The sequence below is a fragment of the Achromobacter sp. NPDC008082 genome (assembly GCF_042957345.1).
In the GTDB taxonomy this organism is placed as follows: domain Bacteria; phylum Pseudomonadota; class Gammaproteobacteria; order Burkholderiales; family Burkholderiaceae_B; genus Achromobacter; species Achromobacter kerstersii_A.
Genome location: NZ_JBIBIB010000007.1, coordinates 397,573 through 512,915 on the forward strand (window position 1 = coordinate 397,573; position 115,343 = coordinate 512,915).

Sequence of the window (115,343 nt, forward strand, 5' to 3'; positions counted from 1 at the left end):
ACGCGGTCAGGCGCCAGTTCGCACAGCTTCAATGCGAAGGACGCGCCGATGCAGGAACCCAGCACATGGAAGCGCTCGATACCCAGGTGGTCGAGCAGCCGCAAATGATCTTCGGCGTAGGTTTGCCAGCCATCGGTGGCGCGCAAGGGCGCGGTGGAGCGGCCGGCGTTGCGCTGGTCCATGGCGATGCAACGGTAGTCTTGCGAGAACGCAGCGATGGGGTCCGGGTAGTCACGCGGTTTGCCGTCGCGCGTCACGCGCCAGAGTTCCACATGCGACAGCAGGCCGCCAGGCGCCAGCATCAGCAGCGGATGGCCGTGGCCATGGGTTTCGTAATAGAGGCGGGCGTCGGCCACGTGAGCAATAGGCATGACAGGGCAGGGGGTCAATTGACGGATACGCCGGCCTGCTGGAGCAGGACGGGAAATTTCAGGGCGTCGCTGGCGATGCGGTCAGCGAAGTCGGCGGACGATCCGCCGATGGCTTCGAAGCCTTGCGCGCGCAGCCGCTCGCGAAAGGCCGGCTCGTTCAGCGCGGTACTGACTGACGCGCCGATGCGTTGCACGACGTCAGGCGCGGTGCCGGCGGGCGCCAGCATGCCGAACCAGCCCGAGCCGCTGTCCAGGTCCAGGCCGGCTTCGCGGGCGGTGGGCACGTCGCCAATGATGGGGCTGCGTTCGGCTTGCAGCACGGCCAGGCCGCGCAGCTTGCCGGTGCGGATCAGGTTGGCGGCGGCAGGCACGGCGACGATGGCGGCATCCGTCTCACCCGCCAGCAACGCCACGACGGCGGGGCCGGCGCCCTTGTACGGCACATGCAGCAGCGTGTCGGGGTACAGGCCTTGCAAGCGCGCCAACGCCAGATGATTGCTGTTGCCGTAGCCCGGCGTGCCGACATTGACGAGGCGTTCGGCGCCCAGCTTGCGCAACCCGGCGATGTCGTGAATCGGCGAATCCGCGCGCACGACGATCACGGGCGGCGTTACGGCCACGATGCCGACCGGCGCAAAGCTGCGTACGGCGTCGTAGTTCACGTTGTTCTTGAATAGCGTCTGGTTGGCGACCAGCATGTCGCCGGTGAGCAGCAGCGTGTAGCCATCGGGCTCGGCGCGCGCCACCATTTCAGAGGCGATGTTGCCACCCGCGCCGGCGCGGTTCTCGACGATGACGGGCACGTTCCATTGCGCGCCCAACTGTTCGGCCAAGCCGCGGCCCAGCGCGTCCATCGCACCGCCCGGCGACAGCGGCAAGACGAGCCGCACGGGTTTGTCAGGAAAGGCGGCCTGCGCGGATTGCGCGGCAAGCATGCTGAACAGGGCGGCCGCGGCCAGGGCGTGCCGCAACCAAGCGCGGGGAGACATAGGGAATTCCAGGGCTAGGGAGAACCCCAAATCCTAAGCAGTCGCGCCGCGCGGGTGAACGATGGATTTCGCATTTGGATAGTTGGAATGCGATGCGGATGTGCCGTGGACGGCTATCTTGGCGCTATCATCGTTTCGATTCCGGCTCATCCGAAACGACTCTTCCGAAACGACTCTTGGACACTCCAGGCATGAATGATCGTCTGCATCAGACGCTGCTGCGCTTTGACCACTACAACGGCGCGGACCCGAACCTGTTTACCTGGCAGGGCGAGACCTGTCCGCAGGAATTGTTCCTGGCGCAGAAGCTCCACGAGTGGGTGCTGAAGCTGGCGCCGGATGCGGCCGAGCCGCTGGTGCTGGCGTCCCGGTGCCAACACATCGGCCGATGGGAAATTGCCCGCAACAGCTATCCCGAAGGGCGTATCGGTTATCTGACGTGGCGCAAGGCGCTGGCGCGGCACCACGCGGGCATTGCCGAAGGCATCATGCGCGACACGGGGTATGCGGATGATGTGATTGACCGCGTCAAGACGATTGTGATGAAGCAGGGCATCAAGCAGGACGCGGATGTGCAGACGATGGAGAACGCGCTGTGCCTGGTGTTCCTGCAATATCAGTACGAAGCCTTTCATCCCGCGCACGCGGAGAAGATCGTGGATATCTTGAAGAAGTCATTGCTGAAAATGGACGCGGCGGGCCATAAGTGGGCGCTGACGTTGCCGTATTCCCCGATTGGGATGGCGTATATAGAACAAGCGTTGCGGCCTTGAAGGCACGAGCAAAAACCCGGCCTGCGAAGCCTCGCAGGCCGGGTTTTTGTATGTCAGGCGGCGCGGTGTAAACCGGCGCCGCAGCCGATTCAGGCAGGCTTATCCGACGAGGAATCCGCCGAAGATTCAGCAGAAGATGCAGCCGGCGTTTCAGCGGAACCTTGATCCGCGCCTTCCGCCTTCTTTTGCTCGGGGGCAGCGGCAGGCGTTGCCTCCACCGGCACGTCCGCCACCGGCACGTCCACAACCGGCGCTTGAGCCGCGGCGGGTGCATCGGCATTCACTGCGGGCACGGCGGGCGCGGCAACATTATCAGCACCTGCAACCGGCGCAGCAGCGGCGGCGGCTTCCGCCTTCTTGGCCTTGTTGCGGGCGGCGGCGTTTTTCGACGCGCTGCGCGACGCCATGCGCTTGGCATGCTTGGCTTCGTTGGCGGTGACGGCGCCCGAGGGTTCGCCGTTCAGGTCCACGCGCGGCGCGTCTTCGACCATGCACGCCCAGTAGCGGCGGCCATCACACCAGGTCTTGACCGCTTCCTTGATCTGCGCTTCGTCCAGTTGCAGCGCCTGGGCATGTTGCACCAGGTCCGCCAGCACGCCCAGCTTCAGCGGAAGCTTGGGCGCGGGGTTCTTGGGGAAGGCCTTGGGAAACTGGCGTTGCAGGCGCGAGATGGCGACGACGACGGGGTCGACGGGCGTGTCGCGGCGCTCGGCGCGCTGCGGCCGCTGGCCACGGTCTTTGTCGCCGCCTTGCGGACGGGCGCCTTTCTCGCCTTGCGGGCGCGGGCCCTTGCCGGCGTTTGCCGAGCGAGGTCCTTTACCGCCGCCTTGCGGACGCGATTCTTTCTTGGGGGTAGGCTCTTCGGGCGCCTGCTTGGTAATCAATGCCCGGATCGCGGCTAACTGTTCTAGTCCCATGTGCTACACAAAAAAAAGGTTGAGGCCGTGAGCATCAGCGCTCCGGCGGCTATCCCGACAGCACGACAAGCAGTGCCAGGGACAAAAGAATGCCGAACGCGGCCAGGGCAAACGGCAGTAGTAGAACATACACGCTGCGTTCCTGCCCTTGGCCGTGGGCCAAACCGGCCGCAATCGACATTCTGACAGGTGAAAAAATACCCATGGCCGTACCGGAAACGTGTAACAGCGCAGCGGCTGCCGGTACGTTCAAGCCCGCGTGAAGCGCTAATGATAGCTGGGAAGGCATGAACAGGCTGTTGGGCGCGTTGCCGCTGTTGGCCAGAATACCAAACGCGCCGGCCAAGAGGGGCGTGATGAGGATGGTCCAGTCTTGCAGTGTTGCAAAAAGACCATCGGCATAGGCCTGCGAAATACCGGCGCCTGCCAGCACTTCGGCCATCATCGCAAACAGGAAGACGGACATGACGGCGTGGCGGCCGGTTTTCCACGAGGCGCGCGCCTGCGCCGCCAACGCACGCGGCTGGCGGCGCCAGACCGCCATGGCGAGCGCGCCCGCAATCAGCCAGCTGCCCGCGTGCAGAAAGGGCATCCAGGCGGGCAGGTCGGCAAAGGGCCGGATGTCAGCCAACGCGCCCAGCGCGCGGTTCAGCGCGGGGATGAGGCGCGTGGCGACCAGGCAGGCAATCACCAGAATGTAGGGCAGCGCGCGGCGCGCAGCGGCCAGCAGTTGATGGCGGTCGGGCCGGCGGTCCATCACGAAGCGCAGCACGATCAACGGGCCGTAGGCGGCCAGCAGCGCGGTCTCGGGGCCAAGCACAGCGGTAGCGGCGCTAAGCAGGCCCAGGCTGGCCGCCATCCACACGGCTTCGCGCCGGTGTTCGGCCGCATCCGCGCGCAAGCCCGCAAGCCGCGCCGTGCGCCAGTACAGCAGCATCCATACGGCCATCAGCAAGGCCACGGCCACCATGCTGTAGAGCGCCAGCTGCGCGGCCGGCACGCGCGCGTAGGCGGATGCCAGCAAGGTGCCGCTGCCCATTGCGCCCCAGGGAATCAGCGTCTGGCTCAGCAGGGCGAACACCATGATGTCGCGCGGCTTCAAGCCCAGCGGGCGGATCAGTAGCACGGTGCCCAACATGCCCACACCAAAACCCGTGGCGGATTCCGCAAACGGGCCGATCAGAAAACAGGCGAAGAACAAGCGCCGGCGGCGAGCGAGCGGGTCGTTCAGTTCGGCATGGCCGGCTGCGGCTTGCGCGGACGATGGTTGCGGCGCGTGGCCGTGGGACGCCATCTGCCAGAACAGCAAGCCGCCCAGAATGTACGGCGTGATGATCCAGCCAATCCACAGCCCGCGTTCGAGCGTCACCGCCAATTGCGCGCCGCTGAATGGCGCGGGCGCGGCGAAAAGCGCAATCGGCACGGCGGCGCACAGGCCCAGCACGGCGGCGATGGTTGTGTTCACGCGCCCGCTGGCGATGGCGGCAATTACCGTCAGGGCGGGCAGGGACCACAGCAGATAGCTCATCATGGCGGGCGCGGGGGGATGGACCTATTGGGCGGCGGCCTTCGCCGGCGAGCGCAGCACGATCTGCGTAATTTCCGACGGGCGGCCCAGGCGCACCGGGAAGCCCGGCCACAAGCCGGTGCCGTTGCTGACATACAGGCGCATGCCGCCGACCTGATACTCGCCCGACACATAGCCTTCGTTAGCCAGTTGCGTCAGCAGGTGCGGCCCCAGAATCTGCCCGCCATGCGTGTGGCCGGACAGTTGCAGCCCGGCGCCAGCCTGCGCGTTGCGCACCGCGCCAATGGGGCGATGGCTCAGCAGAATGACGGGGTCCGTGGCCGGCACGCCATCCATCGCACGCGCCACATCGGGTTCCGGTTGGCCGTAAGCGGCCGCCATCTTGTCGGTGATGCCAGCCAGCACCAGACGCTGGCCATTGGGCATGAGCGTCACGTGTTCGTTCAGCAGCAACCGCAGGCCCAGTTTTTCAAAAGCCGGCAGCCAGCGCTGGTACTCGGCGTAGTACTCGTGGTTGCCCGGAATGGCATACACGCCGTAGCGGGCGCGCAGCGCTTGCAGCGGCAGCACATCGGCCGCGCGCGCATCGGTGGTGCCATCGACGAGATCGCCCGTAATCACGATCAGGTCCGGGTTCAAGCCATTGGTCTTGGCGACGACGGCTTCCATCCACGGCGCTTCCAGCAGGCGGCTGGCGTGCAGGTCGGTCAGCTGCACCAGTTTGAAACCGTCGAGTTCGGGCGGCAGCTTGGGCAAGGCGATTTCAAGCGTCTTCACGTCAGGCACACGCACCGCTTGCCAGACGCCGATGGCGGACAGCACCACCGACACGAGCGCCGCGCCCACCCCCCAACCGCGCGCGGCCCACAGGCGCTTGCCGCTCACGCGTGAGAACCCATACACGGCTGCGCCCGCCACATCGCGCACGAGCAGCAACATGGCCAACAGCAGCAGGCTGCCGAACATCCAGCCCAGCACCATCAGCAGCGTGGCGGGAATTTCCGGCGAGGCCATGGAGCCAAACAGGTTGCGCGTCACCAGATGGTGCTCGGCGGCGGCCACCAGCAAGACAGACAACAGGACCTTTCCGGTTTTGGAGACGGACAGGGGCAAGACGAAACGCCAGATGACGTAGAGACTGATCAGTCCCGTAAAGACATGGAACACGTGGAGATTCCTACGGAGGGCGGCTATGAAGAGAACAGCGTGGCCGGAGCCAGCGACATTATGCCGGGCCGCGAATGGCGCGGCGGGGTAAACCCGCCCTGTGTAGGGATAAAACAGCGGCGCGCGGCGGATGCGCCGGTGCGCCAGCCGTGGGTGTGCGGTGCGTCAAGCGTGGGCGCGAGGTGCGTCAAGCGTGTAGGGGCGGCACGCGGTGGCGCCACGGACGGGCGCGTTCCAGCTGGCCCGCGAGTTCGAACAGCGTGGTCTCGTCGCCATAAGGCGCCATGAACTGGATGCCGATGGGCAACCCCGCCGTTGTCTGAAAGAGCGGCACGCTCATGGCGGGAATTCCCGCGGCGTTGGCGGGGCGCGTGTAGACGGTGCCGTGCATGAATTCGTCGGCAAAGGCGCGCCAGTCGGGGCCGCGCACGTTCAACGCGCTCATCGGCGGGGGCAACGTGGGCAATACCGGCGTCAACAGGATGTCGACATCGGCAAACACCGCGCCCAAGCTGCGCGCCACGCTGTTGACCGTGTTGCGCGCGGCCAGCAGTTGCGGCGCGGACAATGAACGGCCAAATTCCGCCAGCCCCAGATTGACGGGTTCAAAGCCGTCGGCGTCGGCTGGCCGGCCGGTGTCGGCGGCAATGGCGTCGACTTCCAGCGCCGTGTAGGCGGCGATGATGCGCACATAGGCGTCGGCGAAGGCCGAAGCATCCAGGGGAAAGGCGCTGGCGTGCACGGCGTGGCCCAATGTGCGGCACAGCGCGGCGGCGTCTTCCAGCGCCGCGGCCACCTCGTCATCCAGCCGCAAGCCCAAACCGGGCTGTGTGACGACGCCAATACGCAACGGCCGGGGATCGCGCGTCGCGGCCTCGGCATACGGGCCGGACTTGGCGGGCGCGGCATAGAGCGCGCCGGCTTCGGGGGCGTCGGTCAGATCCAGCAGCAAGGCGGAATCCCGCACCGAACGCGTCAACGCGTGGTGGCTGACCAACCCGCCCCAGTTCTCGCTGGATACCGGCCCGCAAGGCGTGCGCCCGCGTGAGGCCCGCAAGCCGAACAAGCCCCCGCACGAGGCCGGAATGCGTATGGACCCCGCGCCGTCGTTGCCGTAAGCCACGGGCACCATGCCGGATGCCACGGCGGCGGCGGCGCCGCCGGAAGATCCGCCGATGCTGCGGCGGGCGTCCCACGGGTTCAGCGTCGGGCCATGCAGCGTGGGCGAGGTGGCGATGTTGCCGGAAAACTCAGGCAGGTTGGTCTTGCCGACGATGACCATGCCGGCTGCCTGATACCGCCGTACGATTTCATGGTCGTGCGCGGGCACATAGCCGCGCGCCGCGCGGCAGCCAAACGACATCGGCACGCCTGCGTAGGTGGGGCAGTCGTCTTTCAGCAGCACTGGCACGCCGCGCAGCGGCGCGTTGGCCGGCAGTCGGCGGAGTTGTTCCTCGGCCGCCTCGCGCATCGTCAAGATGACGGCGTTCAGTTGCGGGTTGACGCGGTCGATGGCGGCGAACGCGTGCGCCACCGCCTCGGCCGGGCTCAACTGGCCGGCACGGATGGCGGCCGCCAGGGCGACGGCGTCGGACGCGGTGTAATCAGTATCGGTAAAGGACATCGCAGAAGCCAGAAGTCAGAAGCCAAAAATCAGAAGCCCAAAAAATCAGGGCTGGGTCTTGGTCACGCCCCAGAATCGGTGCGTGCCTGCCGGCCAGCCTTGATAGCCCTGCACCACGGGCCGCAGCGCGGTGACGACGGGCAGGTTGTACAGGCCGATGATGGGAATGTCGCGGGCCATGAGCTCGTGCATCTGGTTAAAGAGATCGCGGCGCTTGGCCAGGTCGGGCTCTACCGCCACCTGCTTGAGCAGGGCGGCCGCCTGCGGGTTGTCCCACTGGCGGGTGGGCTCGACCTTCTTGTCGCCAATCAGCGATTCATACATCAGCAAGGGGTCCAGCCGCGCGGAATAGCCGAAGATCGCCAGCTCGTATTGGCCGCGTCCGTACAGGTCCAGCTGCGAGGCCCAGTCGCGCACCTTCAGTTCGACATTGATGCCCGACGCGGCCAGCATCGCTTGCACGATGGTGGCGGCTTGCACGCGCTCCTGGCGGTTGGCGACGAGCAGCGTGATGGGCTGGCCCTTGTAGCCGGCCTGCGCCAGCAGCTTGCGGGCGGCGGCAGGGTCGTATGCGGGCCAGGTCTTGCTGCGCGCATCGTAATAGGGGCTTTGCGGCGCCAGCACCGACGGGTTGGCCGTGTACAGGCCTTCGCCCGACGCCTCGGCCAGGTCCGGCAAGCTGAGCGCGTGGGCAATGGCCTGGCGCATGCGCACGTCTTGCAGCGCGGGTGCGGTGGTCTGCACCTGCATCACCAGCCAGCCCGGCGTTTGCTGAACCTGGATGGCGATGCCCTGGCCACGCAGCGTTTGCATGGTGGCGGGTTCAATGCCGTCGACCACATCCAGGTCACCCGACAGCAGCCCGTTGCTGCGCGTGCTGGCGTCAGGCACCGTCATGAACCGCAGCGTGGGGATGGTGGCCGTCTTGTTGCCGGCGTAGCCATCGCGGGCGCCGGGCAGGGCGTCATAGCCTTCGAAGCGTTTCAGGTCCAGCTGCCGGCCTTGCATGAGGCCGCCGAACGCGTAGGGGCCGGTGCCGATGGGTGTGTTGAAGCTGCCGTCCGCCTTGACGGAGTCGGGGTGCAAGATCCACGGCGTGCATTGGATCGTGGCCATCGTCATCGGGAAGTTGGGCGCGGGCGCGGCGAAGGTGAAGCGCACGGTCAGCGGGCCGGCAGCCTGCACGTCTTGCAGCGCGGGCCCAATCTTGCCGTTGTAGCGGTTGGCGCACTGGAAGTTGGTCTTCGGGTCCAGATAGCGCTTGAAGTTCCAGACGACGTCGTCAGCCGTCAGCACCTTGCCGTTCTGAAAATGCACATTCGGACGCAGCTTGAATTCGTAGACCTTACCGTCGTCTTTCACTTGCCAGCTTTCGGCCAGCACCGGCTTGATTTTCAAGTCTTCGCCGTAAGCCACCAGCCCTTCGACGACGTGAGCCAGCACCATGTCGGCATTGGCGTCGCGGTTGACGCCGGGGTTGATGCTGGCGATATCGGCATGCAGCGCCACGCGCAGCATCTGGGCCTCGCCCGCAGCGTGGGCCGATGGGGCAAGCCATGCGCCGGACAAAAGGCCGCTGCATAGCAGCGTGTGCAAGACCGTGTTTCGCTTCATGTTTTTCCCCTTGTTATGAACGGCTTAGCGGCGCGACTTCAAAAAGTCTTCGAAGAACGCTTCGACAGGTTCAATGACCTTGAACGGCTCATGCGCCACGCCCGGCACGGTGTCGCGGCGCACCTTGATGCCATGCGCTTCGAAGCTTTGCGCCAGCGCGTCGATCCGCTGGATGCGGTTGTCGCCTTGCAATTCAGCGCCCGGCATCCACAGCTTGCTGTCGCGCGCAATGGTGATTTCCCACGTCGCGGTATCTTCCGTGCCCACCAGGGTCTGCACCGCCACTTGCCGCATGGCGTCGATGTTCAGCCTGATGCCAAAGCGGGCCGGCACATCGCGTACGCCGACCCACCAGTCGTAATCCGGATTCAGTAAAGTCACCACGCCGGGCGCGCCGATGGACACCGCTTGCAGGCGTTCGGGGTGCAGCATGAAGAATCGCTGGCAGAACTGGCCGCCGCCCGAAAATCCGTACAGCAAAAAGCGTTTGCCGTTGATGCGGTACTTGGCGATGACCTCGTCCACCATCGACAGCAGGGCGTGGTCGTAGCGGATGTCGTGAAACTGGATGCGCTTGTAGTTGGCCAGGTCGCCCGGCTCGATGATGCCCACCGGGAACAGGGGGGCCAGCACGATGCAGTCATTGCGTTGGGCGAAGTCGGCGAAGCGGTCGCGGTATTGCGACGCCGTGCGGCCGGTGCCGTGCACGATGACTGCCAGGTCATAGGCCTTGCTGGCGGCTTCGTCGTAGTCCTGCGGCACATACAGGCAATAACTGAAGCGCTGGTCGAACTGGCTGGCGAAGAATGGCGTGGGGCCGAAGTCGTAAAAGCTCAGCTTGACGCCGTGGCCCTGGCGGCCGGCGGGGGGCGTGGACATGGAAGGGGGCTCCTAAGAAAAGGTGTCGGCGGTGACCGCCTGTTCAGCGCGGGCGTCGTTGCGCCACTTCAGGCGCACGCCGCCGCTGGCGGTCGGCTCCAGCATGGGAATCGCGTCCAACAGCTGGCGCGTGTAGGGTTCGCGGGGCGCGTCGAAGATGGCGTCGCGCACGCCTTCCTCGACGATGCGGCCCGCCTGCATCACGATGACGCGGTCGGCAATCTGTTCGACCACGCCAAGGTCGTGGCTGATGAACAGACAGGAAAAGCCATAGCGCTGTTGCAGGTCGGCCAACAAGTCGAGCACTTGCGCGCGCACGGTCACGTCCAGCGCCGACACCGCTTCGTCGGCAATCAACAGCGCCGGCCGGCGCACCAGTGCACGCGCTATGGCCACGCGCTGACGCTGGCCGCCAGACAGTTCATGCGGGTAGCGCAGGCCGAAGTCGCCGCCCAGGCCCACGTCTTGCAACGTGGTGGCGACGCGTGCTTCTTTTTGCGCGGGGGTCAACGCGGGCGCCAGGCGCAGGGCTTCGGCCACCAGCGCGGACACCGTCATGCGCGGGTCCAGCGACGAGTACGGGTCCTGGAACACCATCTGGCAGTTGTAGCGGTAATCGTTAAAGACCGGGCCGCGCGCGGCCAGAGGCTGGCCCTTGTAGCGCAGCACGCCGCCCGTGGGTGCGACCAATCCTGTCAGGACGGAGCCCAGGGTGGTCTTGCCCGAACCGGATTCCCCCACCACCGCCACAACTTCGCCCGGGTGGATATCCAGGTCGACGCCGTGCAGCACGCGATGCCCGGCCTGCTTGCCGAACCAGCCCGCGCGCGCGCCGTATTCCACGGTCAGGCCGCGGGCGGACAGCAGCGGCGCGTGGGTGGCAAGCGGACGTGGCGGCCGGCGTTGCGGCAGCGTCGCCAACAGCTGGCGGGTGTAGTCGTGCGCCGGCGCGGCCAGCAATTGCGCGGTGCCGCCCGTTTCTACAATGTCGCCGCGGCGCATCACCACCATGCGCTGCGCGTAGCGGGCCACCATCGGCAGGTCGTGGCTGATCAGCAGCACGGCGGTGCCGTTTTCCTGCGTCAGCTCCACCAGCATTTCCATGACTTCGCGCTGGATCACGGCGTCCAGCGCGGTGGTGGGCTCGTCGGCGATCAGCAGCGCGGGGCGCAGCAACATGGCCGACGCGATCATGATGCGCTGGCGCATGCCGCCCGAAAATTCGTGCGGATAGGCGTCCAGCACGCGGGTCACGTCACGCAGGCCGACGCGGCGCAGCATGGCTTCGATGCGGTCCCGATGCGTGGCGCGCTCAGCAGGCGCGTGCTGTTCCAGCCCTTCGGCCAATTGCTCGCCCACCGTCAAGGAAGGCGTCAGCGACGTCATGGGTTCCTGAAACACCATCGCAACCTTGGGGCCGCGCAGCGCGCGCAACTGGGCAGGGCGCAGGCTGAACACAGACGTGCCGTCCAATTGGATGTCACCGCCCGCGCGCTCGATCGCGGGCGGGGTCAGGCGCATGATGGCGCGGCCCAGCAAGGTTTTGCCCGAGCCGGATTCGCCCACCACGCCCACAATTTCGCCGCGCGCGACGTGCATGCTGGCGTTCGACACCAGGTTGCGGCCATGCCCTGCGGTCAGGGTCAGCTTGTCGATATTGAGCAATGGGGTCGTCATGCGCGCCTCCGCATGCGGGGGTCGAGCCGGTCGCGCAAGGCGTCGCCCAGCAGGTTGATGCCCAGCAGCGACAGCGAAATCGCCAGCCCCGGGAAGATGGCCAGCCACGCGGCCTGACCGATATAGCTGCGGCTGCCGGCAAGCATGTTGCCCCACGTGGGCGCGGGCGGCGCCACGCCCAGCCCCAGAAAGCTCAGCGAGCTTTCGGCCAGGATGATCCAGCCGCACATCGACGTCGCCATGACGATGACGGGCGCCAGGCAATTGGGCAGCAGATGGCGCATCAGCGTGTAGAGTTCGGAGTTGCCCATCACTCTTGATGCCCGCACGAATTCGCGTTCGCGCAGGCTCAGCACGGTGCCGCGCACGACGCGCACCACCGATGACATATAGGCCAGCGCCAACGCCAGGATGATGCCGGTTTCGCTGGCGCCGAAGACCGCCAGCAGACCAAGCGCCAGCAACAAGCCGGGAAAGGCCAGCAGCGCGTCGTTCAGCGCCATCAGCACGCGGTCGGGCCAGCCGCGCAGATAGCCGCTGACCGCGCCGATCAGCACGCCCGCGCCGGTGGCCAGCAACACCGTCATCAGGCTCACGCGCAGGCTGGCGGTGGTGCCGCGCATCAGCCGGCTGAACACGTCGCGGCCCAGTTCGTCGGTGCCCATCCAGTGCGTCAGGCTGGGCGCGGCCAGACGCGCCTTGAAGTTGAGTTTCAGCGGGTCGTACGGCGTCCAGAACAGGGCGACCAGCGCGGTAATGACAACCACTGCCACCAAGACGCCGCCGATTGCGGCCGTGAGGGATCGACGGTTCATTTCGCAGCCACCCGGGGATCAAAGAGGGGATAGAGCAGGTCCACGATCAAGTTCACCAGCACGTAGACGGTGGCGATGAACAACAGACAGCCCTGGATCACGGGGTAGTCGCGCGCGAAGATCGCATCGACCAGCAGGCGGCCCAATCCGGGAATGGTGAACACGGTTTCGATGACGGCGATGCCCGCCAGCAGGTTGCCCAGAATCAGGCCCAGCAAGGTCCAGGTGGGGCCAAACGAATTCTTGAAGGCGTGCCGCCACATCACCTTGCTTTCCGGCAGGCCCTTGGCGCGCGCATGCGTGATGTAGTCCAGATGCAGCACCTCCAGCGTGGAGGCGCGCGTCATGCGCAGGATGACGCCAATTTCATGCAGCAGCAGCGTGGCCACCGGCAGCACCAGATACAGCAACGCGCGGCCCGGGTTTTCGCTAAAGGCCACAAAGCCCACCACGGGAAACCAGCCCAGCTTCAGCGCAAAGAGCAGCAAGAGCAGCAGCCCCATCCAGAAGGCGGGCAAGGACAGCAGCAGCGTGGCGCCCGCCACCAGCGCCAGATCGGCCATGCGGCCCTGGCGCCAGGCGGCGAACATGCCTGCGGGGACGGCGACTAGCGTCGCCAGCAGCACGGCGGGCAGCACGATCTGCGCGCTGACCGCAAAGCGCTCCAGTATCAAAGCCATGACCGGCTGGCGGTTGGCAATGGACTGGCCCAGGTCGCCTTGCAGCACATGGCCCGCCCAGATGGCGAACTGGGCGGGCCAGCTGGCGTTCAGCCCCAGCTGTTCGCGCAACGCGGCAAGGCTGGCGGCGTCGGCCGAATCGCCCAGCATCAGGGCCGCCGGATCACCCGGTATCAGACGCACCAGGATGAAGACGGCAAGCGCGACGATCAGCAGCGTAGGCAGCGCCATGCCCACGCGCGAGGCGACGAATCTGAGCATGGCGTTCAGCCTGCGGCGAGCTCGGACTCGCGCACGTCGACCGCGTCAAGCGGCTCGTCGCCATCCAGCCGATAGGTCGTGAAGCGCCGGTTGGCCGCCGGCATGGGCGCAATCTCCATCAAGCCCAGCGCCGGCTCCATGACGATCATCGCCACCGTGGCCGTCAGGTTGCCGCCGTCGCCATGGCGCGCGGGGCGGCAGACGGAGTAGGGCGCCAGAAAGTCGTCGAACAGGGCGGCTTTGACGCCTTCGCGGTCCAGCAATCGGCCTTGCGCTTGCAGCAAGCGGCGCACGCGCCAGTCACGGTAAAAGCTCTCGGGGACGTGCGTAATGCCGGTGTCGCGCAGCTTGGTCAAGGCGATGGCGCCCACCCAATGGTTGGCATGCACGATCAGGCCATCGTCGGGATACAGCGGGAAGGCTTCATCGGGCGCGCATTCGAAGTCAATGCCGAAGCCCGCGGCCGACGCGATCATGATGTTGTTCGAGCAGGACTTGGGCGTTGTGGCGACCACTTTGGTGGCCAGCGCGAAGTGTTCCTGTTCCAGCACCTTGCGGCGGATCAGGCCCAGCGGCACGCCCAGCGATTGGTAATCGCGGTCGCACTCCAGGTAGTTGGCGGTGATGGACACGCCGGCCGCGTTCAACCCGCTGCGCGCCAACCCGCCCGCTTCGACAAAGGTCAGGTAGTCGGGGCCATGTTCCTGGCGCACGCGCAACACGACGCCGGTGTCCACGCATTCCGCGCGCCAGTCCCAGTTTTGCGCATGGATGAGGTTGCCCGAGGCGCTGCGCTCGGGCAGCAGGATGGCGCCGGTGCAGCCGTCGTCGGGTTCATCGTCCGGGCAAGCGGCGGCGCTTTGGGCGCGGGCCAGCGCCATGACTTCGGTGCGGGCGTTGATCATGACGATGTCTTCGAACGGCACGTCGGCGCCCGCGGCGATCCCGTGCATTTCTTCGACGTACCGCTCGTCGAAATCGGCGATGCGGCGCGCGTAATCGGCGATCAGCGCCGTTTTCTGCGCGGCGCTCATACCAAATCCGTCCAGCGCCCCGCCATAGAGCGCCACGCTAGCGCGGATGCGGGGTTTAAGCGCCTGCCCGTATTGGCGGCCGCGGCTTTCGGGGCCGCCCGTCAACGTCACGCAGGGAAAGGGGGTCATCGCCATCTCGCCTTCCTTTTGTATTTTGGTGCTGTGTAATACACTAAATACCGGGGTTGCTGGCTGTCAATGTGTTTTATGGCCGGGTATATGAAATCTAGGGAAAACGTGAATGCTGCGCTTTAGCGTGGGCGTTGACGATAGAATCCCGCACACAGCGAGAGGAGCGCGATGCCATGCAGGAGCTCAGTCCCCTACAGATCGAAGTGGCCCGCAAACTGACCGCCCTGATCCAGAGCGGCCGGTGGCAGGTAGGTGAACGGCTGTCGGACGCGCGGTTGGCGCAAGAGCTCAAGGTGTCGCGCACGCCCATTCGCCAGGCCCTGAATCTGCTGACGCGGCAGGGGCTGGTGGCCTACACGCAAGGCAAGGGCTACCGGTTGGAACGCGAGACCAGCAGCGACGAAAGTCTGGATGATCTGATGCCGCATTCCGAATCGGAAAGCCTGTATGGCGAGCTGATGAGTGCGCGCGCCGTGGGCCGGCTGGGCGCCGAAGTGTCCGAGGCGCAATTGGTTGAACAATTCCAGGTGACGCGCGGCGCGGTGCGGCGCGCGTTGATGCGCTTTGCCACAGAAGGGCTGGCGGAGCGGCTGCCGGGGCATGGCTGGCACTTTGCCGAAAGCCTGGACAACGAGCAGGCCGTGAACGAGAGCTACGAGTTCCGGCTGATCGTCGAATGCAATGCGCTGATGACGCCGGGCTACGCGCCGCGGCCCGATCAGCTGGCCGCGTTGCAGCGCGAGCAATCCGAGATTCTGCAAATGCCGGTCGAACAATTGCAGCGCGACGCCTGGTTCAATGCCAACGCCGCCTTTCACGAAACGCTGGCCGCGTGGTCGAACAACCGCTTTCTGACCGAAGCCGTGCGCCGCCAGAATTCCCTGCGCCGCATGACGGAATACGCCAACTTCGGGCATCTGGCCGAAGTGCATATCCACCAGGCCTGTACGGATCACCTGGGCATTCTGGCGGCGCTGGCAGAGGGCGATCGCGACTACGCCACGGCGTTGTTGCGGCGTCATATCACACGGTCGGCGGACATTTAAGCCAGGGCTCTCTGACCATCCTGACGATGCGCTACCAGTACTGAGCGTCGGCGCGCTATCGTTCGCGCGGGCTTGCCCGGTGCTGCGGCGCCAATGGGCAGGCCGCGCAGTATTGCGCGGTGGGCAGCAGGTGATACAGGCAGCATTCGCGGTGCAGCGTCACTGCGGGGCCGGGGCCGCGGGACGTTCTGGGCGGCAGGCATAGCGGGTTGGGCCGGCCTGCGGCCTCGGGTCCCCACCAGGGGCTTTCCAGCAGGTGCAGCCGGTCTTGACGTACGGAGTCGCTTGCGGGCGTGTGCTGCGTTTGGGCTTCGACGGCTTTCAACACCACTTCCAGATAGCGCACCGCGCCACCCCACACGGTTTTGCGGGGCAGCCGGCTCGCGGCGTGCAGGGCATCGGCCAAGGGCAAAAGATGCCGCCAGACCAGCGCCTCGTAGCGGCGCCACACATCGCTGCCGGGGGCGGCATGGCCCAAGTCTGCAATCTGGAAACGCGCAGGGGCGCTGTTGTCGTCAAGCTCAAGCGACATGGCGTCGCCGCTTGCGGGCAGCACCTGGCGCGCGCCGCTGGCCGCAGCGGCCACAGGGGGCAGCAAGGCCCACAGATAGCTCATGGCCCAGGCAGAGGCGACGGCGCGCGGATCGGCGTCGGACCAGTGCTTGCGATGACGCGCCAGCACGTGCGCCAGCGCTGGCCCGTCGCCGAGCAAGGCGCTGGCCTGCCGGCTGTGCGCCGACGCGCGCGCATGCTGCACGGTGGCGGCATACGGGCGCCAGTCTTCTCGGAAAAAAGGTTGCAGCAACGCAATCATGCGCAGGGAATCGGCGGCGGCCAGTGCAAGCAAAGACCCGCAGCGTAAAGAGAAAACACCATCGGCGCAAATGCGCCGCGCGCGCGTCAGCCCGTGGCGCAAAGGGCGACCGGACAATCCCGCAAAAGCTCGGCCAGCGCAATGCTGCCGGTGGCGTCTACGTTGACGGGCTGGCCGGAGAGCACGTTGCGCATCGCGCCCAGGCCCTCCGGCAGTTGCACGAGGGTGCCATCCCAGAAGCGCGCCGCCTGCGCCGCCTGATCTTGCGCATAGGGAGCCAGCGCCAGTGCGCAGTGATGCGGCGCCACGACCAGCACGGCACGTGCTTCGTGCTGGCGCAGATAGGCGATGACATGATCCGCGCGCGGACCTTGCGCGGTCAGAGGCAGGTAGTCGCCGTGATCGAACAGGCCAGGGTCCGACGCGCGCAGGGCCAGGCAGCGCTGAATCAGTTGCAGCTTGATGGCGCCGCTGCGCCATGCGGAGGAATCGGTGGCGATGGGGGAGCTGCTTGTGGAGGCAGCTAGGGCTGCCCCAGCCTGGGCTGCCACAGCATGGGCTGCCCCGACACGGGCTGCCCCCGGATCGCCCGCCGCCAGCAGCGCGGCGCGCGCTGCGTAGTCGACGGGACGGCGATTGTCGGGGTCGACCAAACTGAAATCCCACAAGTCCGTGCCTTGGTACAGATCCGGCACGCCGGGCAGGGTGTTGCGCAACAAGGTCTGCGTCAGGCTGTTCACCAATCCGGCCGGGGCGATGCCGGCCGTCCACGCGGCGATGTCGCGTAACAGCGCTTGCCCCTTGTCGGTGTCTTGCAACGCGGTCACGCAAAGGCGGGCGGCCGCTTCGTAGCCGGCGTTGGGGTCCGTCCAGCTGGTGTGCAGCTTGGCTTCGCGCAGGGCTTTTTCCTGCCATTGAACGATGCGTTCAAGGAATGCCGCGACGTCGCCCGCGTGCTCCACGGACAAGGTCAACGGCCACGCGCCGACCAGGCTTTGCAGCAACAGATAGCGGTCGGCGGGGGTGGACGTACCGGCCGATCCCAAACGCGGAATCCAGTTTTCGGCCGCGCGCTGCCAGCGTTCGGGCATTTCGCTTAGCACGGCCAGACGAGCGCGCGTGTCTTCGCCGCGCTTGTGGTCATGGGTGGCGGTGGCGAGCATGGCGTGCGGATGGGAACGCGCGCGGGCGTAGGTCAATGCATGGAAGGCGGCGAGCGGCAACGCGAATTGGGTAGGACTGGAGCCGACCTCATTGCGCGACAGCAGCGGCCCGCGCCGGTAGAACAAGGTGTCTTCCAGCGCCTTCGCGGCAAGCGGCGGCGTCAATTGCTGGAAGCGGCGAAGTGCGGGGGATGGTTCATCCGCACCCCTCTGCTGCGGCCCCGCGAGCCATGCGCCGATCTGCTCAAGCAGCTGGATATCGGATTCGGACGCGTCCAGCGCCTCGCGCGCGCGGTCCAGCGCCAGGCGGCACCAGCGTTCGTCTTCGGCGCTGCGGCCGCCGTCTTCGGCGTAGCTGCGATACACCGGGAAGGCCGCCAGCAAGGCGGTCAACACGCGGTCGATGGCGGTGGGGGGCCAATCTCGCGTGCGCAGGTCTTGCTGTGCGATGTGGGTCAGCGCGCGCACCAAGCCTTGACGTTCCACGGGGAAGTGGCGCGCCAGCATGCGATGGCGTGCGTCCAGTAATTGGGCGGGCGCACTGCGGGCGTCGCCGCTCAGCGTGGTCCAGAATTGCTCCAGCGGCGCCTGGGCGTCGGGCGCATGCAATAGCGCGCCGGCTTGGTCCATGAAGTCGTAGCCGGTAGTGCCATCCACGGGCCAGCGCGCGTCCAGCGTTTCGTCTTCGGCCAGGATTTTTTCCACGACAAGATAGCCGGCGCCGCCGTCGTTGCGTAAGGCAGGGGCTACGCCGCTGCCCAAGCGGATGTCGCCGCCATTGCGGGCGCGGGCCTCGTCAAGCTGCTGTCGCAAGCGCCGCAGGTAGGCGCCGGGGCTGGCCAGGCCGTCGACGTGGTCGATGCGTAATCCATCGAGCACGCCTTCCCGAACTAGCTGCAACGGCAGCGCATGCACGGCGTCGAACACCGCGTCGTCTTCGACCCGCACGCCAACCAGTTCGCTGATTTCAAAGAAGCGCCGCCAGTTGATCTGCTCGGGCGCGGTGCGCCACCATGCCAGCCGGTAGTGCTGGCGTTCCAGCAGCGCATGCAGGCGCGCCGCGCCGCGCGGCACGGCGGGGTCAAACGCCGCGCAGACGGCATCGGGGGTATCGCCAGCCGGGGCGGTGCCGGGTGCAACGGGCAGACGCTGGCCACCCGCCTCGATGGCATACCCCTCAGCGGCAGCACTGTCGTGAATCAATCGGATGTGGCCTGCGGCGAGCGACTCGCCATAGGGTTCGCCCAGCACCGGCAGCAGCACCTTGCCGTGCAGCGCCGTGTCGGCCGGTTGCCAGTCGATGTCGAACGTGCGGGCGTGACGGCTTTGCGCGCCGTGGCGCAGCACATCGGCCCACCACGCATTGGTGGCGTGGGCGGCCATGTGATTGGGCACGATGTCGGCGATCAGCCCCAAACCGTGGCGGCGGGCGGTGTCGCTCAGCCTGCGCAGCGCGGCTTCGCCTCCCAGTTCCGGGTTGATGCGCTGATGGTCAATGACGTCATAGCCATGCGTCGAGCCGCTACGCGCTTGCGAGATCGGCGACAGGTAAAGATGGCTGATGCCCAGCGCAGCGTAGTACGGCGCCTGCGCGCAGGCGTCGTCCAGCGTGTAGCCGGCGTGCAGTTGCAGGCGCGCGGTAGCGCGCGGGGGGCTCATGCGCGCCCCCGTAAGGCGCGCACGGGTTGCAGGCGCGCCTGGCTGGCGGGCGCGTTCAGGCACTCGGCGACCGACAGCGGCGTGCGTTGCCGCCAGTTGGGATGGCGGGCGACGGTGCCGGGCAGGTTGGGCTGGTCGAGCTGGCCCGCCAGATCTTCCAGCGCCACCAGCATCAGCGGGCAGGGGGTGGCGGCGACAAAGCCCAGCAGTGCGGCGCTGGGCGCGCGGCGCGGCAGCGGCAAGGTGGACGCCGCAGGAGAACTGGACTGCACCGACCGCCACAAGGTTGCGCGGTCTTCCAGGCGGGCGGCGCGCAGGGCCGCTTCTTTCTGATCGGGCCCCAGCAGGCTCAACCGCGAGCGCCACAGAATGTCCTGCGCGTGCCACCAGCCTTCCAGCGTGGGCAGGTCGTGCGTGGTCGTCATGGCGACGGCGTGGGCGGGCCAGTCGCCGGGAGCCAGGAAGGCGGCGGGCGACGACGCGGCAGGTTCTTCCGCCGTCGGAGGCGGCTGCACAGCGCTATCAGCGCCATCAGCCGCCTTCGCAGGCTCCGCCGCCTTAGCCCCGTTCGCCTTAGCCCCGTTCGCCTTAGCCTCATCCGCCTTAGCCCCGTCCGCCTTAGCCCCGTCCGCCGCCCGCATGAACCACAGCACATTCATGCCCAGCACGCCGTGCGCTTCAAGTTGCGCGTCGAATCCTTCGGGAACGGTGCCCAGGTTTTCACCAATGATCAGCGCGTGATGCAACCAGGCCTCCAAGGCAATCAGCCGCAGTAATTGCGGCATCGGGTATCGCAGATAGCCGCCGTGTTCGGGCGAAGCGCCGTCCGGAATCAGCCACAAGCGCGCCAGCCCCAGAATGTGATCAATGCGCAGCCCGCCCGCGTGCGCCAGGTTGGCGCGCAGCATCGCCAGAAACGCCGCATAGCCGGATTCGTGCAAGGCGGCGGGCGACAGCGCGGTCAGGCCCCAGCCTTGTCCCAGCGGGTTGTACAGATCGGGCGGTGCGCCCACGCTGGTGGATTTCATCAGGTCGGCTTGCCGGCTCCAGGCGTGGCTGCCTTGGGGGCTGCCGCCCACGGCCAGATCGGCCACCAGGCCCACGCGCATGCCCGCATCGCGCGCGGCCTGCTGGGCGCGCGACAAGCTGGCGGAGGCCAGCCATTGGCTGAACCGATGCACGTCGACGGTGTCGGCATGTTCGGCGGCATAGCGTTGCGCGGCGGGCGAGCGCGGGTCGCGCAGCTCTGCCGGCCATTCGGTCCAGGACAACGGCGCGTCGCGCCCTTGCGCGTGGCCGCCGTGCAGCGCTTCGAACAAGGCATGGTCGCAAAGGTCTGGCCCCGCCGCGTTGCAGAAAGCCTCATAGGCCTGCCGTTGCCCGGTGGTGGCGCCCGTTACGAAGCCCGCGTGCAGGCGTCGCAACAATTCGTGGCGCAGGCGGGCGGCGGCGGGCCAGTTGATCAGCGGTTGGGCGTCAAGCGTACGCATCTGCGCGTGGTCCATGCCGGCCAGCGCGGCGCGCACCGCATCCTCGCCCAGCACGCCGGCGGGGTCTGCAAAGAGCGTGTTCACGAACAAGCGGCTGGAGGGCGAATAGGGGCTGCATTGGGCGGGGTCGGCGGCGAACATCGCATGCACCGGGCTGATGGCCAGCGCGTCGGCGCCTGCCTCTCCGGCCGCCGTGGCCAATTCGCGCAGGGCGCCAAAGTCGCCAAAGCCGTGCGTCGACTGCGTCACGTCAGCGGACGGGCGGCGCAGGCTATAGACCTGCGCCGCCAGCCCCCAGGCGCGCGGGTGCTTCGTGCGGCAGATGTCTTCCATGGACGGCGCGCGCGGCGGTGCGACGGCCAGCGTGCACTCGCCGCCTTGCGTACTTAACGCGTAGTAACCCGGCGTGGCGGGCGCGCGCAGCGTGGGTTTCAGATCCGGGCCGTGGGCGGTGCGGCCGGCGATGCGTGCCGACGCCGCCGATTGCAACTGGTAGGCCCCCGCGCAGTCCGGCGGCAGCGACACCAGCTCGCCGGGCAGGGCGATCAGCATCGCGGGCAGATGAGTCCGGGAGACGCTGGCCGCCAGACGCTGCCGGCTATCGCGGATGTCGTCATCGCAGTCGGCCGGCAGGTCCATTGCCTTGAGCAAGGCCCGCAGGGTGTCGGGCGACACACGGCGCGGGCGTTGGTCGGCGCCGGTCCAGTCTTCAGCAAGGCCGGCTTCGGCGGCCAGGGCGGACAGGGGGCTCATGATACATCCTCCAGCAGCCACACGGTGCTTTCGGAACACAGGCTGCCCGATGCCAATGCCGCGAACGCGCCCGCGCGGGATTCAAATAGCAGCGACGACGGCGAGTGCGCGGCGGCTAGCGCGCGCTGCGCAAGCTGTTCGCGCACCGGACCCAGGTTGACGTACACCGTCAGCAATGCGCCGTCGCCCAGCCGCCACTGCGCGTGTACGCCGTGCCGGCCCAGCGCGCGGGCGAACACGTTGCGCGCGCCCGACAAGCGCGGGGCGATGGCGTGCTGGCGCAGATGCAGCAGCGCTTCGTACAAGGTGCGCCATTGCTGGGCGTCCGGCCGTTCGGCATCGCGCCAGGGCACGCTTTGCGCCCAGGTGTATTCGGAGTTGGGGTCTGGCACCGTCTGGGCGTGTTCACCGCTGAATTCAGGAAAGGCCGCGAATTCGCGCTGGCGTCCTTCGCGCACGGCTTGCACCAGCGCGGGGTCCGTGTGGCTGGTGAAATACAGGAAGGGCGCGCGGCTGCCGAACTCCTCGCCCATGAAGATCAGCGGAATCTGCGGCGCCAGCAATTGCAGCACCACCGCGGCGCGCAAGCGTTCGGCATTCTCGGCCAGCTCCGTCAGCCGTTCGCCGCGCGCGCGGTTGCCGGTTTGGTCATGGTTTTGCAGGAACAGCACAAAGGCGGTGGGCGGCAAGTGGCCGCTGGGTTCACCGCGCGTAGCGCCTTGCCGGTATGGCGAGGGCTGGCCTTGATACAGCCAGCCTTCCGCCAGGCAACGCGCCAGCGACTGCGCGGGCCGCTCGGCGTAGTCAGCGTAATAGCCCCGCGATTCGCCCGTCAGCAGATGGTGCAGCACGTGGTGCGCGTCGTCGTTCCATTGCGCGTCGTACCCCTGCGTCAACAGGCTGGCGCGGTTGTCGTCGTTCTCCAGCACCAGATGCACGTGGCGATGCGCAGGCACCTGGCCGCGCAGAAATTGCGCAAGCTCGACCAGCCAGTCGGGGTCTTCAATGGCGTGCACCGCATCCAGACGCAAGCCGTCAAAGCGGTACTCCATCAGCCAGTACAACGCGTTCTCTTCGAAGTAACGGCGCACCGCGGGTTGCCGGAAGTCGATGGCAGGCCCCCAGGGGGTCGGCACATCCTCGCGAAAAAACGGCGCGGCATATTGCGGCAGGTAGTTGCCCTCGGGGCCGAAGTGGTTGTAGACCACGTCCAGCATCACGCTCAAGCCCAGCCCGTGGGCCGTGTCGATCAGGCGCTTGAGCGCTTGCGGCGGGCCATAGGCCGTGTCTGGCGCGTAGGGCAACACGCCGTCGTAGCCCCAGTTGCGCGGCCCGGGAAAATCCGCGATCGGCATCAGTTCAATCACGGTAATGCCCAGCGCGGCCAAGGCTGGCAGCCGCGCGGTCAGGCCGTCAAAGCCGCCGCTCAAGCCCACGTGCGCTTCGTAGATGACGGATTCGCGCCACGGCCGGCCAGACCAGGCGGGGTGTTGCCACGCATAGTCGTCCGGCCCGGCGACGATGCTGGCGCCATGCACATCGCCGTCTTGTTGGCGCGAGGCCGGGTCAGGCACCAGCCGCCCATCGCCCAGCCGATACCGGTAGCGCGTGCCGGGCGGGCAAGCGACGTCCGCCACGGCAAAGCCCTCGTCGTCAGGGTGCAAGGCAATGGGCGGGTGGCCGTCGACCAGCAACGCCAAGCCCGGCGCGGCCGACGGCGCCCAGAGCCGAAAGCGCGTGCGTCCGTCGGGCAGCGGCACCGCGCCGTGGGTGTAGGGTTCCGGCAGGACGGTCATGATGCCGCCCCGGGAATGTCCCCTGGCATGCACGCGGCCGATAGCAGCACGAGGCTATGCGCTTGCACGATGATTTCCGGTTCGGAGACGGGGGCCGATGGCACCGGCGCGGCCGAATCCAGTTCGCGCAACCACGGCAGCGCCGGTTCCGGCAGCGTGAAGGTGGCGGGTTCAGCGCCCGGGTTCAGCAACAGCAGCGTGATGTCGGCGCTGCCATCTTCACGCAAGGCGGCGCGGCGCAAGGCCATGGTGCGCCGTTGCGGGTCGTCCCAAGCGGCCTGGTCGATGGGGCCGCCGTCGGTGTCGAACCAGGCAATGGCGCTGACGCCCGGGCAGATTTCCTGCGCGGCGTCGCCAAAGCGGGCCGCGCGCAAGCTGGGGTGGTCGCGCCGCAATGACACGGCGCGCGCCACGAATTGGCTCAAGGCGCGGCCGGCTTCGCTTTGCGCCTGCGTCCAGTCCAGCCACGACAAGGGGCCGTCCTGGCAATAGGCGTTGTTGTTGCCGTCCTGGCTGTTGCCGAACTCGTCGCCCGCCAACATCATCGGTGTGCCGTCTGACAGGAACAGGGTGCCGAGCAGTGCGCGCTGCACCTGGCCACGGCGTTCCAGAATGGCCGGGTCGTCAGTGGGGCCTTCGGCGCCCCAGTTGTGGCTGTAGTTTTCAGAGTGGCCGTCGTTGCCGTCTTCGCCGTTGGCTTCGTTGTGGCTGCCGTCGTAGCTCACCACGTCTTGGGTGGTGAAGCCATCGTGCGAGGCCACGAAGTTCACGCTGGCCCAGGGGCGGCGATGGCGGCGGTCGAACACATCGCGCGAGCCGCACAGGCGCGCCGCCATGTCGCCGCGCATGCCTTCGTCGCCGCGCCAATAGCGGCGCACGGTGTCGCGGTAGCGGTCATTCCATTCGGCGAGCGCGGGCGGATGGTTGCCCAGCTGGTAGCCGTCGGGGCCGATGTCCCACGGTTCCGAGATCAGCTTCACGCCCGCCAGCGTCGGGTCTTGCAGCAAGGCGTCGAAGAAGCCCGAGCCCGGGTCAAAGCCTGTGCCTTCGCGGCCCAGCGTCACGCCAAGGTCAAAACGGAACCCATCCACGCCGTAAGACGACGTCCAGTACCGCAAGGAATCCATCACCATCTGCAAGACGCGCGGATGCGACAGGTTGACCGTGTTGCCGCAGCCGGTGTCGTTGATGTAATAGCGTTCTTCGCCCGGCATCAGCCGGTAATAGCTGGCGTTGTCCAGCCCGCGCCAAGACAGCGTCGGCCCCAGCTCGCTGCCTTCGCAAGTGTGGTTGTAGACCACGTCCAGTATCACTTCCAGGCCGGCGGCATGCAGGCGGCGCACGGCCTGGCGCAGATCATTCGGCCCGCGTTGCAGGTAGGTGGGCTCGGGCGCAAAGAACGACAGCGTGTTGTAGCCCCAGTAATTGCGCAGGCCCCGTTCGATCAGGAAGCGGTCTTGCAGAAAGGCGTGCACGGGCAGCAGTTCCACGGCGGTAACGCCCAGCCGCAGCAGGTGCTCGATGAAGCGCGGGTCGGCCAGCGCGGCGCAGGTGCCGCGTATCGGCTGGCGCAGGTCTTCGCGCTGCATCGACGCGCCGCGCAGGTGCACTTCGTAGATGGTGGTGTCCGACCACGGCGTGTTTGGCGCTTTGCTGTTGCCCCAGTTGAACGGCACATCTTCCGTGACGATGGCTTTGGGCATCGCGGGCGCGCTGTCGCGGCGGTCCATCGACAGGTCGGCGCGGGCATGGTTCAGCCGATAGCCAAAGAGCGCATCGCTCCAGCTGACCGGACCCGTCAGGTGACGCGCGTAAGGGTCCAGCAGGAGCTTGTGGGGGTTGAAGCGGTGGCCGTTGCGCGGGTCGTACGGCCCGTGCGCGCGGTAACCGTAGACCAGCCCGGGCTGGGCGTCGGGCAGGTAGCCGTGCCAGATTTCGTCGGTACATTCGGGCAGGTCGAAGCGCCGCAGCTCCTTGCGGGCGCGGGCATCGAACACGCACAGTTCAATGCGGGTGGCGTTGGCCGAGAAGACGGCGAAGTTCACGCCCAGGCCATCGCTGACTGCGCCCAGCGGATACGGCTGGCCGGTGGTCAAGCGGGTCAATTGAGTGGGGTCCATGTTCAGCCTTCATGCGTGAAAAAGAGGGTGGCAAGCGGAGGGAGCGTCAATGACAGGGACTGCGCGTGGCCGTGGGCGGACTCGGGTGCGGAGACGGCCGCGCCCTGGTTGCCTTGGCCCGTGCCGCCATACCAGCCGGCGTCGGTGTTCAGGGTTTCGGTCCAGCGGCCGGCCAGTGGCACGCCCACGCGGTAGCCGTGGCGGGCGACCGGCGTGAAGTTCGACACGGCCAACACCATCTGCGCGCCGCTGCGGCGCAGGAACGCGGCCACGCTGTTGTCGGCGTCGTCCATGACGACCCAGGCAAAGCCTTCGGGGTCGGCGTCCAGCGCGTGCAGGGCCGGGGTGTCGCGGTACAGCCGGTTCAGGTCAGCAACCAGGCGCTGCACGCCGTGGTGGCTGGCGTCGTCCAGCAGGTTCCAATCCAGCGTGGCGTCGTGGTTCCATTCAGCGGGCTGAGCCAGTTCGCCCCCCATGAACAGCAGCTTCTTGCCGGGGTGCGCCCACATGAAGCCCAGATACGCGCGCAGGTTCGCCAGCTTTGTGCCGTGATCCCCCGGCATCTTGTTCACGAGCGAGCCCTTGCCGTGCACCACTTCGTCATGCGACAGCGGCAGGATGAAGCGTTCGGAATACGCGTAGGCCATGCCGAAGGTGATGTCGTGGTGGTGATACTTGCGGTGCACCGGGTCTTCGTGCATGTAGCGCAGCGTGTCGTGCATCCAGCCCATGTTCCACTTGTAGTGAAACCCCAGCCCGCCGTCTTCGACGGGCGCGGTCACGCCCGGCCAGGCGGTGGATTCTTCGGCCACGACGATGGCGTCTGGCGCCTGCTTGCGGATGGTGGCGTTCAGTTCTTGCAGAAAGGCCACCGCTTCCAGGTTTTCACGGCCGCCGTATTGGTTGGGTATCCATTCACCCGGCTGGCGGCTGTAGTCGCGGTACAGCATCGACGCCACCGCATCCACGCGCAGCCCGTCGATGTGATAGCGGCGCAGCCAATGCATGGCGCTGGCGATCATGAAGGCTTTGACTTCCGTGCGGCCCAGGTTGTAGACCATGGTGTGCCAGTCGGGGTGATAGCCTTCGCGCGGGTCGGCGTATTCATACAGCGGCGTGCCGTCAAAGCGCGCCAGCCCGTGGGCGTCATCGGGGAAGTGCGCGGGAACCCAGTCCAGGATGACGCCGACGCCCACGGCGTGGCAGCGGTCCACGAAACGGGCGAAGGCGGCCGGCGGCCCAAAGCGGGCGGACGGTGCGAACAGACCAAGCGGCTGGTAGCCCCAGGAACCACCGAACGGATACTCCATGATCGGCATCAATTCGACATGCGAGAACCCCATGGCGTGCGCGTAAGCGGGCAGCTTGTCGGCCAGTTGGTCCCAGACGCAGCGTGCGCCGTCGGCCGCGATCCACGAACCGGCGTGCACCTCGTAGATGGAAATGGGAGATTGGGGCGCTTGGCGCGCACCGCGAGAAAGCATCCATGCATCGTCCGTCCAGGAATAGGGGGAGGGGTCGTCAACGATTGAGGCCGTGGCGGGCGCGGGCTGTGCGCGACGCGCCATCGGGTCGGCCTTGAGCAAGATTGCGCCGGTCGCGTCGGTGATGGCGAACTTGTAGCAATCGCCCGCCGCGACGCCCGGGATGAACAACTCCCACACGCCCGCCGCGTGGCGCAGCCGCATGGCGTGGCGGCGGCCGTCCCAGCTGTTGAAGTCGCCCACCACCGCCACGCGGCGCGCGTTGGGCGCCCACACGGCGCAGCGCAAGCCGGCCACACCATCCATGTCGCCCAGCCGCGCGCCCAAGGCATCGAGCGCGGCGTGCCAGTCGCCGCCTGCCAAGCCTTGCAGCGTGTCGTCGGACAGCAAGGGGCCAAAGGCGTAGGGGTCGGGGGTCAACTGTTCGGCGCCCGGCCATGAAATGGCCAATTGATAGGACGCGGGGTCGCCGGGGCGAGCACCGGGCGCCGCGCCCGTGTACAAGCCATGGGCTTGCTCGTGCAAGGCGGTACGCGCGCCATCGGGCCACACGACCGCCACGGCGGATGCGCCCGGCGCCAGCACGCGAACGGCGTCATCATGCGGGCCCAGCACCGAAAACGGATCGGCGTGCAGCCCCGCGGCCAGAGCGGCCAGCGTGGCCGCGTCAACCTGGCCGTCATAGCCGGCAGGGCGTTCCTGGGGCGGCGCCTTGGGCGGCACTGTCGGGGGCGACTTGGGTGACTTTGGCGACTTTGGCGGCGAGGCGCTGCGTTGGCGGTTCATCGTGATTGTTCCTCGTCGTGGATGGCCGCGTTCTGCATGATGAGCTCGCGCGCAAGCCCCGTCAGCGCGCACAGGGGGATGGAAATCCAATCCGGCCGATGGGCCGCTTCGTAGCTGACCTCGTAGGCGGCCTTTTCCAGCTGCGCCAGCTTGAGCAGCGCGCTTTCCCGATCGGCCGGCAAGGCAATGGCGGTGCTGGCGGCTTCTTGATAGCCCTGCAAAAAGGCCTCGGCCGCCCGGTGCCCGAAACGCGCCAGCAGCGCGTCGCGTAATTCCAGCGGCGCGCCGGCTGATGCGGACGAATCCGCCGGCCCCGCGTTCGCGTCGGTGGGTGCGCCGCCCAGCGGAGCGCCGCCCAGCGGATCGGCGCGCGCGATGGAGGCCGCCGCATAGTCGAACGAGCGCAGCATGCCCGCTACGTCCTTATAGGGCGTGAAGCGCAGCCGGCGCGATTCCATTGTCTGGATCGGTTCGCCTTCAAAATCAATCAGATACGCGTCCGTCTGCGCCACCAGCACCTGGCCCAGATGAAAGTCGCCATGCACGCGGATGAGCGGCGCCCCAGTCAGTGACTGCGCCATCTCGGTGACTTGCTTGATCAGCCGCGCGCGATGGTCGAAGAACCATTCGGCGCACGCATGCGACGGCGCTTCCAGCGTATCCAGCACGGCGCGCAGGTCGTCCGCCGCGCGGTCAAGCTGGGCGACGATGCGCGTGGCATGCTCGTCGGCGTCTTCCGTGGTGGCGGTGTGCACGGCAAACGTCTCGTCGTCGCTGGGTTGCGCCAGCACATTGTGCAGCTCGGCCAGACGGCGGCCGATGGTGGCCGCCACCACCGTATAGCCTTCCAGACTGGCTTCGAATTCGTCAGGCGTCGCGTTACCCAGCAAGGCGGCCCCCAGCGTGCGCTTCAGGTAATCCAGCGTCCACGTCCAGGCGTCGCCTTCGTTCGTCACAAAGGCGTGCAGCACGGCCAGCGTGTGCGGCACGCCTTCCGAATCCACCCGCAGCACTTCGCCCAGCAACGCCGGAATGTTGGCGTAGCCCGCGCGGGTCAGGTAGCGCGTCATTTCCACTTCCGGCGACACGCCCGGCCGCACATTACGCAGCAGTTTCAGAATGGCTTGTCCTCCGACAATGACGGAACTATTGGATTGTTCGCCGCTGATCCATTGCAGCGCAGGGTCGTCGCCCAAGTCCGTTTCAGCCAGCCCGGGTTCAGGCAGATAGCGGATGACGCCGGGCTTGTCGCCCGGCTTGCCGCCTTCGCGGCCATCCAGTTCGCCGCCTGCGCGCAAGGCGTCGACCACGCCCAGCACGAAGCCGGGTTGCAGGAAGGCGTCGGCCAGAATGCCGACCTCTGGCCCGCGGCGCACCCGCGCAATCGGGTACTGCACCTGGGCGGTTTCATCCCACACCAGCACGAAGGGCGCTTGGGCGCGCAGGCCGGCCACGCCATCTTCGGGTTCGATCTCGGCCCAATAGGCTTCGCCGCTGGCGGTGTGAAAGGGCGTGGCATACGCCAGCCGTGCGCGGGCGGGTGCGTGCTTGCCCGGGAACCAGCGCTGGCGCGCCAGGTATTCGGGCAGCACTTCATTTTCCAGCACCGCGCGCGACGCATCCGTCAGCGACGCGCCGCCGCGCGACTTCAGCACCAGCGTGGTCAGCTCGGGCATCTGGGCGGGGCCGCTGGCATGCCAATTCGGCGGCGCGGCGTTCAAGCTCAGGTCCATCCAGTAAAAGCCGTAAGGCGGCAGCGTCAGCAGATACGGCAATTCCCCAATGGCGGGAAACGGCGTGCCGCCCAGCATTTCCACCGGCACGCGGCCGTTGAAGGCCTGCAATTGCAGTTCGACAGGTTGCGCGGCGTTCGACAGATTGGCCACGCACAGAATCGTGGTGTCGTTCCATTGGCGCAGGTACGCCAGAATCTTGCGGTTGCCGGCCAGGATGAAGCGCAGCGTGCCGCGCCCGAAGGCGTGCGTCTGGCGGCGCTGCGCCAACATGCGGCGCGTCCAGTTCAAGAGCGAATGGGGGTCGCGCTGCTGCGCTTCCACGTTGACGGCCTCGTAGCCATACAGCGGCCCCATCAGCACGGGCAGCGGCAGGCGTTCGGGGTCGGCGCGCGAGAAGCCGCCGTTGCGGTCGGGCGACCATTGCATCGGCGTGCGCACGCCATCGCGGTCGCCCAGATGCACGTTGTCGCCCATGCCGAGCTCGTCGCCGTAGTACAGCACCGGCGTGCCGGGCATGGACAGCAACAGGCTGTTCATCAGCTCGACGCGGCGGCGGTCGCGCTCCAGCAGCGGGGCCAAACGGCGGCGGATGCCCAGGTTGATGCGGGCGCGCGGGTCCGCCGCGTACACGCTCCACAGATAGTCGCGTTCGCGGCTCGTCACCATTTCCAGCGTCAGCTCGTCGTGGTTGCGCAGGAAGATCGCCCATTGGCAGGTGGCCGGAATGTCGGGCGTCTGCCGGATGATGTCGGTAATGGGGAAGCGGTCTTCCTGCGCAATCGCCATGTACATGCGCGGCATCAGCGGAAAGTGGAACGACATATGGCATTCGTCGCCCGCACCGAAGTATTCCTGTGCGTCTTCCGGCCATTGGTTGGCTTCGGCCAGCAACAGGCGGCCGGGGTATTCGGCATCGATCACCGCGCGAATCTGCTTGAGCACCTGATGCGTTTCGGGCAGGTTCTCGTTGTTGGTGCCTTCGCGTTCCACCAGATACGGCACGGCGTCCAGCCGCAGCCCGTCCACGCCCATGTCCAGCCAATGGCGCATGACGGACAGCACTTCCTTTAACACCTGCGGGTTGTCGTAGTTCAGGTCGGGCTGATGGGAATAGAAGCGATGCCAGAAGTAGGCGTTGGCGACAGGGTCCCACGTCCAGTTGGATTTTTCCGTGTCGCAGAAGATGACGCGGGTGCCGGCGTAGGCCTTGTCGTTGTCGGACCACACGTAGAAATTGCGCGCGGCCGACCCCGGGCGCGAGGTGCGCGCCCGCTGAAACCAGCGATGCTGGTCCGACGTATGGTTCACCACCAGTTCGGTAATGACGCGCAAACCGCGCGCATGCGCCTCGCGGATCAGCTTGCGCACGTCGGCAACGGTGCCGTAGTCGGGGTGCACGCCGCGATAGTCCGCGATGTCGTAGCCATCGTCACGCCGGGGCGACGGGTAGAACGGCAGCAGCCAGATCGTGTTCACGCCCAGACTGGCGATGTAGTCCAGCTTCATGATCAGGCCAGGCACGTCGCCTACGCCGTCGTCATTGGAGTCAAAGAACGACTTCACATGCAGCTGGTAAATGACGGCGTCCTTGTACCAAAGGCTGTCGTCTTTGAGCGGTTGGGTTTCACTGATCATGGGTATGGGCTCCGGGCGGCGTCAGCCATTAAGCGACAGCCGCCAGATGCGATAGGGTTGATCGGGGGACAAGGTCACCGCGCGCGTCGCATCGCGCCAGGTGTCGCGGGTGTCCGTCAGCAAGTCTTCGGCTTCCAGGTGATCGGGGCGGGTTGCACGGGCTTCTGCGCCGGGGGTTGCGCCGGAGCTTGCGCCGGGACTCACGTCAAACAGCCAGAAAGGCGTTTCCACGTAGGCGGTCTGCGGGTGGAACGGGTCTAGCGAAATCACCGTCAGCACCACATTGCCCAGCCCCGGCGTGGCTTTCACAAAGGCCAGCACGCGGTCGTTGCCACTGGCCATCGCCGTCAGCCCACGATGGGTTTGCAGCGCGGGGTTGGCATGGCGGATGTGATTCAGGCGCGTGATCTCGGCGCGGATGTTGCCGGGCTGATGCCAGTCGCGCGGGCGCAGTTCGTACTTTTCGGAATCGAGGTATTCCTCCTTGCCTGGCACCGGCGCGGCTTCGCAGAGTTCGAAACCGCTGTACAAGCCCCATAACCCCGACCCCATCGCCGCCAGCGCCGCACGAATCAAGAAGCCCGGCCGGCCCGAGGTCTGCAAGAACACGGGGTTGATGTCGGGCGTGTTCACAAAGAAATGCGGACGGAAGAAGTCGGCCGGCGGCGGCTGCGAAATCTCTTCCAGATAGGCTTGGAGCTCGGCGCGCTCATTGCGCCACGTGAAGTAGGTGTACGACTGCGTGAACCCCACCTTGGCCAGCCGGTACATCATCTTGGGCCGCGTGAACGCTTCAGACAGGAACAGCACATCGGGGTGCTGCCCATGCACTTCGGCGATCAGCCATTGCCAGAAGGGCAGCGGCTTGGTGTGCGGGTTGTCTACGCGGAAAATGCGCACACCTTGGTCCACCCAGAACAGCACCACGTCGCGCAGCGCGCGCCACAGCGCCAGCTTGCGGGCGCGGCGGGGCGGCGAACCATAGAACGAAACATTCACGATGTCCTGATACTTCTTCGGCGGGTTCTCGGCATAGCGCAACGAGCCATCGGGCCGCCAAGAAAACCAGTCGGGGTGTTCGGCCAGCCAGGGGTGGTCGGGCGAACACTGGATGGCGAAGTCCAGCGCCATCTCCATTCCGTGGTCTTCGGCCGCGCGCACCAAGCGCAGAAAGTCCTGCAAACTGCCCAGCTTGGGCTCAATCGCGTCGTGCCCGCCATCGGCAGAACCAATGGCGTAGGGGCTGCCCACATCGTCCGGGCCGGCAATCAGACTATTGTTCGGCCCCTTGCGGTTGCGCAGGCCGATGGGATGGATGGGCGGCAGGTACAGCACGTCAAAGCCCATTTCGCGGATGTCGGGCAAGCGCTCAATGACGTCATCAAAGGTGCCGTGGCGGCCGGGTTCGCGCGCCTGCGAACGCGGGAACAGCTCGTACCAGGCGCTGTGGCAGGCTTCGGGGCGGTCCACCCAAACGGGGAACGGCTCGGGCGTGACAGATTCGAACGGGTGCGCGTCCAGCTCGCGCATGGCGCGGGCCAGTTCGGGGCTGAGCAAGAGGGCGATCTGCTCGTCGGTGGGCGGCGTGTCGTCCAACGTGATGGCGGTTTTGGCGTTGGGCTTGGCCTGGGGCAGCGCGGCCAACGCGTGCTTGATGACCGCTACGCTGCCTTCAACACCCGAACCCTTGCCCGCACGCTTTTCGGCTTCGTGCAGCAGCAAGACGCCTTCAACCACCTCCAGGCGCACGTCCACGCCTGCGTGATGTTTCACTTCGATGTCATGGCGATAGGTTTCCCAGGCGTCGAACCATGCCGCCACCTGAAACTCATGCGGGCCGATGCGGCGCGGCCGAAAGCTGGCTTGCCAGCGGTCATTGTTAACCAGCGCCAGCGGCGCATAGCGCCAGCCGGCTTCGTCGGTTGCGCGCCAACGCAGTTCGCCCGCGATACGGTCGTGGCCGTCCATCAGCAGGTCGGCCTGCACTACGACGCGTTCATGCACCACGCACTTGATGGGCAGGGCGCCGTCATTGACGGCGGGCGACACATTTTCGATTGCGATGCGCAGGCCGGCGCCACCCTCGGTACGCGGGCCGGGATGGCGCGAGGCCTCGCGCACCGGCGGCATGGGGTTAATGACCAGCAGCGCGCAATCGGCCGCGGGCAGCGTGGCGCGGTCGAGCGCAGGCGCGTCGGTCTCGTGCTGCGGCTGAATGTCGCCGGGCGGCAAGCTGGGCGCGGCGGCGTCCCAATCGATATGGGCGGGGGCGGTGGCCGATGGGTTGAGCGCCAGAATGCCGGTTGCGCCGGTTGTGCTGCCTGCGCTGCTTACGCCGGTTGTGCCGCTTACACCGCTTGAGGCATCACGCAAGATCAGCGTCGCGCGGCCGTCGCGTCCGCCCAGCAAGCGGGGCAATGACGCGGGCGGGTCGGTTTCGGCCAGCCAGCGGTTGACGCCGGAAGCATCGGCCAGCGCGTCGATGTCGGATTCATTGGCCATCCAGCCTGCCGCCGTAAACGCGGCGGCCCAGGCGCGGCGGCGGTCGGCGGGCGTGCCCGGGCCGCCATCCAGCGGCGACGCGCTGGCCAGAAATGGACCCAGACGGCTCAGCCGGCGCGCCTCGTCGGCCAGCCACGCAGCCTTGTAGTCCCACCACGCCAGCGACGAAAACCCTGCGTCAAAGCCCGCGCCGGCCAAGGCGGCCACCTGCTCGGGGGTCAAGCCCGGCGTCCACACCAGGCAGCGTGCCGGCGTGTCCCGTTCACGCAGCGGGGCCAGTAGGTGTTGCCACGTTGCGGCGGGCAGGCATTGCGGCGCTTCGAACAAAAATCCCGACACGCCCGCATCGGCCCAGCCGTTCAGGCGGCGCGACCACGCCTCTGCAAAGGCGTCCGGCGGCGGCGCGTGCAGCGTCTTTACGCCCCATTCGCGGCTGGGCAAGCGCGGGTCGCGCGCCGGGTCGTCGGCGCGGGCGTGATACCAACCGGATGGCGCGGTCGAGGCGGCGGCGTGCACCGACACCCGATCAAATGCCACACGCACCATCAGCGCCAGCCCGTGCGCCGACGCGGCGCGCGCCAGCCGCGCGTAGGTGTCGACGATAGGTTCCGTGCCGCTTCCCGTCGGGCTCAAGTCGGCATCAACCGGCGCCAGCGTTTGCGCATCCGCCGCTTGCAACCAGGGCGGCGGAATCAGCACGGCGTTGAATCCCGCCTGCTGAATGCGCGCCAGCCGGGCGTCGGGCGTGGGGCTGCCGCCTGCGCGGCCATTCGCGTCGCCATCCGGGTCGGTATCCCGGCCAGCGGCGGCGCCAGGTAAGCGCGCAAAGCCCTGTTGCGCATGGCAGATGCGCAACAGGGCGGGCGTGGGAAGGTGGGGGCGGATAGCCATGCGGGGTTTGCCTTTTGGTTTCGCCTTCGGGTTTGTCTTAGACCGGCATCATCGAGCCCCGCGCCTGACGGGGGCGCCGGTTGCGGTCAGGTTCCGCTGCCGGCGTGACGGCAACGGCGGCTCGGCCTTGGTCTTCGCCGGGTATCGAGCTTTGTTCTTGGGCGTCTTCGGTGGATGCCAGGGACGCCAGCAGTTCCTCATACGCCCCGACAGCGCGTTGCCAGCTGAAGTCGGTGCTCATGGCGTTGCGCTGCATCGCGCGCCACAGCATCGGATGCTTGCGCAGGTGCATGGCGCGCGACAGCGCGTTGGCCATGGCGTCGGCGTGGTCGCCGTCAAACAGCAAGCCGTTGGCAAACGCCATGGCGGTCAGCGGGGTGTCGGCGCCCGGGTCTTCGATGGTGTCGGCCATGCCGCCCACGCGCGAGCCGATCGGCACGGTGCCATAGCGCATGGCGTAAAGCGGCGTCAGGCCAAAGGGTTCAAAGCGGCTGCCGTGCAGCAGAATGTCGCCGCCCGCATGCAGGCGGTGTGCGCCCGCTTCGTTGTAGCCAATGCGGGTGGCGCAGCGCTGCGGGTACTGCACCGCTAGCGCCTTCAGCGCGTTTTCCAGACGGCGGTCGCCCTGGCCAAGAATGGCGACCTGCATGTCGGGATGCGTTTCCAGCACGCGTGGCAAGGCTTCGGCGGCGACGTCCGCCATTTTCTGTTCGGTCAAGCGGCTGCCCATCACGACAAGCGTTGCGTTCGGGTCTTGCAGCAAGCCGAATTCGCGTTGCAGCACCGCCTTGCACAGGCGCTTGTTCGCCAGGTCGCCCGAGTGGTATTGGAGCGAGCCCAGGTGCCGGTCGCGCGACGGGTCCCACAGCGCGGTGTCGATACCGTTCGGGATGCCCATCAGGTCGGGCGCGCGTTCTCGCAACAAACCGTCCAGGCCGCAGCCGAAGGCGGGCGTCAGGATTTCGCGGGCATAGGTGTGGCTGACGGTGGTGACCCGGTCGGCGTACCCGATACCCGCCTTCATGAAGTTGAGCTTGTCCCAGGCGACGGTCGCGTGTTCGCCGCGGCACGCCGGGGGGATGCCAAACGCGGCGGCATCTTCCAGCGGGAATTGCCCTTGGAACGCCAGGTTGTGAATGGTCAGCACGCTCTTGACGTCGGTAATACCGGCTTCACGTATCAACATGGGCGCCAGGGCCGCGTGCCAATCGTGCGCGTGCACCACGTCGGGGCGCGGCAGGCCGGGCAAGCCACGCGCGATGCGCACGGCGGCGTGCGACAGGGCGGCATAGCGCAGGCCGTTGTCGGGGTGTTCCTGGCCCTCGTCATCCACATACAGGCCGGCGCGGTCATAGAGCTCGTCGTTTTCCAGCAGCAGGAACGGCAGCTCGGAGGTCGGGCAGACGCCGGCGAGCAAGCGCGCGTCGCCACCAGGCAAATCTTCCAGCCGCGCGACTTCATGCGCGCTATCCAGCCGCTTGGCCACGCCGCGGTAGGCGGGCAGCAGGATGGTTGCGGGAACGCCGCGTTGGATCAACGCACGCGCCATGCCGGTGATGGCGTCGCCCAGACCGCCCGTCTTCGCCAAGGGGAACGCTTCGGCTGCCACTATGAGTATCGTCGTCGCCATGCTTCTTGCTCCGGGGAAAGTCGGAAGGCCGCTGAAAAAGGGGGCCCGATTCCGTAAGTCTTCTAATGCGCAAGTGACGTGCCTGAGCCGATCAGGTGAAACCCTGCGGGGCGGCGGGGCGGGAGAGGCGTCGTTGTTGCTGGTGTTTGTAAATTTGGGAGCAGCGCAGCATTCAGGGGTGGGGGGTTGGCGCGGCAGCGCGCAGGCATGGGGATTGCGGCGTCGGCGGATCTTGTCCGCAACTACCGTCCGCAACCACGGTCGGCAACTACCAAGGAGCCCCAACTTGAAAACTGTTTCCGACTTTGTCCTGGCCCGCTTGGGCGAATGGGGCGTGCAACGCGTGTTCGGCTATCCCGGCGACGGGATCAATGGGCTGATTGGCGCGTTCGGCAAGAACAAGGAGCTGGAGTTTGTCCAGGCGCGTCACGAAGAGGGCGCGGCGTTCATGGCCTCCGCGCATGCCAAGTTCACCGGCCAGGTCGGCGTTTGCCTGGCCACCTCCGGCCCCGGCGCCATCCATCTGCTCAATGGCCTGTACGACGCCAAGCTTGACCACCAGCCCGTCGTGGCCATCGTCGGCCAGCAGGCGCGCAGCGCCCTGGGCGGCGATTATCAGCAGGAGGTGGACCTGGTCAGCCTCTTCAAAGACGTGGCGCATGACTTCGTGCACATGGTGACGTCCCCCGTACAGGCGCGCCACATGGTTGACCGCGCCATGCGTATCGCCATGGAACGCCGGGGCGTGACCTGCCTGATTTTCCCCAACGACGTGCAAGACCTGGAAGCCGTGGAAGTGCCCCCGCGCGAACATGGCACGGTGCACACCGGTATCGGCCTGACCTCGCATGCCGCCGTGCCGCCCGAAGCGGCGCTGGACAATGCGGCGTCCATTCTGAACCAGGGAGAACGCGTGGCGATGCTGGTGGGGGCAGGTGCGCTGGAGGCCTCGGACGAGGTGCGCGCCGTGGCCGAACGGCTGGGCGCGGGCGTAGCCAAGGCCTTGCTGGGCAAAGCCGTGCTGCCTGACGAGCTGCCGTATGTGACGGGCGCCATCGGCCTGCTGGGCACGCAGCCGAGCTGGGAAATGATGAACGAGTGCGACACCTTGCTGATGGTGGGTACGTCTTTCCCGTACGCGGAATTTTTACCTAAGGAAGGGCAGGCGCGAGCGGTGCAGATCGATATCGATGGCCGCAGGCTTAGCTTGCGTTATCCGGTAGAGGCCGGGCTGGTCGGCGATGCGCGCCTGACCTTGCAAGCCTTGTTGCCGAAACTGCAAGCCAAGCCTGCCGACCGGTGGCTGAAAGGCATCGAAAAAAAGGTCGCGCGCTGGCGCGAAACCGTGGTGTCGCGCGCCATGGTCGAGGCCAAGGGCGTGAACCCGCAGCGGCCGTTTCTGGAACTGTCGCGCCGCCTGCCGCCGCAGTGCATCGTCACCTGCGATTCCGGGTCGTCGGCCAATTGGTATGCGCGCGACGTGCATCTGCGCCAAGGCATGATGGGCTCGGTCTCGGGCGGGCTGGCCAGCATGGGGTGCGGCGTGCCTTACGCGTTGGCGGCCAAGCTTGCCCACCCCGGGCGGCCGGTGGTGGCGCTGGTGGGCGATGGCGCCATGCAGATGCTGGGCATCAATGAACTGATCACGATTGCGCACCGCTGGAAAGATTGGGCCAACCCGACCCTGGTGGTGCTGGTGCTGAACAATGGCGATTTGAACCTGGTGACGTGGGAACAACGCGTCATGGGCGCCGACCCGCGCTTTGGGGATTCGCAGTGGCTGCCCAAATTTTCCTATGCGGACTACGGACGCATGCTGGGTCTGGAAGGCATCCGCGTCACTGAACCCGATGAGGTCGGCCCCGCGTGGGATCGCGCGCTGTCGGCCGACCGGCCCGTGGTGCTGGAAGTCGTGACCGACCCCGAGGTGCCGCCCATGCCGCCACATATTTCGGGCAAGCAATTCGCGGCCTACATGACCGCGCTGCGCAAAGAAGACGCCGCCACCGGGGCGGCCGCACTACGCGCCACGATCAAGCAATGGTGGGCCAGTTAAGCCCACGCAGATGCCGCGCGCCGTGTGGCACGGCGCTTGCGGATAAGACGATTCCTACCACCACAACGCAGGGCATTTGCCCGGCAAAGGAGATAGACCATGGAAAACCAGACCAATATCGTGGGCGGCCCCAAGAGCAATCCTGGCGGCCCTGGCCCGCAGGTCATGGCGGCGGATACGCTGGAAGGCAATGACGTCTACAACTCGGCGGGTGAAGAGTTGGGCTCGATCAAGGACATCATGATCGACGTGCCGCGCGGCCGGGTGGCCTATGCGGTGCTGTCGCGCGGCGGTGTGCTGGGCATTGGCGACAAGCTGTTCGCCATTCCCTGGGCCGCGTTGACGCTGGACACGGACCGCAAGTGCTTCGTGTTGAATGTCGACAAGGAAACGCTGAAGAACGCGCCGGGCTTTGACAAGGACAACTGGCCGGCCATGGCTGACGAGACGTGGGCGCGCGACCTGCATACGTACTACAAGCAGGACATCTATTGGTAAGACCGGACGCCCGGACGCAGGTCCGGGCATCGCGTCACGGCACCGGGCGCGGGTCTCCCATCCGCGCGCCGGTCACCATTTCGGTTACCCAGTTCACCAGAATGGATGTGTACGCGCGCTGCGCGGATTTTTCCGTCAGCGCGTGGTCGGCGCCGTCCAGAATGCGATGCGTGAGCGAATGCGAACGGCGGAAGGCCGAACGGTAGCTCATGATCGTGGAGTGCGGGATGAAGGTGTCGTGTTCCGCCTCGACAATCAGCACGTCCCCGCCAAAATCCGCGCAGGCTTTCAACGCGCGATTGGACTCCGGCGGCACATAGCTATTGCGGTAGGCGCGCAAGGTGTCGCGGTTCAGCTGGTTCTTGGGCAGCAGCCATTCATCATCCAGGTACAGCGCCGGCACATGCAGCGCCAGCCAGCGCACCCGCCGCACATTGCTGAGCAACGCGGCCAGATACCCGCCATAGCTGCTGCCCACCACCGCCACGGAACCCGAATCCAAGGACGGATGCGACGCCAGGCGGTCATAGGCCGCCACCACATCGCGCAGGTTGTCTTCGCGGGTGACTTGCATCTGCTGTTCGCGGGTCGCGGCGTGGCCGCGCAGGTCGAAGGTCAGGCATACGCATCCCAAGGCGGCAATGCCCTTGGCGCGCGACAAATCAAATTCCTGGCTGCCGCCCCAACCGTGGATGAACAACACGCCCGGGACTTTGTCTTCGGGCGTCAGGAAGGTGCCGGCGAGCGACTGGCCGTCAACCTCCAAGGCGATGGGGTCACTATGCGCCGCCATCGGCATCCTCCAGTACGCCGCCCGACTTGCTGATATGGCCCACGGCGGAATCCACGCCATGAAAGACCAGATGCTGCGGGATGGGGCGAGGCGCGTCTTCGCCGTAGCGTTCCCGGGTGGCGGCGCGCACCGACGCCATGGAAGGCGACAAGGCAAACGCCTGCATGGCGGCCAGTTCGGCCAGGCTGGCGCCGCCCGCACGCCAGGATTGTTCAAGCACCCCGGCTCGCGCTTGGCCGGATGCGCCCACGCCAAACGCCACGTCGTAATTGCGGCGCGAGGCGAACAGTTGCGGGTAGGCGGTGGACACCGCCGTGTCGTATTGGCAGGCCATGGCGACGGCCTGGCGTTCGTGTTCGCTTAAGTCCAGCGCGCGCAAGGCGTCGAACCCGCCGCGCGCCAGGCGCAATTCCGAGCCGCCATAGACCGACACGCCCTGGTTGTCGGGCGTGAGCGACTGCGTGCCCACATAGGCAATTTCCATTTTTCCTACCCGCGCCCAGCCGACGCTGTAGGTGACGACCTCTTTCAAGTCTTCTTCCAGCACCAGCCCCAGCCGGCGCATGACGGCGGCGGATTGCTCGGCCAGCCCCGCCCGTAATTCGTCGGCGTTGCGCACCACCACCTGCCCGCGTCCGGCGTTGGCGTCAACAGGCTTGATCCGTAGCGGCCCGTGCTTCAGCAGCGCCATCCCGGCGGCTTCGGCGTCCTGCGGGGTAAAGGCCGTGTAACCCGCCAGCACCACGTCACGCAGCGCATCGGCCAGGCTGGCGACCCAGGCTTTGGGCGCCTTGGCCTGCGGCCCGATCAGCCCATGGGTGATGGCCTTGCCCGCCACGAAGGAATGCGGGGCCACGCCGCCGTACAGGTCCGCCGCCCGCGTAATGCCCAGGCGGCCGGCGCGCGCTACCCCAATGATGGTGCGGTCAGGCACGTAATAGGGCGGGGGCTCGCCTCGGTGGCGGCTGGGCCGGAAGTGGGGGTCGAAACGGCGGCCCAGCAAGGCGGCCAGCCGGGAGGCCAGCGCTTCTTGCGACGCAATCTCGTGCTCCGACGCGGTGGCGCGGCGCGGGTAGGCGACGACAAGATCGGAGACGGAGGGGGGCGGTTTGGGTGTCATAGGGACGGGATCAGCAAAGGGCGTGCCTGGGTGGGGGGCGTAGTCATTCGGGCCTCATAATTGCGGTTTCTGCTGCCCCGGCAAGGGCGTGCCGGGCGCTTGCCGCTTGCGCCACGCGATACCGGCTTCAATCAGCGGAAAGGCAATCAAGGCCAGACACAGCGGGGCCAGCGCATAGCAGGCACGGTAGGCCAGCGCCGCACCCAGTGCTTCCGAGTACGGGATCTTGGGCGCCAGCACGGCCACAAAGATGGCTTCGGTGGTGCCCAGCCCGCCCGGCACGCGCGTCAGCACCGCCGCAAAGCTCGAACACAGCAAGATGCCCAGCACCACGGGATAGGGCGCCTTGCCTTGCAGCAGCACATACGCCACCGCGCCCATGAATAGCCACGACAGGCCGGCCGTGACGCATTGCATGACGGCCATGCGGCCGCCCGGCAATGAGATGTGTTCGCCCATCAACGTGGCTGATCGTGTGGTTGCTCGGGCGCACGCCCAGACATAAGCGATGCCCGCCGCAAGCATCCCTGCGCCGATCAGCCGCAACACGCCTGTCCCGACTTCCCAGCCTGCGGGCACAGGCAGCGCGCCGCTGACAAACACCGCGCCCGCCACCCAGGCGTAGCCGATCCAGTTGGAGGCCGCCGAGAACACGGCCACCCGTGTGGCCAGGGCTTTGCGGCAACCCAAGCGGGCATACAGACGCAAGCGTGCGCCCAGGCCGCCCAGCAGCACGCCCAGACTTTGGTTCAGCGCATAGCTGACAACCGCCACGCCCAGCACCGTCGGCCAGGGCAGCTTGTGCTTCGTGTAGCGGCGCGCCAGCAGGTCCAGCGCGCCATAGCTCAGGTAGCCCAACACGACAAAGCCCCCGGCCATCAGGATGGCGTCGCCGGGAATGCGGCGCATGGATTGCCACACTTGCGGCCAATCAACCGACCGGCCGAAGTAGAACAGCAGGCCCGACACCACGGCCAGAATCAGCCAGGGCAGCACCTTTTTGATGCGCGGCCAGCGGTGGCGCATCGATCGCATGAAGTTTGTGCGGTAGACCCTCATGCGGCCTCGCCTTCACCCGGCGTACCGGGCGCAATGGTGCGCAAGCGGGGCTTGTGGGCCGGCAAAGAACCCGCCCACGCCGGAAAGCGCCGCAGAAAGTGGAACACCACCACCCCGATCCAGAAGCGGCGCAGCGCCCACTTGGGTTGCGGTTTGACGGGTACGGGCTTGCAGTCATGCGCGATCAGGTGTTCCAGGCTGGCTCGCAGCGCCTGGTTCAACGATGCGTCACGGGCGACCACGTTCGCTTCCAGGTTCAGGGCCAGGCTCAAGGGGTCCAGGTTGCTGGAACCCACGGTGGACCAGTCGTCATCCACCACGGCCACCTTGCCGTGCAACGGGCGCTTGCAATATTCATGGATCTCGACGCCCGCGCTCATCAGGTAGTCGTAGAGCATGGTGCCGGCCAGGCGGGCCACCGGCATGTCCGGCTCGCCCTGAAGCAGGAGACGCACGCGCACGCCGCGCCGCGCGGCCTTGGCCAGCTCTCGCAGCAGGCGGTAGCCGGGAAAGAAGTAGGCGTTGGCGATCAGCACATCCTGTTTGGCCGAACGCAGGCCGGCGCGGTAGTAGCGTTCAATGTCGGTGGTGTGTTCGATGTTGTCGCGCACCACCAGCCGGCCGCCGCCGTCGCCTTCGGGCATGGAGTCTTTCGGGGTGCGCCGCCACCGGCGCGGGCGGGGGCGGTCCAGTGCGGCACGCGCGTAGTCGGCGATATCCACGGCAAGCGGCCCCTCTATGCGTATGGCGTAGTCCTGCTTGGCCTCGGGACCGAAGTCCGGCAGGTGGTCCGCCGAATAGTTGATGCCGCCCACAAAGGCGCACACGCCATCCACCGCCACAATCTTGCGGTGCATGCGGCGGAACACGTTGGTGCGCACGCCCAAGAGCCGTGGGCGCGGATCAAATATGTGCACGCGCACGCCGCTGTCCGTCATGGCGCCGATGAATTCAGGAGTCAGCTCGTCCGAGCCGTAGCCGTCCACCAGCAGGTCGACGCTGACCCCGCGCCGGGCGGCCGCAATCAGCGTCTGCTGCAATGCCTGGCCGACTTTGTCGTCAAACAGAATGAAGGTTTCAACCAGCACTTCTTTCTGCGCGCCATCAATGGCGCGGTTCACGGCGGGAAAATACGCCTCGCCATTTTCCAGCAGCGTGTAGCGGTTGCCTTCGCGCCATCCCAGGTTCACGGTATTCATAGCGCAATCTCCGCCGAGATCGGCACATGGTCCGATAGCCGCGACCACACCCGCGAGGCCAGCGGGACCGGCCGCCAGTCGCGCACGTTGCGCACGTAGATGCGGTCAAGCCGCAAGAGCGGCCAGCGGGCGGGAAAGGTGCGGGCGGGGCGGCCCAGCCGCGTCGTGAAGACCTCCTGCGTGCCGCAGCCGCGCATCAGGCGGTCGGCATTCAGGCGCCAGTCGTTGAAGTCGCCCGCAATCAACAGGGGCTCGCCGTCAGGCACTTCGCGCGCAACCAGTTCGCACAGATCGTTCAACTGCTGCCCGCGATGGCGTTCCAGCAAGCCCAGATGCACGCAAATGGCGTGGACGGGCGTGGCGTACTCCGGGATGCGCAGCACGCAATGCAGCAGGCCCCGGCCTTCGTGGCCGTCGACGCTCACGTCATGGTTTTCATAGCGCTCGATGGGGTAGCGCGACAGGATCGCGTTGCCGTGATGCCCGGCCGGATACACCGCATTGCGGCCGTAGGCAAAGTCCGTCCACAGGGTGTCGGCCAGAAACTCGTACTGCGACAAGGCAGGCCAGGCATGGGGATGCCGTTCGGCGTGCGTCTGGTGCTCGCCCAGCACCTCTTGCAGGAACACCACATCCGGCGCTGCGGTGCGCAAGGCTTCACGCAGGTCGTGCAGCATGAAACGCCGGTTGAAGCTGGTGAATCCTTTATGGGTGTTGACGGTCAGCACCGTCAACGTCCGTGGGGAATCGTCGTTGGGGGCGGGCATGAACTCTCCGGGCGTGGAAAATTCCGCTCGTCCGCAAGTATCGTGCCTGGAATGCGGCTACGCCCGGGGAGCGCCCGGGCGTAGAAGTTGCCATGACAGCCCGCGCGGGGGCGGGCATTCAGGACGAGTCCGCCGTCAATACTTCCAGGTGATATGCAGCGAACCCGCATTTTCCCGGTTGCCGCCGCCGAATTGACCACTATAGGTCAGGCCGATGGTGGCGTTCTTGGTAATGGCCGCTTCCACGCCCAGCTCCGCCAAGGCGGCATCGCGGGCAATGGGGGCGCCGGCAACGGTGAAGGCTTGGCCGCCGTCAAACGCCATGGTGGTTTGCGGCAGCACATCGCCAAAGGCATGGCGCCAGCCCAGTGTGGCTTGCAGACGGCTTTCGGTGCGGCCCACGGTAAAGTTCGTCAGCGCACGCAAGCCCAGCGTGCTGGTGGTCTGCGTGTCGCTATTGCTTTGCCCCCGCAGCGCGGCTGACCCGCCCGACTCCGCGAACCCGCGGGTGCGCGTGTTGCTCCACGCCAGGCCGGCAAAGGGCTCAAGACGGGTCTGGTCCGACACAGGCAGCGCGTATCCCAGTTCGCCGAACAGCTGCGTGGTGCTGGCGCCATAATCGGCCGTCAACTTTTGCGATGCGCCGGCCACGCTGGCGTAGCGTTCGGTGGAGATGTCGTGCCAGGTGTAAGACGCGCCCGCCATCAGGTTCAGCTTGCCGGGGCCGGCTTCAAACACCTTGCCGCCAAACAGCGCCGCGGTATAGCCCGCAACGTCCGCTTTGGACGAGCGGTCGTCCACGCGCACATTGCCATCGGTGAACCCCAATGCGCCGCCCAGGCGCCAGCCGCCGCCCAAAGCATGATCCACGCCGGCGAAGACGCCGCCCGTGTTCTGGCGCACCTGGCCCGCATCGCTGTTGCCTTTCAGGGTCTGCCAGTTGCCGATGACTTCGGCCCAGGCGGGCTGCGCGGCGGAAGAGGGCAGCGCCGACGCCGACAAGGTGCCGCCTGCTTGCGCCGTGGGCGCGCCCGGCGCCATGCCCGCGCCCAGATTGGCGCGCAGGTGCGACAACGGCACGGTGCGCACGGTGGTGTTCAAACCGGTCAGCGTCGACGTGACACTTGCGTGGGCTTCGCCCGACAGGCTGTTGAACGCGGCCGCCGTCGCGCCTTCAGGCAAGGTCAGGATGTAATTGTGCAGGGCGTTGTTGGCCGGCAGGCTGTCCAGCGCATTGGCGACGGCGCGTTGGTTGCCCGTTTGCGCGGCGTCGGCGAAGGCGATGGGGCGGGTGGGCGTGTCCGGGGTTTGCGGCGACCCCGGGTCCACCGGCACTTGCTTGCGGCCCAGTTGCAGCACCACATTCTGCGCGTCGTATTGCAAGGCCGGGTCCAGGTAGGCGTAACCCGAGGTCACCGCGCCGAACTGCCCGTTGACCGCGCCTGCCGTCAGGATGGTGTATTGCCGTTGCGTCTGAAAGCCGCTGTCCGGGCCCACATGCACCACCGACCCCGCCAGATTCGCCGTGCCGGTAACGGCTACGCGCGAGCTTGCGGACGATTGCGAATCCGCCGTCACCTGATAGACCGTGCCGGGTGAGAACGTCAGGTCACCGGCTACTTTCAAGGTCGTGCCGGCCACGCCCGGCGCAAGAATCGCGCCGCTTTGCAGCAGGGTCGTACCGACCTGGCCACCGCCTTGCAGCGTCGCGCCGCTGGCCACGGTCAGGCCGCCGCCCAGCACGCCATTGACGGCCAGGGTGCCGCCCAGCACTTGAGTCTGGCCGCTGAAGCCGCTTGAATCGCCGGTCAGGGTGGTCTTGCCCGCCAGCACGTTGATGACGCCCATTCCCGGACTGATGGAATTGATGGGGCTGTTGAACTGGTAGTCGGCGCCGGTGTGGTTGAACACCAGCTTGCCATCCCCATTGCCAAAGCGCACGCCAAGCGCGGCCTGCACGTCGCCCGGCGCGGTGGCGGCATCGCCTGCGGCCGCGCCGATGTTCAAGACGCCGGTCGAACCTGCCGAATCGGCGATGCGCACCCGGTTGGGGGTCTCGATGGTGGCGCCGTTCGTCAAGGTGGTGACGCCATCGCCCAGAAAGCCGACCAGAAACGCGCCCGATGTCTTCAGCTTGGTGTTTGCGCCGTCGGCGGTCACGGCGCCTTGGCTGCCGGCTTCGTAGCCGACGATGAGCTGGTACGCGTCAACGACCGCGCCGTTGCTGGCTGCGAGCGTGCCCTTGGACCCGTCTTGGACGCCTACCGCGACATAATTATTCAACGATGACAAGCGGCTGCCGGCGCCCGAGATCAATACCGTCCCGACGCCGCCATTCCTGATCCCAATACTGGTGCGCGCGCCGGCGGTGACGGTGGCGCCATCCCGGATTTCAAGCGTACCGTTGCCGCCCGCGCCCACCGAGACGTCGATGGTTGTCTGTAGCGACGTGTTGGCGCCGATCAGTTGCGCCGTGCCGATGGAACCTGTGTTTGCCCCCACCAGCAGACTGGTGATTTGCGCCGTTGCCTGATCGGACATCATCAAGGTGCCTTTGCCGTCAGCGCCCACCGTGAGCTGCCCGGACTGCCAAAAGGTGCCCGCGCCCGAGATGTTCAGCGTGCCCACTGCGTCACTATTGGCGCCCACCATGGCGGTTTGTGACGAAATGGCTTGCCCGCCCGACGACACCGTCATCGTGCCGGTGCCAATAAAGCCCACGTTGAACGACGCGGCCGTCCATGTCGAACCCATGCCGGTGATGGTGGCCGTGCCGGATTCAAGCTCCATGCCAGGAACCAGACCATTATTGGAATTGCTGATAATCGCTGTGCTGCTGCTTAGCTGTCCGCCATTTTGCACGGTGAGCGCAGGCCCGCCCACCGCGCCCAAAAACAGGGTGCCGGCCTGCACGCTGACGTTATCAATGACGGGCGCATTGGCCGTCACGCTGTTGATGAAGACCACGTCCCCATTGGTCGGAAGCGTATTCGACGACCAGTTCTGCGCATTTTGCCATTGGCTGCTTTGCGTTCCGTTCCAGACGGGCGACTGGGCCATCGCGGGCGACGCCGATAACAAACTAAGCGCATACGCGCCAGTCAGGCCCATCGCACGCAAGGCGAGGATTGTCGACTGTCTTTTCAGAGGATAAGGAGGCATATTCGCTTTTCAACAGTTATAGGGGCGGCAGCAATCACGGCGGGCATTGTTTAAAGCCATGGCGCAGACGGTGGGAAATAAATCGCACAAGACGGCAGGAGGCATGCGTCCGGCATCAGGATCGGCGCCGCGCCGGGTCATCGGAAGCAAAAAAATCAAGCGTTAACGTTCGTCACGGCCGGGTTATTTATTTTTCATCGTGCAGAAACCGGGTGTCGAAAACCGAACTCAATCAATCGAACTCAATCAATCGTGCATTTATCAATTTGAATAAAACAGCGATTAAGGTCGTGCGGGAGCGATATTACGGACACGGGGACCATTCAAAGTCACAAGGAAAGCGCTTGTTTATGCCTACTCCTGTGATTCTCATGCGTCCCCAAAAAATAAGCCTATCGGTTAATCGCTATTCCCGGGCTCGATGCCGCGATCGAACCGTCCGCAATATAGGAAAAGCGTTTTCTGAATCTGCAAATTCAACGTTGTGCCGAGGTTTGTCTGGAGCCACAATCAAGCTCCATTCAAGGCAACCCCCGGAGAATTTGCATCATGACGATTGCACCCCAGCCCTTGGACGCTCGTGTCGTTCAGGCCCTGTCGGGCATCACCACCGCCACGCTGACTACCGTGCTGCTCAAGAAAGGCTTGCGCAACGTGTGGGTGCGTGGCGCGCAGCCGTTGGCGCCGGGCGCCAAGCGGATTGTGGGGCGGGCGTTCACGCTGCGCTTCGTGCCGGCCCGCGAAGACCTGGCCACGCCCGCATCATGGGCATCGCCCATTTCCACGCGGGCGGCCATTGAAGACATGCCAGAAGGGTGCATTGCCGTGGTCGACGCCATGGGCGTGACGGACGCGGGCATCTTTGGCGACATTCTTTGCGCGCGCATGCAAAAGCGCGGCGTGGCGGCGCTGGTCACTGACGGCGTGGTGCGGGATCTGGAAGGGGTGGCAGGCACCGGGCTGCCCGTCTGGTGCAGCGGCGCGGCGGCGCCGCCGTCGGTCGCCGGCCTGACGTTCGTGGGCTGGCAGGAGCCCGTGGGTTGCGGCGGCGTGGCCGTGTTTCCCAATGACGTCATCGTGCTGGACCGCGACGGCGCGGTGCTGATTCCGGCGGCGCTGCTGGACGAGGTGGTTGAGATCGCCATCGAGCAGGAACGGCTGGAAGGCTGGATCATGCAGCAGGTTGAAGCGGGCGAAAAACTGCCCGGGCTGTACCCGCCCAATCAGGAAAAACAGGCCAAGTACCAGGCGTGGCGCGAAAAGCAGAACTAGCAGCAAAATCGCCCGGCGCGGATCACGAAAGATCCAGCCGCCGGGCGAGAGGGTGCAAGCGATAACAGGGGCGCAAGCAATACCAAGGGCGCAATCAACTGCAAGGGTGCAAGCAACCGCTGGCTGGGTTAATACCCCGAATTGCCTCCGCGGATATTGCCCGCGACCCCGCCTGCAATACCGCCGATGGCGGCGCCCGTCCAGGCGCTGCCGCCCGCGATGGCGGCAATACCCGCACCGGCAGCCGCGCCGATGGCCGCGCCCGACACCGTGCCTTGCTGTTTGGGCGACATGTTTGTGCACGCGGCAAGCGTGCCGATGGCAATGCCGAGTGCTAGTGTTCGAATCATTTTCATGATGGGCTCCTTCAAGGCTTGCGTTTCGTGCCGGGTGCGACGACTTCAAACCACAGCGTCTCCATCACGGGGCGATCAAGCTTGGTGGGATTCGCGGCATACCACTTGTCCAGCGTATCGCGCACCGAGTCCAGCGTCTGGTTTTGCAGCCCGGTCGCAAACCGGGGAACCAAGGTCTGGGTGTCGGTCAGCTTGCGCTTTTCCTGATAGGCGCGTTCGACTTGCAGCAGGTTGGCCACGCCCAGCAGGAAGGCTTTCTTGTGGCTGGCGTCTGATTCCGTCCATTGCTTGCCCGTAACCAGGGGCGCAGGATCGGCGGGTTGGGCCACGCCAGGCGTGGTGAACAGCAGAGACAGCGCGACGGCTGTCGGGGCTAGCAGGTGTTTCACTTTCATCGCAACGCTCCTCGCGGGCTTAAAAGATAAAAAACAACCTTTCGACGCCGAGTTCTTCGGGTGGCACGAAATGTGCCGGTCGAGAAAAATCGGGTTCGATCAATTTATGCTCGAAAGAGGGCAACCGCAAGCAGAATGCAACGAGTGGCGCAGCCGGGCAGCCTGAGTAAAATGCCGCCTTGGCGCGGGCATTTGTTGGCGCCATGGATAGGACGCATGCGACCCGGTTTTTCCTGTCGATTTCCCCGCTTTGCCACCGCCGCCGATGTTGGGCGGCTGTTGTTGTTGCTGTTGCTGGTGGCGCGCGCGTGGGTGCCGGTGGGTTATATGCCGGATGCGGACGCGTTGCGGCAAGGCCGTCTGGCGCTGGGCTTTTGCTCGGCGGGCGGCGGGACGCTGGCGGCGCTTCAGGCGCTGTCCGTGCAGCAAAACCCGCATCAAAATCCGCAGCTAGACCCGCAATTAGACCGGCAGCTGGACCCGCAGTTAGCCCCACACCATGGCCACTATGACCATGGCGCAGGCCATGGCGACACGAGCTGGGCGGGGCAAGAGTGCCCTTTCGGGCTAAGCGCCCATCAGGTATTGAACGTGCCGCCGCTTGCCGCGCTGGCGCCGGTGCTGTTGCGTTGGCTGGCCCAGGAGCCGTTCCTGGCGGACAGCCCGCGTCCGCCCATGCCCGCTGCAGGGCCGCCGCTGGGGCAGCGGGCGCCTCCCTCGATTTTCGAATAACCGTTTCTGTTGTGCGCACATCGCGCACATGACGGCCGCCCGGGCAGGGCGGCGCCGTCCTATCTGAAACCCGGATCGAATTCCTATTTGGTATCCATATTCGGCATCCGTATTCGGCATCCGTATTCGACATCTGCATTCGAGGCTTCCATGTCCACCCAAACTCTGGATTCCCCCGCTGCCGCGCCTGCGCGCGCGCAAACGGCGGGACGCAGCGCCGTGCTGGCGCTGATCACCCGCCTGCATTTCTACATCGGGCTGTTCGTTGGCCCCTTCATCCTGGTGGCCGCCGTGACCGGCACGCTGTTCGTGCTGACGCCCCAGATCGAAAGCCTGCTTTACGCAGACCAACTCCGCACGTCGTCCACCGGGCCGGCTCAGCCGCTAGCCAAACAGGTCGACGCCGCGCGCGCCCGTATCGGCGAAGGGCCGCGCCTGTTCGCCGTGCGGCCCGCGCCGGGGCCGGGCGAGACCACGCGCGTCATGTTCACGCAGCCGGGGCTGGGCGATTCTGAAAGCCGCGCCCTGTTCGTGGACCCGGCCACGCTGGACATCAAGGGCGACATGATCGTCTACGGCACCAGCGGCACCTTGCCGTTTCGCACCACGCTGGACTACCTGCATCGCAATCTGATGCTGGGCGAATTGGGCCGCAATTACAGCGAACTGGCCGCGTCCTGGATGTGGCTGGCTACGTTGGGCGGGCTGGTGCTGTGGCTGGCGGGCCGCCGCCGCGCCGCGGCCGCCAACGCCGCGCGCAGCCCCCGCTTGCGCACGCGGCGCTGGCATACGCTGCTGGGTTTGTGGCTGGCGGCCGGGCTGATGTTCTTGTCGGCCACTGGCTTGACGTGGTCGAACTGGGCGGGCGGACGCGTGGACCAACTGCGCGCGCAACTGGGCTGGATCACGCCGTCGGTGTCGTTGAAGCTGCCGGTGGCGGGGCAGGCGCCGGGCCAATCCGCGCCTGCGCAGGCGGGCGGCGAACACGCGCATCATCATGGCGGCATGGCGGGGATGGCGTCGATGTCCATGCCGGCGCCAGCCGCGGCGGGCGATATCGACCGCATCTTGCAGACGGCCCGCCAAGGCGGCATTGACAGCAATCAGCTGGAAATCCGGCCGCCGCGCACGGCGGACCAGGCGTGGACGGTGCGTGAAGTGGACCGTTCCTGGCCGACGCAGGTCGACACCATTGCGATTGATCCGGCCACCTACACCATCACCAGCCGTGCCGACTTCGCCACCTTTCCACTGATCGCCAAGCTGATCCGCTGGGGCGTGGATATGCACATGGGCATTCTGTTCGGCTGGCCGAATCAGCTGCTGATGGGCGCCATCGGCATCGCGCTGACCGTAATGATCGTGCTGGGCTATCGCATGTGGTGGTTGCGCCGGCCGGCGGCGGGCGCAACGGGGCAGACGCTGACGCAAGCCTGGGCGGGGCTGTCGTGGCCAGGCCGCATCACGGCAGTGGCGTTGGCCGTGGCCTTGGGATGGTGCCTGCCCGTGATGGGCGTGAGCCTGCTGGCGTTTGTGGTGGTGGACGCCTTGCGCTCATGGCGCGTTCAGCCGCCGTCGCCGCCCACGCGCCGCGCATAGCTGGCCAGCACGATGCGCTCGGACTGCGCCAGGTAGTCCTTGAGCGCATCGGCGGCCACGCCGAACTCACCGGCTTCCACCCAGCGCAAGATGCGCGCATTCATTTCGGCGTAGGGCGCGTGCAGGAATTCCGGGTCTTGCAACAAGCCGAAGACCAGCCGCAGTTCGGCCAGCAGCAACGAAAACATGGCGTTCAGGCGGTCGCTGTCGGCCAGTTCCACGATGGCCATGTGAAAGGCCATGTTGGCGGTGCCAAGGCCCGTCCAGTCTTGTTGTTCGCGGCAGGCCAGCGCGTTGTCCACCGCTTGCCGCATGCGCTGGCGCGCCGGGTGGTGCGGGTACGCCTGCGCCAACGCCTGGCATTCGATCATGCGCCGCACGCGGTAGATGTCGATGATGGACGCCATGCTGGGCACCGCCACCGCCACGCCCCGGTTGGGCGAATGCGTCAGCAAGCCTTCCTTGGTCAGGTTGCGGAACGCTTCGCGCAAGGTATTGCGCGATACGTCCAGACTCTGCGTCAGCGTCGCTTCGGACAAGCGTTGCCCGGGCGCGAACTCGCCATTGATCAATCGGCGTCGGATCTGTTCAGTGACTTTATCGGTCAGGGTCTGGTGCGCGTTCGGATCAATCATGGGCACGATGGGGCGGGGGCAAAACCGGAGTGTATCCGACACGCCTGCCATTTTGCCCCTCAATGTTGCCTTTTTCGTACTGTGCTGGGGCAAATACTGATAGGCAGTACAGTCTGTTCTGATCTACCATTCAATCCGTTTTGTAGAACACAACTGTAACTTCCGTTCTACAGCTGTCTACCCGCCGGTGAATTGAGAATAGTGACATGGCACGCATTGATTTGAACAGCGACTTGGGCGAAAGCCTGGGCGCCTGGAGCATGGGCGACGACGCCGCCATGCTTCAGGTGGTTTCCAGCGCCAACGTGGCCTGCGGTTTTCATGCGGGCGACCCGGCCGGCATCCTGACCACACTGAAAGCGGCCGCCGCCAATGGCGTGACCGTGGGCGCGCATGTGTCCTATCCCGACCTGACCGGTTTCGGCCGCCGCAATATGGATGTGGCCAGCGCCGATCTCATTGCCGATGTCATCTATCAAATCGGCGCCCTGAAAGGCCTGGCCGCCGCAGCCGGTGTTGCGGTGCGCTACGTGAAGCCGCATGGCGCGCTGTACAACACCATTGCGCACGACGCGCGCCAGGGCAACGACGTCATCACCGCCATGCTGGAGATCGACCCGTCGCTGATTCTGGTGGCGCTGGCCGGTTCGCCGTTGATCCCGCTGGCGCGCGAACGCGGCTTGCGCGTGGTGGCCGAAGCCTTCGCTGACCGCGCCTATACGCCGCAAGGCACGCTGGTGTCGCGCCGCGAAAAGGGCGCCGTGCTGCATGATCCGCAAGCGGTGGCGCAGCGTATGCTGCGTCTGGTGGAAGAGGGCGTTGTTGAAGCGGTCGACGGCAGCCTGACGCGCGTTCAAGCGGATTCCATCTGCGTGCACGGCGACAGCCCCGGCGCGGTGGACATGGCGCGTGAATTGCGCCGCCGCCTGGAGCAAGCGGGCGTGGCCATCCAATCGTTTGCTGACGCGGCTTGAACGCTTATCTGCCGCCACTTCCCACTGACCCCTGACGTTGCCCCGGAAATTTCCGTCTAGGAGACTGCGTGCGCTTTTTGCCCGTAAACACCGATGCGCTGCTCGTTGAGCTTGATGATCTTGAGCAGACGCTGGCCCTGTTCGCCGCGCTACAGACTCAGCCGATTCATGGCGTGACCGAGCTGGTGCCGGCGGCGCGCACCGTGCTGGTCATCTTCCGCCCCGAAGCCGTGAGCCGCGACGCGCTGATTGCCGACATCGGCAGCCGCGACACCAGCGGCCATGTCGCCCGCGACGGCAAGCTCGTTGAAATTCCCGTGCATTACAACGGCGAAGATCTGGACGACGTGGCCGGCCTGCTGGGCATGACGCGCGACGAGGTCGTGCGCCGGCACACGGGCGGCACCTACAGCGTGGCGTTCACCGGCTTTGCGCCGGGCTTCGCGTACTTGAGCGGTGGCGACCCCACCCTGGATGTGCCGCGCCGCAAGACGCCGCGCACCCGTATTCCCGCGGGCGCCGTGGCGTTGGCGGGCACCTTCAGCGGCGTCTATCCGCAAGCCAGCCCCGGCGGCTGGCAGATTCTTGGCGTCACCCCGACCCCCATGTGGGACTTGTCGCGCGAGACGCCCGCCTTGCTGCAACCCGGTTACCGCGTCCGGTTCATCGATGCCGGCCCGTTGCCTGCCGCTTTGGAAACGCCAGCCGCCACCGCATCCGCCAGCGCCCCGCGCACGGCTGGCGGATCGCCGGCAATCGAAGTGGTGGCGTCCGGCCTGCAAGCCGTATTCCAAGACCTGGGCCGGCCCGGCCAGGCGCGCCAAGGCGTTGCGGCATCAGGCGCGATGGATCGCGGTGCGCTGCGCGCCGCCAACCGGCTCGTGGGCAATGCGCCCGGCGACGCCTGCATTGAAATTGTCTACGGCGGCTTCCAGATGCGTGCGCACGGCGCGTGCGTGGTTGCCGTGACGGGCGCGCGTGGCGAACTGACGCTGCGTGATGCATCTGGCGCCAGCTGGTCCGTACCGGGCCATCAAGCGATTGCGCTGAACGACGGCGACACGCTGTCGCTGGGCCAGCCCGAGGCCGGCATCCGTTATTACCTGGCGGTGCGAGGCGGGTTTGATATCGAGCCCGTGCTGGGCAGCCGTTCCACCGATACCTTGGCCCGCGTCGGCCCCGAGCCTCTGGCCGCGGGCGACCGCATTGGCATTCTGCCGGCCGGGCAGGGCGCGATCGTGGGCGCACCGGAATTGCCCGCGGCCGATCTGCCCGTTCAGAACACCGAGGTGGTGCTGGACGTGGTGTTGGGGCCGCGCACCGATTGGTGCGACGCCGATGCGGTAGCGTTGTTGTCGCGCCAAGCCTGGACCGTCACCCCGCAATCCAACCGCGTCGGTATCCGCCTGAATGGCGATACGCCGCTGCAACGCGCCAACCACGCCGAGCTGCCCAGCGAGGGCACGCGCAAAGGCTCGATCCAGGTGCCGGCCAGCGGCCAGCCCGTGCTGTTCCTGGCCGACCATCCGCTTACCGGCGGCTACCCGGTGATCGGTTCCGTTGCCCCGTGGCACCTGGACCGCGCCGCGCAGATTCCCATTGGCGCGCGTGTGCGCTTCAACCCTGTTTCCGACTTCGTCCCGGTTGATGTCCCCGCCGCGCCGGTCACAACGAATTAACCAGACCTAGCCAGCCATGAAGAAAGTCCTGATTGCCAACCGTGGCGAGATCGCCGTCCGCATCATCCGCGCTTGCGCCGACTACGGCGTGAAGTCCGTCGCCGTCTACGCGGATGCCGATTTCGACGCCCTGCATGCGCGCATGGCCGACGAGGCTTACGGCCTGGACGGCGACCGCCCGGCCGACACGTACCTCAACATCGACAAACTGCTTGCCGCCGCGCGCCGCAGTGGCGCCGACGCGGTGCACCCGGGCTATGGCTTTCTGTCGGAAAGCGCGGTGTTTGCGCGCGCCGTCATCGGCGCGGGCCTGACGTGGATCGGCCCGTCGCCGGAAACCATCGAACGTCTGGGCGACAAGGTCCAGGCGCGCAAGATCGCGCTGGAAGTCGGCGCGCCGCTGGTGGCAGGCACGGCCGACCCCGTCAATGGCGCCGAAGACGTGCTGGCGTTTGCGGAAGAACACGGCTTGCCGATCGCCATCAAGGCGGCGTTTGGCGGCGGTGGCCGCGGGCTGAAGGTTGTGTGGCGCATGGAAGACGTGGCCGAACTCTATGAGTCGGCCGTGCGCGAAGCCGTTACCGCCTTTGGCCGTGGCGAATGCTACGTCGAACAATTTCTGGACCACCCGCGCCACGTCGAAGCGCAGGTGCTGGCGGACCAGCACGGCAAGGTCGTGGTGCTGGGCACGCGTGATTGCTCGCTGCAACGCCGCAACCAGAAGCTGGTGGAAGAGGCGCCCGCGCCGTTCCTGTCTGACGACCAACGTCAGCGCATCCATGCATCGGCGCGCGACATCTGCGCGCACGCCGGCTATGTGGGCGCTGGCACTGTGGAATTTTTGCTGAGCGCGTCGGGGGCCATTTCGTTCCTGGAGGTCAACACGCGCCTGCAAGTGGAACACCCCGTCACCGAAGAAACCTGCGGGCTGGACCTGGTGGTGGAGCAGCTGCGCATTGCCGATGGCCTGCCGCTGCAAATCGACGCCGCGCCCGCGCCGCGTTGCCATGCCATTGAATTCCGCATCAATGCCGAAGACGTGGGCCGTGGTTTCCTGCCGTCGCCGGGCCGCATCACGACGTTCGCTGCGGCGTCTGGCCCGGGCGTGCGGGTGGACAGCGGCGTGGAATCGGGCTCGACCATTCCGGGCACGTTCGATTCGCTGATGGCCAAGCTGATCGTCACGGGCGCCACGCGTGAACAAGCCATTGCCCGCGCCCGCCGCGCCCTGGCTGAATTCCGTATCGACGGTGTGGCCTCGGTGCTGCCGTTTCATCGCGCGGTGTTGGCGCATGACGACTTCCTGGGCGATGGCGCCAGCTTCAAGGTGCATACGCGCTGGATCGAAACCGATTTCGCCAACGACCTGGAAGCCGCGGTGCGTCCGGCGCCGTTGGGTGAGGTGAACCTGCACCGCACGGCGGTGGAGATTGATGGCAAGCGCGTGTCGCTCGGGCTTCCGGCCGAATTGCTGCGCGGTCTGCAATCGGCGGGCGCTGCGGCGGCAGGCGAAGCCCAAGCCCAAGCCAATGCCGCCACGGCCAGCGCGCAAAGCGTGGCGGCCCCCATTGCGGGCACCATCCAGGCCTGGAAGGCTGATGACGGCGCCACCGTCAAGCAAGGCGAGCTGATCGCCACAATGGAAGCCATGAAGATGGAAATGCAGGTGCTGGCCCATCGCGACGGCGTGCTCAAGCACGAAGCCGCGCCGGGGCAGGCGGTGGCGGCGGGCGCGCCGATTGGCCGTATCGACTGAGCCGGCGTCGCAGATCACCACATCAATCTTGCCCAGGCGCTCGAACGCCTGGGCCGCCAGCGTGTGCACTGCGGCTGTATCGGCCATAGCCAACGTCGCATGCACGATCGGATGCGGAAAGCGCGCTTGAAGATCTGCGATCTTCGGTTTATCGCACCGCGTACTGCGCGTCGCTGACTTTTTCCATCCAGTCGATTGCCTTGCCATCCAACGCTTCGGCAATCGCGATATGCGTACACGGGTTTTCCGCGCAGTAAGTGCTGGCGGCGCGGGGCGATGCGCAGGCGGCGGAACGCGCAAAGGCGGCGTTGGCCCAGGCGTTGTCGGCAAAACAATAAGTGTTGGACGGCGCCAGGCTTACGCGTGCCTACGCGTGCCTACTAGAATACGTTGTCACACGCTCTCGACAACGAAGATGGAAACCACCACACAAACCACCGTCGCCATCATCGGCCCGGGCGCCATCGGGACGACGGTTGCGGCCGCGTTGCACGAGGCCGGCCGCATGCCATTGCTTTGCGGCCGCACGCCGCGCGAAAGCCTGACCCTTCTGGACGGAGATCGCCGCATCGTCGTGCCCGGGCCGGTGCGTACCGATCCTGACCAAATCAGTCGCAAAGTTGAACTGGTGTTTCTCGCGGTCAAGGCGACACAGGTCGAGCACGCGTCGCCGTGGCTTGCGGCATTGTGCGGTCCGCAGACCATCGTATGTGTTTTGCAAAACGGGGTAGAGCAGTTGGAGACGGTCGCCTTGCATGCCCCGCACGCGACGATTGTTCCCGCTGTGGTGTGGTTCCCCGCGCAGGCGCAGCCTGATGGCTCGGTGCGCTTGCGGGGCGATGTGCGGCTTAGCCTGCCGGACACGCCGGCGTCCTGCCGGGTGGCCGATACGCTGCGCGATACGCGATGCGCCGTAGACGTCACCGCAAGCTTCACATCCGAGGCCTGGCGCAAGCTGATGCAGAACGCGGTGGCGGGGCTGATGGCGCTGACGCATCGGCGTTCAGGAATGTTCAGCCGGCCAGACATCGCCCAACTTGCCCTGGCTTATCTGGAAGAATGCCTGGCCGTCGCCCGCGCCGAGGGCGCTGAATTGGGCGATCAGGTGCCGCAGGAAATCCTGCACAAGTTTCAGGCGTCGCCGGCCGACATGGGCACGTCCATCCTGACAGATCGCGAAGCCGGCCGGCCGCTGGAATGGGACATCCGCAACGGCGTCATTGCACGTCGCGGACGGGCTCACGGCGTACCGACGCCGATCAGCGACATCCTGGTGCCGCTTCTTGCCGCATCGAGCGATGGGCCGGGCTGACCTGTCGCGTGACCGTATTTGATCGGATTTTTGTGAGGGATCGTGATAATCTGACTCGCGATTTTATCGATGCATTCGGTTTTGGCATTCGGTATTGGCAATCGGTATTGGCATTTAGCATTTGGCAGTTAGCACGTCGAAGTGACTTATCAATTTCATTGTTAAGGAACCACGTATGGCGCTCAAGGCAATTTGCTCGACATTGGCGGTGGCTTCACTGATTGCGGGTTGCGGTTCGGCCCCGTCTGATAAATCTTCCAGCGCCGCTTCCCGGTACGATCAGCTCTCTCAGATTCCCTTGCAAGAAGGGTATTTATCCAAAGCGGATTCCGCGGCGCTCAAAGACGAATTGCTTTTTCAGCGGGCCGTCCAAAGCTATTTATGGGCGCAACCTGCGCTGAATATCTACGCCATGAAGGAAGGGTCCGAACGGCTGTTCGGCAAGGGCTACAACATCCTTCCGGTGTGGAAAGAACGGCTCAACGCCAACACGCTGGTCACGACGCCGAATTCGGACGTCATCTACGCCATGGGCTACCTGGACCTGAAGCAGGATGGGCCTATGGTGCTGGACGTGCCGCCCGGTCTTCAGGGCATTCTTGACGACTTCTTCCAACGCCCCATTTGCAACCCGGCGCCCGTCGCGGAACAAACCTGGTATCCCGAACCCTACGCCAAGGATGTCTGGTGCGGCGACGTCGGCTTGCCCGGCCCCGACAAGGGCAAGGGCGCGAAGTACCTGGTCATTCCACCCGATTACCAAGGCGAGATCCCGAAGGGCTACATCGTTTATAAATCGCGCACCTATAACGTCTTCGTTTTCTGGCGCGCATTCTTCAAAGACCCCGCCAATCTCGGCGACCCGGTCGACCTGGTCACGCGCACCCGAATCTATCCGCTGGGTAAAGAGGCGTCGGCCAAACCCATGCAGTTTCCGGATGGGTCCAAGGCATCGCCCAACATGCTGTACCCCACCGATGGCGCGGCTTTCGATATGTTGTCGCGGTTCATCGACAGCGAATACGTCGACCCCGTCGACGCCGACATGCGCGGCATGCTCGCCAGCATCGGCATCATCAAAGGCCAGCCGTTCAACCCCGACGCCCACACGCGGGAAATCCTGGACAAGGCCGGCAAGACGGCCTACCGCATGGGCCGCGCAATTGCCTACGACCCTCCGCCCATCGTCCCCAACACGCGCTGGTATCCCGACCGGCAATGGGTGAATCCGTTCCCGGTCAATACCGAATTCACCGGGCCTTCGTTCAAGTACCTGGATCTGCGCACGGGCTTTTTCGCATTGGCGTATTCCGCCAGCCCGGCGATGGCGGTGAACATGGCGGGCATGGGCGCCAAGTATCCCGTCGCCTTCCGGGATGCCGACGGCGATCCGCTGTCGGGCGGCAAGTCCTACCGGCTTCACCTGCCCAAGGACATTCCGGCCGGCATCTTCTGGTCCGTCACGGTGTATCGGCCCGAAACCGCAGCGGGCCTGGCCAACGGGCAGCCGTTCCCGTCCATCAACACCATGGACCGGCCCGACGTGAATCCCGACGGGTCGACAGACATTTATTTCGGCCCCACGGAACCCGCGGGACACGGCAAGAACTGGTTGAAAACCGTACCCGGCTCGGGCTTCTTCGTGATCCTGCGGCTGTATGGGCCGAAGCAGCCGTTCTTCGACCAAAGCTGGAAACCCGGCGACGTGGAGAAGCTGAAGTAGCAAGCCGAAAACGCGCGCGGGCCTGGCCTGCGCGCGTCCTGGCCCGATCTCTGCGGATTCCGCCTGCGCCACGCGACGGTTCGGCGGCCGCATACGCACTCAATCTGGGATGAAACGATGAAACGCACTTTCTTGGCCGCCTTGGGTTTGAGCTTTGCCGCGGGCCTGCCCGTGTATGCCGCGGACCCCGCCGCCGCGCCGCCGACCTATCCCTTCAACAAGGGCTTCCCCACAGAAAAGGCCAGCCAGCGCGCGCGCGACGACGCCGCGTTGCAGCGCGCGATCGTGGCGTACCGCTTCTGGTATCCCACCGTGTCCGTGGAAGGCATTTTCAATGGCAACCGCGCCGTCGGCATCGAAGACGGCAAGCAGTGGGGCATTGCCGCCACCGGCCCGCGCCAGGTGGGCTTCACGCTTAATTCCGATACGCCGTACGGTTCAGGCGTGCTGGATTTGAAAGACGGCCCCATGGTGATCGAATTGCCCCCGGGCCCGTTCATCGGCCTGGTAGACGACCACAACCAGGGCTGGGTGCTGGACATGGGCCTGCCCGGTCCCGATGCGGGCAAAGGCGGCAAGCATCTGGTGCTGCCGCCCGGCTACACCGGCAAGATCCCCGAGGGCTACTACGTTGGCCACTCAAAGACCTTCAAGAACCTGGTCGCCGTCCGGGCCTTGCCCGCCGAAGGCGATTTGCAGAAAGCGCTGGACGGCCTGCGCAACATCAAGATCTATCCGCTGGCCAGCGCCGATAACCCGCAACCGCTGTCCGTTGTCGACACGTCCAAAAAAGCGATGGACAGCACCTCGTTGCGCTGGGAAGACAATTTCCAGTTCTGGGAACGGCTGAACGGCATCATCCAGGCCGAAGCGCGTGTTCCCGAATTTTTGCCCATGTATGGGTTGCTGTCGGAACTGGGTATCGAAAAGGGCAAGCCTTTCCAACCTGATGCGCGCACCAAAGGCATCTTGACGCGCGCCGCGCGCGAGGGCCGCGACCAGATGCTGGTGAGCGCCTTCGCCAGCACCCGCCCAGATCGCAAGAACTGGCCGGATCGCCAATGGGAGTGGGCGGGCCTGGTGCCGACCAACGCGCAATTTGAAACGCCGGCAGGCATCGACCTGGAAGCGCGCGACCGCTGGTTCGCGCAAGCCATCGTGGCGTCGCCCGCCATGTTCCGGCGCGATGCCGGCGCGGGCTCGCTGTATTGGCTGGGCGCGCGCGACAGCAAGGGCGCCTATTTGGATGGCAGCAAACAGTACAAGCTGACGATTCCCCAGCCCGTGCCGGGCAAGCTGTTCTGGTCGGTGACGGTGTATGACGCCGCAACGCGTTCGCAAGTCCAGACAGACCAGGACATGGCGGCGCTGCGCTCGCTGTTCGAATTGAAAGACGTGGATAAAACCAAAGCCGTCGACCTGTACTTCGGGCCGAAAGCGCCCAAAGGCGGGGAGGGCCGGTGGATCAAAACGCCGCCCGGCAAAGGCTGGTTTGCCTACATCCGCATTTATGGCCCTGAGCCGGCCGCCTTCGACAAGAGCTGGAAGCCGGGGGATATCGAACTGGTGAAGTGACACTCGCCACCCCATTGCGCGGGGCGGCAACCCTTCCGTCAGCGCCGCTCGAACTTCGGCGGGCGTTTTTCTTCAAAAGCCTTTCGTCCTTCCTTGGCGTCGGCGGTGGCGAAGCAGATCGCTTGCAGATCGCGTTCGTATTCCACGGCCTTCTCAAGCGGCATGGACAGCGCGGCGCGCAGGTTGACGCGTGCCGTCTCGGCTGCGATGGGTGCGCGCGAGGCGATGGTGGCGGCAAGGGCTTGCGCGCGCTCGCGCAACTGCTCTTGCGGCACCACCTCGCTTACCAGGCCCCAGGCCAGCGCCTGCTCGGCGCGGATGGGGTCGCCGGTTAGCACCATCAGTGCGGCGTTGCTCGGGCCGATCGCATGGACGAGCTGCGCCGTCATGCCGCCGCCGCCGATCCAGCCCAGCTTGATCTCGGGCGCACCCAGGCGGGCGTTGTCGGAGGCGATGCGGATATCGCAGGCCAACGCCATTTCCAGGCCGCCGCCGAACGTGTAGCCGTTGATCGCCGCCACCGTGGGCTTCTTCAACATGCGTACGCAGTCGCAGTAGTCGAGCCGATTGCGAAAATCCCAGGGCGTGGCGTAGCGGTCAAGCTCGGTAATGTCCGAGCCGGCGCAGAAGGCCTTGGGGCCAGCGCCGGTCAGGATCACCGCGCGTACCTGCGAATCGGTGTTGCATTGCTCTACCGCGGCGATCAGCAGGTCGGCCATCTCGGGCGTCATCGCGTTCAGCTTCTCGGGACGATTGAGTTCGATGATGGCGACATGGCCATCGATACTGAGATTGACGAGTGCGCTCACGTCGAAATCCTTAGGTTGCGGTGTGCATGGAGGCGCCGGCCAGGCTGGCTTGGAAACGCTGCGTCAGGCCGCGCGCCAACGCGTGGGAGGATGCGCGGGCGGCGACGCCGTCACGCAGGAACTGCGACGCCTGGCTCTGGAAGGCGATGTAGCCATCGTGCCGCGGCCGGATCGAAGCGGCTTCGAGCGTGCGGGCTGTGTTGGCGTAGAAGTTGCCGCTTGCCGCATTCACGTTCGCATCGGCCCAGCTGCCGCGATGGCTTGGCTGCCCCTCATGCTGCGGGATGAAGCGGCTTTGGGTATCGGCGGCCAGCAACCACAACAGATGCGCGCGCAGCTCCGGCCCCACGATGCAGCGCCGTGATATTGCAATGCCGGTGCCGCCGAGGATCGAGCCGGGCCTGCCCGCGTCGGCCTCGGGCGCGTCGCGGAAGGTAAGCGGTTTCGCCACCGCGGAGGTGGCGTAGTTCACATAGCCATAGACGAGCGGGCAGAGCGCGATGTCATCGTGCGAGCTCATGTGGCCAAGCAGCGCGATCGGGTTGTAAGCCAGGGCGTGCGCGGGCGTAAGCCGCGCCAATTCGCTGAGCACCTCGCACGCGTCGGCAAGCGTCGCCTCGTCGTGCCAAGCGCCGTGCGGGCGCAGGTCGGTGTCGGGCGCGATGGCTGCCGCGATCGACAGCAGCGACAGGAACGGGTGCGGACCGCCCCAACTGAGCGCAACCGCGCCGCTGCGTTGCGACAGCGTCAGCACCTCGCGCCAGGTGCGCGGCACGGGGCCGTCGAGCCGATCGGCGCGCGTGGCCATGACCTGTGTGGCGGCGTCCAGCGGCAGCGCCCATTGGCGATTGGCCATGCGATAGCTGTCGTACGACAGTCCGATGCTATCCCGCGCGATCCGCGCCAGCTCGTCGGGCGCGAAGACGGTGTCAAGCGCTTGCAGGCAATCGTGCGCCAGGGCCTCGCCCAAATGGGGGTGATCCAGCACGACCAGGTCATAGCGGGCGCAGAGTTCGGCGATGGGCGCCGATTCGAAGCCTTCAAGCGACTGCTTGTCCCAGTGCACAAGCGGCGTGTGGGCGGTGGCGGCGTGCAGCGCATTGAAGCCGCGCGGATGGTCCCAGGTAAGGCCGAGGTAGGGCAGGGCGGGTTCGCTCATTCAGAGGCTCCACGCAGCACCGCGCCCGAGGCCGCATGCGCGGCGATCTCGTCGGCGCTGAAGCCAAAATCGCGCAGCACTTCGTCGGTGTGTTGGCCGGTGAGCGGGGCGCCGCGCACCACCTGGCTTGGCGTCTTGGAAAAGCGGATCGGAAAGCCCGGTGTCTTGATCTTGCCTTCGGTCGGATGCTCGTACTCGACGAAGGTGCCGTTGTGCGCGATCTGCGGATCGTCGACCAGATCGGCGTAGCCATAGACGGGGCTGCACCAGATGCCGGCGGCATCAAGCTTGGCGAACCAGTCGGCCGTCGATGCCTTTGCGAGCGTGTCGCGCACCAGCGCATAGATCTCGTCGCGCTTTTCCCAACCGTCGCGCTCGCTGGTGTAATCCGCCAGGCGCGGCTCTTCTGTCACGCGCGCCAGCACTGTCATGTCGGGCATGGCAAGCGCCAGATAGCCGTCGCTGGTCGCGAAGGTGCCATAGGGGGCACGGATGTACACGTGGGCATGCGGCTCGGCGCTGCGCACCTGCGGCTTGTGGCCCACCGTGTAGACCGAGAGTTCCTGCATCTGGATCGTCGTGATCGCATCCAGCATGTTGACCTCGACCTTCTGGCCTTCGCCGGTACGCTCGCGGTGCAGCAGCGCAGCCAGCACGCCTTCGAAGGCGACATACGCGGTGACGGCGTCGACCACATACTGGCCGGCCGCGCGGGGCGCTTCGCCCGCACGGCCCGAAGACAGCATCGCGCCCGACATCGCCTGCAACAGCAGGTCCTGACCGGGGCGCGTGGCATAGGGGCCGTCTTCGCCAAAGCCCGACATCGATACGTAGATCAGGCGCGGGTTCAGCGCCGACAGGGTCTCGTAGTCCACACCCAGACGGCCGGCCACACCCGGCCGGTAGTTCTGGATAAACACATCGGCCTGCGCCGCAAGCTTCTGGATGATCTCTTTGCCGCCGGCACTCTTTAGATCAATCGCGAGCGAGCGCTTGTTGCGGTTCAGCGACAGAAAGGACACGTTGATCTTGTTGCCCGTGATACCACCGGCTGGCGCGTGCCGCTGCCATTCGCCGGCAGGCGGCTCGATCTTGATCACGTCGGCGCCCAGGTCGCCCAAGCGCTGCGCCGCGAACGGCCCCGCCATGGCGATGGAGCAGTCCAGAACCTTGTAGCCAGAAAGAATACTCATGCTTCTACCCTCTGCGTGCGCCGATGCGCCTCAATGCATGACCCAGCCGCCGTCAACCGCCAGCGTCTGTCCGGAAATGAAACCCGCCTCGTCCGAGGCAAGGAAAATAATGGCCGCGGCGATGTCGCCTGCGTGCCCGCGGCGCTTGACCGACTGGCGTTCGAGCACCATGCGGTTGTAGCCCTCGGGATCGGGATGGATTTTCTCGGCGTCGGTGGGAAACGCGCCCGGCGAGATAGCGTTGACCGTGATGCCCCACTTGCCGAACTCGCGGGCGAATGCGCGCGTGGCGCCCACCATCGCGCCCTTGGATTGCACGTAGGGCAGCAGGTTCTCCCAACCGCCGGACAGCGTGATCGACGAGATATTGATCACGCGGCCCCATTGCTGCTGGCGCATGCCGGGCAGCGCCGCGCGGACGATCTGAATCGCCGCTTCGACGTTGACGCGGTGCACGCGCGCCAGCTCTGCGTCGCTGTATTCCTCGAACGGGCGCGAGGGGTAGATGGCCGCGTTGTTGATGACCACATCAATCGGGCCTTCGGCGGCCAGCCGCTCAAGGTGCGATTGCAACGCGCTGGCGTCGGCCAGATCGGCTTGCAGGATGTGAAGCTGGCCGGAAAACCGCGCCGGCACGGTGCTGCGCAAGCGATCGATATGCCCGGCGTGGTTGTCAAGCGCGATCACGCGGGCGCCTGCTTCCAAGAGCGCAAGCGTGGTGTCCACACCGAAGCCGCCCGCAGCACCCGTGAACAGCACGCGGCGGCCTTGCAATGAGAAGCGCGCGCTCATGTGCGCCCCGCGATGGGCGCAAAGCGCCCCGACAACGGCGGATAGTCGTCCTCGGGCTGCACCGCGATCGCGCGGATGCGTGCTTCGCTAGCCGCGATATCGGCAGGGGAGGCCAGCACGCTGAACGTGGTGTCGTAGCGGCGCTCTTCGCCATGCTCAAGCCAGATGAGCTCGTTACGCTTACGCGCCGCACCCTGGCCCAGCACATGGTTGGTCGAGGGCTCGATGCCCATCGCATACTGGCCCGATTGCAGGTTCTGCCATTGATACTGGCAGGGGAATTGATGCTTGAAGGTGCTGACCTGCATGCCCAGACCCAGCCGATCGTTTACCAGGGCCACCGGCACGCTGCCGTCGGCGGCGGCCGCCATCTCGTGCTGCCACACCTGCTCATGAAAGCCCAACTGCGGCGCCGGCATACGGCGGTAGCCCACGCCTTGCTTGCGGTAGGCTTGCTCGTGCGCGGCCCACACCACATCGCGGATCGGCGCCAGATAGCGCGAGTCGGCGTCCAGCACCGGATAGCCCAGGTTGATGTGATAGCAGAGCATGTGCGGCGTGCGGTAGAAGCCGCGATTCACCACGCGGTCCGACAGTGTGATGTCGTTGGTGCCCACCTCGATCTCGATTCGGCGGTGCAGCTCCAGGTGCTCGCCGAAGACGGTGCCCTGGCTTACGATTCCCTCTGCCCACAGCACGCAGCGATCGCCGTCCCAGCGTTCGCCGTAGCCGGTCAGACGCGCCGGAATGGTGCCGACGCGGCCATGGATGGACTGCTTGGCGGTCTTGCGCGGGCCGTACACATAGTTGGCGGCCGGCGCGTCGTACATGAACAGAATGTGGTCCAGTCCGCAGGTGATCATGAGGCCCGAGAACGACCGCATCCAGCCCAGTCCGCCTTCGCCTTCATAGTCATGCAGGCCGGGATGCCGAAAGCCCGACGGCGACTGCCATCCCATGGCGAAGCCGCGGTATTCGCAATCGGCGATGTCCATCGCGCGATCCACCAGCACCGTAAACCGCAGGCCCGTGCCGCTGCGGAACTCCAGCATGCGGATACCGCGTTCCAGCCCGTCGTCCAGCGTCATCAGGCGTACGCCGGCAAACTGCGCAAGCTGTCCGGTGCGCGCCTCCACGTCGCGGCGCGTCATCCAGGTTCCGTAAATATCAGGCATGAGTTCTCCCTGGCAAAGGCGCGGGTGCGCGTTTGCCGGTGTCGGTGTTCAGAATCTTGTTTGCAGGCGGTCTACAGACCGTTCGCGCGCAGCCGCTCGTCCAGGAATTGCTTGGCGCGCGGCACGTCGTCTTCGGTCAGGTGTTCGATGATGATGGGAATGTTGGGGTGCTTCTTCGCCAGGCGCTGCAGGTAGAGGTCGTAATTCAGCGCGCCCAGTCCCGGCGCCGGCAGCTCGATCTCGCCCACGCCACGGAAGGTATGGCTCTCGGCCGCGCCGTCGTCACCAATGTCGCTGTGCTTTTCCGACTTGTCATCGCCCGAACGCTTCACGTCCTTGGCATGCGCGATGCAGATTTTGTCGGAGAGCGCGTCGAACACCTGATTGAGCGTGCGGTCCATCTGGTCGATGTTGTGCGCTTCGAAGTAGTTCGTCGGGTCCATCAAGAGGCCCAGGCCAGGGTGATCCACCTCGGCGAACATGCGCAGCGTTTCCTCGACTGATCCCACCACGTTGTTCACGTACGTTTCGAGCAGGAACACGGCGCCGTGGTCATAGGCATGTTGCGACAGCTCCGCGATCACCGCGCGGCACTGGTCCCAGCCTTCTTCGGTCTTGTTCTTGGGGTGATGTACCCAGTCGCTGTCGGTGGCGAACGTGCCGGTTTCCGAGATCACGTAAGGCGAACCCAATTGGCGCGCGTGCGTGAGGATCTCTTTGAGATAGCCGTTGCGGCGCTGGCGCTCGGCGGGATCGGGGTGAACGATATTGGTGTAGGCCGAGATGCAGGACACCGGCAGGTTGTAGTGGCGGAAGGTGTCGCGGATCTGTGTGCATTTCTGCGCGGTCAGCTGCCCCGGGCCGAGCTCCATGTCCTTGAAATGCAGGTCCAGCTGCACCGTGTTGAAGCCGTGCGAGCGGATCACCTTGGCGGTGCGTTCCAGCTCATAGGGAAAGTAGCCCGAGAAGATTCCGGTCTGGATCATGATGCTTGTCTCCGTCTGTTTTTTCTGTCTGGTTATTCAACAGCCGGCAGCCGTACTGTGCGGCCTTCGGCGATGGACGCATACGCGGCCTCGACCAGCGCCATCGTGCGTACGTTGTCGGTCACGCTTAACGCAGGCTCGGTGCCGCTGGCCAGCGCGTACTGCAACTGCTCCATCACGCCGATGAAGGCATGCGGAAACCACATCGTGTCCCACGTGGGGGTGACCCAACGCCCGTCGGTATGGCCCTTGGCCGCGCGCGAGGCGTAGCTCAGCGTCGACGGCTCGCCGGTGGGCCAGCCGATGGTGCCGCGCGCGACGCCCTCGGTGCCTTCCACGCGCCAGCGGATGTGCTGGTCGTCGGGGTATCCCTCGGCCCGCGGGCCTGACCACACATCTTCGAGCGACAGCGCAAGCAGGCCGTTGCCAAAGCGCAGCGTTGTGCTCACCAAACCATCCTGATGCTCGAACTCGGTGCGCGGATCGGGGCGGGTGATGCTGGTGATCTCGGTGGGTTCGCCAAACAGATAACGCAGCGCATCAAGGTGATGCACACTCATGTTCGATAGCGTCAGCCGGTCATAGCCGCGCAAAAAATCCTGCCAGTGCGGAATGGCGTGCATGTCGATCTGCGCGAACACCGGCGTGCCCAGCACGCCCTGGTCGAGCAGCTGTTTAAGCGTGCGCATCGATTGGTCGTAGCGCATGTTCTGGTTTACCGACAGGATCTTGCCGGCGGCCCGGGCCTCGTCGCGCAAGGCGCGGGCTTCCTCCAAAGAGAGGGCCAGGGGCTTTTGCGCCAGCACGCCGCGTACGTGCGGGGCGCGCAATGCGGCGCGAATCAGCGCGGGTTGCAGGTCAGGCGGATACGCGATGTCCACGATCTCGATCTGCGGATCGGCGATCAGGGCCAGCGGATTCTCATGCACACACGGGATGCCGTAGCGTTCGGCGACCTCGGCCGCTTTGCTGCGAGTACGCGACGCGATCGCCGCCACCGTGAAGCCGGCCTGTTGATAGGCCGCCAGATGGCACTTGGCCATGATCATGCCGGCGCCGATGCAGCCAATGCGAAAACGCCGTTCCCGAACGGGCGGGTCGGGCACCAGGGTAGGGTGCGTCATGTGCTCCTCCTGCCGGCTTGGTATGCACTAGCGACTTCCTGGCATCCTGCCGTGCGGTGTTTGATGTTATTGAGCCGCGATAATCACATCAAAACAATCAGGGGTAAAGGCGGTTAGCGCTCATAGGGCACGAACGTTACCTTTTTGATCCCGAATGATTGCAAATGATGGGTTATGATGGCATCGCTACCATCGTCCTGATGGTGTTTTAAGAGCCTCGTCCCGCATGCGTCCCACCATTTCCCTCATTGCCCGTGAAGCCGGCATGTCTACCGCCACCGTGGACCGGGTGCTGAACGACCGCGACGGCGTGCGCGGCAAAACACGCGACCGCGTGCTGGCAATCGCCAATCGCCTTGGCTACTTCGTTCAGGGCGCCGATGCCGCCAGCCAGGATGTGCGGGTCGATTTCGTTTTGCCCGCCGGCACCAACAGCTTCATGACCGCGTTGGGCCAGCACCTGCTTGAAGAAGCCGCCACCCGGCCCGATGTGCGGGCCCGCCTGCATCTGATCGAGGGATTCGACGCGAATAAGCTCGCGCAAAAGCTCTACGAACTGCGCGACCAGACGCAGGCCGTTGGCCTGGTCGGGCTGGACCATCCACAAGTGCGCGACGCCATCATGGCGCTGCGCGACAGCGGCGTGCACGTGAGCACGCTGGTGTCGGACATTCCGATCTCGGCGCGCCTGGGTTACGTGGGCATCGACAACCGCGCCGCGGGCCGCCTGGCCGCGCTGTTGCTGGGCCGGTTTCTGCCCCAGCACACGGAGCGCAGGGTGGCGGTGTTCGTGGGGTCACTGGCGTATCGCGGCCACGAAGAGCGAGAGATGGGCTTTCGCTCGCTGCTAAGCGAAGAGTTTCCGCACCTGCGCATTGCACACATCCTAGAGATTGGCGACGACCGCGACCGCGCCTTTGCCGTCACGCAGGATCTGCTGCGCAAAGAACCGCCGCATGCGATTTACAACATCGGCGCCGGCAATCAAGGCATCGCGCGGGCGCTGAAAGAGGCAAGGCCCGCCGAAGCGTGGCCAAACGAGAGCCGCTCAAGTAGTAAGGCAGCCTCCGCCCAACGCATTGTCTTCGTGGGCCACGACCTTACCGAAGCCACGCGCCGCCTGTTGCTCGATCGCACCATGGACGCCGTGATCGACCAGAACCCGCGCGTCGAGGCGCGCGAGATCGTCAAGCTGCTGGTAGCGGCCGTGAAGGGCGCACCCGAACCCAGCTATCTGCCGCGCCTTCAGGTCATCTTCCGGGAAAACATTCCGGAGCCGTGATGGCGACGCGAAGGCGCCAGGGCGGGATGGTGGGCAAGGTGGGCGTGGTGCTATTTGAGGTCTGTCGCGCCTGAGTTAGTGCGCCGATTGCCGGCCGAAGATTTCCCGCCAGTGGATCGCCTTGTGTACTTGAAAAACGGCCGGCGAGCACCGGGCAATTCGCTGGCGGCTTAGGTTCGGGATCAGGAATGGTGGGTGCCCCGCTAGCTTCAGGTGTAATGCGCATAATGTGTATTATGTAAAGTAAGGTTTATGGGTGGCCCCCCCTTTGGCCGTAGCCAGCCCCCGCAAACTCACCCACCGCAACCTTCAGGTTCAACGCACAAACCAGAACCACGCCGCCGCGCCCGCGATTACCCACACCGTCACGATCAGCGCTGCGCCGATTCTGCTGCGGGGCTTTGAGGCTGCGGAATCCATCCAGTCTTCTGCCTGGCGTCTGCAATCGACAAGAACGTCCGGCGGCAGGAGTTTGATGGCCAGGTAGATCAAGCCTGGCAACAGCAGTACGTCATCGACGTACCCCAACACAGGTATGAAGTCTGGAATCAGATCGATCGGGCTTAGCGCATAGGCCACCACGAACACGCCCACCGCTTTGGCATGCCAAGGCGTGCGCGGGTGCTTGCCGGCGAACCAGAGCGTCAAGCCATCTCGTTTGATGCGCTTGGCCCAGGTCTTGAGGCGTTCACTGATTTGCATGATGTTTGCGGTGGCTGTCGAGGAGGATGTGCGCACCCTATTCTAGATACGCAGCACGTTGTGCGCGGCGTGCTGTTGGAAAGCGGTTGAACATTCCGGGCGGCAGCGGACGTCTGTCTTTCTGATTTCACACTCGTGCCACACAATAGTTCAACACTCGTTGTATGATCGAACAATGAACGAAGATCAAACCGTTTCCGCACTCGGCGCCCTCGCCCACGCCCAACGTCTACGCGTTTTTCGCGCGCTTGTCGTGGCTGGGCTCGGCGGTCTTACGCCCAGCGTCCTTGCCGACCAGCTCGGCGTCGCGCGCAATACATTGTCTTTTCATCTGAAAGAGCTGTCGCACGCAGGCTTGGTGACTATTGAGCAACAAGGCCGAAATCTGATCTATCGCGCCGACTTCTCGCAGATGAATGCGCTGCTTGGCTACCTCACTGAACACTGTTGCCAAGGCGCCCCTTGCGAGGCCTCCGACGCCACACTTGCCACGCGTTGCTGCTAGCGCTTCGCATGTCTCACCCCCCTTTTAATGTGCTGTTTCTCTGTACGGGCAACTCGTCCCGCTTCAGGTTGCGCGGTATTGGAAAAAGCCCAGGATTAAATCGATGTCATCCCCTACACAGGCAGCCGCGCCGCAAGCGAACGTTGGAATGAGCGTCTTCGAGCGTTACCTGACGCTCTGGGTGTTTCTCTGCATTGTCCTGGGCGTTGCTCTGGGCCAGCTGATGCCCGCCCTGTTTCAAACCATCGGGCATCTCGAAGTTGCGCAGGTCAACTTGCCCGTTGGCCTCTTGATCTGGGTGATGATCATTCCGATGCTGCTGAAGGTGGACTTCGGCGCTCTCGGTCAGGTCAAACAGCACTGGCGCGGCATAGGCGTGACGCTGTTCATCAACTGGGCGGTGAAGCCCTTTTCAATGGCGTTCCTGGGGTGGCTATTCATCCGTCAGGTCTTCTCGCCGTGGTTGCCGGCTGAGCAGTTGGATAGCTATATCGCCGGCCTGATTCTTCTTGCCGCCGCCCCATGCACTGCCATGGTGTTCGTCTGGAGCCGGCTGACGGGCGGCGATCCGGTGTTCACGCTGTCTCAAGTGGCGTTGAACGACACGATCATGGTGTTCGCCTTCGCGCCCATTGTTGGACTGCTGCTGGGGTTATCGGCGATCACCGTGCCGTGGGACACGTTGCTCGTGTCGGTCGGGCTCTACATTGTGATTCCGGTCATCCTCGCCCAGCTCTGGCGGCGTGCACTGCTGCGTCGTGGGCAGGCAGCGTTCGAAACGGCCTTAGCGCGGATCGGCCCGTTTTCCATGGCCGCCTTGCTGCTGACGCTGGTGCTCCTGTTCGCATTCCAAGGCGAAGCCATCATGGGCCAGCCGCTGGTGATCGCCATGCTGGCGGTGCCGATCCTGATCCAGGTGCTCTTCAATTCAGGCTTGGCGTACTGGCTGAATCGTCGCGTGGGCGAAAAGCACAACATCGCTTGCCCGTCAGCGCTGATTGGCGCCTCTAACTTCTTCGAGCTTTCCGTCGCCGCCGCGATCAGCCTGTTCGGGTTTCAGTCTGGCGCCGCGTTGGCGACCGTGGTCGGCGTGTTGATCGAAGTGCCGGTGATGCTGCTGGTTGTGCGCGTTGTGAACCAGTCCAAAGGCTGGTACGACGCTGGCGCCAAGCCGGCATTGGGCCGTGATGGGCCACCCACGCGTTGACACCCACGCGTTGATTGCGTGCGATGGGTGACATCGCCTTTGGACGAAGCACGCGCTCATCAGGCAAGTTTGAGCAAGAGCCCAATGACGGCGCAGGCGGCGATGACTTCAATGACCCCGCGCTTGAACTTGAACAGCGCGGCCGCCGCGGCAATCGCGATCAGCGCCGAACGCCAGTCGAAATGGCCTGCAAGCCCCTGCGGCCATAGGACGTGATAACCAAAGAACACAGCCAGGTTCAGGATGACGCCCACGACCGCCGCGGTGATGGCGGTCAATGGCGCCGTGAATTTCAGGTCCTCTTTGGTGGCCTCGACCAGCGGTCCGCCGGCCAGAATGAACAGGAACGACGGCAAGAACGTGAACCAGGTCACGATGCAGGCGGCTAAGGCTCCCGCGACGAACGGCCCGTACGGGCCGAGCAGGTTTTGAGCGTACCCGCCTACGAATCCCACGAAGGCGACGACCATGATCAACGGCCCCGGGGTCGTTTCGCCAAGCGCCAGCCCGTCGATCATCTGAGTGGGCGTCAACCATGCATAGTGATCGACGGCCCCCTGGTAGATGTACGGAAGCACGGCATAGGCGCCGCCAAACGTCAGGTAGGCCGCCTTGGTGAAGAACCAACCCATCTGGGTGTAGGCGCCCTGCCATCCATAAATGGCCGTGAGCACCGCCATGGGCGCGGCCCAAAGCGCGACGCCGGCGGCCAAAATCCAGCTCAAGCGGCTCCAGCGAAAACGGGCGTGTTCTGGCGTGGGAGTGTCGTCGTCAACCAATGCCGGGCCATAGCCTTGCGACATCGACCCATGGCGCGAACCCACATGGAAATACTCGGGCCACCACCGGCCGCCCACAAAACCGGCCAATGCCGCGATGGCGACAATCAGCGGAAACGGTAGCCCCAGTGCGAAGATTCCCAGGAACGCTGCGGCCGCGATGCCCCAAAGAATGGGATTCTTCAGCGCGCGTGACCCGATGCGATGCGCGGCGTGCAGCACGATGGCGGTCACCGCCGGCTTGATGCCGTAGAACAGACCGGCGACGACGGGCACATCGCCCCAGGCCACATACACCCACGACAGGCCGATCAGGATGAATAGCGATGGCAGCACAAACAAGCCGCCAGCGACCACCCCACCCCACGTCCGGTGCAGCAACCACCCGATGTAGGTGGCCAGTTGCTGGGCTTCAGGCCCGGGCAGCAGCATGCAGTAATTCAGGGCGTGCAGAAATCGCCGTTCGCTGATCCACCGCCGGCGCTCCACCAATTCGGTGTGCATGATGGCGATCTGGCCCGCCGGGCCGCCGAAACTGATGAACCCCAGCTTCAACCAGAACCACAGCGCCTGCCGGAAGCTAACCGGCTGAGGGCGTTCGAGCGGCTTGTCGTCCGGCGAGCCAGTTGGAACCGCTGAGTTCTGGATTTGCGTGCTCATGGTTTCTTTCACTCTGGTTGCCGCCGATGTCCGGGTACGGACAGGTGTGTAGCGTACGCCGCCCCATCAAGCGGCCCAGGAAATTCCTGGTTGACGATGTGGTTTCCAATAATCATATCCCCCCGGGGGGGATATGATCCGATCATGACGAAACCTGATCCCCACCACCATCACGACGCGGTCGCCAAGCGTCTTAAGCGAGCGGAAGGCCACCTGCGCAGCATCTTGCAGATGATGGAAGAACACCGCTCCTGCCTTGAACTCGCGCAACAGTTGCACGCGGTCGAGAAGGCAATCTCCCAAGCCAAGAAGGTTCTGATTCAGGACCACATTGATCATTGCTTGCAGGACGCCGTCGGTGACCTGGACGTCGACAAGCAGCGCACGATCGACGAATTCAAAGCGATCACCAAGTACCTGTAAGGACGAAATCCATGCTGTCGTTTTCCGAGCTGATTGCTCAGGGCGCTACGCACGCCTGGCTGTTCATTCCAAGCGCCATCCTGCTTGGCGCCCTGCACGGCCTTGAGCCAGGCCACTCCAAGACGATGATGGCGGCGTTCATCGTCGCGATCAGAGGAACGGTATGGCAGGCGGTGCTGCTGGGGATCACGGCGACCATTTCGCACACGCTGATCGTGTGGGGCATTGGCCTGGGCGGCATGTACCTTTGGCGAGGCGTCGCGCCAGACGCGCTGGAGCCCTACTTCCAGCTGGCCTCTGGCGTCGTCATCGTCTTGATTGCCGCCTGGATGTTCTGGAGAACGTGGCGCGAGCAGCATGTAGATGCGCATGGGCGCGCTCATGGCCACGATCACGATCACGCACACGACCACGACCACGCACACGTTCACGCACACGTTCACGCACACGATCACCACCACGATCACGGCCCCATCCATCACGCGCCGCATGGGCTGGACGTTGCGGGCGACGGTTATCAGGATGCCCACGCGCTGGCGCACGCCAACGACATCCGCCGGCGATTCGCCAATCGGAATGTGACGAACTGGCAGATCGCCCTGTTCGGTCTTACGGGTGGCCTGATCCCCTGCCCTGCGGCCATCACCGTTCTGCTGCTGTGCTTGCAGTTAAAGGAGTTCACGTTGGGCGCGGTGCTGGTGCTGTGCTTCTCGATTGGGCTGGCCATCACCCTGGTGACGGTTGGCGCCATTGCAGCGCTGAGCGTGCGGCACGTCAGCCGGCGCGCGCCGTGGTTCAACAGCATCGCCCGGCGCGCGCCCTATTTGTCCAGCCTGTTGATTATTGCCGTGGGCATTTACGTGGGATTTCATGGGTGGCTTGGTTTGCCGCATGCATAACCGTGGCGGGCTTTGTTTTCTAATAATATTAAATGTGTCGATTCATGCCATTCTTGCCGTACGGATGGTATCTAAATAACTAGTATTACAAAACCGGTTGGTATCCAAATTTCCTAATTAATTCAAGGGGATGGTATCTAATACCCCTTACTTTGTGCTGTAAAAAAATTGGTATACATTGCGTCCTTTTTTTCGACGGCGCGTTCCATTTATTCGCTTATTTTGCCGTAACGTAATTATACGTTTTCAGCGATTTAGTAATGCGTGGGCGCCGAACTTAATAATCAAGAAGACAAAGGACGCACGTTTTGATCAATGGCACGAAGAAGTGGCTGACAGCAACGCTCGCTTTGAGTAGCACGTACTATGGCGGCGTCATGGCGGCAGACATGACGGTTACGCAAGGTAATACCCAGGTGTTCGATGGCTCGGTGAATTATCCCGGCGGCGTCGACGTAAATGGCGGCACGCTGGTGATTGGCGGCAACGGCGGCGGCGCTGGCGTTGCCCTGACTGGCAACGTCAATGCCGCATCGAACGGCACTGTCGCAGGCTTTGGCCGGATCAATGGCGACCTTAACGTGTCGGGCAACGCGCGCGTGGCGCCGGGCTATTCCGTCGGCACGCCGACGGGTGTGTCGAACGGCAATCTTGTCGTGAACGGCAACCTGTCGATGAACAATGCCGAATTTGCTTTTGAAACCGGCTACGCGGGCCTGCCCATTACGCAACCCGGCACCGGCGACAACATCACCGTCGGCGGCAACGCCGTCATCAACAACACCACGCTGAACGTCACGGTGAACACCCTGGGTGTGAACGCCGGCTACTACCGGATTCTGTCTTACGGCGGCACGTTAAGCGGCAACGGATTGTCGTTGGGCACGGTGACGGGCGACTCGCAGCCCGGCGCCACCATCCAGTCGCTGACGGGCGACAAACAGATCAACCTGATTCTTGGCCCCAGCACGACCAACTTGTGGAACGGCAACGGCGCGGCGTCCGCGACCCGTTCGGGCGGCGGCGATGGCACCTGGACGGCCACCGGCACGAATTGGAACAGCCCCACCAACGCCACGGGCGCCCTGCCCGATGCCGGCTATGCCATTTTCACGGGCGCGGCCGGCACGGTTACCGTTGATGGCAGCGCCGGCCCGGTGCGCGTGTCGGGCATCCAGTTCGCCACCGACCGGTACCGCGTGCAAGGCGCGCCCATCACGCTCGTAGGCAGCGGCGGCAACCCGCCCGCCATTGTTGTGGGCGACGGCACGTATGCGTCCGGCCAGTTTGTCGACATCATCGACAACCCGCTGCAAGGCACGCAGGGCTTCGTCAAGACCGGCCCGGGCTCGGTCATCCTGACCGCCGACAGCAGCGGCCTGACCGGCCCCATCCTGATCGCCGACGGCGCGCTGGAAATCGACGGCAAGTTGAACGGCCCCATTGATATCGGCCGCGAGGTCGTGTTGGCGGGGGTGGGCCAAGTGGGCACCACCACGTTGTACCCCACGGCTGTGGTGTCGCCCGGCAACGATGGATCGCCCATTGGCACGCTGACCGTCAATGGCAACCTGACCTTTGGCGAAAACACGATTTATCGCGTGCATGCCGACCCGGCCAGCAGCGCCAGCGACCGCATCCACGTCACGGGCGTGGCCTACCTGGATGGCACGGTGGCGCATGTGGGCCCCGACGGCAACTACGCGCCGCGCACCACCTACAACATCCTGACGGCGGACGGCGGCGTGCAAGGCACGTTCAAGGGCGCGTCCAGTTCGTATGCGTTCCTGACGCCCACGCTCAGCTACGACGCAAAGAATGCGTTCATGACGCTCACGCGCAACGACGTGCCGATTGGCAGCATCGGCGGTTCGGACAACGCGAACAACGTCGGGAATGCGCTGGATCAGCAAGAGCCGCCCGCGGCCGGCAACGGATCGTCGTCGGCCGGAAACGGCTCGGCGCCAGCGGGGAATGGTTCGGCGTCTAGCGGAAACGGTTCCACCTCCACCGGCAGCGGGCAGACGACGACCGGTAACGGCTCGGCCGCTGCCGGGAACGGATCGGCCACGACCGGGACGGGCACGGCCACCGGAACCCCCACTGGCACTACCACCGCCGGCACTACCACTGGCACCACCACGGGAGCCACCACGGGAACCACCACGGGGACCACCTCCCCCACCGCCCCGGCCGGATCATCCGTGGTCGCAAGCGGCAGCAACGCAGACAAAGCCTCTGGCGCGAGCCAGGTGACCGCGGCCGTCCTGACCATGACGCCGGGCGAAGCGCGTTCGGCGCTGTCGATGCTGTCTGGCGAAGCCTACGCCAGCACGACGAGCATCCTGCAAAGCCAGGGCGACATGGTGCGCACGTTGCCGCTGTCGCATTTCCGCGGCAACCTCGACGCGCCGGTGCGCGCCGGGCGGCCCACAGCCCAATTGGGCGCGCCGTCTGCCGACGCGCTACCGCAAAGCGGCGCCTCGCCTGTCTGGGCGCAAGCGTTTGGCAACTGGAGCAAATTCGCCGGTGATGGGAATGCATCCAGCGTCAGCCAATCGGCCGGCGGCATTTTCATTGGCGGCGATGGCGCGGTGGGCAACGGCTGGCGCCTGGGTGGCGCGCTGGGCTACATCGGCAGCCACAACTCGATGGCCGATGTGTCTTCGCGTACGAATGTCGACAGCTACACCGCCGCGTTGTTCGGCGGACGCAACTTCGAAGCCGGCGCGGGCCACATCCGCTTCATGGCGGGCGCGGCCTACACCTGGCACGAGATCGACGGCAAGCGCGATGTGGTGGCGGGCAGCCTGAACCAGCAGCTCAAGTCGTCCTATAACGCATCGTCGACACAGGTGTTCACCGAGCTCGGCTACAACATGCCGCTGAACGACGTCACCAGCATCGAACCCTACGCCGGCCTGGCGTGGAACCAGTTGCGCACGCGTGACTTCAAGGAGTCCGGCGGCACGGCTGCACTGCACGGGTCGGGCAGCACCGACGACGTCACCAGCACCACGCTGGGCCTGCGCGGCGGATGGCAGTTTGGGTCCGACTCGGCGCCGGGCCGTCTGACGGCGTCCTTGGGCTGGCGCCATGCCATGGGGGATGTGAAACCCAAGCAGGAGCTGGCGTTCGAAGGCGGCAGCACGTTCTCGGTGACGGGCGTACCCATCGCGCGCGATGCCGCCGTGGTCGGCCTGGGCGCCGAAGTGGCCCTGACGCGCAACACGACGGCGGGCGTTTCCTACGACGCGCAGTTCGGCGGCGGCAACCGCCAGCAGTCCGGCGTGTTGAAGCTGGCCGTGCGTTTCTAAGCTGACGCCAACCCAGAAGCAGGCGTCGTGATTGCGGCGCCTGCGTCGGCCAGCCCTTGCGAGGATAATGGCGGCTCTTCACATCAACTCGGACGTTCCGGATGCTGATTGCGCTGTTTGTCTTCGCTTACGGGCTGGCCGCTTACTTTTGGGGCGTGCCGCTGTGGGTCGGGCTGGCTTATGTGGCGCTTAGCCTGATCACGTTCGCCGTGTACGCCTATGACAAGTCCGCGGCCAGGGCGAAGCGCTGGCGGATATCGGAGCGCACGCTGCATGCCTGGGGGTTGATCGGCGGTTGGCCAGGGGCGTTGCTGGCGCAGCAATGGATACGGCACAAGTCCGTGAAACCCAGCTTCCGGGCGTGGTTCTGGGTCACGGCCGGGCTGAACGTGGCGGCGTTTGCGTGCCTGGCGTCGCCCATCGGCCGCACGCTGCTTGGCCGCCTGACGCCGCTGCTGGCTTGAGCGCGGCCTCTACTTCAAAACCCCGCTACTTCGAAATCGCCTCTACTTCAAAACCCCCTCTGCCGCGCTACCCATCGCCTGCCGTTGGGACAGCAGCAAGGCGTCGCTCTGGTCGATGCGTATTGCGCCGATACGCGGAAACTCAAAATCGACAATGATGTACAGCGCCACCGCCATCACCAGTGCGTAAATCAGCTGGTGCAGCAAGGTGTCGCGCTTGGCGCCGGCCAGATTGATGCCGATCAGGCACGCGCACACCAAGGCCAGGAAGCCCAGGAACACGTACGTGACAATGGGCGGATGGACTTTCTGCGCCACGGTTTGCGCCGTGGCCGAGTCGAACATGTCGTTGACCGACGCAATGTATGACGCCGCGAACGGTGGCACGGCGTGCTTGCTGGCGGCGATGGAGCTTTTCCAGATCTCGTTTTGCAGCGCGCCCACCTTCGTGGCGATGGCGTCGCGCTGTTCCAGGTCGGCCACGTGCTTGTAGTAACTGACCCGTTCGTCCACGTAGCGCCGGAATTGGTCGCGCAAGAGGGGCTGGTCGTCGGCATTGAGCAAATCAATGCGCAGCCACGCCGTGCCGATGGCGTTGACTTCGACAACCAGCAGGTTGCGCCGGTCGGCCATGCGTTGGGCCGCGCCCGAAAACGTGAAGGCGATCAGCAACCCAAGCAATGCGAATACGGAAGCCTCGATGGCGGCGGACCCCGCCGTGCCTTTGTCGTCGCCGGCATGGCGGCGCCCCAGGTATCGCCCTACGCGGATCGCGCCAAGCAACAGAAAAAAGAAGACAACCGCCGCGCCAGCCAGAACAAATGAATAGTTCAAAGTGCCACCTACGTTCAGCCTTCGTTGATCGGACTGCCCTCTTCCCACAGCGTGACCCGGTTGCGGCCTGCTTCTTTCGAGGCATACAACGCCAAGTCTGCACATTTAACAACCGCTTCAGGCGAATTGCCATGCTGCGGCCACAACGCCACGCCCACCGACACCGTGACGTGGCCCACGCCATCCGGCATCGGCTTGGCGGCCACGCTTGCCCGGATGCGTTCTGCCGTGTGCAGGGCCACGTCGGCCGTCGGCGCGTGAACGATCACCACGAACTCTTCGCCGCCGATGCGAAATGGGCGGTCTTGCTCCCGCACGCTGCTGATCAGCGTATTCGCCAATGAAATCAGCACCTTGTCACCCACGGGGTGGCCATGGACGTCATTGACCTGCTTGAAATGGTCCAGATCCAGCGCAATCACCGCAAAGGGCGAACCGGCCGTCACCAGTTCGTCAAAGCGCTGCTCCAGGGCGCGGCGGTTCATCAGCCCTGTCATGGGGTCGGTCATGGTTTCCGCGTTCAGTCGGCCCACCTCGCGCCGATGTTGCGCCAAGGTGGCGACCAGCGCCTGACGTAACCTGTCGGCTTCTTCGTACCAAGTTTTCAGCGTGCTGGCGCGCGGGCCTTGCGCATTCACGGCTTCGGCGCTGGCCAGGGCGCGTGTCAGCCGCGTCAAGGGGCGCGCGATGGCGTAGGCCAACGCACAGACCAGAGCCAAGGTCACGATGACGGCGGGTATGGCAAGCCGCAACGATTCGGCCAGCAAGGATTTCACGGGCGACAAGGCGGAATCCAGCGGCCGCTGGATAACTACCGCCCATTTGCCCCTGGCGATAGGGGCATACCCAGTCAGCATGGTGCCGCCCGACGCCTCTTTCACTGGCGCGGAACCCGGGCCGGACGTCGGCGAGATATCCGCCTTGATCAGACTGAGCACCGACGGGTCTGGCCCGCTTGTCTGATGGCTGTAGAGCACCTGACCTTCGACGTTCACCAAGTAAACATCGGTGTCGTCGGCATACGCGTGTTCGCCCAGCAGCTTGTCCAGCCGGGCGCCGCGTTCCAGGACCAGAACAGCAGCAATAAAGCCGTCGACAGCGCCCCCTTTGCCCGCGATGGGTTCGACCAGCATCAGCGCCGCGCGTTGGTCTTCTTGCGAGCAGCAAGGCATGACCCAATCCGCCCGCCGGCGTTCTTTCATGCCCAGATCTTGCAGCGAGTTCTTGCCGGAAAGTAGCGCCGATGCCTGGCCTGAATGCGCCACGATCACGCCGCTGGCGTCCGCCAGCAAGGCAACGGCTGCGCCCTGGGTCTGAGTCGCCAGACGCGACAGTTCCGCCGCGATGTCAGCCGGTGCGCCCTGGGACGCTGCCAGGCGGCCAGCGCTGGCGTTCAGTTGGCGGTGTACGGAATCGATATACAGGTTGATGAATTCGGCCAGCTTTTCCGAATAGGCCAGATTGGACTCCAGCGTATTTTTCACGACCTGCGCCTTCTGCACCTGGTAGCCGGCGTAAAGCGCGTTGAAAAAGCCGATGGCCACGCTCAAGACGGCCAAGGCGATCAAAACGGTCAACAGCCCTACTTTTCTTTTCATCGGGAAGCGTCCTGCCCGCTAGCTGCCAGCGTGCAGAATACCGAATCGAAGAAACGGGGTCCAGGCGCGCGTCACGGGCTATTGGACATGGCAGCCGGGGCGTCTGCCCGGGCGGTCTTGCCCTATCTCTTGCCCTATCTCTTGCCCTATCGCTTGCCCTATCCCTTGCCCGGATCAAACTCCATTGCCGCCATCGCCCGCCCCACCGCTTGCGGCGCGTAGTCGTCCCAGGGCGCGTTGCCCGCGTCCAGCCGCGTATGGATATTGCTGATGGTCCAGTGCGCGCTACTTTTCAAGCCGGCCAATTCGTCCCAGGCGACAGGCACCGACACACCCAAGCCCGGCCGGGCGCGCGCGGACCACGCCGCGACTGTCGTGGCGCCGAAGCCATTGCGCAGATAGTCGACGAAGATCTTTCCGACCCGGTTTTTCGGGCCGCTTTTGGCGACAAAGATCTGCGGCAAGGTGGCGGCCATATGCGCCACGATGCGCTGCGAGAACGCTTTGATGGTGTCCCAGTCATGCTGCCGGCGCAGCGGCACGACCACATGCAATCCTTTGCCGCCACTGGTTTTCAGCCAGCCGTCCAGGCCTATCTCTTGCAGCATCGTGTGCATAAGCTGCGCCCCCTGTTGCACGGCAGGCCAGTCCACGCCTTCGCCAGGGTCCAGGTCGAACAGCATGCGGTCGGGCTTGTCGATGGCGGTTTTCACCGCATTCCAGGTGTGGAATTCCACCACATTCATCTGCACGGCCGACATGATGGCTTCGGCCGTAGGCACTTCCAACAAGGGAGGATGATCGGGGTCGAGTTTGGCCGGCAGGGCTTTGACGCCCGGCATGGCCGCTTCCAGGTGCTTCTGGAAGAAGAATTGCGCATTCAGGCCGCCGGGCGCGCGCAGGAAGGACACGGGGCGGTTTTTCAGGTGCGTCAGGAGTAAGGGTGCGACGAGTCCGTAGTAGCGGGCCAGGTCAAGCTTGGTGATTCCGGTGGACGGGTCGATCACCCTTTCCGGGTGCGTAAGCTTGGCTGGCTTGGCGCGCGGGGTGGCCGCCGTGCGAGGTTGCGCGGACGTTGCGGCTTTGCTGGTCTTGTCTGCGCGACGATTCTTGACCGCCTTGCTGGCTTTGCCCTGCGGGCCGGCGGCCGGCCGTTCGCGCGTGATCTGGCGTGCGGGCTTGTCGTCGCGCAGCCCCCGGAACACCGAGTGCCGGATGTGGCCGTCGGTGGTCCATTCGCCAAACGACACCTCGGCGACGCGCTCGGGCTTCACCCAGTGCACGCCCTTCGCCTGCCCGCCTGACACGGGTTTGTCGCTGGTTTCAATACGCGCCAGCTCCTTTTGCAGCGCAATCAGGTTCGCCCGGTCAAAGCCCGTGCCGACCTTGCCGGCGTAGCGCAACGTGCCGTCATCATCGTGAACGGCCAGCAGCAGCGCGCCCAAGCCTTCGCGGGACCCTTGCGGCGCGGTGTAGCCCACGATCACGAATTCCTGGCGCTTGGCGCATTTGATCTTCAGCCAGCTATCGCTGCGCCGCGACACGTAGCGCGACGACAGGCGCTTGGCGATGATGCCTTCCATGCCCATCTTGCAGGCGGACGCCACCAGATTTGAGGGCGTCTCGTTGAAGGCCTCGCTAAAGCGCAAGTGGTCGTCGTGCGACGTGTCCATCAACTGCGCCAGCAACGCCCGGCGCACCTGTAGCGGCTCGTCGCGCAAGTCGCGCTGGCCGATGAACGGCAGATCGAAAGCGTAGAAGATGATGTTGCCGGTGCGGTCGCTATCGAAGGCGTTTTGCAAGGCCTGGAAATTCGGCACGCCGTTGTCGTCCAGCACCACGGCCTCGCCGTCCACCCAGGCGCATTTGGCGGGCAGCTTGCCGAACGCCTCGGCAATATGCGGCAGCTTCGACGTCCAGTCGTGCCCGTTGCGGGTATACAGCTTGACGTCGTCGCCATCGATGCGGACCAGCAAGCGGTAGCCGTCGAATTTCAATTCGTATAGCCAATCGTCGGACTCGGGCGGCGCGCCGTCGATGAGCGTGGCCAGTTGGGGCTTAAGCGATGCGGGCAAGGCCGCCGCGTGGCCGGGCAGCCTGCCCTCCTCTGCGGCGGGCTTGGAATCAGGTACAGGGCCAGGGTTGGCCTTCGCCTTCGCCCCTTTTTTCCCCTTGGCCCTTAATGGCACGACGCTGTCCGGCAATTCATCCACCACGCTGAAGTCCGCCTCGGCGCGTGCGAAATCGTCGCGGTCTTTGATCAGCAGCCACGGCGGCTGCTTGTCGCTTTCCTTGCCCTTCATCCGCACCAGCGCCCATCGGCCTTGCATCTTCTTGCCGTGCAGATCGAACTTCAGATGGCCGTCCCGATAGCCTTTACGGGCATCTCCCACGGGCGCCCACACGCCTTCATCCCAGATGATGACCTTGCCCGCGCCGTACTGCCCTTCGGGAATCTGGCCTTCGAACTGGTTGTAGGCGATGGGGTGGTCCTCAACCTGCACCGCCATGCGCTTGACCGACGGGTCGTAGCTGGGCCCTTTCGGCACGGCCCAGCTTTTCATCGCCCCATCCAATTCCAGCCGGAAGTCATAGTGCAGCCGGCTTGCCCAGTGCTTCTGAATGACGAAAGCGCGCGCAGTTTCATTCGGCAGCCCGCCTTCCGCCGGCTCGGACGTCACCTGAAAATTGCGTTTCTGCCGATAGGTCTTAAGCGTATCGGCCATGTCACGCCGCCTTGCGGGATTTAGCCGCGGTCTTCTGGGCTGAAGCCTTTTTTGCAGGCGACTTCGTTGAAGCTGCCTTGGTAGCCGTCTTAGTTGCAGCCGTCTTAGTTGCAGCCGTCTTGGTCGCCGCTGTCTTTTTTGCCGCCGTCTTGCCAGAGGCCGCCTTCTTCGCCGCGGGCGCCGCCTTCTTGCCGCCCTTCAAGCTGCGTTGCAACAGCTCGGTCAGGTCGATGACGTTGTCTGCATAGGCGGGGGATTCTTCCTGCGGCTCCAAGACCGTTTCGGTCTTGCCCGCTTTCACCTTTTTCTCAACCAGCCCCATCACAGCGGCCTTGAATTCGTCTTTGTATTCCGTCGGGTCCCATTTGCCGGACATGTCGTCCACCAGCATCTTGGCCATCTTCAGCTCGCTGGCGCTGGGCGTCATGCCTTTGGCGCCGGATTTGGGCAGCTCCAGATCGTCCATCGATTTGACGTCGTCGCCCCACCGCATCAGGTTGAGCACCAGCGCGTCGCCAGACGGAATCAACGCGGCCAGGTGCTGCTTGGTCTGAATCACCACCTTGGCGATGCCGATCTTGCCGGTCTTGGCCAGCGTGTCGCGCAGCAAGGCGTATACCTTTTGGCCTTTATTGATGGGCGCAACGTAGTACGGCCGCTCCAGATACACGAACGGCACGTCCGCCATGTCGACGAACTGTTGGATTTCAATGGTTTGCGTGGTGCGGGGGTAGGCGTCGGCAATCTCTTCCGGGGAAATGATGACGTACTGGCCGTCTTCGTATTCCACGCCCTTGACGATGTTGTCGCGGTCGATTTCCTTGCCGGTGCGCTTGTTGATGCGCTTGTAGCCAACCGGGTCCATCGAGCGCTTGTCCAGCCAGTCGAAGTCCACGCCGGACTCGGTGGTCGCGGTGTGCAGGCCGACCGGTATGTGGACAAGGCCAAACGAAATAGCCCCTTTCCAGATGGTTCTTGTTGCCATGATCAACTCCTCTTATTAGAGAATGATCAGCAAATAGTATTCCTGCTTGGGTCCGCTGCCTTTCCTGCTTGGGTCCGCTGCCTTTCCTGCTTGGGGCCGCTGTTTTTCCTGCTGGGGGCCGCCACTTCGGGCCGCAGCTTGGCGTCAGGTGCCTTCGGCTAGCGCACCGCCTGCGGGCGCCCTGCCCGCTTGATGGCCCGACGCCGCCACCACAGCCAGGCGCCACTGATGCCCAGCCCGCCCAGCGCCAATCCACCGGCAGCCACCGCTGCTTCCAGCGCAGCCCCGCCTAGTTCACCCGTATGCAGCGGATAGATCACCGCCGTGGCGCGGGCGCCCGGGTCCAGCTCGTTCCAGCGCTGCACCGCCAGCACCTGCGCCGTGCGAGCGTCGATCCAGACCGAGGTCATGCCATTGGGATGCGGATCATCGGCCAGCATCATCCGGAATCGGGTCGGCGCGTTGCCATGGGGTGGCACGACGATATAGCCGATGGGCGGCGCGTCGGGAAATTGCGCCACGGCTCGGGCGGCAAGCTGGTCCAGCGTCCAGGGTGAACCCCCAGCCGGTTCGCCCGCCAGGGCCGGCAACTTTGGCGCCTTGACGGGCGTAGCGCCGCTTAGCCAGGTGACGGCCGCGCCCAGCGGACGCCAGGCCATGTACGCGCCCGTCGCCACCGATACCGCGATCAGCAGGCCCAACGTGGCGCCACCTACGCGGTGCAGATCAAACAGCGAACGCAGCAAGCCGCGGTCGAGCGCAATATTCCAGCCCTTGGCCCAATGGCGCGGCCACCACAGGATCAATCCCGTAATCAGCAGGAAGAGATAAGCCAGCGCCACCCAAGCCAGAATGGCTTTGCCCGTGCCGTCCAGGTACAGCGCGCTGTGCAGCTTGAACAGCACGTTCGCCGCGCCCTCGGTGTCGCCGCGCCGGCCCTGCTCGGCTCCTGTCGCCGGGTCCAGGTAGACGGTGCCGCGCCATGAGCCGCGCACCCGCACTTGCAGCGTTTCGCCCGGGCTGCGGGCGGGCCGCAATACCAGGTTTGCGCCGTCGCCGAACTCTTTTCGGACGCTGCGCAATATTGATTCCAGCGGGACGGTGGCTTGCGCAGGCGCCATCGCTGAACGGATGCCGGACTGCATTTCGGATTGGATGTCGGATTGGATGTCGGATTGGACGTTGGATTGGACGTTAGATTGGACGCCGGCTTGGACGTTGGATCGGACGTCGGACAGCGTTTCGGTTCGGACTTCGAAAAGCTGCGGGTTCGCCCAGCGGTCCAGCGCCGGCGTCACCACAAGCGCCGCGCCGGACAAGCCGGAAAAGATCAGCACCCAGCCGGCGCTAAGCGCCAGCCAGCGGTGCACCCGCAGCCACACGCCGCGCAGGCCCTTCATTGGAAGGCTCCGGTTTGACACATGCCGGCGCGGTTCAGAATGCCACCGACGCTTGCAGGTAGACGGTGCGCGGCTGGCCCACGAACTTGCCGCCGTTGTTGTCGGTGGAGCGCGTGTAGTAGCGGCGGTCAAACAGGTTCTTGATGCCCACGGCCACCTTCATATTGTTCATGTCCTTGCCAAAGTCGTAGCCCGCGCGCAGCGCCACGGTGGCAAAGCCCGGGATGTCGCCCAGGCGGCCGCTGGCGTCTTCTTCCGTGACGTAGCCCGCGCCCGCATCTGGGGAACCGGGCGAATGTTGTTTCGACTGGGCAAAGACGTCGGCGTTGAACGTCCAGCGCTGCACTGCGTAGCGCGCACCAATGGACGCAACCTGGCGCGAGTACAGCGGCAGGTCGCGCCCTTCGAAAGCGCCTGCCTTGGCGATGGCTTGCGTGTAGGTGTAGGTGGCGTAGACGGACAGGCCGCGCAAGGCGTCGCTCAAGTCGCCCAGGTCGTATCGCAAGGCGGACTCCAGGCCGCGGTGACGGGTGGCGCCCAGGTCCGTCCACATGCCCTCGCCCACAATGGACCGCGTCAGCTGCAATTCCTTGTCGAAATCGATATTGAACAAGGTGAATTCGCCGCTCCAGGCATCTCCTGCAAAGTGCGTGCCGATTTCATAGGTCTTGGCCGTTTCGGGGTGCAAACCTTCGGTGGTGGACGCCAACTGGCTGTATTGCTGCGGCCCGAACGATTTGCCGGCGTTGGCGAACAGCGACCATTTTTCATCCATGCGGTACAGCACCGACAGCGTGGGCAAGGTCACGCGCGAGTCGATCGACGGCGACAAAGCGCTGGTGACCGCGCCCGTGGCGGTGTTGAAGTTGGTGACGTTGTTGTACGTGCTGATGCTTTCAAAGCGCACGCCCGGGGTGATGGTCCACTTGCCGATGTCGATGCGGTCGTCGATATAGAAAGCGTGGGCGGTGGTGCCGCCGTCGCTTGTCTGGTAGGTGGGCATTTTCAGGTCGAAGGCGTCGCCGCCGGCCGCCGGGTTGTAGTACGCCGTGCGCCCCGCCACTTCCGAGCTGCTTTCTTTCAGGTAGCGGTAGCCCACGCTGATTTCCTGCACCACCAAGCCCGAATCAAACAAGCGCGAATAGCGCGGCTCGAATCCGAAGTAGTGATAGCTGCGGGGGGCTGAGGTCAGGCGGAACTGGTTGGCCGTGGCCCCTGTACCGGCTTGTTCGATGTAGCTGCCGCGATACGAGTCCACGTAATACGTCAGCACTTCGACGTTGTTCACGCCGTCGTTGTGCGTGTACTTCAGCGACCCATCTGTGCGGCGGCCGGTGAACTGGTCGTACTGCCGGGTGGACTGGAACGGGTCTTCCGAATATTGCGCGGTGGTCAGGCCGCCCGGCATCCGGCCTTTGCCTTCGAAGTGGTGCAACGAGACGGCCACGTTGTCGGTTGACGAGAAGCGGTAAGCGCCCTTCAGGATGACGTCGTCGATGTCGGTGGAATCGTTGCTGGACCGGTAGCCGTCGCCGTGCGTGCCTGAATACAGCAGCGCGCCGCCCAGACCCTGGTCGGTGGTGCCCCCCAGGAACAGGCTGGGCGTGGTCTTGACGTTGCCGCCGTGGCTATAGATTTCGCTGCCTACGTTCAGGCTGGTCGTGAAGTCCGCGGGAATCTGGCGCGTCACAAAGTTGATGATGCCGCCCACGTTCTGCGGCCCATAGCGCACCGAACCCGCCCCGCGCACCACGTCCACCGACTCCAGATTGCCCAGCGACACCGGCGCCAGCGACAACTGCGGCTGGCCGTAGGGCGCGTAGGCCATCGGCACCCCGTCCATCAAGATGGTCGACCGGGGCGACAGCCGCGACGTCAGGCCGCGCACGCCCACGTTCAGCGACACGTCGCTGCCGCCCGTGCCGTTGCTGTCTTGCACTTGCACGCCCGGAATCTGGCGCAGCACGTCACGCACATTGCTGGACCCGCTTTCCACGATTTGCTGCTGCTCGACAACCGTGCGGGCGCCGGGATGCGACAACACCTTTTCTTCGGTGGGTGTGCCGAGCCAGTCGCCCGTTACGGTGACGGCGGCCAACTCCCCTGCTTCGCCAGCGGCGGCAGCGGTGGCAGATGCGGTGGCAGATGCGGTGGCAGATGCGGTGGCAGATGCGGTGGCAGATGCGGTGGCAGATGCGGCGGCAGATGCGGCGGCAGGTGCGGTGGCAGGCGCCGGGGCCGGGCCCGTCTGCGCCTGAGCCAAACCGGACAGACCCGCCAAGGCGGCGGCAATGGCCGCGGCGCGGCGATTCAGCGGGAAGAATGCCCGCACTTGCTTAAGGTTGGCCTTCGCCATCTTGCTCTTCTCCAGACGCCTGCTCAGGCGTCACCACAGGTAGCGGTCATCCTCAGTGCGACAGGAGGCAGCAAGAGTCAATGACACGACAGCCGGACACCCAGCGTCCGACTCCGGGCGGGAGTATAAATAGGATCTATTTGCAAGTAAATAGGCGCCAAAATGGTTGCCAGGTTAAGCGAAATTGGCGCCTGGCTTGGGTTTACGGCGCATTCAGAGCAAGCAAACGAAGGCGATTGGGTACTAACCTTGGGGCAACTTGGGCGAGCTTTTGGCTGGATTTTGGCTGGATTTTGGCTGGGTTTTGGGCTGGCTTTTGGGCCGATTTTTGAACCACTGCGGGCGAACTACGGCTTCAATTCCCGCGGCAAGGTCTTGCCCGCGTCGTCATCGCCGTAGATCAAACCGGGCAACGGCGACCTGCCCTTTGCTGCTTGTTCCCACAGCACTTCGATCCAGTCCGCGGCAGTGTCCGCAATGGCGTCATGCACGGCAAAGCCGGCGCTGTCGGGGGCGAACTGCGGCACTGCGGGGCTGAGACCCTTGCTCGTGTGGCGGACGTCGAACAAGGTCCGGTGGGCGTCCACCGCCTTGTTCAGCACGTACAAGTCGGGGCCGTCCAGGCTGATGACGACCGAGAACGTGCCCTCGCCGTCCTGGTCGGGGAATATGCCGAATTGGATTTCGCGGGCTTTTTCCGGCAAGGCGGCAATCAGCGCAGCCAGTTTTTCTTGGGCGCGGCCGGTGTGCTGGTCCAGCACGCGGCGCAGTGCAATTTGGTAGTCGTGTTGAGTCATCGGGAAATTTTACGGTGAAGATGGCTGGAAAATACCTCAACCATCACTTTAACTACTTCACTTTAGGTGTTCGGTATTTTATTAAATAAATCAACCTCTTGCCTTTAAATCATAAAGTCATTTATAGGCGCATTTCGGCATTCACCTTAGACGGTTTTTGACTTTCCCGGGAAAACCCGCAGAAACTTTTCTGCTTTCGTTCGGGTCGCTAATGATTCAGGTTAACGTCAGGCGCCTTCTCCGGCACGCGCCGCGCCTGTGTCCCGCCGCCTACCCGAGAGCCTCCGATGACTACCTCCTCCTCGCCCGCCGCCCACACCGAGGTGGAGGACACGCGCGCCGGCCTGTCAGTCATGGACGCGACCGTCGTCTTGGTGGGCGTGGTGATCGGCATCGGCATTTTTGGCTTCCCGCCATTGGTGGCGCAGCACGCGGGTTCCGAAGCCATGTACATCGGCTTGTGGTGCGCCGGCGGCCTGGTGATGCTGGTGGGCGCGCTGTGCTACGCCGAATTGGGCTCGGCCTACCCGGGCGCAGGCGGCGAATACCTGTATTTGACTCGGGCCTGGGGTCCACGCGTGGGGCTGATGTTCGCCTGGGCGCGGTGCACGGTCATCCAGACTGGCGCCATCGCCGTCGTCGCCTATATCTATGGCGATTACGCCCAGCGCCTGATGCCCTTGGGGGCGCACGGCCCGGCGCTGCATGCGGCGATTTCAGTGGTCGTGCTGACTGCGCTGAACGTGATCGGCACAAAACACTCCAAGCGGCTGCAATGGGTATTTACCGTGCTGACGCTGCTGGCGCTGGGCGCCGTCTTGGTCGCCAGCCTGTCCACCTCTACCGATAACACCGCCCTGGACGCCGCGCCCGCCGCGCTTACCGGCAACACCGCGGGCTTGCTGGGCATGGGCATGGTGTTTGTGCTGCTGACCTATGGCGGCTGGAACGAAGCGGCCTACCTTAGCGGCGAACTGCGCAACCCGGGGCGCAACATGAGCCGCGTGCTGCTCATCGGCACGGCCGTCGTGACGGGCGCCTACGTGCTGACCAATCTGGCGTTGCTGGAGATTTTCGGCCTGCAAGGCCTGCGCGACACGCCGGCGCTGGGCGCAGACGTCATGCAATTGGCAGCCGGCCCCTATGCCGCCGCCTTGCTCAGCTTGATGATCTGCGCCACGGCGCTCAGCACCATCAACGGCACCATCATCACCGGGGCGCGGGTGTATTACGCGCTGGGGCGCGACGTGCCGCGGCTGCGGGCATTGTCCGGCTGGAGCGCACGCAATGCGACGCCGGTGGCCGCGCTATTGGCGCAAGGCGCGATCACGCTGGCGCTTGTGGCCCTGGGCGCCTTCAGCCAGAACAGCGTGCAGACCATGGTGGCGTATACCGCGCCCGTGTTCTGGATCTTCATGCTGCTGGTCGCGGCGTCCGTCTGGCGCTTGCGCCAGATCGACCCCGATCGCGCCCGGCCGTTTCGCGTGCCGCTGTATCCGCTGCCCCCGCTGCTGCTGGCCCTGACATGCGCCGGGCTGGTCTATTCCAGCGCCGTGTATGCGGGCGCTGGCGCCTTGATCGGGCTGGCCGTGCTGGCGGCCGGCGTCCCCATGTTGCGATTGCTCAAGCCTGCCCGGCTGCCGGGCTAACCCAAGGAACCTTCCATCATGAAACCTTCGACTCTGCCTTCCCCTTTCGCCCGCCCGCCCGTTGCCGGTGTCCAGCGCGCTACGCAGACGCGCAAACGCATGATGATGGTGGCGACCGCCATGGCGCTGTCGTTGGCGTTTGCGGCCATGGCCAACGCCCAGCCCGCAGCCAAGCCTGCGGCCAGCGACGCCAAGGAATACGTGCCCGACGTGGGCCAGGATGGCAAAGACGTCATCTGGGTGCCCACGCCGCAAACGCTCGTGGACAAGATGCTGGACATGGCCAAAGTCACGCCGCAAGACCGCCTGATGGACCTGGGCTCGGGTGACGGCCGCACCGTCATCACCGCCGCGCAGCGCGGGCTGACCGCGCAAGGCATCGAATACAACCCGGATCTGGTTGAGCTGTCGCGCCGCAACGCGCAACGCGCGGGCGTGGCCGACCGGGCCACCTTCGTGGCGGCCGATTTGTTTCAAACGGATTTGTCCAAGGCCGACGTGATCACCATGTTCCTGCTGTCGACCATCAACGAGAAGCTGCGCCCCACCCTGCTTCAACTGCCGCCCGGCACCCGCGTGGTATCGAACACGTTCCGCATGGGCGATTGGGAGCCGGACGCGGCCGAGACCGTCACGAAGGATTGCTCCACCTACTGCACGGCGCTGCTGTGGATCGTGCCGGCCAAGGTCGAGGGAAAGTGGGAGGTCGATGGCCAGACGCTGCACCTGAAGCAGCAATACCAGATGCTGTCGGGCAAGCTGGGTTCGGCCGATATCTCGGACGCGCGCCTGGACGGCAAAGCAATTTCGTTCGTGGCCAACGGCGTGCGCTACACGGGCGAGGTCAATGGCAAGACCATGAGCGGCAGCGCCGCCGGCAAGGGAAGCTGGACGGCCAAGCGCATATAGGAACTGGCGCGCGGCACGGCAGCGGAGTAAGCGGTAGAAATTCGTGGTGACAACTGGCGGCGGCTTAGATGGCCGCCTGGCGCACACGCTTGGACAACGCTTCGGCAGACTCTTTGCGTTCGCTGTATCGATCCACCAGATACGGCGAGACGTCGCGCGTCAGCAGCGTGAATTTCACCAGTTCTTCCATGACGTCGACGATCCGGTCGTAATACGCCGACGGCTTCATGCGGCCGGCGTCGTCGAATTCCTGCCAGGCTTTGGCTACCGAGGACTGATTCGGAATGGTCAGCATGCGCATCCAGCGGCCCAGAATGCGCATCTGATTCACCGCGTTGAACGATTGCGATCCGCCACTGACCTGCATCACCGCCAGCGTCTTGCCCTGCGTAGGCCGCACCGCGCCCAGGGTGAGCGGAATCCAGTCAATCTGCGACTTCATCAGCCCGGTCATGGCGCCGTGGCGCTCAGGCGAACACCAGACCATGCCTTCGGCCCACTGCACGGCCTCGCGCAGCGCCACCACTTTCGGGTGATCTTCAGGCGCTTCGTCGACGAGCGGCAGGCCGGAGGGATCAAAAATGCGCGCTTCCGCCCCAAAGCGCTGGAGCAAACGGGCGGCCTCTTCGGTGGCGTAGCGGCTGAATGAGCGCTCGCGCAGCGAGCCATACAGCAGAAGGATGCGCGGCGCGTGGGTGGAGCGTGGATGGTCGAAGGCGGCGCCGATATGGTGATCCACATGCTCGGCAAGCAGATTCGGCAAATCGAGGTTTGGCAGATCGGAGGGGGAAACAGCAGTAGATTCAGTCATGCGTGAATAATACAACGATAGTTGAATTATTGAAAAGCGCTGAAGCTGCTTGAGGATAAGAGCTTGATTGGCGACTCACAGCGCTGCGCTGCGCCGCGGGTGTGTGATCGCCTCTTGCGATCGCCCGTTGCGATTGCCCCTTCCGATTGCCCCTTCCGATTGCCCTTGCGTTTGACCCTGCCCCTTCTCATGCAATAGCATCCGTTGCATGAGACGAGACAGCAAACTTTCCGGTGTCCTCCACGTGTTGCTACACATGGCCGAAGCGCCCGGCCCCATGACCTCTGAAGACCTGGGCCGGGTCATGCAGACCAACCCCGTCGTCATCCGCCGCATCATGGCGGGCTTGCGCGAACAAGGCATGGTCCGATCGGAAAAAGGCCACGGCGGCGGCTGGACCATCTCGTGCGACTTCAACGACGTCACGCTGCGCGACATTTACGAAGCGCTGGGAAAGCCAGAGATTTTTGCCATGGGCAACCGCAGCGAATCGCCCGGTTGCCTGGTGGAAGCCGCCGTGAACAAGGCGCTGGACGGCGCCTTCGAAGACGCGCAGGCCTTGCTGATGGAGCGGTTTGGCGGCGTGACGCTGGCCGCACTGAGCCGGGATTTTCACGAGGGCATGGTCACGCAAGGACGCCGCATCGACTTCAACGCCATCCATGCCGGCCACGACGAGGACGCCGCACCGGCGATCTCGTCCTAGGCCGCGTTCCTGATCACCGAGCGGATCAGGTTCCAGGCGGCGTTTGTTCCCCTTGCACCCGCCACGCGGCCAGCGTCGTTTCCACCAGCTTGATCTCGCGCGGCGACATGCCGGCCGCTTCGTAGTACCGCCGGCGTTGCGTGACGACCTCGCGCACCGGGTCCAGGATCGAACGCGCAGCCGCCTCCGACCGCAGGCCGAAGCGCCGGTACTCCGTCAGGCAATTCGCAAACGTGCTGTCCCGGCCCGCCGCGCCAATATGCAGGTAGTGCTTGGCGGACCCTTCCTGCGTCACCACATCGAATAGCGGCGACAGGCGGTACGTGTGCGCGCCGTCGTCCTTCAGAAATCCCACATTCTTCAAGTGATCGTCGGTGTTGTGCACGGCCACGTTCAGGATCATGCGGGCGTACAGCTCTTTCAGATCCTGCACGGGGTTCGACGACACGCGGCGCACGACGTCCGCCAGGCGCGCATAGGAATACGTGGCCTTGCCGCGCGCGCCATCCAGCTCGCGCTTGCCGATCAGTCCCGACGGGCTGATCAGCGACGCGCCACTTAAGAAATGCCGCCGCGCGACGACGGGGCCCGCGCCGCTGGCGGCAGGCAGGCGCTGGCGGTCAAAACGATGCGTTAGCAGCACCGCGCCCAGATGCGTTTCGGTCAAACGCACCTCTGGCACGGTCAACCCGATCTCGCGCGCCATTTGCAAATTGGCGAACTCCACGCGCTGCCGGTCGTAAGAGTCGCCCTTGCGCGGAAACTTGGCGATCCACATCTCGCCGTGCTCGTCGCGAACAATCGTCTTCGGCCGCGCCCCGCCGATATCCCAGGAACTGCCCAGAATGTCGCGGTACAGCCCTTTGGGTTTCACGCCTTGGTCGATATCCGTCAGCAGATCGGCCAGCGATTCCACCTGGCTGACTTCAGGCAGCCGGTAGGTTTTGCGCATGTTCGGCGTGAGCAAGCGCGCGCTGAAGAACAGCGCGCCCACGCCCATGCCGCGCCCGCGCAGCAGGACTTCGTCTTCGGTGACGCGCGCGCCCGCTTTATCCACGCGCATGACGTTGCGCCCCCACGCGTCCGGCGCGGCGTCGAAGATGGCGCCCAGCGTTTCGTAGCGGCTTTCGGTGCGGAAGGTGGTCTTGGCGTCGATCAGCGGCAAATTCAACGGGTCCAACGCAAAGGCGCGCGGGTCGTTGACGTAGGACTGCACGTAGGTGAATTCGGCGAAAAAGTGGTTTTCGTCGGTGTCGTCCAGCGTCAGCACGCCGGCCAAGACCGCTTCGCCGCGGATGTCCACATAGACGAAGAGTTCGCTTTCAACCGATTTGTGCTTGCGGGAACGTGCCATGGCCGCGCCTTGGCCTTACAGCTTGGCGGGGTCGGTGCGATGCGCTGGCAACGCCCCGCCACTGCCCCGGCTGGGCCGGCGCATCGCATCCAGGCGCTTGCCCACCCCGTCTTCTTCGGGGTCGGCCAGCGCAAACACCTGATCGCGAAAGCCGTATTGCAGCAACGCTTCGACGGCAAGCGCCAGCGAAACGCCGCCGTCGCCCCGTTCCAGCCGCGCGATGGTGGCGCGCGACACGCCCATACGGCTGGCCAGCGTGCTTTCGGATTCGGCCCGGCGCAGGCGCGCCGTACGCAGGTTCGCGCCCAAGCGCACCAGGGCTTCGGCGGCATCGAAGCTGGGTTCTATCTTCTTTTTCATGCGTCAATAATAGAACTGTGCAGGGTGAATTGCACGATTAATGACGCATTTCTTATCAATATCTGCATTATTAATAGCGCATTAAGGCAAAATATGCGCCATTAATGATGCATAACGTGCAGGTTAAACCGCCACGGCCTGATCCAGACGCAATGCGCCGCGCGCCGTGTCCAGCGTGACGCGGGCACCCAGCGGCAAAGTCAGATTCGGGTCGCCGTGGCCACTGGGCCAGCCGGCCAGAATAGGAATTCCGCGTGCGCGGAACTGGTCCAGAATCAGCGGGTACAGCAGGCCCTGCGCCTGCGCGTCATCCATTTGCACGCCCAGCCGCGTGAAGTTGCCCACCAGCAGGCCTTTGACGCCATCGAATTTGCCCGCGGCGGCCAATTGACTCAGCAGCCTGTCCACGCGCGGAATGGCTTCGTTGACGTCTTCGATGAACAGGATGGCGTCACGCGTATCGATGTCGTGGCGGCCGCCGATCAGCGCCGCGATCAACGCCAAGTTGCCCCCGATCAAGCGGCCGCTGGCCACGCCCGGCACCAGTTCGGTTGGCAGCGCATCCATCGGGGGCGTGATCCATGCGCCCTTCCCCATCTGCCCGGTGACCATCGCGATCAAGGCGGATTCCGTGGGTTCGCGTTTGCCGGCCAGAAGGTCTTGCGCCAGCATCGGCCCGTGAAAGGTCACAAAGCCCGCATGGCGTTGCAGCGCCAAGTGCAGCGCGGTGATGTCGCTATAGCCGATGAAGGGCTTGGGATGCCGCCGCAAGAGACCGAAGTCCAGCTGATCCAGCAAGCGCCACGAACCAAAGCCGCCTTGCAGGCACCACACCGCGCCGACCTCCGGATCTTCGAAAGCCGCATGCAAGTCAGCCAAGCGGTCGGCGTCGCTGCCGGCCAGATACTCATACGGCACATCCAGCCGCGTGCGGCTGGCGGGCATGACTTGCGCCACGAACCCGCGCGACTCCAGCCATTGCGCCGCGTCGTCGCTGGCATTGAGCGCCGCAGAAGCCGGCGCCACAATCGCCACTTTGGCGCCCGGGCGCAGGGCCGGCACCGCGGCCGCTCCCTTGCCATGCGAGGGCGCGGGCGGCGTCGGCGCAAGCGGAGCTTGCCCCTTACCAGGGCCGCGGCTGGGGCCTGCGCAACCCGCCAACGCCAGCGCCGACAGGCACAAGACGCCCGTCTGCTTCAAAAAGCCGCGACGGCTGTGATCGGAACGTTGCGTAGGCTCGCCAGGCAAGGTCATAGGCACTTAGAACCGTTCGTAGTCCAAGCGATAGCGCCATTGGCCCACCGCCAGCCCCGCCATGGGCAAGCGCCCGATGCGCAGGCGGCGCAGCGCCTGCAACTGCAAGCCCGCCGTGTCGCACACAAATTCGATGAAGCCCGGCAACGGCGTTTTCAGCGCAAAGCGCAGGTGGGTTTCGTTCTGCCAGCTGACTTTCATCGGCGTGGCGGCGCGCCCATCAAACGCCAGCCCGCGCTGCAACCGCGCAAGATCGCCTTCGCTCAATTGCCCGCTGACTTGCGCGATGTATTCCTGCTCAACCAGCTTGCCCTCTTCCACCAGCTTGCGCGACACGGCGTATTCCTGCGTGTACACGACGAGCCCGCTGGCTGCGCGTTCAAGCGGTGTCACGAGCTTCAGGCCATTGAACATGCGCTTCAGATAACGCTGGCTGGAGCGGTCGCCCGGCATCTGGTTCTTGGGGATGATCAGGTCGCGGGCGGAACCCGGTTCGTTGTCCGCATAAGTGCCGGCGGGCTTGTGCACCAGAAACGTCACCGGCTTCATGTCTTCCAGCTTCGCACCGGGCAGCAGGCTGATGGTTTGGCCCGGCGCCACGCGAAAGCCTGGCTCTTCGATGGTTTTGCCGTCCACGGCGACCCAGCCGCCTTCGATATAGCGTTCGGCGTCGCCGCGCGAGCAGTTCTGTTCCGCGGCCAGTCGCTTGGCCAGGCGTACGCTTTCGCTCATCGGACCCCCGCCTGGAATGCGGGCGCTGCCGGGGTGAAAAGGAGTTGGGGCGCGCTGTCAGCCAGCGCAGTCGGGTGCATCGTCATGTATTGCCGGGGTGTTGCAAAAAAAGCGGGCGTTGCGCCCGCGGTGTCAGACGAATGTTACGCCTTTTCGACGGGCGTTCCCGGCAACGCCGGGTCCGCCACGGCGGGAATGGTGGCGGGCACTGCGGCGGTATCGTCAGGCGGCGGCACCTCGTTGATCCAGGCCGTCAACAGCGTGGACGTCACGGCCAGAATGACCGGCCCGATAAACAGCCCGACGATGCCAAACGCGAACATGCCGCCCAGCACGCCCGACAAAATCAGCAGCATCGATAGATTAACGCCGCGTTTGATCAGCAGCGGGCGCAGCAGGTTGTCCAGCATGGCGACCAGCACCGCCCAGATCAGCAGCAGCGTCGCGGCCAGTTTCATGTCGTTCTGAAACAGCCAGATGACCCCGCCCAGCATCGGCAGGAACGGACCCAGCTGCGCCAGGCACAGCATCACCATCAAGGCGGTCAGGATGCCGGCCGCCGGAACGCCGGCAATCCACAAGCCCACGCCGCCCAGTGCGGACTGCACCACGGCGGTCACGACGATGCCCAGCGCCACGGCCCGGACGGCGGCGCCCGCCAGACGGATGGCCGCCACGCCGCGCGCACCCGCCAACCGGTTGGCGAAGCGCCTGACGAAGTCGGCCGCCATATCGCCTTGGGCGTACAAAATGCCAGAGATGACGATGGTGACCAGCATGTGGACCACAAACACGCCAACGATCGCGGCGTGCCCCAGCAGCCACCGCACTGCGGTGGTCAGATAAGGTTCCAGCCGCGCCAGCAACCCGCCCGCGCCGGCATCGGACAAGGTCTGCCATTCCTGCGCAATGCGCGGACCGGCAATGGGAATGCTGCGTATCCAGCTCGGCGGCGCAAGCAGTGCGTAGTCCGGCAGGCTTTTGACGGCGGCCATGATCGCGCCGCTATGCTCCGCCAGGGTCGCAATCACCTGATAAAGCGGCAGCACGATCACGAACAGCAGGATCAGCAGCATGAACACGGTGGCCGCCCAGCGCCGCCCGCCGCAACGTTCCTGTATGGCCAGCATCACCGGCCACGTCGCCACAACAATCGTGGTCGCCCAGATAAGCCCGGGCAGGAAGGGCTGCAACACGTACAGGCTGCCCACCATCAAGGCGGAAAGGATGACGATAAGAAGCAGAATGCGGGCTAGATCAACGTTCGGACGTGGGTTCACCCGGTGCTCCTGGCAAGGCGTGACGCCCTGCGTAAAGGCGCATCGCGACGGTTGGGCGGCTGCCCAATGGGCCGAAGGAATGCGATCTTTGGAATTTATCCGAAAATGCGTCGGACTTGTACTTCATTACAAGGGCGAATGGGAACGCGGCTTGCTGCGCGCAGATGCCGCCGGATTCGATGCAATGCGGATGGCGATGGCGCCGGGCTCTCCGGTGGCTGCCTTCGCGGCGGCACATCTCTTTGGAGGTATGCCATGAGGCTCCTGACCACTGCCGGCCTATCGTCGGCCATCGTGCTGGCCTTTGCGCTGGCCGGCTGCACCGCTCCCAGCTCCTATAGCTCACCGCAGCCACGATCAAGTTCCAGCTCGGACACGCGGAATCAAGCCAACTACCACGCCGACAACTTCGGCGAACCCGACAACACCCCGTTCCAGGGTGTTTACCCCGGCCGCTGATCGGCGTCGGCTTGAGCGGCGCGCGCGGCGGCGTTGTCTTCCAGAGCGCCACGCGCGGCCGCATTCTGCTGCGCCAAGGCCATCAGATGGCGCGTCAGCTCGCCCACTTGCTCATCCTTTTGCTTCAGTTGCAGCAGCAGCGCGGCGGATTGCGCATCGGACGCGGCCGCCCGGGCTTCCAGCGCCTGCTCACGCTGGCGGGCGGAGGCGAGTGCGTCTTGCGCCACATCCTGACTGACGTCATACCGTGCCTGCGCCGCCTGAATTTCTGTTTTCAGCTCTGCCCTGACGCGCTGCGTATCCTGCTCCGCGGCCCGTTTGGCGTCTTGCGCCTGGGTTAGCGACGTTTGCAGCTGGCTGATCTGCCGCTGGCTGGCGATTTGGGCTTCGTCGAAGCGCAATTGCAGCTTCTTGGCCGCCCCGCGCTCGGCATCCAGCTCGTTCATCCAGCGCCGCTCGTGTGCGGTGTGCCGCGCTTCGAGCGCATCCAGCGCCTGGGCATGCAGGCCGCGCATCTTTTCGGCTTCGGTCAGCAGCGTCTGAACCGCGCCGCGCGCGTCTTCCCGTTGCAGCCGGCTTTGCTTGAGCTGTTCATCGCGTTGGCGTAACAGCTGTTCCGCCGCCTGAAGACGATCTTCCGTGGCGGCCAGCTGTGCGGTGGCCAGCCGCAAGCTCTCCTGCAAATCCTGTTCACGATTCGCCAGCTGGATCTCACGTTGCTGGAGTTGCTCGGCCTGCCCCGCCAAACGCTCGCCCTCTTCTGCCAGTTCTTCCCAGCGCTGCCGGTACGAATCGGCTTGTTCGGCGCGCGCTTCAGCCAGGGCGGCTTCCCAGAAGTGGGTGGCGGCTTGCGTTACCGGGTCGGGGATGGCGGGTGCGGCGGCAAACGCGCCGGGGTCTTTGATGCGGGCGCCCAGCGCACGGAACCAGGTTTCCAGGTGCGGGCTGACGGTGTTGGGCGACCCCCGGCCAATTTTTTGCCGGACCCGCTCGATGGTGGGGCGCGCGCCTTCCAGCAACAAGGCGTCGGCGGCCGTCCAGACGTCGTTTTCCGTAATTCCCGTGGCCATTGCCGTCACTCCCTCGTTTGTCGTCGTTTGGGTGTTGAATTAGTCACGATAATGGAACCTTATCGTGATCTATTTCTCGTATCCGTTAGATATCATACAGCATACATAATAATATGTATGAAATAAGCATACAGACCCACTTCAGCGCAGATTCGCCCGAAAAAGGCGTCGCGCACCCAGCCGCCCGGCAATTCCGTATAGTTCTGGCTTCGCCCGACGCACCCTGAAGCCCCGCCCTGCCCATGCAGCTGAAATTGTTGGCCTCGCTGCCCTTGTTGGACCCGCACTCGCTCGACGTGCAGGCGGACGCCGCCGTGCGCAGCCTGATGCGCGAAGGCAGTTCGGCCAACACCGCCGCCAGCTACCGGGCAGCCATCCGCTACTGGACGGCTTGGTTTGAGTTGCGCTACGGCCAGCGTTTCGCCCTGCCCTTGCCCGAGGCCGCCGTCATCCAGTTCGTGGTGGATCATGCGCAGCGCACAACGGATCACGGCCTGAAATGGGAGCTTCCGCTGGCGTTGGACCAGGAGCTGGTTCGCCTGAAAGCCAAAGGGCGGCTGGGCGCACCCAGTTTGAATACCCTGCTGCAACGGGTGTCGGTGCTGTCCAAGGCGCATGAATTGTTGGGGCACCCCAACCCGTGCCGAGCCGCCACCGTGCGCGAATTGCTGGCCAAGACGCGCCGCGCTTACGCCCGCCGCGGTGTGGCGCCGGCCAAAAAGGAAGCGCTGACCCGCGAACCCTTGCAGGCGATGCTGGCCACCTGCGACGACACTTTGCGCGGCATCCGAGACCGCGCGCTCTTGTTGTTTGCCTGGGCCAGCGGCGGCCGGCGCCGGTCAGAGGTGGTGCGCGCCACGGTTGAAAACACCGTCCGCACGGCCGAAGGCTTTCTCTATACGCTGGCGCAATCCAAGACCAACCAGACGGGCGCCCGCCGCGCGGACGACCAAAAACCGATCGTCGGCAGCGCCGCGCAGGCGCTGGACGCCTGGCTGGCCGCTAGCGATATTCAACAGGGTCCGATCTTTCGTCGCGTGCGCCGGGGCAATGTGATTGGGGAGCCGCTGGCGGCAGCAGCGGTGCGCGACATCGTGCAGGAACGCTGCAAGCTTGCCGGGCTGGACGGCGAATTTTCCGCGCACAGCCTGCGCTCGGGTTTCGTCACCGAGGCGGGCCGGCGCAACATTCCGCTGGGCGACACCATGGCCATGACGGGCCATGCCAGCGTCGCCACCGTCATGGGTTATTTCCGGGCGGGGGCTGCGGCCCAGTCCCCCGCTGCCCGCCTGATGGACGAACCCGAGCCAGACGACCTATAGATGTGCGCCGCGCCTGCCGTAATACGATGACGCTTTTTTGTTCGCGCTTTTTCGTTCGCACTTTTTACTTGCCGCTCACCCGCCGCTTACCGTCACGGTGCGCCTCGCGCCTGAACAAGCCCAAGCCCCAGCCCCAGCCCAAGTCCACGTCCTAGTTCTCCAGTCCGCCATCCCATGCGAATCAACCTACGCGGGCTTGTGCTTGCGCTTACCGTATTCAGCGCCATCGCGGCGACCGCGAATGCCTTATACGCCAGCTACCTGGTGCAGCGCGACCAGCTCATCACCAACACGCTGGAGGCCAACCGTGTCTATGCAGCGAAATTGGCGGAAAGCACCACTAATTTCCTGAAAGCAGCACAGCAGCAGCTTGCCTATAGCGCGCGCCACTTGGCCAGCCAGGTCGACGAGCCTGAGGTGCTGGCATCGGAAGTGATGCGCTTGCAGGAACAGGCCGACAACTTCAATTCCGTGGGCGTCGTCAGCGCAGACGGCATCATTCTGGCCACGACCCAGAGCTTCCGCAATTTTCTAGGTACGCGGATAGACAGCGCCGGCAGCCGGGCAGCATTGAAGGCACGCCAGCCGCTGATCAGCAAGCCCTATGTGTCGATCGCCGGCAACATGATCATCAACCTGTCGCACCCGATCTTCTCGAACGACGGCCGGTATCTGGGGTATATCGCCGGCACCATATACCTGCGCAACGACAGCGCGTTGCAGGAATTGCTGGGCAAGCACCACTATCAAGACGGCTCCTACCTGTTCGTGGTGGATAGCGACGGCCAGTTGATCTATCACATGGAGTCCGCCCGCATTGGTGAAAACGTGATGCGCAACCCGGTCGTGGCGTCCGTCACGCAAGGGCACGCCGGCGCGCAACGGGTGGTCAACACGAAGGGAGTGGACATGCTGGCGGGCTACGCGGCGGAGCCGTTGAGCGGCTGGGGCATCATCGCGCAACGTCCGGCGGAAAAAACGCTGGAGCCGATTCATGAGCTGATCTGGGCGCTGATCGGCTACGCAGCACCCCTGGCGCTGGCGTTTCTGTTGGCCATCTGGTGGTGTGCGCGGATGATCTCGCTGCCCTTGTCGCAACTGGCCACCAATGTGGAACACCAGGATGTGGCCGTGGCGATGCAGCGCGTGCAGTCGGTAAAGGCCTGGTACTTCGAGGCGGAACGGTTAAAGCGCGCCGTAATCTGGAGCTTCACGAGCTTGCAGGAAAAGATCGGCAAGCTGAACCTGGCCAGCATCACTGACCCGCTGACGGGCTTGCGCAACCGCCGCGGAACGCAAGACGCCGTCGAGCAACTGCAAGCGTCCGACACGCCCTTTGCGGTGGTAGCGCTGGACATTGATCACTTCAAGCGCGTGAACGACACCTATGGGCACACCACGGGCGACGAGGTAATACGCGGCATGGCGCAACTGATGCGCGACTGCTCCCGGCCGTCCGACATCCTTAGCCGCAACGGCGGCGAAGAGTTCCTGATTCTGCTGCCGGGCGTGGGAACCAAAGAGGCCGCCAACGTTGCCGAGCGGCTGCGCAAACATATGGCCGGGCGACAACTGCATGGCGTCGACGGTATTACGGTGTCTGCGGGCGTAGCGCAATGGCCGTCTGCCGGACCAGACGTAAGCCAGGTGTTCCAGGCGGCCGATGCAGCCCTGTATGCGGCCAAGGAGCAAGGGCGTAACCGGGTGGTCGTGCACGCGGTGTAGTCGCTCTGAGGTTGTGGCCGCACCCAAGTCCTATTAACCCGGCGTGGCGCCGCAAGTAGCGCCCCTAGCACCAACTATCGTAGTCGTCTGATTCTCTTTGCGACGCCGCTTGCCCATAATGCGCCATGTTTGTTGCGATGTTAACTAGTGCTAGACGGGCGCTACGCATCAGCGGCTAATCTCCCGCCTCCTAGCCCCCTCCCCACCTCTATCCACCGTCCTCCGCGACCCGCCTGTTGGCCGGCCGCAGGGGGTTCTTTTGTCCCACGCTTCACAACAACACCACATGGGGTTCTTATGACAGCAGCAAGGAAAAAAGCGGGAGCTCTGCTCACCGCGCTGGCCGCCATCTCTGTATCGGGCATGGCGCAAGCGTCCACCACCAGTGTCACGCTGTACGGCGTCGTTGATCTGGGCCTGGCGTTTGAGCGCAAACACGACAACGCCAACCCGTCGTCGGAATCCCGCGTTGATATGCGGGACGGCACGCAGTCCGGCTCGCGCTGGGGCCTGCGTGGGGTCGAAGACCTGGGCAGCGGATACAGCGTGGTGTTCCGGCTGGAAAGCGGATTCCACGCGTCGAACGGCACGCAGGGCCAAGGCCGGCTCTTCGGGCGTTGGGCGTACATGGGTTTGGCCGGCCCCTTTGGCGAACTGCGCGCGGGCCGCCAGCAAGTGCTAAGCGATAGCTGGGGCGGCATTGCGTCGCCCTTTGGCACGTCGTGGGGCGGCGCGTCGGCGTCCGTCACGTCGGGCTACAACGACGGCGACTTCGGATCAGCCGGCCGCGTCAACAACGCTCTGATCTACCGCACGCCGGTATGGAATGGCTGGCAGGCCGGGCTGGGGTACAGCTTTGAATCCCACGACAACACCCAGTTTAAAACCGCCGACCACGACCGCGTCTGGACCGCAGGCCTGCGCTACCGCAATGGGCCGTTCTCCACCGCGCTCACGTACGAACGCCTGAACCCGAACGCCAGCATCCCCGACAAGAAGCGCGCGTCCAACTTGCAGTTGGCCGGCTCGTATGACTTTGAATGGATGCAGCTGCATGCGGGGTACGGCAACCTGCGTAACCCGAACGTCGGGCCATCTGCCGGATACCAGCGCGTGAATTCGTTCGTGGGTGGCGCCAGCTTCCCGCTAAGCGCCAACAGCAAGGTGCTGGGCACGTACCAGCGCGCCACCAGCTCCCATATCAAGGGTTGGGGGCTGGGGTATCAATACGATTTGTCCAAGCGAACCAACCTCTATGCGCTGCTCGACCGCGTAGACCACCGCAATTCGCACCTGCTGCAATCCGTGGTGGGCATGCGCCACCACTTCTAAATTGCAAACCTACCGGCCGTAACGCCAGACGCCCCAAGGGCAGCTTGCCTTTGGGGCGTCCGGCGCGGTGCGTTACACCAGCATCGGCCAATACGTTGGCGCCAGGCGCAGCCACATCTCGGTGCTCATGGCGTCCGGCTTGCGTTTGGGCAACGCCCTGCGTCGCTTCAGCGTTTCGCCACGGCAAGCGAACACGATGCTGTGCGCGCACGACGTATCGCTGACTTCAATGACCGAACCCGAAAAGCTCTTTTTGATCCGGCCAAGATACGTTCCAAAGTGGGCATTCGACGCATGGAAATTGCACACCATCATGCCTTCCGGCGCCAAAGCATCGCGGCAGGCGTCATAGAACGTGTCGGTGGTCAGTTGCCGTGGCAGGCCGTTGATGTCGTAGCCGTCAACCAGAATGGCGTCGTACTCGCTTTGATACTGGTGAACCAGCTCGGCGCCATCGCCTTGCAACACGGCAAAGCGGTGATCATCCCTGGGCACCATGAACGAATCGCGCAATGCGATGACGTGCGGGTTGATTTCGAACACATCGATACGCGCGCTTGGCAGGTGGTGATAGCAGAACTTGGCAAGCGACCCGCCGCCCAAGCCCACCATCGCAATGCGCCGGGGTTCGGGGTTGAACAGCAGAAACGCCATCATGATCCGCGTGTACTCCAGATTGAGCGCCGACGGATCTTTCGTCCACATACGGCTCTGAATTTCGGAATGAGAAAACATCAATGACCGCGACGTGGTCGTGGCATAGATGAAAGGCCTAACCTGCTGTTGACTTGACGTGTTTTCAGGCATTCCAAAGACTCACTGACAGGAACTGGGATGCGTGCGGACGTTGCCCGCGCCTGGGCCTGCTCCATCACGCGCGCAGGCGAAGTCACGCCAGCGCAATGTGGGCGCCGGCGCAAGACTCGGTACGGGAAGGGAAAGTGCGGCTGACAAGCTGAAACGACGCGCACAAGGCGCGCCGTTTGGGGCAATTTAATCAGCGTGGATCAGGCCGCGAACGCGGACAGCGTTGAGAACTACTTGGAGGACCGTGACGTGTCAGTGTCGTCGGAGGAGTCGGAATCTGAAGCGACGGCGTCGATTTCGGAATCCGTGTTCGCGTCGGGGGCCTTCCAGTTAAGGGGCGGAATCTCGAAGCGCCACTTCTTACCAATAAGTTGATGCGACATGAGCGTTCTCCTATGCGAGGCGCATGGCCTCCCCCGCTAAAGCGCAGCACCGCCGGGTTCGGACGCGCCTGGAATGCCCTGTGAAGCTGCGGGGGGAGCATTCCGAAATGGCAGCGCCGTAATGAAAACGCCACGTACGTTTATGTTGTTGTTGGTACGCGGCGATTGATCTGGTCTTGTGGGTTTCCTGCCGGGTTTGGCGCGGGTTTTGGTGCGGGTTTTGGTGCGGGTTTGATGCCACCCAACCCTTGGAAAGTTGTTTTTTAATTTTCACCAGCAATTAAAAGATCTTAGCATATTTTTGACTGAAAAAGCAAGCAGAAAGCGGGTTTCGGCATGAATGGCGCGTCACGTCTCCCCTACTTCAACAATACCCATTGACCGCGGAGAACGATCGTTCTACTATTTGCCTTCACCAGAAGAACGATCATTCTCCCGTCATGAACACCGCCACGCCAGACACCTCTACCGACATTCAAACGCGGCTCTTGCGCGCAACCGAAACGCTGATCTACCAAGGCGGCATTCATGCCACGGGCATGGATGCCATCGTGAAAGCCTCGGGCGTGGCGCGCAAGAGCGTGTACAAGCACTACCCAACCAAAGACGCGCTGGTGGCGGCGGCCTTGCAAGCGCGCGATGAGCGCTGGATGCAGTGGTTCATCGCCGCCACGACCCAAGCGGCAACGCCGCGCGCCCGCTTGCTGTCCGTCTTTGACGCCCTGCAAGAATGGTTTGCGTCTGACGGCTTTCATGGCTGCGCCTTCATCAACGCCGCAGGCGAAATTGGCGACGCCGAGCACCCCATCCGCAAGGTTTCCCGCCTGCACAAAGAACGCTTGCTGAGCCACGTGCTGTCCTTGGTGCAGGCCGCTGGCTTACCCGAACCCGAAGAAACCGCGCGCCAATGGCTGGTGCTGATCGACGGCGCCATCGCCGTGGCGCTGGTCACGGGCGACTTGTCCATTACCCATAACGCGCAGCGTGCAGCCGAAGCATTGCTGCCGCGCGCCCATTGATGTTTTCCCCTTGGAGCCTTAGCCATGACATCCCAAACCGAAGTCCGTCCGCCGTTGCCGCCCTTCACACACCAAAGCGCCGTGCAGAAAGTTCGCCTGGCCGAAGACGGCTGGAACAGCCGTGACCCAGACAAAGTCGCGCTGGCCTACAGCCTGGACACGCAATGGCGTAACCGCGCCGAGTTCGCCAAGAACCGCGACGAAGCCCGCGACTTCCTGGCGCGCAAATGGGCCAAGGAGCTGGACTACCGGCTGATCAAGGAACTCTGGGCGTACACGGGCAACCGCATTGCCGTGCGCTATGCCTATGAATGGCATGACGATTCCGGCAACTGGTTCCGGTCCTACGGCAACGAAAACTGGGAATTCGGCGAAGACGGCCTGATGGTCCATCGCTACGCCTGCATCAATGACATGCCCATCAAGGAAGCCGACCGCAAGTTCCACTGGCCGTTGGGCCGCCGCCCGGATGACCACCCGGGCTTGTCGGAGCTGGGGCTGTAACGACGCTGCGTCCTATTCGTACGCGCTGAGCAATTTCCCAAGCAAACGGCTTAATTGCTCTTGCTCCGCGGCGCTCAAGGGCGACAGCACCTCTGCCTGGTTGCGCAGGTGCGCAACCACGGCTTCGTCGATCAGCTTCAAGCCGGGTTTGGTCAGCATGACCAGCGTGGCGCGCCCGTCATCAGGGTTCGGCGTGCGCACGACCAGCCCGGCTTTCTCCAGGCGATCAATCCGATTGGTCATGCTGCCCGATGAAATCATCGCGTCTTCGTACAACGCGGTGGGCGTCAGCGCATAGGGTTTGCCGCTACGGCGCAAGGTCGCCAGCACATCGAATTCGCCCGGCTGCAACCCAAATTCCGCGAATAGCGGGTTGATGCGGTCACGCGTGATCACCAGCGCGCATTCGCCCAGGCGCCCCAGCACGCGCATGGTCGACACATCCAATTCCGGTCGTTCGCGGTTCCATTGTTCGACGGCTCGGCTTGCTCTATCCACGGTGATTCTCCATTTATCTTGACGTCAAGATAGAATCCAAATATCTTGACGCCGAGATAGTTTACCGGAGCGCGCCGCATCAAGCGGCGCGTCCGGCTGTGGAGCAACCGTGTCTTTTCCTCGTCTGAACGCCTGGCGCATCGCCGCCATCATCCTTGTGGGGCTGAACCTGCGCCCCGTCCTGGCTTCCATTCCCCCCTTGCTGGACCAGCTGCAAGCCGCCACCCGCATGTCCGACACCGCGGCGGGTTTACTGACCGCGTTGCCGGTGTTCGTCATGGGTTTAGGCGCGCTAAGCGTCGCGCCGCTGCGCCGGCTGCTGGGTGAACAACACGGCGTGATCGCGGGCTTGGCGCTGATCACCGCCGCAACGGCGGGCCGTCTTTGGGCCGGCCAGACCCTGCTGATGCTAGCTAGCGGCGTTGTCGCCGGGCTAGGCATAGCCGTTACGCAAGCGCTGCTGCCGATCTACATCAAGACCCGGTTTCACGCGAGCAGCAGCGCCATCATGGGGATTTATTCCACCGCCATCATGGGCGGCGCGGCAGTCGCCAGCGTGGCGTCGCCCGTCATGGCAGCGCGCGCGGGCGGGCTGCAAGCGCTGGCCGTGTGGGCGATACCGGCGGCTGTGGCGCTGGCGGCCTGGCTGCTGGTCAACCGCCGCGCGCTGCCTCCCGCCGCCGCCATGCACGCAAACGCCAGCCAATTTCAAACGTCGCGCGCTCGATGCTGGCTGCTTGCGGTGTTCTTTGGACTCGGCACCGGCGCCTATACGCTGGTGCTGGCCTGGCTGCCGCCCTACTACACCGGGCTGGGCTGGACGCCTGTCGCGTCGGGGCAATTGTTGGGCGCGGTGACGGCGGCGGAAATCGTAGCGGGACTGCTGGTGTCGCTGGGGATCGGCCGCCTGCCGGATCGCCGGCCGGCGCTGTTTCTGGCGATAGCGGCACTGCTTGTTGGGCTGCTTGGCTGGATCGTATCGCCCGCCACGCTGGCCTGGCCCGCCGCCGTGCTCGCCGGCCTGGGCATCGGCGCGCTGTTTCCGTTGTCGCTGATCGTAGCGATGGACCACGCCGCCACCCCGCTTGAAGCGGGCCGGCTGGCGTCGTTTGTGCAAGGCGTGGGGTACTTGATCGCCGCCCTATTTCCGTTTGCCGCCGGCCTCATCCGGCAGCATCTGGCGGACCTTACGCTGGCGTGGATATTGATGACGCTGATCTGCCTGGTGCTGTTCGCAATAGCCATTCGCTTTCGTCCACAAGCGCGCTTGAAGGCCGCGAAAACCTAGGGATTTCCCGCGATTTGCCCAAAAAAAATTCGCCTCGCCGCAATTCTCCGCTTGCCTGAAAGGTGAACGGAAGTTTGGATTTTTAGACTCCCGCATTCATTGCAATGTCAGCTTTTTTTCAGACGTCAGTCAGACAAAAGCACAACAAGGGAGGACTAGACCAATGCAATCGAAACGCAGCGCCGTCCGGCGCGAGGCGTGGGCAGCGGGCACGATGATCGTGCTGGGCCTGGGCGCCATCGCGCAGGCATCCACATACACACTAGGCAGTTTGGCGCGCATGGGGCCGGGCATGTTCCCGGCCATCCTGGGCGTGCTGCTGGTCTTTTTGGGCTTGATCATCGCCAAGATGGCGGCCTCGCCCGTTGCGGCCGAAGAAGACGCCGAAGAGATCCCGCCGCCCGAATGGCGCGGCTGGGGCTGCATCATCGGCGGCCTGCTCGCCTTCATTCTGGTCGGCAAGTTCGGCGGCCTGGTGCCCGCCACATTCGTGCTGGTGTTCATCTCGGCCATGGGCGACCGCCAGCACACCTGGCGCAGCGCAGCCGCGTTGGCCGTGGGCGTGACGATCCTGGGCGTGGCCGTGTTTTCGTGGGCGCTGCAATTGCAGTTTCCGCTCTTCCGCTGGGGCTGATCCATGGAAATCTTCAACAACCTGATGCATGGGTTCTCTGTCGCGTTCGCGCTGGACAACCTGATGTGGGCCATATTCGGCGTGTTCATGGGCAACCTGATCGGCGTGCTGCCGGGCATGGGCGTGCTGGCCGCCATTTCCATTCTGCTGCCGCTCACCTACACGATGACGCCGACGGCGGCGCTGGTGATGCTGTCCGGCATCTACTACGGCTCGCAGTATGGCGGCGGCATTACGTCGATCATGCTCAACCTGCCCGGCACCGCCTCGCACGCCGTGGCCTGCCTGGACGGCAACCCGCTGGCGCGTAACGGCAAGGCCGGTTCCGCGCTGTTCATGCTGATGTTCTCGTCGTTCTGCGGCGCATCGGTGGGCATCCTGGCGATGATTCTGTTCTCGCCCATGCTGGTGGACGTGGCCTTCAAGTTCGGCCCGGCCGAGTATTTCTCCATGATGATGCTGGGCCTGCTGGCTGGCGCCACCTTGGCGAAGGGTTCGGCGATCAAGGGCGTGGCGATGGTGGTCGTCGGCCTGCTGCTGGGGGTGGTCGGCACTGACGTCAACACCGGCACGATGCGCTTTCACTTCGGCATCCTGGAACTGTCCGACGGCCTGCAGATCGTGGCGCTGGCCATGGGGCTCTTTGGCGTGGCCGACTTCCTGAAGAACATCAACCGCATTGGCGGCGACACGAAGGTCACCACCGCCAAGATCAGCATGAAGTCGATGCGGCCCGAAGCCGGCGACATCAAGCAATCGCGCGGTGCGCTAGTGCGCGGCACGGCCATTGGTTCGGCGTTCGGCATTCTGCCCGGCACCGGCCCGACGATTGCGTCGTTCATTTCGTACGCGGTGGAAAAGAAGGTGGCGCGTGAGCCGCGCCGCTTCGGCCGCGGCGCCATCGAAGGCATCGCCGGCCCGGAAGCGGCCACCAGCGCGTCGACGCAGACGAGCTTCATCCCCACGATGAGCCTGGGCATTCCTGGCGATCCGGTGATGGCGCTGATGCTGGGCGCACTGATCATCCACGGTATCCAGCCGGGTCCGCAGATGATGATCGAACACGCCGACATGTTCTGGGGGCTGATTGCCAGCTTCTGGGTGGGCAACGTGCTGCTCTTGCTGCTGAACCTGCCGCTGATCGGCATGTGGGTGCGCCTGCTGACAGTGCCGTTCCGCTATCTGTTCCCCGCCGCGCTGTTCTTTGTCTGCGTGGGGGTGTACAGCACGAACAACAACCTGTTCGATGTGGCGATGGTGACGGTGTTTGGCGCGGCCGGCTATGCGTTGATCCGCATGCGGTTTGAACCGGCGCCATTGCTGTTGGGCTTTGTGCTCGGGCCCATGGTGGAAGAAAACTTCCGCCGGGCGCTGCTGTTGTCGCGCGGCGAACTGTCGATCTTCGTGACGCGTCCGATCAGCCTGGGCTTCATCCTGGCTTGCGTGGCGTTGATTGCGTTGCTGGTGATGTCTGCGGTGCGTCAGCGCAACAAGACGCGCCAAGCATTGCGCGAAGCGGAATCGGCGGCGTAAGGCCTTGCACTACGCGTCGGGTGCCGCCAAGGGCCCGGCGCTGTGGCCATCGATATGGCCTAGCGGCCGGCCCGGATCGAGCCGGTCGCGCACCCGCTGCTTGAGCACCTTGGCTTCAGGGAAGCCGCCGTCGCTCTTGCGGTCCCAGATCAGATCGCCGTTATACGTAATCTGAAACACGCCGCCCGTACCGGGTTGCAACACCACTTCGCCCAAGTCGTTCGCAAACGTGGACAGCAGCTCTTGCGCCATCCAGCCGGCGCGCAGCAGCCACTGGCACTGCGTGCAGTAAAGAATGACGATGCGGGGACGAAAGGCGGGCGTGTTCATGGGGAAATATTCTACTGCGCGCATTGCCGCAGACACTACTGTCCAAACTGCGCCCCGCACTGCAAGGCAAGCGAACGCATATCGCGGCATAGCCCTGCATGCCCGCTGCACGGCGCCGGTCGCGCGCGGCGGTGGACGGCCCGCGCATTCATGGATAATGTCGGGTTTTCCCGGGCCTTGCGCCCCGAGCCTGCAATGAAGTCTGCTGCAACCTCCCGAAGCCAGCGCTGGCTGATCGGTCTCTTGATGGGGCTGGTCACGCTGACGCCGATGGGCATCGACATCTACCTCCCCTCGCTACCCGCCATGGCCGACGGCTTTGGCCAGCCGGTCAGTGCGCTGCAAGCAAGCATCACGCTGTTCATCTTCGCGGTGGGCCTGGGCCAGATGCTGATTGGCCCGTTGGCGGACCGCTACGGCCGGCGTCCCGTTGCGCTGGGCGGCGCGCTGGCGTACCTGGCGGGGTCTGCGCTGGGCGCCGCGGCATCTTCGCTTGAGGTCTTCTACGTGGCGCGCATCATCCAGGGCCTGGGCGCATGCTCCGCATCCTTGGTGGCGTTTGCCGCGGTGCGAGATCGCTTCAGCCCAGCGGTGGGCGCGCGCGTCTATAGCTATTTGAATGGCGCGCTGTGCTCCGTGCCGGCGCTGGCGCCCATGCTGGGCGGCGCGCTGGCGGTTCACGCCGGCTGGCGCAGCACGTTTGTGTTCATGGTGCTGTTCGCACTGGCCTTGGCCGTGCTGCTTGCCCGCCGCTTCGAGGAAACCCGCGCCGCGCACACGCAACCGCGCGGCGCCCTCTACAGCCTGCGCCGCTATACGCCTATCGTGGCCAGCGGCCGCTTCCTGTATTTCGCGATGTTCGGCATGGCAGGCATGGCGATGATTCTGGTGTTCGTCTCCGCCGCACCGGTGGTGCTGGTGCAGCAACTGGGCTATTCCGAGCTGGGCTTTTCCGCCTGGTTCGGCGGCAACGCCGCCATCAATATCGCGGCCTTCTTTTTGGCGCCCACCTTCATTGTGCGATTTGGCCGCCACACGATGGTGCGGGTCGGCATGGCGGCGCTGCTGCTGGCTTCGGCCATGCACGCCGCCGCGTGGATGTGGGCGCCGCTATCGGCCTGGATCTTCATGCTGCCCGTGGCCGTGCTGACCGTGGGCTTTTCATTGGCATTGGGTTCGGGCTTGAGCCTGGCGCTGGAGCCGTTCGCCGAACGCGCCGGCACGGCCGCGGCGGTGTACGGGCTATTCCAGATGAGCGGTTCCGCCGTGATTGCGACGGTGCTGCTGGATAGCTCCATGCCGCCCCAAGCGGCCATGGCGCTGATTGGCTTGGTGATAGTGGCGCCGCTGCTGTGCGTGTCGGCGCGGATGGCGCGCAAGTTGGCGGGTTGAACCATCAAGGCCAAGCCGCCTGCGCTAGTATCCAGAAAAAACCTTTCTGGAGACAACCATGGCCCTGGATTCCTCGACTCACGAACCCCTGCTGCAACGCACGTCTGAAGGCGGTGTCGTCACGCTGCGGCTGAACCGCCCATCGCAATTCAATGCCTTATCCGAAGGCTTGTTGGCGGCGTTGCAAGAAGAGATCGACGCCCTCTCGCGCGACGCCGACGTGCGCTGCGTGGTGCTGGAATCCGCGGGCAAGGCGTTCTGCGCGGGCCATGATTTGCGCGAAATGCGCAGCCAGCCTTCGCTGGATTACTACCGCGCGCTGTTTCGCCAGTGCGGCCGGGTGATGCAGGGCTTGCAAGCGCTGCCCGTGCCCGTCATCGCAAAGGTGCAAGGCATCGCCACCGCGGCGGGCTGCCAACTGGTGGCCAGCTGCGATCTGGCGGTGGCGGCCGACACGGCGAAATTTGCCGTATCCGGCATCAACGTGGGGCTGTTCTGCTCAACGCCGGCCGTGGCGCTCAGCCGCAATGTGTCGGCCAAGCGCGCGTTTGAAATGCTGGTGACCGCGCGCTTCATCGACGCGGCGCAGGCATTGGATTGGGGCTTGATCAACGATGCCGTGCCTGAATCCGAATTGGATGCCCGCGTGCGCGCTTTGACGGGCGACATCCTGGCCAAGAGCCCCACCGCCATCCGTTACGGCAAGCGCATGTTCTATCAACAGCGGCAGATGGCGCTGGCGGACGCGTATGACTATGCCGGGGATGTGATGGCGCGCAACATGATGGAGGCGGACGCCTGCGAAGGCATTGACGCCTTCCTGCAAAAGCGCGCGCCGCGCTGGCAGGCGTAAATCAGCACGCCCTTGGCGATGGCGGCCTTACAGCAGCCATTGCAGCGCCCAGCCGCCCGCCGCCGCCAGCAATACCACCCACACGGCAGACCAGCGGGCATAGACCAGCAAGGCGAAAAGCAACAGCGCCAGGCCGAAGTCGGCGGGATTCACGATGGCGCTGGTCCAGAGCGGGCTATACAGCGCCGCCAGCAAAATGCCCACGACGCTGGCGTTCACCCCGGCAACCATGTTGCGCACGCCGGGACGCCGGCGCAGGCTTTCCCAAAACGGCAAGGCGCCCGCCAGCAGCAATGCGCCGGGCAGAAAAATGACGGCCAGCAGCAACAGCCCCCCGCCCCATCCTGATAAGGGTCCAGAAGACATGGCCCCCAGAAAAGCGGCGAAGGCGAAGAGCGGCCCGGGCATGGCTTGCGCCGCGCCATAGCCCGCCAGGAAGTCGGCATTCGAGACCATGCCGCCGGACACCGACGCGGTCTCCAGCAGCGGCAACACCACATGGCCGCCCCCGAACACCAGCGCGCCCGCGCGGTAGAACCCGGCAATCTGTGCGGCAAGCGGCGCGTCCGATACCGCCGCCCAGACCGGCAGCCCGGCCAGCAACACGACGAATAGCCCCAGTGCGGTATAGCCTGCGCGGCGCGACACCCCTTGCGCGCGATTGGCCAGGATGGGCCGAGGCGGCACTTGCAGCAATGCGCCGCCCACGACGACGCCCAACACGATGGCGCCCAACTGTCCCCATGTGGTGGGCAGCGTGATCGCAATCAGCGCCGCGGCCACCGCCAGCCCGGCGCGTGGCCGGTCCGGGCACAGGCTGCGGCCCATGCCCCAGACGGCTTGGGCGACGATGGCCACCGCAGCCACCTTCAGCCCATGAATCACGGGCGACGCAGACAACCAGCCAAAGTGCGCCAGGCCCAGCGCAAAGCCGATCAGCGCCAACGCCGAAGGCAAGGTAAATGCCAGCCACGCCGCCGCCATGCCTGCCCAACCGGCACGCCGCAGACCGATCGCCATCCCGACCTGACTGCTGGCCGGACCCGGCAGAAACTGGCACAGCGCCACCAGATCCGAGAAGGCGTAGTCGTCCATCCAGTGGCGGCGGTCAACGAATTCGGTGCGGAAATAAGCCAGGTGCGCCACCGGCCCGCCAAACGACGTCAGGCCCAGGCGCAGAAAGATCAGAAAGACTTCCAGGCAAGACCCCCGGCCAGGCTCCGCACGTTCGTGGGTGGCCGGTTTGCTGGCGACGTGTTCGTCATGAGAGGGGGGGTGCGGCATGGGACAAGAGCTTCGTGGACAGTCGGGGCGCCGGATTGCAGATCCAGGTTCAAGCTTATAGCCGGGCCGAGCCCGGGTTTCAATCGGGCGCCATGGGGATGCACTGCACGAATTTTCACAATTGCCCCACAAACCTCGGCAGATTGCCCCGCAGGCCGCCGCTAGCATGCGCGATTGATTCCCGGCCACCCCGCGCATGCTCAAGTTCGCGATCCGCGTTTTTATAGTCGCCACCGTCGCCTTCGTCGCGGCGTCCCAGTTGGTGAACATCAGCTTCGGCTATTTCCTGGAATCCCTTAGCGCAGATTTGTCCTACAGCACCGTGCGGGGACAGATGTATGCCTTGCACAAAGACCTTGACCCTGTCGCGCCCGCCGCTCGCGCCGCCTTTATCCAGGACGCCCTCCAGCCGCACTACGGGCTGAAGCTGAGCTTGTTGAACCCGGACGCCGTCACCATGACGCCAGCGGAACAGCAACAGCTTGACCACACCGGCCTGATCATGCGCGACGACTACACCACCTATCTGACGCGCCTGCCTGGCGAACCCGAGCAGTGGCTGGATGTGCGCCTGCCCGGCGAGCCGGCCATGGAACGCTGGATCACCTGGTCTGCGTGGGCGGCGGTCAGCATGCTGCTGGCCGTGATTTTGCTGCTGGCGTGGGCAATGCCCATCTGGCGCGACCTGGACGCGCTACGCAACGCCACCTTGCGCATGGGCCAAGGCGACTTGGACGTGCGCGTGCGGCTGTCGCGCATTTCCGGCATCCGGCATGTAGGCGAAAGCTTCAACCTGATGGCCAAACGCATCTCGGCGCTGATCGACAGCCAGCGCAGCCTGACCAACGCGGTATCGCACGAATTGCGCACGCCGCTTGCGCGCCTGTCGTTCGAAGTCGACATGTTGGGCCACGACACCTGCCCGCCCCGCCGCGGCCAGATTCTGCAAGACATGCGCGCCGACATTGCAGAACTGGAAGCCATGGTGGCCGAGCTGCTCGTCTACGCGCGGCTGGAACGGCCCACGGACGAAACCGTCACGCTGCAAACCGTAG

Annotated in this window: 93 protein-coding genes (2 of these 93 only partly in view); 35 read left to right on the forward strand and 58 right to left on the reverse strand. The window is 65.0% G+C overall.

Annotation, left to right across the window (positions count from 1 at the left end; translation table 11 throughout):
• Positions 1-371 carry the 5' end (the start) of an alpha/beta fold hydrolase gene (locus tag ACFZAI_RS27980; protein WP_391570087.1) on the reverse strand. Its footprint begins 379 nt before the window's first position, so 371 of the gene's 750 nt are visible here — the first part of the coding sequence; the start codon lies at positions 369-371; its stop codon lies off the left edge, out of view.
• A 14-nt stretch (positions 372-385) separates the two neighbouring features.
• Complete coding sequence (locus ACFZAI_RS27985; RefSeq protein ID WP_391570088.1) at positions 386-1,360, reverse strand: Bug family tripartite tricarboxylate transporter substrate binding protein; 975 nt, start codon at positions 1,358-1,360, stop codon at positions 386-388.
• Positions 1,361-1,551: 191 nt separating this feature from the next.
• Here ACFZAI_RS27985 and ACFZAI_RS27990 point away from each other — a divergent pair, with 191 nt between their 5' ends.
• Complete coding sequence (locus ACFZAI_RS27990; RefSeq protein ID WP_391570089.1) at positions 1,552-2,133, forward strand: DUF4202 domain-containing protein; 582 nt, start codon at positions 1,552-1,554, stop codon at positions 2,131-2,133.
• Positions 2,134-2,222: 89 nt separating this feature from the next.
• Here ACFZAI_RS27990 and ACFZAI_RS27995 read toward each other — a convergent pair whose 3' ends face one another.
• From ACFZAI_RS27995 to ACFZAI_RS28040, 10 genes are all read right to left on the reverse strand, one after another.
• Entirely contained in the window at positions 2,223-3,050 is an 828-nt protein-coding gene (locus ACFZAI_RS27995) for a ProQ/FinO family protein (RefSeq protein ID WP_391570090.1), read from the reverse strand.
• 49 nt (positions 3,051-3,099) lie between these two features.
• Complete coding sequence (locus tag ACFZAI_RS28000; protein ID WP_391570091.1) at positions 3,100-4,581, reverse strand: hypothetical protein; 1,482 nt, start codon at positions 4,579-4,581, stop codon at positions 3,100-3,102.
• A 21-nt stretch (positions 4,582-4,602) separates the two neighbouring features.
• Positions 4,603-5,745, reverse strand: coding sequence for a metallophosphoesterase (locus ACFZAI_RS28005; RefSeq protein WP_391570092.1), 1,143 nt, complete (start codon positions 5,743-5,745; stop codon positions 4,603-4,605).
• Positions 5,746-5,932: 187 nt separating this feature from the next.
• Positions 5,933-7,369, reverse strand: coding sequence for an amidase (locus tag ACFZAI_RS28010; RefSeq protein ID WP_391570094.1), 1,437 nt, complete (start codon positions 7,367-7,369; stop codon positions 5,933-5,935).
• 45 nt (positions 7,370-7,414) lie between these two features.
• Entirely contained in the window at positions 7,415-8,983 is a 1,569-nt protein-coding gene (locus tag ACFZAI_RS28015) for an ABC transporter substrate-binding protein (protein WP_391570095.1), read from the reverse strand.
• A 24-nt stretch (positions 8,984-9,007) separates the two neighbouring features.
• Positions 9,008-9,862, reverse strand: coding sequence for an alpha/beta hydrolase (locus ACFZAI_RS28020; RefSeq protein WP_391570097.1), 855 nt, complete (start codon positions 9,860-9,862; stop codon positions 9,008-9,010).
• 12 nt (positions 9,863-9,874) lie between these two features.
• Positions 9,875-11,539 (reverse strand): dipeptide ABC transporter ATP-binding protein, encoded by a 1,665-nt coding sequence (locus tag ACFZAI_RS28025; RefSeq protein ID WP_391570099.1) that lies wholly within the window; start codon positions 11,537-11,539, stop codon positions 9,875-9,877.
• Positions 11,536-12,354 carry an ABC transporter permease gene (locus ACFZAI_RS28030; protein WP_391570101.1) on the reverse strand — a complete coding sequence of 273 codons (819 nt, stop codon included), beginning with the start codon at positions 12,352-12,354 and terminating at the stop codon, positions 11,536-11,538. Before ACFZAI_RS28030 ends, ACFZAI_RS28025 begins: the two co-directional genes overlap by 4 nt.
• A complete protein-coding gene (locus tag ACFZAI_RS28035; RefSeq protein WP_391570103.1) occupies positions 12,351-13,295 on the reverse strand; it encodes an ABC transporter permease in 945 nt (314 codons plus the stop codon). Before ACFZAI_RS28035 ends, ACFZAI_RS28030 begins: the two co-directional genes overlap by 4 nt.
• Before the next feature lie 5 nt (positions 13,296-13,300).
• Entirely contained in the window at positions 13,301-14,464 is a 1,164-nt protein-coding gene (locus tag ACFZAI_RS28040; RefSeq protein ID WP_391570104.1) for a C45 family autoproteolytic acyltransferase/hydolase, read from the reverse strand.
• A gap of 170 nt (positions 14,465-14,634) precedes the next feature.
• On the opposite strand from ACFZAI_RS28040, the gene ACFZAI_RS28045 reads away from it, so the two are divergent.
• Positions 14,635-15,507 carry a GntR family transcriptional regulator gene (locus ACFZAI_RS28045; protein WP_391570106.1) on the forward strand — a complete coding sequence of 291 codons (873 nt, stop codon included), beginning with the start codon at positions 14,635-14,637 and terminating at the stop codon, positions 15,505-15,507.
• A gap of 55 nt (positions 15,508-15,562) precedes the next feature.
• Here the strand turns inward: ACFZAI_RS28045 and fhuF are convergent, their stop codons facing one another.
• Genes fhuF through glgA form a run of 9 tightly spaced genes read right to left on the reverse strand, consistent with a single transcriptional unit; the run spans position 15,563 to position 35,966 of the window.
• Positions 15,563-16,354, reverse strand: a complete 792-nt coding sequence (gene fhuF / locus ACFZAI_RS28050) for a siderophore-iron reductase FhuF (protein ID WP_391570108.1) — start codon at positions 16,352-16,354, stop codon at positions 15,563-15,565.
• A gap of 53 nt (positions 16,355-16,407) precedes the next feature.
• Positions 16,408-19,143 (reverse strand): malto-oligosyltrehalose synthase, encoded by a 2,736-nt coding sequence (treY, locus tag ACFZAI_RS28055; RefSeq protein ID WP_391570110.1) that lies wholly within the window; start codon positions 19,141-19,143, stop codon positions 16,408-16,410.
• Complete coding sequence (gene malQ, locus ACFZAI_RS28060) at positions 19,140-21,386, reverse strand: 4-alpha-glucanotransferase (protein WP_391570112.1); 2,247 nt, start codon at positions 21,384-21,386, stop codon at positions 19,140-19,142. Before malQ ends, treY begins: the two co-directional genes overlap by 4 nt.
• Complete coding sequence (treZ, locus tag ACFZAI_RS28065; RefSeq protein ID WP_391570114.1) at positions 21,383-23,182, reverse strand: malto-oligosyltrehalose trehalohydrolase; 1,800 nt, start codon at positions 23,180-23,182, stop codon at positions 21,383-21,385. Before treZ ends, malQ begins: the two co-directional genes overlap by 4 nt.
• Positions 23,179-25,302 (reverse strand): glycogen debranching protein GlgX, encoded by a 2,124-nt coding sequence (glgX, locus tag ACFZAI_RS28070; RefSeq protein WP_391570116.1) that lies wholly within the window; start codon positions 25,300-25,302, stop codon positions 23,179-23,181. Before glgX ends, treZ begins: the two co-directional genes overlap by 4 nt.
• A 2-nt stretch (positions 25,303-25,304) precedes the next feature.
• Positions 25,305-27,572: a 1,4-alpha-glucan branching protein GlgB gene (gene glgB / locus ACFZAI_RS28075; RefSeq protein WP_391570118.1), complete on the reverse strand. Its 2,268-nt coding sequence runs from the start codon at positions 27,570-27,572 to the stop codon at positions 25,305-25,307.
• Entirely contained in the window at positions 27,569-30,943 is a 3,375-nt protein-coding gene (treS, locus tag ACFZAI_RS28080; protein WP_391570120.1) for a maltose alpha-D-glucosyltransferase, read from the reverse strand. Before treS ends, glgB begins: the two co-directional genes overlap by 4 nt.
• Positions 30,944-30,964: 21 nt before the next feature.
• A complete protein-coding gene (locus ACFZAI_RS28085; protein ID WP_391570121.1) occupies positions 30,965-34,336 on the reverse strand; it encodes a maltotransferase domain-containing protein in 3,372 nt (1,123 codons plus the stop codon).
• A 37-nt stretch (positions 34,337-34,373) separates the two neighbouring features.
• Positions 34,374-35,966 (reverse strand): glycogen synthase GlgA, encoded by a 1,593-nt coding sequence (gene glgA / locus ACFZAI_RS28090; RefSeq protein ID WP_391570123.1) that lies wholly within the window; start codon positions 35,964-35,966, stop codon positions 34,374-34,376.
• Positions 35,967-36,252: 286 nt separating this feature from the next.
• Here glgA and ACFZAI_RS28095 point away from each other — a divergent pair, with 286 nt between their 5' ends.
• A complete protein-coding gene (locus ACFZAI_RS28095; protein ID WP_391570124.1) occupies positions 36,253-38,022 on the forward strand; it encodes a thiamine pyrophosphate-requiring protein in 1,770 nt (589 codons plus the stop codon).
• A gap of 99 nt (positions 38,023-38,121) precedes the next feature.
• Positions 38,122-38,520, forward strand: a complete 399-nt coding sequence (locus ACFZAI_RS28100; RefSeq protein WP_391570125.1) for a PRC-barrel domain-containing protein — start codon at positions 38,122-38,124, stop codon at positions 38,518-38,520.
• 34 nt (positions 38,521-38,554) lie between these two features.
• Here the strand turns inward: ACFZAI_RS28100 and ACFZAI_RS28105 are convergent, their stop codons facing one another.
• From ACFZAI_RS28105 to ACFZAI_RS28130, 6 genes are all read right to left on the reverse strand, one after another.
• Positions 38,555-39,313 (reverse strand): alpha/beta hydrolase family protein, encoded by a 759-nt coding sequence (locus ACFZAI_RS28105; RefSeq protein ID WP_391570127.1) that lies wholly within the window; start codon positions 39,311-39,313, stop codon positions 38,555-38,557.
• Complete coding sequence (locus ACFZAI_RS28110) at positions 39,300-40,433, reverse strand: DUF3182 family protein (protein ID WP_391570128.1); 1,134 nt, start codon at positions 40,431-40,433, stop codon at positions 39,300-39,302. The genes ACFZAI_RS28105 and ACFZAI_RS28110 overlap by 14 nt, the downstream gene beginning before the upstream one ends.
• Positions 40,434-40,487: 54 nt before the next feature.
• Positions 40,488-41,492: a lysylphosphatidylglycerol synthase domain-containing protein gene (locus ACFZAI_RS28115; RefSeq protein ID WP_391570129.1), complete on the reverse strand. Its 1,005-nt coding sequence runs from the start codon at positions 41,490-41,492 to the stop codon at positions 40,488-40,490.
• Positions 41,489-42,691, reverse strand: coding sequence for a cardiolipin synthase ClsB (gene clsB / locus ACFZAI_RS28120; protein ID WP_391570130.1), 1,203 nt, complete (start codon positions 42,689-42,691; stop codon positions 41,489-41,491). Before clsB ends, ACFZAI_RS28115 begins: the two co-directional genes overlap by 4 nt.
• On the reverse strand, positions 42,688-43,458 hold the full coding sequence (locus tag ACFZAI_RS28125; protein WP_391570131.1) for an endonuclease/exonuclease/phosphatase family protein: 771 nt from the start codon (positions 43,456-43,458) through the stop codon (positions 42,688-42,690). The genes clsB and ACFZAI_RS28125 overlap by 4 nt, the downstream gene beginning before the upstream one ends.
• A gap of 135 nt (positions 43,459-43,593) precedes the next feature.
• Positions 43,594-46,518: an autotransporter domain-containing protein gene (locus ACFZAI_RS28130; RefSeq protein WP_391570133.1), complete on the reverse strand. Its 2,925-nt coding sequence runs from the start codon at positions 46,516-46,518 to the stop codon at positions 43,594-43,596.
• A 651-nt stretch (positions 46,519-47,169) separates the two neighbouring features.
• Between ACFZAI_RS28130 and ACFZAI_RS28135 the strand changes: the two genes are divergently transcribed.
• A complete protein-coding gene (locus tag ACFZAI_RS28135) occupies positions 47,170-47,892 on the forward strand; it encodes a ribonuclease activity regulator RraA (protein WP_391570135.1) in 723 nt (240 codons plus the stop codon).
• 128 nt (positions 47,893-48,020) lie between these two features.
• On the opposite strand, the gene ACFZAI_RS28140 is transcribed toward ACFZAI_RS28135, so the two are convergent.
• Positions 48,021-48,248 carry a hypothetical protein gene (locus ACFZAI_RS28140; protein ID WP_391570137.1) on the reverse strand — a complete coding sequence of 76 codons (228 nt, stop codon included), beginning with the start codon at positions 48,246-48,248 and terminating at the stop codon, positions 48,021-48,023.
• A gap of 11 nt (positions 48,249-48,259) precedes the next feature.
• Positions 48,260-48,643, reverse strand: a complete 384-nt coding sequence (locus ACFZAI_RS28145) for a hypothetical protein (RefSeq protein ID WP_391570139.1) — start codon at positions 48,641-48,643, stop codon at positions 48,260-48,262.
• A gap of 216 nt (positions 48,644-48,859) precedes the next feature.
• Between ACFZAI_RS28145 and ACFZAI_RS28150 the strand changes: the two genes are divergently transcribed.
• Positions 48,860-49,375, forward strand: a complete 516-nt coding sequence (locus tag ACFZAI_RS28150) for a DUF2946 family protein (protein WP_391570140.1) — start codon at positions 48,860-48,862, stop codon at positions 49,373-49,375.
• Positions 49,376-49,525: 150 nt separating this feature from the next.
• Positions 49,526-50,974 carry a PepSY domain-containing protein gene (locus tag ACFZAI_RS28155; protein ID WP_391570141.1) on the forward strand — a complete coding sequence of 483 codons (1,449 nt, stop codon included), beginning with the start codon at positions 49,526-49,528 and terminating at the stop codon, positions 50,972-50,974.
• Here ACFZAI_RS28155 and ACFZAI_RS28160 read toward each other — a convergent pair.
• Positions 50,941-51,609 carry a GntR family transcriptional regulator gene (locus ACFZAI_RS28160; protein WP_054426776.1) on the reverse strand — a complete coding sequence of 223 codons (669 nt, stop codon included), beginning with the start codon at positions 51,607-51,609 and terminating at the stop codon, positions 50,941-50,943. The genes ACFZAI_RS28155 and ACFZAI_RS28160 overlap by 34 nt on opposite strands.
• Positions 51,610-51,815: 206 nt before the next feature.
• On the opposite strand from ACFZAI_RS28160, the gene ACFZAI_RS28165 reads away from it, so the two are divergent.
• The 6 genes from ACFZAI_RS28165 (at position 51,816) to ACFZAI_RS28190 (ending at position 60,628) form a co-directional block, all read left to right on the forward strand.
• Positions 51,816-52,583 (forward strand): LamB/YcsF family protein, encoded by a 768-nt coding sequence (locus ACFZAI_RS28165; protein ID WP_391570142.1) that lies wholly within the window; start codon positions 51,816-51,818, stop codon positions 52,581-52,583.
• A 68-nt stretch (positions 52,584-52,651) separates the two neighbouring features.
• The gene (locus tag ACFZAI_RS28170; protein ID WP_391570143.1) at positions 52,652-54,262 is read left to right on the forward strand and encodes a 5-oxoprolinase/urea amidolyase family protein; all 1,611 of its coding nucleotides are present in this window, start codon (positions 52,652-52,654) and stop codon (positions 54,260-54,262) included.
• 16 nt (positions 54,263-54,278) lie between these two features.
• Entirely contained in the window at positions 54,279-56,018 is a 1,740-nt protein-coding gene (locus tag ACFZAI_RS28175; RefSeq protein ID WP_391570144.1) for an acetyl/propionyl/methylcrotonyl-CoA carboxylase subunit alpha, read from the forward strand.
• A gap of 415 nt (positions 56,019-56,433) precedes the next feature.
• Positions 56,434-57,330, forward strand: a complete 897-nt coding sequence (locus ACFZAI_RS28180) for an oxidoreductase (protein WP_391570146.1) — start codon at positions 56,434-56,436, stop codon at positions 57,328-57,330.
• A gap of 412 nt (positions 57,331-57,742) precedes the next feature.
• Positions 57,743-59,053: a DUF1254 domain-containing protein gene (locus ACFZAI_RS28185; RefSeq protein ID WP_391570148.1), complete on the forward strand. Its 1,311-nt coding sequence runs from the start codon at positions 57,743-57,745 to the stop codon at positions 59,051-59,053.
• A 117-nt stretch (positions 59,054-59,170) separates the two neighbouring features.
• Positions 59,171-60,628 (forward strand): DUF1254 domain-containing protein, encoded by a 1,458-nt coding sequence (locus tag ACFZAI_RS28190; protein WP_391570149.1) that lies wholly within the window; start codon positions 59,171-59,173, stop codon positions 60,626-60,628.
• 38 nt (positions 60,629-60,666) lie between these two features.
• Here ACFZAI_RS28190 and ACFZAI_RS28195 read toward each other — a convergent pair whose 3' ends face one another.
• From ACFZAI_RS28195 to ACFZAI_RS28225, 7 genes are all read right to left on the reverse strand, one after another.
• Entirely contained in the window at positions 60,667-61,437 is a 771-nt protein-coding gene (locus ACFZAI_RS28195; protein WP_391570150.1) for an enoyl-CoA hydratase/isomerase family protein, read from the reverse strand.
• A gap of 10 nt (positions 61,438-61,447) precedes the next feature.
• Complete coding sequence (locus tag ACFZAI_RS28200) at positions 61,448-62,596, reverse strand: hypothetical protein (protein WP_391570151.1); 1,149 nt, start codon at positions 62,594-62,596, stop codon at positions 61,448-61,450.
• Positions 62,593-63,789 carry a CaiB/BaiF CoA transferase family protein gene (locus tag ACFZAI_RS28205; protein WP_391570152.1) on the reverse strand — a complete coding sequence of 399 codons (1,197 nt, stop codon included), beginning with the start codon at positions 63,787-63,789 and terminating at the stop codon, positions 62,593-62,595. The genes ACFZAI_RS28200 and ACFZAI_RS28205 overlap by 4 nt, the downstream gene beginning before the upstream one ends.
• A gap of 30 nt (positions 63,790-63,819) precedes the next feature.
• Positions 63,820-64,581 (reverse strand): SDR family NAD(P)-dependent oxidoreductase, encoded by a 762-nt coding sequence (locus tag ACFZAI_RS28210; protein WP_391570153.1) that lies wholly within the window; start codon positions 64,579-64,581, stop codon positions 63,820-63,822.
• A complete protein-coding gene (locus ACFZAI_RS28215; protein WP_391570154.1) occupies positions 64,578-65,756 on the reverse strand; it encodes an aldose 1-epimerase family protein in 1,179 nt (392 codons plus the stop codon). The genes ACFZAI_RS28210 and ACFZAI_RS28215 overlap by 4 nt, the downstream gene beginning before the upstream one ends.
• A gap of 71 nt (positions 65,757-65,827) precedes the next feature.
• Positions 65,828-66,742, reverse strand: coding sequence for a sugar phosphate isomerase/epimerase family protein (locus tag ACFZAI_RS28220; protein ID WP_391570155.1), 915 nt, complete (start codon positions 66,740-66,742; stop codon positions 65,828-65,830).
• 32 nt (positions 66,743-66,774) lie between these two features.
• Complete coding sequence (locus ACFZAI_RS28225; RefSeq protein ID WP_391570156.1) at positions 66,775-67,866, reverse strand: Gfo/Idh/MocA family protein; 1,092 nt, start codon at positions 67,864-67,866, stop codon at positions 66,775-66,777.
• A gap of 226 nt (positions 67,867-68,092) precedes the next feature.
• Here ACFZAI_RS28225 and ACFZAI_RS28230 point away from each other — a divergent pair, with 226 nt between their 5' ends.
• Positions 68,093-69,148 (forward strand): LacI family DNA-binding transcriptional regulator, encoded by a 1,056-nt coding sequence (locus ACFZAI_RS28230; RefSeq protein WP_391570158.1) that lies wholly within the window; start codon positions 68,093-68,095, stop codon positions 69,146-69,148.
• Positions 69,149-69,463: 315 nt separating this feature from the next.
• Here ACFZAI_RS28230 and ACFZAI_RS28235 read toward each other — a convergent pair whose 3' ends face one another.
• Positions 69,464-69,850: a YkvA family protein gene (locus ACFZAI_RS28235; RefSeq protein ID WP_391570159.1), complete on the reverse strand. Its 387-nt coding sequence runs from the start codon at positions 69,848-69,850 to the stop codon at positions 69,464-69,466.
• A 175-nt stretch (positions 69,851-70,025) separates the two neighbouring features.
• On the opposite strand from ACFZAI_RS28235, the gene ACFZAI_RS28240 reads away from it, so the two are divergent.
• Both ACFZAI_RS28240 and arsB read left to right on the forward strand, forming a co-directional pair.
• A complete protein-coding gene (locus ACFZAI_RS28240) occupies positions 70,026-70,355 on the forward strand; it encodes an ArsR/SmtB family transcription factor (RefSeq protein ID WP_391570161.1) in 330 nt (109 codons plus the stop codon).
• Positions 70,356-70,458: 103 nt separating this feature from the next.
• Positions 70,459-71,562 (forward strand): ACR3 family arsenite efflux transporter, encoded by a 1,104-nt coding sequence (gene arsB / locus ACFZAI_RS28245; RefSeq protein WP_391570162.1) that lies wholly within the window; start codon positions 70,459-70,461, stop codon positions 71,560-71,562.
• Between the two features lie 59 nt (positions 71,563-71,621).
• Here the strand turns inward: arsB and chrA (ACFZAI_RS28250) are convergent, their stop codons facing one another.
• Entirely contained in the window at positions 71,622-73,001 is a 1,380-nt protein-coding gene (gene chrA, locus ACFZAI_RS28250; RefSeq protein WP_391570163.1) for a chromate efflux transporter, read from the reverse strand.
• Between the two features lie 144 nt (positions 73,002-73,145).
• Between chrA (ACFZAI_RS28250) and ACFZAI_RS28255 the strand changes: the two genes are divergently transcribed.
• From ACFZAI_RS28255 to ACFZAI_RS28270, 4 genes are all read left to right on the forward strand, one after another.
• A complete protein-coding gene (locus ACFZAI_RS28255) occupies positions 73,146-73,424 on the forward strand; it encodes a metal-sensing transcriptional repressor (protein ID WP_391570164.1) in 279 nt (92 codons plus the stop codon).
• A gap of 11 nt (positions 73,425-73,435) precedes the next feature.
• Entirely contained in the window at positions 73,436-74,323 is an 888-nt protein-coding gene (locus ACFZAI_RS28260) for a nickel/cobalt efflux transporter (RefSeq protein ID WP_391570165.1), read from the forward strand.
• 308 nt (positions 74,324-74,631) lie between these two features.
• Positions 74,632-77,640: an autotransporter domain-containing protein gene (locus tag ACFZAI_RS28265; RefSeq protein ID WP_391570166.1), complete on the forward strand. Its 3,009-nt coding sequence runs from the start codon at positions 74,632-74,634 to the stop codon at positions 77,638-77,640.
• A gap of 101 nt (positions 77,641-77,741) precedes the next feature.
• Positions 77,742-78,104: a DUF1294 domain-containing protein gene (locus ACFZAI_RS28270; RefSeq protein ID WP_391570168.1), complete on the forward strand. Its 363-nt coding sequence runs from the start codon at positions 77,742-77,744 to the stop codon at positions 78,102-78,104.
• A gap of 42 nt (positions 78,105-78,146) precedes the next feature.
• Here the strand turns inward: ACFZAI_RS28270 and ACFZAI_RS28275 are convergent, their stop codons facing one another.
• The 7 genes from ACFZAI_RS28275 to ACFZAI_RS28305 all read right to left on the reverse strand — a co-directional run bounded on the left by ACFZAI_RS28275 (position 78,147) and on the right by ACFZAI_RS28305 (position 88,800).
• The gene (locus ACFZAI_RS28275; RefSeq protein WP_391570169.1) at positions 78,147-78,938 is read right to left on the reverse strand and encodes a hypothetical protein; all 792 of its coding nucleotides are present in this window, start codon (positions 78,936-78,938) and stop codon (positions 78,147-78,149) included.
• Positions 78,939-78,952: 14 nt separating this feature from the next.
• A complete protein-coding gene (locus tag ACFZAI_RS28280; protein ID WP_391570171.1) occupies positions 78,953-80,536 on the reverse strand; it encodes a sensor domain-containing diguanylate cyclase in 1,584 nt (527 codons plus the stop codon).
• A gap of 158 nt (positions 80,537-80,694) precedes the next feature.
• The gene (gene ligD / locus ACFZAI_RS28285; protein WP_391570172.1) at positions 80,695-83,262 is read right to left on the reverse strand and encodes a DNA ligase D; all 2,568 of its coding nucleotides are present in this window, start codon (positions 83,260-83,262) and stop codon (positions 80,695-80,697) included.
• A gap of 1 nt (position 83,263) precedes the next feature.
• Positions 83,264-84,247, reverse strand: coding sequence for a Ku protein (locus tag ACFZAI_RS28290; protein WP_391570174.1), 984 nt, complete (start codon positions 84,245-84,247; stop codon positions 83,264-83,266).
• A gap of 158 nt (positions 84,248-84,405) precedes the next feature.
• Positions 84,406-85,647, reverse strand: a complete 1,242-nt coding sequence (locus tag ACFZAI_RS28295; RefSeq protein ID WP_391570175.1) for a PepSY-associated TM helix domain-containing protein — start codon at positions 85,645-85,647, stop codon at positions 84,406-84,408.
• Between the two features lie 34 nt (positions 85,648-85,681).
• Entirely contained in the window at positions 85,682-88,003 is a 2,322-nt protein-coding gene (locus ACFZAI_RS28300) for a TonB-dependent receptor family protein (protein WP_391570176.1), read from the reverse strand.
• 347 nt (positions 88,004-88,350) lie between these two features.
• Entirely contained in the window at positions 88,351-88,800 is a 450-nt protein-coding gene (locus ACFZAI_RS28305) for a DUF6389 family protein (RefSeq protein ID WP_391570177.1), read from the reverse strand.
• A gap of 353 nt (positions 88,801-89,153) precedes the next feature.
• On the opposite strand from ACFZAI_RS28305, the gene ACFZAI_RS28310 reads away from it, so the two are divergent.
• Together ACFZAI_RS28310 and ACFZAI_RS28315 are read left to right on the forward strand one after the other, a co-directional pair.
• Positions 89,154-90,449, forward strand: coding sequence for an APC family permease (locus tag ACFZAI_RS28310; RefSeq protein WP_391570286.1), 1,296 nt, complete (start codon positions 89,154-89,156; stop codon positions 90,447-90,449).
• A gap of 18 nt (positions 90,450-90,467) precedes the next feature.
• Positions 90,468-91,358: an SAM-dependent methyltransferase gene (locus tag ACFZAI_RS28315; RefSeq protein WP_391570178.1), complete on the forward strand. Its 891-nt coding sequence runs from the start codon at positions 90,468-90,470 to the stop codon at positions 91,356-91,358.
• Positions 91,359-91,422: 64 nt separating this feature from the next.
• On the opposite strand, the gene arsH is transcribed toward ACFZAI_RS28315, so the two are convergent.
• The gene (gene arsH, locus ACFZAI_RS28320; RefSeq protein WP_391570180.1) at positions 91,423-92,169 is read right to left on the reverse strand and encodes an arsenical resistance protein ArsH; all 747 of its coding nucleotides are present in this window, start codon (positions 92,167-92,169) and stop codon (positions 91,423-91,425) included.
• A gap of 208 nt (positions 92,170-92,377) precedes the next feature.
• Here arsH and ACFZAI_RS28325 point away from each other — a divergent pair, with 208 nt between their 5' ends.
• On the forward strand, positions 92,378-92,875 hold the full coding sequence (locus tag ACFZAI_RS28325) for an Rrf2 family transcriptional regulator (RefSeq protein ID WP_391570181.1): 498 nt from the start codon (positions 92,378-92,380) through the stop codon (positions 92,873-92,875).
• Between the two features lie 25 nt (positions 92,876-92,900).
• Here ACFZAI_RS28325 and ACFZAI_RS28330 read toward each other — a convergent pair whose 3' ends face one another.
• From ACFZAI_RS28330 to ydiK, 5 genes are all read right to left on the reverse strand, one after another.
• Positions 92,901-94,229 (reverse strand): type II toxin-antitoxin system HipA family toxin, encoded by a 1,329-nt coding sequence (locus ACFZAI_RS28330; RefSeq protein WP_391570183.1) that lies wholly within the window; start codon positions 94,227-94,229, stop codon positions 92,901-92,903.
• Between the two features lie 15 nt (positions 94,230-94,244).
• Positions 94,245-94,589, reverse strand: coding sequence for a helix-turn-helix transcriptional regulator (locus ACFZAI_RS28335; protein WP_391570184.1), 345 nt, complete (start codon positions 94,587-94,589; stop codon positions 94,245-94,247).
• A gap of 123 nt (positions 94,590-94,712) precedes the next feature.
• Positions 94,713-95,651, reverse strand: a complete 939-nt coding sequence (locus tag ACFZAI_RS28340; RefSeq protein WP_391570287.1) for an LD-carboxypeptidase — start codon at positions 95,649-95,651, stop codon at positions 94,713-94,715.
• A 198-nt stretch (positions 95,652-95,849) separates the two neighbouring features.
• Positions 95,850-96,575, reverse strand: a complete 726-nt coding sequence (locus ACFZAI_RS28345) for an RNA pseudouridine synthase (RefSeq protein WP_391570185.1) — start codon at positions 96,573-96,575, stop codon at positions 95,850-95,852.
• A 143-nt stretch (positions 96,576-96,718) separates the two neighbouring features.
• A complete protein-coding gene (ydiK, locus tag ACFZAI_RS28350) occupies positions 96,719-97,855 on the reverse strand; it encodes an AI-2E family transporter YdiK (protein WP_391570186.1) in 1,137 nt (378 codons plus the stop codon).
• Positions 97,856-98,110: 255 nt separating this feature from the next.
• On the opposite strand from ydiK, the gene ACFZAI_RS28355 reads away from it, so the two are divergent.
• Positions 98,111-98,314: a hypothetical protein gene (locus ACFZAI_RS28355; RefSeq protein WP_391570188.1), complete on the forward strand. Its 204-nt coding sequence runs from the start codon at positions 98,111-98,113 to the stop codon at positions 98,312-98,314.
• Here ACFZAI_RS28355 and ACFZAI_RS28360 read toward each other — a convergent pair.
• The gene (locus ACFZAI_RS28360) at positions 98,299-99,384 is read right to left on the reverse strand and encodes a hypothetical protein (RefSeq protein ID WP_391570189.1); all 1,086 of its coding nucleotides are present in this window, start codon (positions 99,382-99,384) and stop codon (positions 98,299-98,301) included. The genes ACFZAI_RS28355 and ACFZAI_RS28360 overlap by 16 nt on opposite strands.
• Positions 99,385-99,626: 242 nt before the next feature.
• Between ACFZAI_RS28360 and ACFZAI_RS28365 the strand changes: the two genes are divergently transcribed.
• From ACFZAI_RS28365 to ACFZAI_RS28375, 3 genes are all read left to right on the forward strand, one after another.
• Positions 99,627-100,706, forward strand: coding sequence for a site-specific integrase (locus tag ACFZAI_RS28365; RefSeq protein ID WP_391570190.1), 1,080 nt, complete (start codon positions 99,627-99,629; stop codon positions 100,704-100,706).
• Positions 100,707-100,880: 174 nt separating this feature from the next.
• Complete coding sequence (locus ACFZAI_RS28370) at positions 100,881-102,431, forward strand: diguanylate cyclase domain-containing protein (protein WP_391570191.1); 1,551 nt, start codon at positions 100,881-100,883, stop codon at positions 102,429-102,431.
• A gap of 297 nt (positions 102,432-102,728) precedes the next feature.
• Positions 102,729-103,763, forward strand: a complete 1,035-nt coding sequence (locus ACFZAI_RS28375) for a porin (RefSeq protein ID WP_391570192.1) — start codon at positions 102,729-102,731, stop codon at positions 103,761-103,763.
• A gap of 72 nt (positions 103,764-103,835) precedes the next feature.
• Here the strand turns inward: ACFZAI_RS28375 and ACFZAI_RS28380 are convergent, their stop codons facing one another.
• Together ACFZAI_RS28380 and ACFZAI_RS28385 are read right to left on the reverse strand one after the other, a co-directional pair.
• A complete protein-coding gene (locus ACFZAI_RS28380) occupies positions 103,836-104,468 on the reverse strand; it encodes a fused MFS/spermidine synthase (protein WP_391570193.1) in 633 nt (210 codons plus the stop codon).
• Between the two features lie 332 nt (positions 104,469-104,800).
• Positions 104,801-104,953: a hypothetical protein gene (locus ACFZAI_RS28385; protein WP_175168915.1), complete on the reverse strand. Its 153-nt coding sequence runs from the start codon at positions 104,951-104,953 to the stop codon at positions 104,801-104,803.
• A 440-nt stretch (positions 104,954-105,393) separates the two neighbouring features.
• On the opposite strand from ACFZAI_RS28385, the gene ACFZAI_RS28390 reads away from it, so the two are divergent.
• On the forward strand, positions 105,394-105,972 hold the full coding sequence (locus ACFZAI_RS28390) for a TetR/AcrR family transcriptional regulator (RefSeq protein WP_391570194.1): 579 nt from the start codon (positions 105,394-105,396) through the stop codon (positions 105,970-105,972).
• A gap of 24 nt (positions 105,973-105,996) precedes the next feature.
• Complete coding sequence (locus ACFZAI_RS28395; RefSeq protein ID WP_391570196.1) at positions 105,997-106,476, forward strand: DUF1348 family protein; 480 nt, start codon at positions 105,997-105,999, stop codon at positions 106,474-106,476.
• Between the two features lie 12 nt (positions 106,477-106,488).
• Here the strand turns inward: ACFZAI_RS28395 and ACFZAI_RS28400 are convergent, their stop codons facing one another.
• Complete coding sequence (locus tag ACFZAI_RS28400; RefSeq protein ID WP_054422449.1) at positions 106,489-106,974, reverse strand: MarR family winged helix-turn-helix transcriptional regulator; 486 nt, start codon at positions 106,972-106,974, stop codon at positions 106,489-106,491.
• A 109-nt stretch (positions 106,975-107,083) separates the two neighbouring features.
• Between ACFZAI_RS28400 and ACFZAI_RS28405 the strand changes: the two genes are divergently transcribed.
• The 3 genes from ACFZAI_RS28405 (at position 107,084) to ACFZAI_RS28415 (ending at position 110,429) form a co-directional block, all read left to right on the forward strand.
• Entirely contained in the window at positions 107,084-108,262 is a 1,179-nt protein-coding gene (locus ACFZAI_RS28405) for an MFS transporter (protein ID WP_391570198.1), read from the forward strand.
• Positions 108,263-108,425: 163 nt separating this feature from the next.
• On the forward strand, positions 108,426-108,896 hold the full coding sequence (locus tag ACFZAI_RS28410) for a tripartite tricarboxylate transporter TctB family protein (protein ID WP_391570199.1): 471 nt from the start codon (positions 108,426-108,428) through the stop codon (positions 108,894-108,896).
• A gap of 3 nt (positions 108,897-108,899) precedes the next feature.
• A complete protein-coding gene (locus ACFZAI_RS28415; protein WP_391570201.1) occupies positions 108,900-110,429 on the forward strand; it encodes a tripartite tricarboxylate transporter permease in 1,530 nt (509 codons plus the stop codon).
• 9 nt (positions 110,430-110,438) lie between these two features.
• Here the strand turns inward: ACFZAI_RS28415 and ACFZAI_RS28420 are convergent, their stop codons facing one another.
• Positions 110,439-110,759, reverse strand: coding sequence for a SelT/SelW/SelH family protein (locus ACFZAI_RS28420; RefSeq protein WP_391570202.1), 321 nt, complete (start codon positions 110,757-110,759; stop codon positions 110,439-110,441).
• Positions 110,760-110,954: 195 nt separating this feature from the next.
• Between ACFZAI_RS28420 and ACFZAI_RS28425 the strand changes: the two genes are divergently transcribed.
• Both ACFZAI_RS28425 and ACFZAI_RS28430 read left to right on the forward strand, forming a co-directional pair.
• Positions 110,955-112,151: a multidrug effflux MFS transporter gene (locus ACFZAI_RS28425; RefSeq protein ID WP_391570203.1), complete on the forward strand. Its 1,197-nt coding sequence runs from the start codon at positions 110,955-110,957 to the stop codon at positions 112,149-112,151.
• A 58-nt stretch (positions 112,152-112,209) separates the two neighbouring features.
• A complete protein-coding gene (locus ACFZAI_RS28430) occupies positions 112,210-113,004 on the forward strand; it encodes an enoyl-CoA hydratase (RefSeq protein ID WP_391570205.1) in 795 nt (264 codons plus the stop codon).
• Between the two features lie 27 nt (positions 113,005-113,031).
• On the opposite strand, the gene chrA (ACFZAI_RS28435) is transcribed toward ACFZAI_RS28430, so the two are convergent.
• A complete protein-coding gene (gene chrA, locus ACFZAI_RS28435; protein ID WP_391570206.1) occupies positions 113,032-114,288 on the reverse strand; it encodes a chromate efflux transporter in 1,257 nt (418 codons plus the stop codon).
• 196 nt (positions 114,289-114,484) lie between these two features.
• On the opposite strand from chrA (ACFZAI_RS28435), the gene ACFZAI_RS28440 reads away from it, so the two are divergent.
• A protein-coding gene (locus tag ACFZAI_RS28440; RefSeq protein ID WP_391570208.1) for an ATP-binding protein crosses the window boundary here: on the forward strand, positions 114,485-115,343 show its 5' portion. 467 nt of this gene lie beyond the right edge of the window; 859 of the gene's 1,326 nt are visible here — the first part of the coding sequence; the start codon lies at positions 114,485-114,487; its stop codon lies beyond the right edge, outside the window.

Coding starts and splice junctions, on each gene's coding strand:
- ACFZAI_RS28220 (WP_391570155.1), bottom strand. CDS start 66,742: ATGATCCAGACCGGAATCTTCTCGGGCTACTTTCCCTATGAGCTGGAA.
- ACFZAI_RS28160 (WP_054426776.1), bottom strand. CDS start 51,609: ATGATTGATCCGAACGCGCACCAGACCCTGACCGATAAAGTCACTGAA.
- ACFZAI_RS28310 (WP_391570286.1), top strand. CDS start 89,154: ATGGACGCGACCGTCGTCTTGGTGGGCGTGGTGATCGGCATCGGCATT.
- glgX (WP_391570116.1), bottom strand. CDS start 25,302: ATGGACCCCACTCAATTGACCCGCTTGACCACCGGCCAGCCGTATCCG.
- ACFZAI_RS28215 (WP_391570154.1), bottom strand. CDS start 65,756: ATGCCTGATATTTACGGAACCTGGATGACGCGCCGCGACGTGGAGGCG.
- ACFZAI_RS28135 (WP_391570135.1), top strand. CDS start 47,170: ATGACGATTGCACCCCAGCCCTTGGACGCTCGTGTCGTTCAGGCCCTG.
- ACFZAI_RS28190 (WP_391570149.1), top strand. CDS start 59,171: ATGAAACGCACTTTCTTGGCCGCCTTGGGTTTGAGCTTTGCCGCGGGC.
- ACFZAI_RS28425 (WP_391570203.1), top strand. CDS start 110,955: ATGAAGTCTGCTGCAACCTCCCGAAGCCAGCGCTGGCTGATCGGTCTC.
- ACFZAI_RS28290 (WP_391570174.1), bottom strand. CDS start 84,247: ATGGCAACAAGAACCATCTGGAAAGGGGCTATTTCGTTTGGCCTTGTC.
- chrA (WP_391570206.1), bottom strand. CDS start 114,288: ATGCCGCACCCCCCCTCTCATGACGAACACGTCGCCAGCAAACCGGCC.
- ACFZAI_RS28015 (WP_391570095.1), bottom strand. CDS start 8,983: ATGAAGCGAAACACGGTCTTGCACACGCTGCTATGCAGCGGCCTTTTG.
- ACFZAI_RS28185 (WP_391570148.1), top strand. CDS start 57,743: ATGAAGGAAGGGTCCGAACGGCTGTTCGGCAAGGGCTACAACATCCTT.
- ACFZAI_RS28315 (WP_391570178.1), top strand. CDS start 90,468: ATGAAACCTTCGACTCTGCCTTCCCCTTTCGCCCGCCCGCCCGTTGCC.
- ACFZAI_RS28100 (WP_391570125.1), top strand. CDS start 38,122: ATGGAAAACCAGACCAATATCGTGGGCGGCCCCAAGAGCAATCCTGGC.
- ACFZAI_RS27990 (WP_391570089.1), top strand. CDS start 1,552: ATGAATGATCGTCTGCATCAGACGCTGCTGCGCTTTGACCACTACAAC.
- ACFZAI_RS28430 (WP_391570205.1), top strand. CDS start 112,210: ATGGCCCTGGATTCCTCGACTCACGAACCCCTGCTGCAACGCACGTCT.
- ACFZAI_RS28140 (WP_391570137.1), bottom strand. CDS start 48,248: ATGAAAATGATTCGAACACTAGCACTCGGCATTGCCATCGGCACGCTT.
- ACFZAI_RS28280 (WP_391570171.1), bottom strand. CDS start 80,536: ATGAAAAGAAAAGTAGGGCTGTTGACCGTTTTGATCGCCTTGGCCGTC.
- chrA (WP_391570163.1), bottom strand. CDS start 73,001: ATGAGCACGCAAATCCAGAACTCAGCGGTTCCAACTGGCTCGCCGGAC.
- ACFZAI_RS28125 (WP_391570131.1), bottom strand. CDS start 43,458: ATGCCCGCCCCCAACGACGATTCCCCACGGACGTTGACGGTGCTGACC.
- glgA (WP_391570123.1), bottom strand. CDS start 35,966: ATGGCGACGACGATACTCATAGTGGCAGCCGAAGCGTTCCCCTTGGCG.
- ACFZAI_RS28085 (WP_391570121.1), bottom strand. CDS start 34,336: ATGGCTATCCGCCCCCACCTTCCCACGCCCGCCCTGTTGCGCATCTGC.
- ACFZAI_RS28115 (WP_391570129.1), bottom strand. CDS start 41,492: ATGAGGGTCTACCGCACAAACTTCATGCGATCGATGCGCCACCGCTGG.
- ACFZAI_RS28325 (WP_391570181.1), top strand. CDS start 92,378: ATGAGACGAGACAGCAAACTTTCCGGTGTCCTCCACGTGTTGCTACAC.
- ACFZAI_RS28270 (WP_391570168.1), top strand. CDS start 77,742: ATGCTGATTGCGCTGTTTGTCTTCGCTTACGGGCTGGCCGCTTACTTT.
- ACFZAI_RS28395 (WP_391570196.1), top strand. CDS start 105,997: ATGACATCCCAAACCGAAGTCCGTCCGCCGTTGCCGCCCTTCACACAC.
- ACFZAI_RS28130 (WP_391570133.1), bottom strand. CDS start 46,518: ATGGCCCAGTCGCCCGTCTGGAACGGAACGCAAAGCAGCCAATGGCAA.
- treY (WP_391570110.1), bottom strand. CDS start 19,143: ATGAGCCCCCCGCGCGCTACCGCGCGCCTGCAACTGCACGCCGGCTAC.
- ACFZAI_RS28030 (WP_391570101.1), bottom strand. CDS start 12,354: ATGAACCGTCGATCCCTCACGGCCGCAATCGGCGGCGTCTTGGTGGCA.
- ACFZAI_RS28110 (WP_391570128.1), bottom strand. CDS start 40,433: ATGACACCCAAACCGCCCCCCTCCGTCTCCGATCTTGTCGTCGCCTAC.
- ACFZAI_RS28000 (WP_391570091.1), bottom strand. CDS start 4,581: ATGATGAGCTATCTGCTGTGGTCCCTGCCCGCCCTGACGGTAATTGCC.
- ACFZAI_RS28420 (WP_391570202.1), bottom strand. CDS start 110,759: ATGAACACGCCCGCCTTTCGTCCCCGCATCGTCATTCTTTACTGCACG.
- ACFZAI_RS28155 (WP_391570141.1), top strand. CDS start 49,526: ATGTCCACCCAAACTCTGGATTCCCCCGCTGCCGCGCCTGCGCGCGCG.
- ACFZAI_RS28145 (WP_391570139.1), bottom strand. CDS start 48,643: ATGAAAGTGAAACACCTGCTAGCCCCGACAGCCGTCGCGCTGTCTCTG.
- ACFZAI_RS28345 (WP_391570185.1), bottom strand. CDS start 96,575: ATGAGCGAAAGCGTACGCCTGGCCAAGCGACTGGCCGCGGAACAGAAC.
- ACFZAI_RS28150 (WP_391570140.1), top strand. CDS start 48,860: ATGCGACCCGGTTTTTCCTGTCGATTTCCCCGCTTTGCCACCGCCGCC.
- ACFZAI_RS28210 (WP_391570153.1), bottom strand. CDS start 64,581: ATGAGCGCGCGCTTCTCATTGCAAGGCCGCCGCGTGCTGTTCACGGGT.
- clsB (WP_391570130.1), bottom strand. CDS start 42,691: ATGAATACCGTGAACCTGGGATGGCGCGAAGGCAACCGCTACACGCTG.
- ACFZAI_RS28385 (WP_175168915.1), bottom strand. CDS start 104,953: ATGTCGCATCAACTTATTGGTAAGAAGTGGCGCTTCGAGATTCCGCCC.
- treZ (WP_391570114.1), bottom strand. CDS start 23,182: ATGACCGTCCTGCCGGAACCCTACACCCACGGCGCGGTGCCGCTGCCC.
- arsH (WP_391570180.1), bottom strand. CDS start 92,169: ATGACTGAATCTACTGCTGTTTCCCCCTCCGATCTGCCAAACCTCGAT.
- ACFZAI_RS28305 (WP_391570177.1), bottom strand. CDS start 88,800: ATGACTCAACACGACTACCAAATTGCACTGCGCCGCGTGCTGGACCAG.
- arsB (WP_391570162.1), top strand. CDS start 70,459: ATGTCATCCCCTACACAGGCAGCCGCGCCGCAAGCGAACGTTGGAATG.
- ACFZAI_RS28240 (WP_391570161.1), top strand. CDS start 70,026: ATGAACGAAGATCAAACCGTTTCCGCACTCGGCGCCCTCGCCCACGCC.
- ACFZAI_RS27995 (WP_391570090.1), bottom strand. CDS start 3,050: ATGGGACTAGAACAGTTAGCCGCGATCCGGGCATTGATTACCAAGCAG.
- ACFZAI_RS28200 (WP_391570151.1), bottom strand. CDS start 62,596: ATGAGCGAACCCGCCCTGCCCTACCTCGGCCTTACCTGGGACCATCCG.
- glgB (WP_391570118.1), bottom strand. CDS start 27,572: ATGAACCGCCAACGCAGCGCCTCGCCGCCAAAGTCGCCAAAGTCACCC.
- ACFZAI_RS28105 (WP_391570127.1), bottom strand. CDS start 39,313: ATGGCGGCGCATAGTGACCCCATCGCCTTGGAGGTTGACGGCCAGTCG.
- treS (WP_391570120.1), bottom strand. CDS start 30,943: ATGATCAGTGAAACCCAACCGCTCAAAGACGACAGCCTTTGGTACAAG.
- ACFZAI_RS28010 (WP_391570094.1), bottom strand. CDS start 7,369: ATGTCCTTTACCGATACTGATTACACCGCGTCCGACGCCGTCGCCCTG.
- ligD (WP_391570172.1), bottom strand. CDS start 83,262: ATGGCCGATACGCTTAAGACCTATCGGCAGAAACGCAATTTTCAGGTG.
- ACFZAI_RS28230 (WP_391570158.1), top strand. CDS start 68,093: ATGCGTCCCACCATTTCCCTCATTGCCCGTGAAGCCGGCATGTCTACC.
- ACFZAI_RS28225 (WP_391570156.1), bottom strand. CDS start 67,866: ATGACGCACCCTACCCTGGTGCCCGACCCGCCCGTTCGGGAACGGCGT.
- ACFZAI_RS28260 (WP_391570165.1), top strand. CDS start 73,436: ATGCTGTCGTTTTCCGAGCTGATTGCTCAGGGCGCTACGCACGCCTGG.
- ACFZAI_RS28020 (WP_391570097.1), bottom strand. CDS start 9,862: ATGTCCACGCCCCCCGCCGGCCGCCAGGGCCACGGCGTCAAGCTGAGC.
- ACFZAI_RS28180 (WP_391570146.1), top strand. CDS start 56,434: ATGGAAACCACCACACAAACCACCGTCGCCATCATCGGCCCGGGCGCC.
- ACFZAI_RS28370 (WP_391570191.1), top strand. CDS start 100,881: ATGCGAATCAACCTACGCGGGCTTGTGCTTGCGCTTACCGTATTCAGC.
- ACFZAI_RS28375 (WP_391570192.1), top strand. CDS start 102,729: ATGACAGCAGCAAGGAAAAAAGCGGGAGCTCTGCTCACCGCGCTGGCC.
- ACFZAI_RS28330 (WP_391570183.1), bottom strand. CDS start 94,229: ATGGCACGTTCCCGCAAGCACAAATCGGTTGAAAGCGAACTCTTCGTC.
- ACFZAI_RS28380 (WP_391570193.1), bottom strand. CDS start 104,468: ATGTGGACGAAAGATCCGTCGGCGCTCAATCTGGAGTACACGCGGATC.
- ACFZAI_RS28365 (WP_391570190.1), top strand. CDS start 99,627: ATGCAGCTGAAATTGTTGGCCTCGCTGCCCTTGTTGGACCCGCACTCG.
- ACFZAI_RS28035 (WP_391570103.1), bottom strand. CDS start 13,295: ATGCTCAGATTCGTCGCCTCGCGCGTGGGCATGGCGCTGCCTACGCTG.
- ACFZAI_RS28410 (WP_391570199.1), top strand. CDS start 108,426: ATGCAATCGAAACGCAGCGCCGTCCGGCGCGAGGCGTGGGCAGCGGGC.
- ACFZAI_RS28295 (WP_391570175.1), bottom strand. CDS start 85,647: ATGAAGGGCCTGCGCGGCGTGTGGCTGCGGGTGCACCGCTGGCTGGCG.
- ACFZAI_RS28165 (WP_391570142.1), top strand. CDS start 51,816: ATGGCACGCATTGATTTGAACAGCGACTTGGGCGAAAGCCTGGGCGCC.
- malQ (WP_391570112.1), bottom strand. CDS start 21,386: ATGAGCCCCCTGTCCGCCCTGGCCGCCGAAGCCGGCCTTGCTGAAGAC.
- ACFZAI_RS28045 (WP_391570106.1), top strand. CDS start 14,635: ATGCAGGAGCTCAGTCCCCTACAGATCGAAGTGGCCCGCAAACTGACC.
- ACFZAI_RS27985 (WP_391570088.1), bottom strand. CDS start 1,360: ATGTCTCCCCGCGCTTGGTTGCGGCACGCCCTGGCCGCGGCCGCCCTG.
- ACFZAI_RS28390 (WP_391570194.1), top strand. CDS start 105,394: ATGAACACCGCCACGCCAGACACCTCTACCGACATTCAAACGCGGCTC.
- ACFZAI_RS28255 (WP_391570164.1), top strand. CDS start 73,146: ATGACGAAACCTGATCCCCACCACCATCACGACGCGGTCGCCAAGCGT.
- ACFZAI_RS28175 (WP_391570144.1), top strand. CDS start 54,279: ATGAAGAAAGTCCTGATTGCCAACCGTGGCGAGATCGCCGTCCGCATC.
- ACFZAI_RS28040 (WP_391570104.1), bottom strand. CDS start 14,464: ATGGCGATGACCCCCTTTCCCTGCGTGACGTTGACGGGCGGCCCCGAA.
- ACFZAI_RS28360 (WP_391570189.1), bottom strand. CDS start 99,384: ATGGCCACGGGAATTACGGAAAACGACGTCTGGACGGCCGCCGACGCC.
- ACFZAI_RS28205 (WP_391570152.1), bottom strand. CDS start 63,789: ATGAGTATTCTTTCTGGCTACAAGGTTCTGGACTGCTCCATCGCCATG.
- ACFZAI_RS28415 (WP_391570201.1), top strand. CDS start 108,900: ATGGAAATCTTCAACAACCTGATGCATGGGTTCTCTGTCGCGTTCGCG.
- ACFZAI_RS28235 (WP_391570159.1), bottom strand. CDS start 69,850: ATGCAAATCAGTGAACGCCTCAAGACCTGGGCCAAGCGCATCAAACGA.
- ACFZAI_RS28355 (WP_391570188.1), top strand. CDS start 98,111: ATGAGGCTCCTGACCACTGCCGGCCTATCGTCGGCCATCGTGCTGGCC.
- ACFZAI_RS28300 (WP_391570176.1), bottom strand. CDS start 88,003: ATGGCGAAGGCCAACCTTAAGCAAGTGCGGGCATTCTTCCCGCTGAAT.
- ACFZAI_RS28335 (WP_391570184.1), bottom strand. CDS start 94,589: ATGAAAAAGAAGATAGAACCCAGCTTCGATGCCGCCGAAGCCCTGGTG.
- ACFZAI_RS28025 (WP_391570099.1), bottom strand. CDS start 11,539: ATGACGACCCCATTGCTCAATATCGACAAGCTGACCCTGACCGCAGGG.